Source organism: Xanthomonas hortorum, assembly GCF_011305375.1.
Classification (GTDB): Bacteria; Pseudomonadota; Gammaproteobacteria; order Xanthomonadales; family Xanthomonadaceae; genus Xanthomonas; species Xanthomonas hortorum_E.
This window is the reverse complement of record NZ_VCME01000007.1, coordinates 1-113366: the sequence shown is the minus strand read 5'-3', so window position 1 is coordinate 113366 and position 113366 is coordinate 1. Positions and strand designations below refer to the sequence as shown.

At 64.2% G+C, this 113366-nt stretch carries 106 protein-coding genes (1 of these 106 running past the window's edge); 39 read left to right on the top strand and 67 right to left on the bottom strand.

What is annotated here, in order from left to right:
- On the bottom strand, positions 1-151 hold the beginning of the coding sequence (locus FFY45_RS08285) for a class I SAM-dependent methyltransferase (RefSeq protein ID WP_176340065.1). The gene continues 704 nt to the left of window position 1, outside the view; only the first 151 of its 855 coding nucleotides appear in the window; its start codon is at positions 149-151; the stop codon falls past the left edge of the window.
- A 222-nt stretch (positions 152-373) separates the two neighbouring features.
- On the opposite strand from FFY45_RS08285, the gene FFY45_RS08280 reads away from it, so the two are divergent.
- The 4 genes from FFY45_RS08280 (at position 374) to FFY45_RS08265 (ending at position 3816) form a co-directional block, all read left to right on the top strand.
- Positions 374-1345, top strand: a complete 972-nt coding sequence (locus tag FFY45_RS08280) for an aldo/keto reductase (protein WP_176340064.1) — start codon at positions 374-376, stop codon at positions 1343-1345.
- A 112-nt stretch (positions 1346-1457) separates the two neighbouring features.
- Positions 1458-2486 (top strand): NADPH-dependent curcumin/dihydrocurcumin reductase, encoded by a 1029-nt coding sequence (gene curA / locus FFY45_RS08275; protein WP_176340063.1) that lies wholly within the window; start codon positions 1458-1460, stop codon positions 2484-2486.
- Between the two features lie 75 nt (positions 2487-2561).
- Positions 2562-3365 carry a 2,5-didehydrogluconate reductase DkgB gene (dkgB, locus tag FFY45_RS08270; protein ID WP_176340062.1) on the top strand — a complete coding sequence of 268 codons (804 nt, stop codon included), beginning with the start codon at positions 2562-2564 and terminating at the stop codon, positions 3363-3365.
- A 148-nt stretch (positions 3366-3513) separates the two neighbouring features.
- Entirely contained in the window at positions 3514-3816 is a 303-nt protein-coding gene (locus tag FFY45_RS08265) for a hypothetical protein (RefSeq protein ID WP_023902203.1), read from the top strand.
- 65 nt (positions 3817-3881) lie between these two features.
- Here FFY45_RS08265 and FFY45_RS08260 read toward each other — a convergent pair whose 3' ends face one another.
- Positions 3882-4289 carry a hypothetical protein gene (locus tag FFY45_RS08260; RefSeq protein ID WP_176340061.1) on the bottom strand — a complete coding sequence of 136 codons (408 nt, stop codon included), beginning with the start codon at positions 4287-4289 and terminating at the stop codon, positions 3882-3884.
- A 192-nt stretch (positions 4290-4481) separates the two neighbouring features.
- Here FFY45_RS08260 and FFY45_RS08255 point away from each other — a divergent pair, with 192 nt between their 5' ends.
- Positions 4482-5324: a DUF2884 family protein gene (locus FFY45_RS08255; protein ID WP_176340060.1), complete on the top strand. Its 843-nt coding sequence runs from the start codon at positions 4482-4484 to the stop codon at positions 5322-5324.
- Between the two features lie 9 nt (positions 5325-5333).
- Here the strand turns inward: FFY45_RS08255 and FFY45_RS08250 are convergent, their stop codons facing one another.
- The 3 genes from FFY45_RS08250 to FFY45_RS08240 form a co-directional block, all read right to left on the bottom strand.
- Entirely contained in the window at positions 5334-6035 is a 702-nt protein-coding gene (locus tag FFY45_RS08250; RefSeq protein ID WP_176340059.1) for an alpha/beta fold hydrolase, read from the bottom strand.
- 164 nt (positions 6036-6199) lie between these two features.
- Complete coding sequence (locus tag FFY45_RS08245; RefSeq protein WP_023902199.1) at positions 6200-6628, bottom strand: organic hydroperoxide resistance protein; 429 nt, start codon at positions 6626-6628, stop codon at positions 6200-6202.
- Positions 6629-6734: 106 nt separating this feature from the next.
- On the bottom strand, positions 6735-7196 hold the full coding sequence (locus FFY45_RS08240; protein ID WP_176340058.1) for a MarR family winged helix-turn-helix transcriptional regulator: 462 nt from the start codon (positions 7194-7196) through the stop codon (positions 6735-6737).
- Between the two features lie 143 nt (positions 7197-7339).
- Here FFY45_RS08240 and FFY45_RS08235 point away from each other — a divergent pair, with 143 nt between their 5' ends.
- Positions 7340-7876: a hypothetical protein gene (locus FFY45_RS08235; protein WP_176340057.1), complete on the top strand. Its 537-nt coding sequence runs from the start codon at positions 7340-7342 to the stop codon at positions 7874-7876.
- Positions 7873-8157, top strand: coding sequence for a hypothetical protein (locus FFY45_RS08230; protein WP_176340056.1), 285 nt, complete (start codon positions 7873-7875; stop codon positions 8155-8157). The genes FFY45_RS08235 and FFY45_RS08230 overlap by 4 nt, the downstream gene beginning before the upstream one ends.
- A gap of 104 nt (positions 8158-8261) precedes the next feature.
- Here FFY45_RS08230 and zapE read toward each other — a convergent pair whose 3' ends face one another.
- Both zapE and FFY45_RS08220 read right to left on the bottom strand, forming a co-directional pair.
- Positions 8262-9356: a cell division protein ZapE gene (gene zapE, locus FFY45_RS08225; protein ID WP_176340055.1), complete on the bottom strand. Its 1095-nt coding sequence runs from the start codon at positions 9354-9356 to the stop codon at positions 8262-8264.
- Between the two features lie 84 nt (positions 9357-9440).
- Positions 9441-10103 carry an alpha/beta hydrolase gene (locus FFY45_RS08220; RefSeq protein ID WP_176340054.1) on the bottom strand — a complete coding sequence of 221 codons (663 nt, stop codon included), beginning with the start codon at positions 10101-10103 and terminating at the stop codon, positions 9441-9443.
- Between the two features lie 66 nt (positions 10104-10169).
- On the opposite strand from FFY45_RS08220, the gene FFY45_RS08215 reads away from it, so the two are divergent.
- The 3 genes from FFY45_RS08215 (at position 10170) to FFY45_RS08205 (ending at position 13952) form a co-directional block, all read left to right on the top strand.
- The gene (locus FFY45_RS08215) at positions 10170-11042 is read left to right on the top strand and encodes a hypothetical protein (RefSeq protein ID WP_176340053.1); all 873 of its coding nucleotides are present in this window, start codon (positions 10170-10172) and stop codon (positions 11040-11042) included.
- Between the two features lie 432 nt (positions 11043-11474).
- Positions 11475-11957, top strand: coding sequence for a hypothetical protein (locus FFY45_RS08210; protein ID WP_255171898.1), 483 nt, complete (start codon positions 11475-11477; stop codon positions 11955-11957).
- 873 nt (positions 11958-12830) lie between these two features.
- Entirely contained in the window at positions 12831-13952 is a 1122-nt protein-coding gene (locus FFY45_RS08205; RefSeq protein WP_176340052.1) for a hypothetical protein, read from the top strand.
- A 168-nt stretch (positions 13953-14120) separates the two neighbouring features.
- Here the strand turns inward: FFY45_RS08205 and FFY45_RS08200 are convergent, their stop codons facing one another.
- Positions 14121-15446, bottom strand: a complete 1326-nt coding sequence (locus tag FFY45_RS08200) for a GTP-binding protein (protein ID WP_176340051.1) — start codon at positions 15444-15446, stop codon at positions 14121-14123.
- A 61-nt stretch (positions 15447-15507) separates the two neighbouring features.
- On the opposite strand from FFY45_RS08200, the gene FFY45_RS08195 reads away from it, so the two are divergent.
- On the top strand, positions 15508-15894 hold the full coding sequence (locus FFY45_RS08195; protein WP_176340050.1) for a MerC domain-containing protein: 387 nt from the start codon (positions 15508-15510) through the stop codon (positions 15892-15894).
- 125 nt (positions 15895-16019) lie between these two features.
- On the opposite strand, the gene FFY45_RS08190 is transcribed toward FFY45_RS08195, so the two are convergent.
- Together FFY45_RS08190 and FFY45_RS08185 are read right to left on the bottom strand one after the other, a co-directional pair.
- Positions 16020-17738 carry an ExeM/NucH family extracellular endonuclease gene (locus FFY45_RS08190; RefSeq protein ID WP_176340049.1) on the bottom strand — a complete coding sequence of 573 codons (1719 nt, stop codon included), beginning with the start codon at positions 17736-17738 and terminating at the stop codon, positions 16020-16022.
- Between the two features lie 139 nt (positions 17739-17877).
- Positions 17878-18396 carry a c-type cytochrome gene (locus tag FFY45_RS08185; RefSeq protein WP_074058609.1) on the bottom strand — a complete coding sequence of 173 codons (519 nt, stop codon included), beginning with the start codon at positions 18394-18396 and terminating at the stop codon, positions 17878-17880.
- Between the two features lie 370 nt (positions 18397-18766).
- On the opposite strand from FFY45_RS08185, the gene FFY45_RS08180 reads away from it, so the two are divergent.
- The 4 genes from FFY45_RS08180 to FFY45_RS08165 are packed head-to-tail and all read left to right on the top strand — an operon-like array spanning position 18767 to position 21696.
- On the top strand, positions 18767-19411 hold the full coding sequence (locus FFY45_RS08180; RefSeq protein ID WP_176340048.1) for a DUF4198 domain-containing protein: 645 nt from the start codon (positions 18767-18769) through the stop codon (positions 19409-19411).
- Between the two features lie 25 nt (positions 19412-19436).
- Positions 19437-19748, top strand: coding sequence for a DUF3649 domain-containing protein (locus FFY45_RS08175; protein ID WP_128417191.1), 312 nt, complete (start codon positions 19437-19439; stop codon positions 19746-19748).
- Positions 19745-21364: a PepSY-associated TM helix domain-containing protein gene (locus FFY45_RS08170; protein ID WP_176340047.1), complete on the top strand. Its 1620-nt coding sequence runs from the start codon at positions 19745-19747 to the stop codon at positions 21362-21364. Before FFY45_RS08175 ends, FFY45_RS08170 begins: the two co-directional genes overlap by 4 nt.
- Positions 21361-21696 carry a DUF3325 domain-containing protein gene (locus FFY45_RS08165; RefSeq protein WP_176340046.1) on the top strand — a complete coding sequence of 112 codons (336 nt, stop codon included), beginning with the start codon at positions 21361-21363 and terminating at the stop codon, positions 21694-21696. Before FFY45_RS08170 ends, FFY45_RS08165 begins: the two co-directional genes overlap by 4 nt.
- Before the next feature lie 39 nt (positions 21697-21735).
- Here FFY45_RS08165 and FFY45_RS08160 read toward each other — a convergent pair whose 3' ends face one another.
- The 3 genes from FFY45_RS08160 to FFY45_RS08150 all read right to left on the bottom strand — a co-directional run bounded on the left by FFY45_RS08160 (position 21736) and on the right by FFY45_RS08150 (position 23340).
- Entirely contained in the window at positions 21736-22263 is a 528-nt protein-coding gene (locus FFY45_RS08160) for an RES family NAD+ phosphorylase (protein WP_176340045.1), read from the bottom strand.
- Positions 22260-22634: a hypothetical protein gene (locus FFY45_RS08155; RefSeq protein ID WP_006450089.1), complete on the bottom strand. Its 375-nt coding sequence runs from the start codon at positions 22632-22634 to the stop codon at positions 22260-22262. The genes FFY45_RS08160 and FFY45_RS08155 overlap by 4 nt, the downstream gene beginning before the upstream one ends.
- 85 nt (positions 22635-22719) lie before the next feature.
- Positions 22720-23340, bottom strand: a complete 621-nt coding sequence (locus tag FFY45_RS08150) for a TetR/AcrR family transcriptional regulator (protein ID WP_176340044.1) — start codon at positions 23338-23340, stop codon at positions 22720-22722.
- Between the two features lie 128 nt (positions 23341-23468).
- Here FFY45_RS08150 and FFY45_RS08145 point away from each other — a divergent pair, with 128 nt between their 5' ends.
- From FFY45_RS08145 to FFY45_RS08130, 4 genes are all read left to right on the top strand, one after another.
- Positions 23469-24632, top strand: a complete 1164-nt coding sequence (locus tag FFY45_RS08145) for an isovaleryl-CoA dehydrogenase (protein ID WP_176340043.1) — start codon at positions 23469-23471, stop codon at positions 24630-24632.
- A gap of 10 nt (positions 24633-24642) precedes the next feature.
- Positions 24643-26253 (top strand): carboxyl transferase domain-containing protein, encoded by a 1611-nt coding sequence (locus FFY45_RS08140; protein ID WP_176340042.1) that lies wholly within the window; start codon positions 24643-24645, stop codon positions 26251-26253.
- 236 nt (positions 26254-26489) lie between these two features.
- A complete protein-coding gene (locus FFY45_RS08135) occupies positions 26490-28514 on the top strand; it encodes an acetyl-CoA carboxylase biotin carboxylase subunit (RefSeq protein ID WP_176340041.1) in 2025 nt (674 codons plus the stop codon).
- Positions 28515-28616: 102 nt separating this feature from the next.
- Positions 28617-30701, top strand: coding sequence for a S9 family peptidase (locus FFY45_RS08130; RefSeq protein WP_176340040.1), 2085 nt, complete (start codon positions 28617-28619; stop codon positions 30699-30701).
- Positions 30702-30961: 260 nt separating this feature from the next.
- Here the strand turns inward: FFY45_RS08130 and FFY45_RS08125 are convergent, their stop codons facing one another.
- Positions 30962-32122, bottom strand: a complete 1161-nt coding sequence (locus FFY45_RS08125) for a putative peptide maturation dehydrogenase (RefSeq protein ID WP_176340039.1) — start codon at positions 32120-32122, stop codon at positions 30962-30964.
- 52 nt (positions 32123-32174) lie between these two features.
- Between FFY45_RS08125 and FFY45_RS08120 the strand changes: the two genes are divergently transcribed.
- Positions 32175-32513, top strand: a complete 339-nt coding sequence (locus tag FFY45_RS08120) for an NHLP-related RiPP peptide (RefSeq protein ID WP_176340038.1) — start codon at positions 32175-32177, stop codon at positions 32511-32513.
- A 25-nt stretch (positions 32514-32538) separates the two neighbouring features.
- On the opposite strand, the gene FFY45_RS08115 is transcribed toward FFY45_RS08120, so the two are convergent.
- The 4 genes from FFY45_RS08115 to aceB all read right to left on the bottom strand — a co-directional run bounded on the left by FFY45_RS08115 (position 32539) and on the right by aceB (position 39471).
- Positions 32539-35031, bottom strand: a complete 2493-nt coding sequence (locus tag FFY45_RS08115) for a putative peptide modification system cyclase (RefSeq protein ID WP_176340037.1) — start codon at positions 35029-35031, stop codon at positions 32539-32541.
- A gap of 3 nt (positions 35032-35034) precedes the next feature.
- A complete protein-coding gene (locus FFY45_RS08110; RefSeq protein ID WP_006450098.1) occupies positions 35035-36111 on the bottom strand; it encodes a GGDEF domain-containing protein in 1077 nt (358 codons plus the stop codon).
- A gap of 255 nt (positions 36112-36366) precedes the next feature.
- A complete protein-coding gene (gene aceA / locus FFY45_RS08105; RefSeq protein ID WP_176340036.1) occupies positions 36367-37662 on the bottom strand; it encodes an isocitrate lyase in 1296 nt (431 codons plus the stop codon).
- 192 nt (positions 37663-37854) lie between these two features.
- A complete protein-coding gene (gene aceB / locus FFY45_RS08100) occupies positions 37855-39471 on the bottom strand; it encodes a malate synthase A (protein ID WP_176340035.1) in 1617 nt (538 codons plus the stop codon).
- A 117-nt stretch (positions 39472-39588) separates the two neighbouring features.
- On the opposite strand from aceB, the gene FFY45_RS08095 reads away from it, so the two are divergent.
- The 4 genes from FFY45_RS08095 (at position 39589) to FFY45_RS08080 (ending at position 43499) form a co-directional block, all read left to right on the top strand.
- Positions 39589-40545, top strand: a complete 957-nt coding sequence (locus FFY45_RS08095; protein WP_176340034.1) for a LysR family transcriptional regulator — start codon at positions 39589-39591, stop codon at positions 40543-40545.
- Positions 40546-40933: 388 nt separating this feature from the next.
- Positions 40934-42196, top strand: coding sequence for a cation:proton antiporter (locus FFY45_RS08090; protein WP_176340033.1), 1263 nt, complete (start codon positions 40934-40936; stop codon positions 42194-42196).
- Between the two features lie 154 nt (positions 42197-42350).
- Positions 42351-43079, top strand: coding sequence for a helix-turn-helix domain-containing protein (locus FFY45_RS08085; RefSeq protein ID WP_023902165.1), 729 nt, complete (start codon positions 42351-42353; stop codon positions 43077-43079).
- Positions 43080-43148: 69 nt separating this feature from the next.
- Entirely contained in the window at positions 43149-43499 is a 351-nt protein-coding gene (locus tag FFY45_RS08080; protein WP_023902164.1) for a VOC family protein, read from the top strand.
- A 19-nt stretch (positions 43500-43518) separates the two neighbouring features.
- On the opposite strand, the gene FFY45_RS08075 is transcribed toward FFY45_RS08080, so the two are convergent.
- Entirely contained in the window at positions 43519-44151 is a 633-nt protein-coding gene (locus FFY45_RS08075) for a TetR/AcrR family transcriptional regulator (protein ID WP_176340032.1), read from the bottom strand.
- A 245-nt stretch (positions 44152-44396) separates the two neighbouring features.
- Between FFY45_RS08075 and FFY45_RS08070 the strand changes: the two genes are divergently transcribed.
- Positions 44397-45452 (top strand): MBL fold metallo-hydrolase, encoded by a 1056-nt coding sequence (locus tag FFY45_RS08070; protein ID WP_176340031.1) that lies wholly within the window; start codon positions 44397-44399, stop codon positions 45450-45452.
- A 193-nt stretch (positions 45453-45645) separates the two neighbouring features.
- On the opposite strand, the gene lepB is transcribed toward FFY45_RS08070, so the two are convergent.
- The 6 genes from lepB to arfB form a co-directional block, all read right to left on the bottom strand.
- The gene (gene lepB / locus FFY45_RS08065) at positions 45646-46272 is read right to left on the bottom strand and encodes a signal peptidase I (RefSeq protein WP_176340030.1); all 627 of its coding nucleotides are present in this window, start codon (positions 46270-46272) and stop codon (positions 45646-45648) included.
- Between the two features lie 301 nt (positions 46273-46573).
- Positions 46574-48742, bottom strand: a complete 2169-nt coding sequence (locus FFY45_RS08060; RefSeq protein WP_176340241.1) for a M3 family metallopeptidase — start codon at positions 48740-48742, stop codon at positions 46574-46576.
- Between the two features lie 332 nt (positions 48743-49074).
- Positions 49075-51258, bottom strand: a complete 2184-nt coding sequence (gene dcp, locus FFY45_RS08055; protein ID WP_176340029.1) for a peptidyl-dipeptidase Dcp — start codon at positions 51256-51258, stop codon at positions 49075-49077.
- A 106-nt stretch (positions 51259-51364) separates the two neighbouring features.
- A complete protein-coding gene (locus FFY45_RS08050; RefSeq protein ID WP_176340028.1) occupies positions 51365-52381 on the bottom strand; it encodes an isoaspartyl peptidase/L-asparaginase family protein in 1017 nt (338 codons plus the stop codon).
- Between the two features lie 98 nt (positions 52382-52479).
- The gene (locus FFY45_RS08045) at positions 52480-53109 is read right to left on the bottom strand and encodes a lysophosphatidylcholine acyltransferase (RefSeq protein ID WP_104549914.1); all 630 of its coding nucleotides are present in this window, start codon (positions 53107-53109) and stop codon (positions 52480-52482) included.
- 2 nt (positions 53110-53111) lie between these two features.
- The gene (arfB, locus tag FFY45_RS08040; protein WP_104549913.1) at positions 53112-53543 is read right to left on the bottom strand and encodes an alternative ribosome rescue aminoacyl-tRNA hydrolase ArfB; all 432 of its coding nucleotides are present in this window, start codon (positions 53541-53543) and stop codon (positions 53112-53114) included.
- Between the two features lie 93 nt (positions 53544-53636).
- On the opposite strand from arfB, the gene FFY45_RS08035 reads away from it, so the two are divergent.
- On the top strand, positions 53637-54182 hold the full coding sequence (locus FFY45_RS08035; RefSeq protein ID WP_176340027.1) for a DUF2059 domain-containing protein: 546 nt from the start codon (positions 53637-53639) through the stop codon (positions 54180-54182).
- 149 nt (positions 54183-54331) lie between these two features.
- Here the strand turns inward: FFY45_RS08035 and FFY45_RS08030 are convergent, their stop codons facing one another.
- The 3 genes from FFY45_RS08030 to FFY45_RS08020 all read right to left on the bottom strand — a co-directional run bounded on the left by FFY45_RS08030 (position 54332) and on the right by FFY45_RS08020 (position 57517).
- Positions 54332-55105, bottom strand: coding sequence for a pseudouridine synthase (locus FFY45_RS08030; RefSeq protein WP_176340026.1), 774 nt, complete (start codon positions 55103-55105; stop codon positions 54332-54334).
- Between the two features lie 97 nt (positions 55106-55202).
- Positions 55203-56876 carry a ubiquinone biosynthesis regulatory protein kinase UbiB gene (gene ubiB, locus FFY45_RS08025; RefSeq protein ID WP_176340025.1) on the bottom strand — a complete coding sequence of 558 codons (1674 nt, stop codon included), beginning with the start codon at positions 56874-56876 and terminating at the stop codon, positions 55203-55205.
- Positions 56873-57517 (bottom strand): ubiquinone biosynthesis accessory factor UbiJ, encoded by a 645-nt coding sequence (locus tag FFY45_RS08020; RefSeq protein WP_176340024.1) that lies wholly within the window; start codon positions 57515-57517, stop codon positions 56873-56875. The genes ubiB and FFY45_RS08020 overlap by 4 nt, the downstream gene beginning before the upstream one ends.
- Positions 57518-57711: 194 nt before the next feature.
- On the opposite strand from FFY45_RS08020, the gene ddlA reads away from it, so the two are divergent.
- Both ddlA and FFY45_RS08010 read left to right on the top strand, forming a co-directional pair.
- Complete coding sequence (gene ddlA, locus FFY45_RS08015; protein ID WP_176340023.1) at positions 57712-58815, top strand: D-alanine--D-alanine ligase; 1104 nt, start codon at positions 57712-57714, stop codon at positions 58813-58815.
- Complete coding sequence (locus FFY45_RS08010; protein WP_255171897.1) at positions 58815-58940, top strand: hypothetical protein; 126 nt, start codon at positions 58815-58817, stop codon at positions 58938-58940. The genes ddlA and FFY45_RS08010 overlap by 1 nt, the downstream gene beginning before the upstream one ends.
- 118 nt (positions 58941-59058) lie before the next feature.
- Here the strand turns inward: FFY45_RS08010 and FFY45_RS08005 are convergent, their stop codons facing one another.
- Together FFY45_RS08005 and oleD are read right to left on the bottom strand one after the other, a co-directional pair.
- Positions 59059-59217 (bottom strand): DUF1328 domain-containing protein, encoded by a 159-nt coding sequence (locus FFY45_RS08005; RefSeq protein WP_003468167.1) that lies wholly within the window; start codon positions 59215-59217, stop codon positions 59059-59061.
- 64 nt (positions 59218-59281) lie between these two features.
- Positions 59282-60292 (bottom strand): 2-alkyl-3-oxoalkanoate reductase, encoded by a 1011-nt coding sequence (oleD, locus tag FFY45_RS08000; RefSeq protein WP_176340022.1) that lies wholly within the window; start codon positions 60290-60292, stop codon positions 59282-59284.
- Between the two features lie 459 nt (positions 60293-60751).
- Here oleD and FFY45_RS07995 point away from each other — a divergent pair, with 459 nt between their 5' ends.
- A complete protein-coding gene (locus FFY45_RS07995; RefSeq protein ID WP_176340240.1) occupies positions 60752-61732 on the top strand; it encodes a serine hydrolase domain-containing protein in 981 nt (326 codons plus the stop codon).
- A gap of 731 nt (positions 61733-62463) precedes the next feature.
- Here FFY45_RS07995 and FFY45_RS07990 read toward each other — a convergent pair.
- Positions 62464-64017 carry a winged helix-turn-helix transcriptional regulator gene (locus FFY45_RS07990; RefSeq protein ID WP_176340021.1) on the bottom strand — a complete coding sequence of 518 codons (1554 nt, stop codon included), beginning with the start codon at positions 64015-64017 and terminating at the stop codon, positions 62464-62466.
- Between the two features lie 9 nt (positions 64018-64026).
- Complete coding sequence (gene oleC, locus FFY45_RS07985; protein ID WP_176340020.1) at positions 64027-65682, bottom strand: olefin beta-lactone synthetase; 1656 nt, start codon at positions 65680-65682, stop codon at positions 64027-64029.
- 317 nt (positions 65683-65999) lie between these two features.
- On the opposite strand from oleC, the gene FFY45_RS07980 reads away from it, so the two are divergent.
- On the top strand, positions 66000-66383 hold the full coding sequence (locus FFY45_RS07980; RefSeq protein WP_176340019.1) for a YkgJ family cysteine cluster protein: 384 nt from the start codon (positions 66000-66002) through the stop codon (positions 66381-66383).
- Positions 66384-66529: 146 nt separating this feature from the next.
- On the opposite strand, the gene FFY45_RS07975 is transcribed toward FFY45_RS07980, so the two are convergent.
- The 4 genes from FFY45_RS07975 to FFY45_RS07960 form a co-directional block, all read right to left on the bottom strand.
- Entirely contained in the window at positions 66530-67432 is a 903-nt protein-coding gene (locus FFY45_RS07975; RefSeq protein WP_176340018.1) for an alpha/beta fold hydrolase, read from the bottom strand.
- Positions 67433-67571: 139 nt separating this feature from the next.
- On the bottom strand, positions 67572-68711 hold the full coding sequence (fic, locus tag FFY45_RS07970) for a protein adenylyltransferase Fic (RefSeq protein ID WP_176340017.1): 1140 nt from the start codon (positions 68709-68711) through the stop codon (positions 67572-67574).
- Between the two features lie 87 nt (positions 68712-68798).
- Positions 68799-69815, bottom strand: a complete 1017-nt coding sequence (locus FFY45_RS07965; RefSeq protein ID WP_023902138.1) for a 3-oxoacyl-ACP synthase III — start codon at positions 69813-69815, stop codon at positions 68799-68801.
- 101 nt (positions 69816-69916) lie between these two features.
- Complete coding sequence (locus FFY45_RS07960; protein ID WP_023902137.1) at positions 69917-70237, bottom strand: DUF4156 domain-containing protein; 321 nt, start codon at positions 70235-70237, stop codon at positions 69917-69919.
- Positions 70238-70634: 397 nt separating this feature from the next.
- On the opposite strand from FFY45_RS07960, the gene FFY45_RS07955 reads away from it, so the two are divergent.
- Positions 70635-71096 carry an XAC0231 family protein gene (locus FFY45_RS07955; protein WP_176340016.1) on the top strand — a complete coding sequence of 154 codons (462 nt, stop codon included), beginning with the start codon at positions 70635-70637 and terminating at the stop codon, positions 71094-71096.
- Positions 71097-71122: 26 nt separating this feature from the next.
- A complete protein-coding gene (locus FFY45_RS07950; RefSeq protein ID WP_104549545.1) occupies positions 71123-71599 on the top strand; it encodes a tRNA (cytidine(34)-2'-O)-methyltransferase in 477 nt (158 codons plus the stop codon).
- Positions 71600-71750: 151 nt separating this feature from the next.
- On the opposite strand, the gene FFY45_RS07945 is transcribed toward FFY45_RS07950, so the two are convergent.
- The 6 genes from FFY45_RS07945 to poxB form a co-directional block, all read right to left on the bottom strand.
- Positions 71751-72974, bottom strand: coding sequence for an MFS transporter (locus tag FFY45_RS07945; protein ID WP_176340015.1), 1224 nt, complete (start codon positions 72972-72974; stop codon positions 71751-71753).
- Positions 72975-73078: 104 nt separating this feature from the next.
- The gene (locus FFY45_RS07940) at positions 73079-73693 is read right to left on the bottom strand and encodes a hypothetical protein (RefSeq protein ID WP_176340014.1); all 615 of its coding nucleotides are present in this window, start codon (positions 73691-73693) and stop codon (positions 73079-73081) included.
- 132 nt (positions 73694-73825) lie between these two features.
- On the bottom strand, positions 73826-74638 hold the full coding sequence (locus FFY45_RS07935) for a hypothetical protein (protein ID WP_176340013.1): 813 nt from the start codon (positions 74636-74638) through the stop codon (positions 73826-73828).
- A 361-nt stretch (positions 74639-74999) separates the two neighbouring features.
- The gene (locus FFY45_RS07930; protein WP_176340012.1) at positions 75000-76340 is read right to left on the bottom strand and encodes a sigma-54-dependent transcriptional regulator; all 1341 of its coding nucleotides are present in this window, start codon (positions 76338-76340) and stop codon (positions 75000-75002) included.
- Complete coding sequence (locus tag FFY45_RS07925) at positions 76325-77767, bottom strand: sensor histidine kinase (protein WP_176340011.1); 1443 nt, start codon at positions 77765-77767, stop codon at positions 76325-76327. Before FFY45_RS07925 ends, FFY45_RS07930 begins: the two co-directional genes overlap by 16 nt.
- A gap of 48 nt (positions 77768-77815) precedes the next feature.
- Entirely contained in the window at positions 77816-79543 is a 1728-nt protein-coding gene (gene poxB / locus FFY45_RS07920) for a ubiquinone-dependent pyruvate dehydrogenase (protein WP_176340010.1), read from the bottom strand.
- Between the two features lie 346 nt (positions 79544-79889).
- Here poxB and FFY45_RS07915 point away from each other — a divergent pair, with 346 nt between their 5' ends.
- The gene (locus FFY45_RS07915) at positions 79890-80486 is read left to right on the top strand and encodes an OmpO family porin (protein WP_023902125.1); all 597 of its coding nucleotides are present in this window, start codon (positions 79890-79892) and stop codon (positions 80484-80486) included.
- Between the two features lie 305 nt (positions 80487-80791).
- On the opposite strand, the gene FFY45_RS07910 is transcribed toward FFY45_RS07915, so the two are convergent.
- From FFY45_RS07910 to FFY45_RS07885, 6 genes are all read right to left on the bottom strand, one after another.
- On the bottom strand, positions 80792-81817 hold the full coding sequence (locus FFY45_RS07910; RefSeq protein ID WP_176340009.1) for an NAD(P)H-dependent glycerol-3-phosphate dehydrogenase: 1026 nt from the start codon (positions 81815-81817) through the stop codon (positions 80792-80794).
- A 15-nt stretch (positions 81818-81832) separates the two neighbouring features.
- Positions 81833-82348: a protein-export chaperone SecB gene (gene secB / locus FFY45_RS07905; RefSeq protein WP_006451124.1), complete on the bottom strand. Its 516-nt coding sequence runs from the start codon at positions 82346-82348 to the stop codon at positions 81833-81835.
- Positions 82349-82459: 111 nt separating this feature from the next.
- The gene (locus FFY45_RS07900; protein ID WP_023902123.1) at positions 82460-82897 is read right to left on the bottom strand and encodes a rhodanese-like domain-containing protein; all 438 of its coding nucleotides are present in this window, start codon (positions 82895-82897) and stop codon (positions 82460-82462) included.
- Between the two features lie 76 nt (positions 82898-82973).
- On the bottom strand, positions 82974-83396 hold the full coding sequence (locus tag FFY45_RS07895; protein WP_023902122.1) for a hypothetical protein: 423 nt from the start codon (positions 83394-83396) through the stop codon (positions 82974-82976).
- Positions 83397-83424: 28 nt separating this feature from the next.
- On the bottom strand, positions 83425-83895 hold the full coding sequence (locus FFY45_RS07890) for a YiiD C-terminal domain-containing protein (RefSeq protein ID WP_176340008.1): 471 nt from the start codon (positions 83893-83895) through the stop codon (positions 83425-83427).
- Positions 83896-84034: 139 nt separating this feature from the next.
- Complete coding sequence (locus FFY45_RS07885; RefSeq protein WP_023902120.1) at positions 84035-84844, bottom strand: glycosyltransferase family 25 protein; 810 nt, start codon at positions 84842-84844, stop codon at positions 84035-84037.
- 220 nt (positions 84845-85064) lie between these two features.
- Between FFY45_RS07885 and FFY45_RS07880 the strand changes: the two genes are divergently transcribed.
- The 3 genes from FFY45_RS07880 (at position 85065) to FFY45_RS07870 (ending at position 88184) form a co-directional block, all read left to right on the top strand.
- The gene (locus FFY45_RS07880; protein ID WP_176340007.1) at positions 85065-85841 is read left to right on the top strand and encodes a uroporphyrinogen-III synthase; all 777 of its coding nucleotides are present in this window, start codon (positions 85065-85067) and stop codon (positions 85839-85841) included.
- 103 nt (positions 85842-85944) lie between these two features.
- Positions 85945-86922: a uroporphyrinogen-III C-methyltransferase gene (locus FFY45_RS07875; protein ID WP_074058641.1), complete on the top strand. Its 978-nt coding sequence runs from the start codon at positions 85945-85947 to the stop codon at positions 86920-86922.
- Positions 86919-88184 (top strand): heme biosynthesis protein HemY, encoded by a 1266-nt coding sequence (locus FFY45_RS07870; protein WP_115037071.1) that lies wholly within the window; start codon positions 86919-86921, stop codon positions 88182-88184. Before FFY45_RS07875 ends, FFY45_RS07870 begins: the two co-directional genes overlap by 4 nt.
- A 204-nt stretch (positions 88185-88388) precedes the next feature.
- On the opposite strand, the gene FFY45_RS07865 is transcribed toward FFY45_RS07870, so the two are convergent.
- Positions 88389-88931, bottom strand: a complete 543-nt coding sequence (locus FFY45_RS07865; protein WP_176340006.1) for a hypothetical protein — start codon at positions 88929-88931, stop codon at positions 88389-88391.
- A 105-nt stretch (positions 88932-89036) separates the two neighbouring features.
- Positions 89037-90332 (bottom strand): acetyl-CoA C-acetyltransferase, encoded by a 1296-nt coding sequence (locus FFY45_RS07860; RefSeq protein ID WP_176340005.1) that lies wholly within the window; start codon positions 90330-90332, stop codon positions 89037-89039.
- A gap of 88 nt (positions 90333-90420) precedes the next feature.
- On the opposite strand from FFY45_RS07860, the gene FFY45_RS07855 reads away from it, so the two are divergent.
- Complete coding sequence (locus FFY45_RS07855; protein ID WP_176340004.1) at positions 90421-91305, top strand: hypothetical protein; 885 nt, start codon at positions 90421-90423, stop codon at positions 91303-91305.
- 218 nt (positions 91306-91523) lie between these two features.
- On the opposite strand, the gene FFY45_RS07850 is transcribed toward FFY45_RS07855, so the two are convergent.
- The 7 genes from FFY45_RS07850 to glnA all read right to left on the bottom strand — a co-directional run bounded on the left by FFY45_RS07850 (position 91524) and on the right by glnA (position 99489).
- Complete coding sequence (locus FFY45_RS07850; protein WP_176340003.1) at positions 91524-92171, bottom strand: superoxide dismutase family protein; 648 nt, start codon at positions 92169-92171, stop codon at positions 91524-91526.
- Positions 92172-92219: 48 nt separating this feature from the next.
- Complete coding sequence (locus tag FFY45_RS07845; protein WP_176340002.1) at positions 92220-92822, bottom strand: superoxide dismutase family protein; 603 nt, start codon at positions 92820-92822, stop codon at positions 92220-92222.
- Positions 92823-93244: 422 nt separating this feature from the next.
- Positions 93245-94675, bottom strand: coding sequence for a nitrogen regulation protein NR(I) (gene ntrC, locus FFY45_RS07840; RefSeq protein WP_006449207.1), 1431 nt, complete (start codon positions 94673-94675; stop codon positions 93245-93247).
- On the bottom strand, positions 94668-95723 hold the full coding sequence (locus tag FFY45_RS07835) for a two-component system sensor histidine kinase NtrB (protein WP_006449208.1): 1056 nt from the start codon (positions 95721-95723) through the stop codon (positions 94668-94670). The genes ntrC and FFY45_RS07835 overlap by 8 nt, the downstream gene beginning before the upstream one ends.
- Positions 95724-95987: 264 nt before the next feature.
- Positions 95988-97430 (bottom strand): ammonium transporter, encoded by a 1443-nt coding sequence (locus tag FFY45_RS07830; protein ID WP_006449209.1) that lies wholly within the window; start codon positions 97428-97430, stop codon positions 95988-95990.
- A gap of 22 nt (positions 97431-97452) precedes the next feature.
- Positions 97453-97791, bottom strand: coding sequence for a P-II family nitrogen regulator (locus FFY45_RS07825; protein WP_002808480.1), 339 nt, complete (start codon positions 97789-97791; stop codon positions 97453-97455).
- A 288-nt stretch (positions 97792-98079) separates the two neighbouring features.
- Entirely contained in the window at positions 98080-99489 is a 1410-nt protein-coding gene (gene glnA, locus FFY45_RS07820) for a type I glutamate--ammonia ligase (protein ID WP_006449210.1), read from the bottom strand.
- Between the two features lie 221 nt (positions 99490-99710).
- Here glnA and FFY45_RS07815 point away from each other — a divergent pair, with 221 nt between their 5' ends.
- Both FFY45_RS07815 and FFY45_RS07810 read left to right on the top strand, forming a co-directional pair.
- Positions 99711-100505, top strand: coding sequence for an undecaprenyl-diphosphate phosphatase (locus FFY45_RS07815; RefSeq protein WP_006449211.1), 795 nt, complete (start codon positions 99711-99713; stop codon positions 100503-100505).
- 137 nt (positions 100506-100642) lie between these two features.
- The gene (locus FFY45_RS07810; protein ID WP_176340001.1) at positions 100643-101452 is read left to right on the top strand and encodes an META and DUF4377 domain-containing protein; all 810 of its coding nucleotides are present in this window, start codon (positions 100643-100645) and stop codon (positions 101450-101452) included.
- A gap of 262 nt (positions 101453-101714) precedes the next feature.
- Here the strand turns inward: FFY45_RS07810 and FFY45_RS07805 are convergent, their stop codons facing one another.
- The 10 genes from FFY45_RS07805 to FFY45_RS07760 all read right to left on the bottom strand — a co-directional run bounded on the left by FFY45_RS07805 (position 101715) and on the right by FFY45_RS07760 (position 112769).
- Positions 101715-102326, bottom strand: coding sequence for a YbhB/YbcL family Raf kinase inhibitor-like protein (locus tag FFY45_RS07805; RefSeq protein WP_176340000.1), 612 nt, complete (start codon positions 102324-102326; stop codon positions 101715-101717).
- A gap of 174 nt (positions 102327-102500) precedes the next feature.
- Positions 102501-104573: a tetratricopeptide repeat protein gene (locus FFY45_RS07800; RefSeq protein WP_176339999.1), complete on the bottom strand. Its 2073-nt coding sequence runs from the start codon at positions 104571-104573 to the stop codon at positions 102501-102503.
- Between the two features lie 614 nt (positions 104574-105187).
- Positions 105188-106174: a YheT family hydrolase gene (locus FFY45_RS07795; RefSeq protein WP_104549525.1), complete on the bottom strand. Its 987-nt coding sequence runs from the start codon at positions 106172-106174 to the stop codon at positions 105188-105190.
- Positions 106175-106236: 62 nt separating this feature from the next.
- Positions 106237-107136: a lysophospholipid acyltransferase family protein gene (locus FFY45_RS07790; protein WP_172839254.1), complete on the bottom strand. Its 900-nt coding sequence runs from the start codon at positions 107134-107136 to the stop codon at positions 106237-106239.
- Between the two features lie 21 nt (positions 107137-107157).
- The gene (locus tag FFY45_RS07785) at positions 107158-107586 is read right to left on the bottom strand and encodes a hotdog fold thioesterase (RefSeq protein WP_176339998.1); all 429 of its coding nucleotides are present in this window, start codon (positions 107584-107586) and stop codon (positions 107158-107160) included.
- 206 nt (positions 107587-107792) lie between these two features.
- Positions 107793-109826, bottom strand: coding sequence for a phospholipase D-like domain-containing protein (locus FFY45_RS07780; protein WP_176339997.1), 2034 nt, complete (start codon positions 109824-109826; stop codon positions 107793-107795).
- Positions 109823-110395, bottom strand: coding sequence for a YceI family protein (locus FFY45_RS07775; RefSeq protein WP_023902099.1), 573 nt, complete (start codon positions 110393-110395; stop codon positions 109823-109825). The genes FFY45_RS07780 and FFY45_RS07775 overlap by 4 nt, the downstream gene beginning before the upstream one ends.
- A gap of 3 nt (positions 110396-110398) precedes the next feature.
- Complete coding sequence (locus FFY45_RS07770) at positions 110399-110875, bottom strand: SixA phosphatase family protein (RefSeq protein WP_023902098.1); 477 nt, start codon at positions 110873-110875, stop codon at positions 110399-110401.
- A gap of 14 nt (positions 110876-110889) precedes the next feature.
- Positions 110890-111522 (bottom strand): ParA family protein, encoded by a 633-nt coding sequence (locus FFY45_RS07765; RefSeq protein WP_023902097.1) that lies wholly within the window; start codon positions 111520-111522, stop codon positions 110890-110892.
- A 329-nt stretch (positions 111523-111851) separates the two neighbouring features.
- Positions 111852-112769: an AEC family transporter gene (locus FFY45_RS07760; RefSeq protein WP_115037048.1), complete on the bottom strand. Its 918-nt coding sequence runs from the start codon at positions 112767-112769 to the stop codon at positions 111852-111854.
- Between the last annotated feature and the right edge of the window lie 597 nt (positions 112770-113366).

The following is a 113366-nucleotide window of genomic DNA, read 5'->3' as shown; positions in this document are numbered from 1 at the left end:
CGCGCCAGTTGCCGTCGATGGCCGCCTGCAGCGCCGCATCGGGCGCCGGCAGGGTTGCGCTATCGGCCGGTTTGATTGCCATTGCCAGCGGCGCGCTCATCGCCACTGCCATCCCCACCACACATGCACACACCAGCTTGTTGCGTATCATCACAGCGCCCTTTACGGGAAAAAGTAGCGCGAGCCTAGCATGCGATTTGGAGCCTGCCATGTGCAGGACTTCGCATGCTGCACTGCGCGCGACGCACCACATGTTCAAATTCTGTGAGGCATTGCGGCAGCTGGGCGGAACGCTGAATCCACGTTGGTGTCACACGCAACGCCGGCGTGCATGACTATCCTGTTCGGCAGTTTGGAATCAGGAGCTTTCACCATGACTCACTCCCGCGCGCTGGGCCGCTCCGGCCTGCAGATTCAACCGATCGTGTTCGGTGGCAATGTGTTCGGCTGGAGCGCCGATGAAGCGACCTCGTTTGCGCTGCTTGATGCCTTCGTCGATGCCGGTTTCAATCTGATCGATACCGCCGATGCCTACTCCGGCTGGGTGCCTGGCAACCATGGCGGCGAATCGGAAACCATCATCGGGCGCTGGCTCGCGCGCAGTGGCAAGCGCGACAAAGTGTTGATCGCCACCAAGGTAGGCAAGTGGAGCGAACATCCGGGCTTGTCGCCCGAAAACATCGCCGCAGCTGTAGAGGATTCGCTCACGCGTCTGCAGACCGATGTGATCGATCTATATCAGGCGCACGCAGACGACGAATCGGTTCCGCTGGAAGCCACGCTGGCTGCATTTGGCCGCTTGATCGAACAAGGCAAGGTGCGCGCGATTGGCGCCTCCAACTACAGCGCCGCACGCCTGCGCGATGCACTGGATATTTCCGAGCAATACACGTTGCCGCGCTACGAAAGCCTGCAGCCGGAATACAACCTCTACGACCGCGTCGGTTACGAGGCCGAGCTGGAACCGCTGGTGCGCGAGCGCGAGGTCGGTGTAATCAGTTATTACTCGCTGGCCAGCGGCTTTCTCACCGGCAAATACCGAAGTGCAGACGACGCCAACAAGAGCAGCGCGCGCGGTGCGTCGGTGGTCAAGCAGTACGTCAATCCGCGTGGCTTGCGCATCCTGCAGGCGCTGGACGATCTGGCCGCCACCCACACCGCCACACCCGCGCAGATTGCATTGGCCTGGCTGATCGCACGGCCGGGCCTGAGCGCGCCGATCGTCAGTGCCACCAGCGTGACCCAGCTGCACGACATACTGGCGGCAGCGCGTGTGTCGCTGAGCGCCGATCAGATTGCGCAGCTGGATAGCGCAAGCGCGCCGGATCCTTCCGAAGCCGCTTGACGCTTCGCCTCTACAGCGCATGTAACCCATCGCACGCACTCCCTCGCGCAGCCGCCGTGCGGCTGTGCTCCCTCGACCGCGCACGCGTGGTCCTTTCCGCGAGGAATTCCGCATGACATCGATCACCAACCGCCGCATCGTGCTGGCCTCACGCCCGCACGGCGAGCCAAGCGCCGACAACTTCCGCCTGGAAGAGGTCGCCTTGCCGCCCACCGGGCACGAGCAGATTCTGGTGCGCAATCGCTTTCTCTCGCTCGACCCGTACATGCGTGGACGCATGGACGAAGGCCCGTCCTACGCCGCACCGGTGGAGATCGACGCGGTGATGGAAGGCGGCACCGTGGGCGAAGTGCTCGAATCCCATCACCCCGACTATCAACCCGGCGATCTGCTTGTGCTGCCGGGCGGCTGGCAGACGCATAGCCTGTTCACCCCTGACACGCCATTGCGCAAGCTGCCCAAGGACGATGCCTTGCCGCTGAGCACCGCGCTCGGCGTGTACGGCATGCCCGGCTTCACCGCCTACGCCGGCCTGCATGAAATCGGCAAGCCGCAGGCGGGCGAGACCCTGGTGGTTGCGGCGGCCAGCGGCCCGGTCGGCGCCACCGTGGCGCAGCTGGCACGCCTGCAAGGGTTGCGCGTGGTGGCCATTGCCGGCGGCGAAGAAAAGGTGCGTTACCTGCGCGAGACGTTGCGCGTGGATGTGGCACTGGACCACCGCGCCGACGACTTTGCCGAGCAGTTGCGCGCCGCCACGCCGGACGGCATCGACATCTATTTCGAAAACGTCGGCGGCAAGGTGTTCGACGCGGTGTTGCCGCAGTTGAATGCGTTCGCACGCATCCCGGTGTGCGGCGTGATCGCCACCTACAACAGCCGTGGCCAGACGCTGCAGGGGCCGGACCGTCTGCCGGAGTTCATGGGTCAGGTGCTGCGCAAACGACTGACCGTGCGCGGCTTCATCCAGCACGATTTCATTCGCCTGATGCCCGCCTTCCTGCGCGAAATGGGCCAGTGGCTGCGCGAAGACCAGATTCAGTATCGCGAACACGTGCTGCATGGCCTGGACAGCGCACCGCAGGGCCTGATCAGCCTGCTACGTGGCGAAAACTTCGGCAAGGCCGTCGTCGCGCTCGACTAGCTCAACTCACAGCGCCCCGAACACTTCGCTTCTTACAAATCCCCATTCCCGAATCCCGTTACCAAAAGGAACACCATGACAGTCCCCGCATTCGGCCTCGGCACCTTTCGTCTCAAGGACCAGATCGTCATCGACTCGGTGCGCAATGCGCTGGAGTTGGGCTACCGCGCCGTCGATACCGCGCAGATCTATGACAACGAAGAGCAGGTCGGCCAGGCCATTGCCGCCTCCAACGTGCCGCGCGATCAGCTGTATCTGACCACCAAGATCTGGGTCGACAAGTTCGGCCGCGATGCCTTGCTGCCGAGCCTGCAGGAAAGCCTGCGCAAGCTCGGCACCGAGCATGTCGATCTCACCCTGATTCACTGGCCCTCGCCGAAAGATCAGGTGCCGATGCGCGAGTATCTGGAAGCGCTGGCGCAGGCAAAGCAGCAGGGCCTGACCCGCGCAATCGGTGTATCCAACTTCACCATCGCACTGATCAAGCAGGCCATCGAGATCCTGGGCGCCGATGCCATCGCCACCAACCAGATCGAAGTGCATCCCTACCTGCAGAACCGCACCCTGATCGCGTTCCTGCGCGAGCAAGGCATCCATGTCACCTCGTACATGACGCTGGCGGTCGGCGAAGTGTTGAAGGATCCGGTGATCCAGGCGATTGCCGCGCGCCACGACGCCACACCGGCACAGGTGACCTTGGCCTGGGCGTTGCAGCAGGGCTATTCGGTGATTCCGTCCTCGACCAAGCGCGACAATCTTGCAAGCAATCTCAAGGCGCAGTCGTTGCAGCTGAGCGAGCAGGACATGAGCGAGATTGCCGCACTCGACCGCGGTCAGCGCCTGGCCAATCCGAAGGCGATCGCACCCGACTGGGATTGAGTTCTCGGTTTTTCCATGTATCGGCATCGCCCGATAGGGGGGCATAACAGCCGCGACGACCGCTCGTCGTCGCGTGCTGGTTGCACGTGACAGGCGCTGCTACGGTGCCAGCCACAGGGGGGTAAGTCTCGACAACGGAGTCCTACCCATGCACACCGCATCCGTCTTGACCCGCCGCGTCGTCAACCTCGACGCAGAGATCGCCTATTGGCGCGATGTCCACGCCGAAGGCCATCTGGGCGGCTACGATTTTGCCGACTATGCCCGGCTGCTCAAGCTCGGCTACGACATTTATCTGGCTTACCCGCGCGCTACCGAGGCGCAGCTCTACCGCGTGTTGCAGGACGGCTTTTACCACTATCAACCGATGCTGTCGGTGCCCTGGGATGAGGCGCGCTGGATCGTGCGGCATGCCTGGCGGCATATGGAAGAGGCGGCCGTTCGGCACTGAAGCGGCGGCTCGAACAATTGCGCAGCCGCTCAGCCACGCAGTGCCGCAATAAACGCTTAGTTCAACTACCCCATCGCTATCGCCTGGCGATCGATGCGATGTTTTTCGGCCAATGCCTGCATGCCTTGCAGGGTGGCAGCGATCAGGCTGGCATACCGCAGCCGCCACAGATTGGCGCGGTCGTTGTCATCGTGGGTGCTGCCCAGGCCATCCAGCACCTGCGGCAGGCGCCGATCGGCCAACGCCGAGGCGGCCAGATAGGGCTTTGCCGGGGCGATCACATCCACCGGTTCGCGCCAGTCGTTGGCCACCTGCCGGGCGATGCCGGCCAGATGCGAGAGCTGGTGCATGCCGATCAGCGTCTCGTGCAACATCTCGCGGCAGGCCCATTGCCACAGCGCCACCTTTTCCGATGGATTCTGGGCGATCTCGGTCAGCGCCAGATCAACCTTTTCGATGCGTGAGTCGAGCATTGCGGAGCTCCGATGCTGCTGTGCAACATAATTCACACCATACGCCGTGAGAGTCAAGTGAGCCAGCCGCTAAAAAGATGTCAGCGCGCAGGTGCTCGACCCGCTTCACGCTTTTGCAGTTGCCGTTTGGTTCGGATAAAGGGGTGCGGCACCCTGACTTCCTGCCCATGGCGGTGCGCATCGCCACACGTGATGCTGGGGTCTTCCGATTCCCAGGCCGCCGCCATGCGCCCCACTGCCTTTCTCGCGCCGCTGTTATTGCTGGCGGCCTGTAGCGCGCAGGCCGAAACCGCCAAACCGCAGGTGTCTTCGCAGCAGTGCGAGGTCCGTACGTCCTACGACGTGCTGGCCGACAGCGGTGGCATCTGGCTACGCCGCAAACAGGGCGTGCCGCGCGAGATCTTTTTCCACGGTGGCGAGCTCAACGTGGATCGCCAACCGCAACCGGTCAGCGCTGCAGACGCGCAACTCCTGCGCGACATCGAGCACGGCGCCCGCACGCTGATGCCGGCAGTGACCGGCATCGCCCGATCGGTGGTCGACATCACCTTCGATGCGCTGGCCGGCGTGGTGCAGATGCTCACCGGCAGCACGCGCCAGGAGCGCAAGGTGGAGCGGCTGCGCGTCACCGCACTTGCGCAGGTCGATACCACCCTGGGGCGTGGGCGCTGGGAGCAGGAGCTGTTCGACGAACACTTCGAAGCCAACGTCGAACAGGCCGCAGAAGAGTTGGCCGGCGGCCTGACCCGCAGCGTGATGTGGACGGTGATGACCGGACGCACCGCGCAGCTGGAGCGACGCGGGGAGCAATTGGACGCGCGCATGGAACAGCAGATGCAGGGACGCAGCGAAGCATTGGAGGCGCAGGCGCGGACCTTATGCACGCAGGTAGAAGCGTTGTACGCGGTGCAACAGGCGCTGGAGTATCGCTTTCATGGCGAGCGCTTGCAGATGCTGGAACTCAATCAACATCAGCAGAAAGAGCACGACGATGCGCCGGTTTCCAACGGCGTGGTGGTGACGGCTGCGCACTGAGAGCGCGTATCAGGCCAGCAGCCATTCCCGCAGCGCATCCGATACCGCCTGCGGCTGCTCCAATGGCGACAGATGGCCACACGCAGGTACTTGCACCAACTGCGCCTGCACGGCGAGCGCAGTCATTTCCTCGTGCAACGCAGGCGGGGTGATCGTATCGTCCTGGCCGCACAGCACGAGCAGCGGGCCGGTGTAAGCGCGTAGCAACGCGCGACCATCTTCCCGCTCCAGCCGGTTCTGGCGCACGAAGACCTCTACGCCCAGGCGCTGGGTCATGCCGCGCACGCGTTCCAGCAAGGCCGCGTCCTGCCAGCGCGATGGATGCACGTAATGCCGCATCAGCCGCTCGCCGAATCCAAGAAACGTCTTTCCGCCACGCACGCTCGCTTCCTGCGCGCGCCGTTGCGCGACACGCTCGGGCGAATCGGCACGTGCGGAGGTATCCAGCAAGGCCAGCCGCTCCACACGCTCGGGCGCGATGCGCAGGATTTCCTGCGCCACATAGCCGCCCAACGAGAAACCGGCCAATGCAAAACGCGGCGGCATCTGCGCCAGCACCTGCGTCGCCAGCGCGCGCATGCTCTCGCCCTGGGTGATGTCGCCGACCACGCACTCGGCAACCTCGGCCAATGCCACGCGCTGCGCGTGCCACAGCTGCGCATCGTTGAGCAGGCCCGGCAGCAGCAACAAGGTGGGACGCGGCGCGCTCATGCGCAGAAGAGTCCGGTCGGCGCCGGCGAAACAAGCACTGTCATCGCCGTAGTGTGCCGCGCGGCTGCAGGCATCGCCAGCACGTCCAAACGAATGCGGCCCGACGCATGCGCCGGGCCGCTTCTGACACTGCTACGCGATGTGCGCGGCAGCACTGGCTTGGATCAGGCCAGGGTCAGGGTGACGTCGATGTTGCCGCGCGTGGCGTTGGAGTACGGGCAGACCTGGTGGGCCTTGTCGACCAGCGCCTGCAGTTCGGCCTTGTCCATGCCCGGCACCGCGATGCGCAGCTCCACCGCAATACCGAAGCCACCCGGAATCTGGCCGATGCCAACGCTGCTGTCGATGCTCACTTCGCCCGGCAGCTTGAGCTTGTCCTGACCTGCAACGGCTTTCATCGCGCCGATGAAGCAGGCCGCATAACCGGCAGCGAACAGCTGCTCCGGGTTGGTGCCGTCGCCGCCAGCGCCGCCCAGCTCGCGCGGGGTGGACAGCTTGGCGTCCAGCGCCTTGTCCGAGGACACGGCGCGGCCTTCGCGGCCGCCGGTTGCGGTGGCGTGGGCGGTGTAGAGGATCTTTTCAGGTGAGGCCATGGTGGTTCTCCAGAGTGAGCGCTCGCGGCGCAGGATGTAATTGAATCGTTGACGATTGAATCGTGTGCGACATGTAAATCAAGAACGTAGGTACGGGTGGGTCGACTCACGCCGTGCCGAGGCTGGAGCGTAGCTTTTCCAGTTCCTGCTTGAGTTGACGCAGTTCGTCCAACGAGCATGCCGACGCACAGAACACCTGCTCCGGCACCGCGCCCGCCTTGCTGCGCAAGGCGCGACCGGCGTCGGTCAGCCCGATGATCACCTGACGCTCGTCGCTGACGGCGCGCGTGCGCGTCACCAGGCCAGCGGCCTGCAAGCGCTTGAGCAGCGGCGTCAGCGTGGCCGAGTCCAGGTACAGGCGCTCGCCGATCTCCGACACGCTACGGCCATCGGTCTCCCACAGCACCAGCATCACCAGGTACTGCGGATAGGTCAGGTCCAACGCCTTCAGCAGCCCGCGGTAGAGCTTGTGCATCGCCAGGTTGGCCGAATACAGCGCAAAGCACAGCTGGTTGTCGAGCTGCAGCAGCGCGTTGGTCCGGGCGGTAGTGGCTGTGGCGGTGTCCATGGCTGCATTTTACATAGCGCGCTATTTAATAGCAAGCGATTTTATTCGCTCTTGAGAAAAATCCGCAATGTGCTGCAGCCGTGCAGCTGCCGGCCACCTGAGTTATAAGTAATCGGGAACCCTGCTCGTATCGCCAGAATCGTATGTCCGACCTCACATCTGTCCTCCGATCACTTCACCTGAAGGGCAAAACATCACCTCTGGTGAAAGACATGCCGGCCGTAAAGCTGGCGGCTGCCAAAGAGCTGGTAGCAGCCGGCGTCATGTCAGACGCGATCGTGCTCGGGGCCGACGATGGCTATGCGGTGCAACTGCTTGCGCGCGACCATAGCCGGCGCCTGCTCATCTCCAAATTGGGAGAGCCGCGCACCTTTGCCGGGATCGAGGCTGCAGCCAAAGCGTTGCACCAGATCGGCATCCACAGCTACCGCGTCGACAATACCCGGCAAGCGGATCCGGCAAACAATGTGCGCATCAGATTGCGCAAGCGCGCAGATCAGCAGAGCCGCATCGCGGGCGTGCACAAGGATGCTGCGTATCTGCGGTTTTTGACCGACCGCACGCGCTCTGCCGTGGAGGCCGCCGATGCCAATCCGGCTGACTCGCTGACAGGCCAACACGCACGTGATCGCTTGCAGGCATTGAAACAGCAGGCCAGGAAACACATCGCCAAGACATGACCGTGTACTGGACGCTACGCGCGGACGAAGCCAGGGTCGAGTACTGGGTCGGTTGCATGGACGCGACCAACGAAGGCACTGCAGACGCACAGGATCAGCGAATATACGACAAGGGCCAGACCCTTGATGGCGTCATGACCCATCGCAAAGGCGTGCAGCCAGGAACCTATCTGGCGCCCGCCTGCAGCGGAAAATTTACTCTGATCTATCGCCGATTTCCGAACGGCGATGCCGAAATCCTCGACGTTGTCCCGAGCCGCAGTAACTGGGAAAGTCCCTGACGGCTACGGTGCACGCGCGATGACGTTGCTGCCCCAGCAAGATCGCAGGCCAGCAAAGCAATCCGTGCAGTGCGCCTTTGGCCTACGCATGTCACGCAATCAACTCACGCCCGATGCGCAGTGGCCAGATATTCGGCGCTCTGCATCTCGATCAAACGCGAGGCGGTGCGCTCGAAGGCGCCGGCCAGGCGCTGGCCGCTGTACAACGCGGGCGGCGCGTCCTGCGCGGTGCAGACCAGATTGACGTGGCGGTCGTACAGCTCGTCGATCAGATTGACGAAACGGCGCGCCGCGTCCTCGTTCATGCGGTCGAAATGCGGAATGCCACCCAGCATCACCGTGGTGAATTCGCGCGCGATCTCGATGTAGTCGCCCGGGCCGCGCGGGCCTTCGCATAGCGCGGCAAAGTCGAACCAGGCGATGCTCTTGCCGCGTGCGCGCACCGCGATCTTGCGCGCTTCGATTTCGATATTGCCGCCACGTGCCTCGGCATTTCCGCTCAATTCGCTCCAGCGCTGGCTGAGCCACTCATCGGCCTGCGCATCCAGCGGCGCGCGGTACACCGGCGAACGCGTCAATGCGCGCATGCGGTAATCCTCGGTGCCTTCGGCATACAGCTCGACGCAGAACTTCTGCAGCAAGCCGATCGCCGGCATGAAGCTGTCGCGCTGCAAGCCATTGGCGTAGAGGTTTTCCGGCGCGGTGTTGGAGGTGGTCACCAGGGTCACACCTTCGGCGAACAAACGTTCCAGCAAGCGCGCCAGCAACATCGCATCGCCGATATCAGTGACAAAGAATTCGTCCAGCACCAGCACGCGCAGATTCTCGCGCCACTGCTGGGCGATCTTGGCCAACGGGTCGCTTTGCCCGGCGTGCTCGCGCAATTGCTCGTGCACGCCGCGCATGAACCTGTGGAAATGCGTGCGGTATTTCTGCTTGATCGGTAGGCCGTCGTAGAACAGGTCGACCAGGAAGGTCTTGCCGCGCCCCACCCCACCCCAGAAATACAGGCCGCGCACCGGCTCGGGCTTTTTCCAGAAGGCCGACAGCCGGTCCAGCCAGCCGTCCTGCGCGCTGTCCACCAAGGCCTCGTGGATACGGTCCAGCTCCGCCAACGCCGCCTGCTGCGCTGGATCGGCGCGCCAGTCGCCGCGTTGTACGCCGGCGGCGTAGCGCTGCGACGGGGTCATCTCAGTCATCGTGTTCTCCGCGGGCCGGCTGCTGCCAAGCCCGCTTAACGGCGCATCGCAGAGCGATACGCCTATGCGTGGGCCATGCCGCGGTCAGACTGCGGCCGGCAACCAGCGCCGGACACCATGCTGGATCGCACCGCGCAGGTCGATCAATTTGCGGTGGAAGAAGTGGCTGGTGTCGGGCATGCGCACCAGCTCGGGTTGCTGCTCCAACGTGTCCAGCCAGTCGTAGACCGCCTGCGGGTCGACGATTTCATCGGCATCGCCCTGAATCACCAACCAGTGCGCAGGCGGCTGCATGTCGCTGAAATCCCAGCGCCCGGCCGGCGGCGCGATCGAGATCAACACCTGCGGTTCGAGCGAGCCGGCAGCGCGCAACGACACGTAGGCGCCAAAGCTGAAACCGGCCAGCCACAACGTGTCGCCCGGGCGCTGGCTGCGCACCCACGCGGCAACCGCACGCAGATCGTCCTGCTCGCCGTCGCCATGATCGAAGCTGCCGGCCGAGTTGCCGACACTGCGGAAATTGAAGCGCACCACGGTGATGCCCAGCTCGCGCAACGCGCGCGCGGCCATGGTGACGACCTTGTTGTGCATACTGCCGCCCTCGGTGGAGAGCGGATGGCAGACGATGGCGGTGACCGGTTGCACAGCGACGTCCGGCTCGGGCAGATCGACCGCGATATCGAGCGGGCCGACCGGCCCCTCCAACGTCAACGCAGCCGATTCGGTGGGGAATGGGAGATTGGACATGCCCTCATAATAGCCGCCCCGCCGGCCGCGTTCATCGCCCTGCCTGCACACTTCGTTGCGTTGCCTATGTATTTCCTGCTGTTTGCCGTTGTTTGCAGTGTCCTGGTGTCGGTGCTTCTCAAGTTGGTGCCGCGCTATCGCCTGGATGCTGCCCAGACCATCACCTGGAACTACGCCACCGCTGCCGTCCTGGCGTGGCTGTTGCTGGATCCTGCGTTGGACACGTTGCATGCGCCGTCCACACCGTGGGCAGCATTGCTGGCGCTTTCGGTTGCGCTGCCGTCGATCTTCATGCTGCTGGCGCGCGCCGTGACCACCGCCGGCATCGTGCGTACCGAGATGGCACAACGTTTGTCGTTGCTGCTGTCGTTGGCGGCGGCTTTCACCCTGTTCGGCGAGCCGTTCAACGGATGGAAGCTGACTGGACTGGGCATGGGCCTGCTGGCCATCGTATGCATCGTGCAACGCGCAGATCCGCGCGACCGCGCTGCGCCGGCTCCCTCGGCTGCGTGGCTGTGGCTACTGGGTGTGTGGATGGGCTTTGCACTGATCGATCTGTTGCTCAAGACCATCGCGCAGGCCGGTACGTCGTCGCTGACCTCGCTGACGCTGTGCTTCGCCATCGCCTTCGTCCTGATGTCGCTGCTGCAGGGGCTGCGCTGGACACGCGGCGTGCGGATGGACGGCCGCAACGTCGTGGCCGGCGTGCTGCTGGGCATGCTCAATTTCGGCAACATTTTTTGCTATGTGCGCGCCCATCAAGCATTGCCGCACAGCCCCGCTACGGTCTTTGCGAGCATGAACATCGGCGTGGTCGTCCTTGGCGTACTGGTGGGCGCGCTCGGGTTCAAGGAGCGTATCGGTACACGCGTACGCGTGGGTCTGCTGCTGGCGGTCCCGGCGATCGCCGCCATCGCATGGGGCATGTACACCGATTGAAAACATCAGCCGTTCGGTTAGTGGGCCGTTTGTTCGCAGCGTACCGGGTTCGGTAAAACAAGCTCGATACCGTAGCGACCACACACAGGGCTTGTCGTCCGGTTGGAGTGGGTCATGCGGCTGAATCCCTGGTTGAAAGAACGGCAGGCAACGAGCGCTGCCGCAGATGCAACCGGTGCCTCCGGCTCAGGCACGTCGCGGCTGTTTGCCCAACCGCGCAGGCTGCCTGCGGCGCCTGGCGGCGTAAATTTGCGGCATGCGGCTGCCGCACGACAGGAGCAAGCACCTGCCTGCACGCTTCAACGGACGCAGCAACAGGCAGCGCAGGCCTGGTTTCCATCATCGCCGTGCTTGGCTGGTGTTGCGTCCCACGCATCGCCGCCGAGCGATGCACGATTGCCTCGCGCTGGGATGCGGTCTCTGTTGCAAGGCATGAACCGCCGCCTGATACAACTCAACACGCAATACCACGCCATTACCACGCGCTTGTTTCTTGAGGAGCGCCAGGCGATGCCGCAGGAACAACGCGTGCTCGATCAACGCAATCGTCTATTGGCGCGGCGCAATCAGGTACGCGACAGTCAATTGGAGTTTCTGCTGCAAGCACTTGCACCGTTGGAGCAAGTAGGTGCCCCGAACACGACAGCCGACCAGCTGACGAATACGCACAACGATGCGATGCAGCGCGCTCACGTGCGATCGCTGGCACTGCACGCGATGGCTCGCTCGACCTGCCTGGCCGAGGTCTTCAGGCATGCCGAAGTGCAGCTGGATGGCTTGCAGGAAAGCGCTGCGCCGTGCGAGCGGATCCTGAAACTGCAACGGCTCATGCAAAGCTACCGCACCCTGGCGGCTCCGATAAATGACCTGAAGGAAGTCAACCAACAGCGGAAGCAGGGCGACGGACATGCATGACCACGTTGTTGGATACCTCGACGCCGAGCCGAAGGCGGCACCTGCAAGCGCGGCGATCGCCTGCGGCGTGCACATCGATTGAGAGTGACATTTCGGCTTGCGCGACGCCGGTTCGCAGCCTGCATCACGCCATCGGAGGCGGTCGCTACTGTGGGCACATACGACCGACAGGAGTTCGTCATGCGTCTGAAACTGTTTTCGAGCAGCCGCAGTCAGATCGCTCCAGAACCGCCCAGCCCCGCCTCGACCACTACTACAAAGAACCTTGAGACGACCACGCAGCATCCGCTGTCTCAAGCGCACAAGCGCAGCAAACCGCAGGGCACGGCGAAAACATCTACCCAAGCCTTTCTTGCGTCCGCGCACAAATCATTCGAGTCCTTGCGCAAGCAGCTGCCGTCAATGCACATGAGTTCCTCAGCGCTACGGCCAACGCGCACCTCAGCTGCGCCCAGGCCTTACGTGACGCAGGTGGTCACACCAGCTCGCCCACCGCAAAGGCATGGCGCGCAGCCCGTTGTCGATGCACGCCGGCAGCAGCCTGCTCCACAGGCCACCGGGCCGGCGCGCGTCAAAGGGCCGGAACCACAGCGGACTGTCTCGATACCGCGGCCAGCTCCGATCAGGCAGGCACCTATCCCGATAGTTTCTCCGCCACTGGCGACATCGCCGGTCATGCCCGGACCCGGGCATGTGCAGCAGGCACAGCAGCGGCAACCTCGCACCGAACACGGATTGCAAGGGCCCATTTCCAACGCAAGGCATCGCGAAACCCCGCAGCAGCCGAAGCCGCGACACAACGCGGGGAGTGCGCGATCTGTGCCGCCTGCAGTAGAGCCAGCGTCGTCGACAGTGGCCTCTCCGCGCGCGCACATGGAACGGCAACCCTCGCTACGCCGCTTGACTCAGGATTTTGCGGAGATCAACAAACGCTACAACGAGATCAGCAAACAGCTGTTTGTTGAGGATCGCGATGCAACGCCAGCAGAAGATCAGGTGATAGAGCAGCGTTATGCGCTGCTCGCCAAGCGCAATGAAGTCCGCGACAGCGAGCTCAATGCACTGTTGGCCGCACTCGCACCGATGCAAGACATCTCTGCACCACACGCCACGACCGGCGCGATACCGCAGTTTGCCAGGGAACATAATCAGCGCGAGTTGAAATCGCTTGAGAAAGAACTCCAGTTTGTTGACGAAGAGGTGCTGAAAAAATATTACACGCGCGCAGCGCGGCGCCTAGACAGTCTGGAGGAAAGCGGCGCATCGCCTGCTAAGATGCGCCAACTGAAGCGCATGATGCAGGGTTACCAGAACATGCTTGCCCTGAAGGAAGCGGGGAAAGTGCAACTGGCATCTTCCAACAATCTGCGCCGTGCTGATGGGCAGCGCTCGCAGCACGCGGCGTCTGATGCACGTTCGGCAACGCAATTGCAAGCCCCCCTCCCCCAGCAAATGCGCCGTGATAAGAGGCAGCATCCGCAGCATACCGTGCCAACACCACAGCTCGTACCGGTCGCACCCACACTATCGCAAGGCCGCGTTCCTCAGCTCGAAACATTATTGGCCGCGCTCGCACCAGTTGAAGACATTCCTGCACCGAAACCCATCACTCTTCCCTTCAACAGCGCCAAGTCATGGGTCAAAGACAACGCAGTCGCGGTGAACTTCAACAGCGCCAAGTTATGGGAGTTCATCAATAAAAACATCGATGGCGATATGTTAAAGAAGAATTATGCGCTCGCCGAGCGGTACCTGGAGTCCCTTGAAGAAGGCGCCATGCCCTCCCCCGGGATAGCGCGTCTTCGACGCATGATGCAGGGCTACAAGAATCTGGTTTCTCTGAAGAATATCACCGAGCAAACAGACAACCATCTGCATAAAATTGGAGCGCCGCGACAGATGTCATTGATGCCAACCACAGCGCAAGAGCGTAAGCGGTCCTACGACATAGAACGTAACGACCATCAAGAGGCAATCGACAATGGTTATTTGTGAGAGTCGAAACTCGGCACGCCCCTGCAGCCACGCGGTCAGCGCAGATGCCGCCAGCAATAGGCGCCCATGTGGTTTGCATCCTGCACGCCACGAAAGGTTTTGCACAGCGTGTAGCCGATGACATACGGTCTGCCGGCGGGCTGACTTTGGCAGTATGACCAAGTCGCTTCACCGCTCCCAATGCGGAAACGGATCATCCAGCAACTGCCAGTGCGCAGGGCCTTGGCGCAGTTCGTGATCGCTGAGCAGGCACGCATCCAGCGCAGCGCGCGTGCCCGGCGCATCCATGTCCACGCCGATCACCGCCAGCTCCTGGCGTCGGTCGCCCCATAGCGGATGCCATAGCCGCTGCATCGCGGCGTATTCGCTGGCATCGCCCACTTCGTGCAATTGCGGCAGCGGCGCGGTCCAGCACTGGGTCTGCTGACGCTGCCAGCCGATGTCGGTGTACGGCAGCGGGGTGATGCCAGTCTGCAACAGCACGCCGACCAATTGCGCATCCACGCGATGGCGTGCGGCGAACCAGAAACCGGCCGCGTTGGTCTGGGTGGCACCGCCCACGCTGGACAACTCGCCCACCCAATCCATGCGGCTAGCCAGCCAGAAAAAGCCCTTGCTGCGGATCACCTGCGGCAGGCCGCTATGCACCATGCGCGCGAAGCGCTGCGGATGAAACGGCCGGCGTGCGCGGTACACGAAACTGCTGATGCCGTATTCCTCGGTTTCCGGCGTGTGCTGGCCGCGTAGTTCCTGCATCCAGCCCGGCGCCAGTTGCGCGCGGGTGAAATCGAAGCGCCCTGTATCGAGCAGCTGGTGCAATGGCACATCGCCGTGCGCCGCATCCACAATCGCCGCTTCACGATTGAGCGCACGCAATACCGCGCGCAGCCGCATCAGTTGCTGCGCATCGATACGGTCGCATTTGCTGATCACCAGCACGTCGGCGAACTCCACCTGTTCGCCCAGCAACTGCACCAGCCCGCGGGTGTCGTCCGGGCCGGCTTGCTGGCCAAGCTCTGCCAGCGTGGCGGCCGAACCGAAATCCTGCAGAAAGCGGCTGCCGTCCACCACCGTCACCATGGTGTCGAGCCGCGCGATATCCGACAGGCTGAAGCCATCGGCATCGCGCACCGCGAAGGTGGCCGCCACCGGCATCGGCTCGGCGATGCCGGTCGATTCGATCAACAGATAGTCGTAGCGCTTCTGCTCGGCCAGCCGCCGCACTTCCTGCAACAGGTCGTCGCGCAGCGTGCAGCAGATGCAGCCGTTGCTGAATTCCACCAGCGTCTCTTCGGTGCGTCGCAAGGCCGCGCCGCCGTCGCGCACCAGCTGCGCGTCGATGTTGACCTCGCTCATGTCGTTGACGATCACCGCCACGCGCAGGCCGTCGCGGTTATGCAGGATGCGGTTGAGCAAGGTGGTCTTGCCGGCACCGAGGAAGCCGGACAGCACGGTGACGGGAAGACGTGAATCGCGCTTGGGGGACAGGGACATCCTGAGAGCCTGGCTGGAGTGAAATGTTACTATATAACACTTACTCGACAGGACACGCTCCATGCGCGTTACCGCTTCTGTGCTGGATCGCTCGGCTATCGCGCTGTCCAGCCTGTGTCTGCTGCACTGTCTGGCCCTGCCGCTGCTGGCCGCCGCACTCCCGCTGCTAGGCACCTGGAGCCGGGCCGAATGGGTGCATGTGGTGTTCGCCACCGCCGCCGTGCCGCTCAGCGGCTGCGCGCTGTGGAGCAGCCATCGCCGACACGCACTGCCCGCGCCGGTGTGGGCATTGGCGGCATTCGGACTGGCCGGCCTGGTGCTCGGCGCAAGCGGGGTGGCCGGCGGCACGCTGGAAACCCCGATCACGGTGACCGGCAGCCTGCTGCTGGCCAGCACGCACCTGGTCAATCTGCGGCTACGTCGCCGCGCGGGGCATTGCGCGAACTAGGTGCAAGCCCCGCGTGCGCTCGCGGCCTGCTTTTTTCCATGGCAGCGCAGCAGCGCGCGAAAACTACGCTGCAGACAGCACCTATCGCGCACGCGCCTGCAGCGGGATTCGAACGCCAGCTTGTGCTACAGCGAAAAGCCCAGCAGCACCGGGTCGTGGTCGGAACTGCGCCACGGACCGGCCAGATTGCGCTTGGCGTAGCCGGCATCGTCCATGACATCGGCGTTGATATGCCATTCCACTGCGCCGCGCAGCTGCTTGGCCATCGCCGGGCTGAGCAAGGCGTGATCCAGCCGTCCGCTCATGCCATCGTAGACGTAGCTGTAAGGCTGTTTCACTCCGGCCACTGCGAACGCATCCTGCCAGCCGCTGGCGCGCAGGCTGCGCATCGGGCTTTCCATGGCGTAGGCGTTGAAGTCGCCCAGCAGCACGGCAAGTTTGGTCTGCGCGCCGGTGGGGTCGGTCTGCAACCACTGGTGCAGGCGCTTGGCCGACTCGGTGCGGGTGGCGTTCCAGCAAGCCTGGCCGTCGCGCTGGTCGGCATCGGCGCCGTTGGCGGTGCCGCACCCCTTGGACTTGAAGTGATTGGCAACCACCACGAAAGTGGCGCCGCGGGTGCTGCGAAACGCCTGCGCCAACGGCACACGGCTGTGGCTGTCGAACGGCCCACCGGTCAGCGTGGCCGGCTTGCCGACCGGGGTGACCTGGGTGCTGCGATAGACGATGCCAACCCGGATCGCGTCATCGCCCGGGCCGCTGCCGGTGTCGACGAACTGCCAGTCCTTGTCCTTGCCGGCGGCATTGAGCGCGGCCACCAGTTGCGCCACTGCGGCATCGGCACCGTTGCCGTCGTTTTCCAGCTCCATCAACGCGGCTACGTCGGCGCGCAACGGCACGATGGTGGACACCAGCTTGGCCAGCTGCGCCTGGAACTGCTCCTGCGTGCGCGCACCGCGCTTGGTCGGAAACCCGCCGCCGCGGCCATTGCCGTTGAAGAAGTTCTCCAGATTGAACGAGGCAATGCGCAGATCGCCGCCGACCTGCGGCGCCACCGCGGTCGGCATCGCCGGCAGCGTCAGCGGATTCAGCACCTGGATGCGGTAGTTGCCGTCGTAGCGCTGGTCCACGATGCCATCCACCGACTTGAGCAGGCTGCCGGTGCGCAACACCGCATCTGCCGGCAGATAGGCCACCGTCTTGGGGCTGCGGCCATTGCGTGCATCGTCCAGCAGCACCCGGCGACGTGCGCTCTCCGCTTCAACCTGCGTGAAAGCCGGAGTGCCGGTCGCGGCCACTTCGCTCGGCTGCCATAAACGCCCACCGAAGGCGGCGACCAGCTCGCCATAAGTCTCCAGGCGATCGCTGCCGTTGAGCGTCAACGCAGCGATGCGCACATGCTCGCCTTCGAGCGCTTCCCAGTTGGCCGGCGGCCCGCTGAGCATGCGCACCGGTACCGGCTGGCCGCTGGCGAGCCGCTCGATGCTGCTGGCATCCACCGTGGTCAGGCTCGCCTCGCCGCCTGCCGACACTTCGCGCACCGTGCCGATGACGCGCACGCGATCACCCACTGCCACCTCGGCATCGCCGGCGCCGGTGACGAACAGGCCGTGCGAGCGCCGCGGCTCAAACCCGGGCTGCTGCACGAACAGGCCGGCAAGGCCGATGCGGGTATCGGCAGTGACGATACCTTCCACCTCCACCACGCGGCCGTCGTAAGGGCTACGCGTGTCTTCGCCCTGCACATCGGCGATCGACAGGCGTTGCGGCGCGCCATCGGCGGCACTGCCCAGCAGCGGAGCCAGCAGACCGATCACACCGAGCACAACAAGCGAGCAACGCGACATCGACACACTCCAGAAAGACGTAGACCAAAATGCAAGCGCCGCCCGGAAGGCGGCGCATGAGCGGCTGAGCGTTGCAACAGGCTAACAAACCGCTGCGAACTGCGACCAGCTGGTGCGTGGAGGCGCTTGTTTCAGGCGCCTACTTCAGATTGCCCAGCATCCAATCGACCGTGGCACGTACCTGTTCTTCGGTCAGCGCCGGGTTGCCGCCCTTGGCCGGCATGATGCCGCCGTCCGGGCCGGTGTAGCCCTCGATCGCGTGCTTGTACAAGGTGTCCTTGCCCTGGGCGATGCGCGCGTCCCAATGCGAATGATCCAACGTCGGCGCCTTGCCTACGCCGGTGGTATGGCAGGCGGTGCATAGATTGTCGAAGATGGTCTTGCCGTCGGTGCTGCCGCCATAGGCGGACTGCGAGGAGGCCTTGGCCAGTGCTGCTGCCTGAGCCGCCGCTTGTGCGGACGCGCCGGTGGTGCCGGCATACACCGCGCCGGCCGGGGCGATGCGTTGCTGCACGCGCTTGGCCGCAGTGGGCGAGACTTCGTCGGGAATGGCACGTTGCAAATAGGCTGCCAGGGCGATCAGGCCCAGGGTGATCACTACCAGTAGTCCGATCACCATCGAGAATTTTTTCAGGAACTCGAGGTCGTAATTCCGCACGCGCTCACCCCTGGCTGTTGGTCGAAGACCTCTGCTAGCGCCGGAGTATAGAGCACAGTTCGCGCCAGTCTGGCCACTGTGCATGACAGTTATCGCCGCGATGCGTCCTGCAGCTTGGCGGGCTGTACGTCTTGTGCGCAGCCACCTCGCGTGCCGCTGGCAAATTGCCGCGATGCCGCATGACGGGGCCGCTTGGCACTACCCCTCCGCGGCCGAACCCGCTTGCCCGCGTGATGACCAGGCGCTGGTCGAACCCCGCAGGTGCCGGATGGCGCGTTGGTCTCGTTTCGTGGAATTGCGTATCATTCCCATCAACCCACGGTGACGCGGTTCTCGCCTCGCCCGGTCCCGCTTACGAGGAGTCGCCGCGATGAAGTCCTTTCTGCTGTCCTGCCTGGCCTTGGCCAGCATCAGTCTGTCTGCCCAGGCCCATGAAATCTGGATCGAGCGCGACGGCAGCGGCCCGGTGCGGATCTACTTCGGCGAGCCGGCGCAGGACACCCTCGACCATGGCGAAGACGAGATCAAGCGCGTGGTCAAGCCAACCGTGTTCGGCACGGCCGGCAAGGCAGGTGCGTTGCAGCGCGGCAGCGAGTTCCTCAGCGCGCCGCTGTCCGGCACCGGCGATGCCTGGCTGAGCGACGACAGCGTGTTCGAGCCGTGGAAGGGCGAAGCCGGCGGTTTCGAGACGGTGAGCTATTACGCCCGCGCCGGACGCGCCACGCCTGCGGCCAAGCTCGATTTCGAACTGGTGCCCACCGCCGCCAACAGCAACACGCTGACCGTGCTCTATCGCAACAAGCCGCTGCCCAAGGTCGAGGTGACGGTGATCGACCCGCAGAAGTGGCAAAAGACGCTGACCTCCGATGCCAAGGGCCAGGTGACCTTGCCCAAGCTGCGCGCCGGCCGCCACATCCTGGTCGCCACCAACAAGGAGCCGGTGAAGCGCGAGATCGCCGGCAAGCAGGTGGCGATGATCCACCACATCAGCACGTTGACCTTCCTGGCCGAGTAAGTCGGCCGCACATGCAGCACAGCTGATGTCTACCGCACCGCCCCTGTCGCTTCCCTGGTTCAGGCGCCCCTGGCTGGGCGTGCTTGCGCGCACGCTGGCCGCGATCTTTGGCGGCTATGCATTGGCCAGCGCCACCAATCTGTTGCTGGCGCTGGTACTGCCGATGCCGCCCAGCGAAGCGGTGCTGACCAGCATGCTGGTCGGCATTGTGGTGTGCGCGTGTGCACCGCTATGGGCCTTTGCCACCGCCAGCGTGTGGCGGGCGTGGGCCGGCATCGCGGTGCCGGCGGCGCTGATGTTCGCACTGGCCGCATGGCTGCAACGGAGCGTGGCATGAAGCAGGGATTCCGCCAGTCGATGGCGTGGCTGCACACCTGGACCGGGCTGCTGGTCGGCTGGGTGTTGCTGCTGATCTTCATGGGCGGCACGGCGAGTTATTACCGCGACGAAATCAGCCGCTGGATGCGCCCGGAACTGCCCACCACCACGGTGAGCAACGCGACCGCACTGCGAAGCGCCGAACAGTATCTGCAAGCGCATGCGGCCGATGCGCAGAGTTGGAACATCACCTTGCCGGACACACGTAATCCGGTGGTGAGCATGTACTGGCAAAATCCTGCGCCGGCCGATGGCAAACCGGCCAGCCGCCGCGAGATGTATGGCAACGCCATCATCGACCCGGCCACCGGCAAGGAGATCGCCGCACGCGACACGCTGGGCGGCGACTTCTTCTATCGGCTGCATTTCGATCTGCATTATCTGCCGGTGATGTGGTCGCGCTATATCGTGGGTTTCTGCGCGATGTTCATGCTGGTGGCGATCATCAGCGGGGTGATCACGCACAAGAAGATCTTCAAGGATTTCTTTACCTTTCGCCCGGGCAAGGGCCTGCGCTCGTGGCTGGATTTCCACAATGTCAGCGCGGTGACCGCGTTGCCGTACCACGCGATGATCACCTACACCGGCATCGTGACATTGATGTTCATGTACTTGCCGTGGGGCATCAAGGCGCAGTACCCCGACAACGAAATGCGTTTCTACGAAGAATCCGCCAACCGGGTTGCCGATACGCGCAAAGCATCGGGCACACCGGCGCGCATGCTGCCGCTGGAACAGTTCATGGCGCGTGCGCGCAGCGACTGGCGCGGTGGCGAGATCGGCAACGTGGCGGTGTCGCTTCCCAACGATGCGCATGCCGCGGTCGGCGTGACTCAGGTGGCCGGCAGTCTCTCGACCGATGCACCGTCCATTCTGTTCGATGCGATCAGCGGCCAGCGCCTGCAGCGTAGCGGCGCGCCGGGCGGTGCCAGCCAGACGCGCGGCACGATGGTGGGCCTGCATATCGCCCACTTTGCCGGGCCATGGATGCGCGCACTGTTCTTCGGCTCCGGTTTGCTCGGTTGTTTGATGGTGGCCAGCGGTGTGGTGATGTGGGCGGTGAAAGAACGCCCCAAACACCTGAAGGCCGGGCGCATCGGCTTCGGGCTGCGTCTGGTGGATGCGCTCAACATCGGCACGGTCGCCGGCTTGCCGATCGCCTTTGCCAGCTTCTTCTGGGCCAACCGATTGTTACCGGTGACGCTGGAAGCGCGCGCAGCGATGGAGGCCAATCTGTTTTTCGCCGCCTGGGCCACCGCATTGCTGGCCGCGTTCGTCTGGCCACGGCGCGCGATGTGGAGTTGGCAGTTGTATCTGGGCGCGGCGTTGTTTGCGCTGGTGCCGCTGCTCAACGCGATCACCACCGATGTGCATCTGGGCGTGACGTTGCCGGCGTTGCCGGCCGGGCAATGGGCGCTGGCCGGTGTCGATCTGGTGTGCCTGTTCCTTGGCATGTGTCTGGGGATCGCAGGTTGGCGTTTGCAGCATTGGAAGGCCCCGCAATCGGCATCTGCGCGACGCGCGCGCGCCACTGCGCCTGCGCAGAACAGCGTGCCGATGCAGGAAAGCGCATGAGTGTATTGCTGTTGCTGGCACTGAATTTTTCGGGATTCGCTGCGTTATGCCTGGCGATGGACAAGCATCAGCAGGAGGTACGCGGCCGCATGCTGAGCGCTGCGCGCTCGCGGCAACTGCGCGTGCTGGGTTGGCTGCTGTTGCTGCTCACCTTTGGTCTGGCGGTGCACGCGCAGGGCTGGGGTATCGGTTCGGTATTGTGGATTGGTACCTTAACCGGTGCTGCGGCGTTGCTGTCGCTGTGGTTGCTGCCGTATCGGCGTGGATTGATTCTGCCGACAGCTGTGGCCGCGCCGGTGCTGGCCGGTGTGGTGCAACTGTTGGTTGGTTGAAAATTCGAGCGTGGCGTCATGCATCGCGCGCGCAAGCCGTTACACCACGATGGGCGGATCACCCCAACTCCGCCCATCGCGCGGCAGGCGGCCATCGTCGAGCACGTGCAGCACCCGCTCAGGCTGCAGCATGTCCAGGAACAGCACCACGTTGATGCCCTCCGGCAACGCCATGCTGGGAAAGATCACGCCGGGGATGTCCGCCTCGCGCAGCATGTCGCCGAGTACCCAGCTCACCGGTTCGATCTTGTTGACCAGGGCCTTGCGCCAGTCCTCGGTCCAATCGGCCCAGAGCGGATCCCAGCTTGCATCGAGCAGGCGCAAATCGGCCAGCGCAGGCAGATCAGCGGTGTAACTGACCAACGTAAACGGCGGTAGAAACGGCGCGGCCTGCGCGTATTCGGCGGCAGCGGTTTCCAGTTGCTGCGAGAGATACAAGGCGGGTTGACCGAAGCGATTGAAGCGCCCACCCGAGCGTGCGGCACCGGCGCCGCTCAGCGGTTCGGCGGCCCAGCGCGGGGTGAAGGCGCGATACAACGTGCAGTGCGCCGGGGCGCTCAGCTTCAACCGGCAGCCCCGGCTTCAACGGTGCGCAGGTAGGTCAATGCATCGTCGGTGCGGCCCTGTTTGACCACCTCCAGCAAGGTGGCGAATTCGAACGCGGGGATCGGCGTGTTCTTGAGGTGGAACACCACCTGGCGTTCGTCCGGCTGGACTTGCGCCATCGCCACCAGCAAACGCGACAGGTTGCGCAGCAGGTCCTGCACGCGCGGGCTTTCCGGGTGCACGCGCAGGCTGTTGCGATGCACGCCGGCCAGTTCGGCCAGTTCCTGTTGCGATAGATCCAGCAGGCCGGCCATGGCCGACGGCGACAGAATGGTGCGATCCGGCACGCGCAGGCGTTCGGTCAGGGCCAGGGGATTGAGGACGGCGACCATCGCACGACTCCAGCAAGGGATTTGCACAGTATACGCACAGTTATGTGCATCAATGAAGCACAGCTGGTGTGTGGTCAGTGCACTGTCAGCTGGCCGACTGCCGCGCACCCACCGCGCGCAAGCAGAAGCCGCAGATCGCCTCGACCAGTTGCTCGCCCTGTTGCGGGTCGCCGCGGCTGGGGGCAACCGGGCCCACCAAGGCCTCGGTGAAGGCGCCGACGATGCAGGCCGCCGCTGCGTCCAGCGATTGCTGCGGGAATTCGCCTGCGGCCACGCCTTCGGCGAGCAACTGGCGGAACACCTCGCCAAACAGGCGCCGGCCGCGGATGCGCTCGGCATCCACTTCGCTTTCCACCGGCTCGGCGATGAACGCGTAGGCCAACGCAGGGCCGGCCAGCGCACGCCGCACGAAGGTGGCGATGGCGTTGCGCAGGCGCTCGGCGGCACTGGCCTGGGTGGTGGCGATGGTGCGCAGGATGGTCATCTCGCGCTGCACGGCTTCGTTGAGAACTTCCACGAAAAGCTCGGCTTTCGAAGGAAAATGTCGGTAAATCTGCCCGGTCGAGACGCCGGCTGCGGCGGCGACGGCGGTCACCGGCGCATTGCGGTAGCCGCCTTCGGCGATCAGGCCGCGGGCCGCGTGCAGGATGCGTTCGCGGTTGCCGGCCAGGCGTTCTTCCATCAGGGCGGAGCGTCGATAAGCCATGGTGTGATTCTGGGTTCAATAGTTGAATTTTAGTTCACTTTTTCACTGCGGACCGCTAGGCTGCGCACAAACGCCGTGCGGCCTGCCCGCTCCCACCCGGCACACCCCGATCCTTGCGGAGTCGCTCCATGCACGTGCCGTCCTTGAACTTCGCGCTTGGCGAAGAAATCGATCTGCTGCGCGAAAGCGTGGCGGCCTTTGCCAGCCACCATATTGCCCCGCTCGCGGCCGCTGCCGATCAGGACAATGTTTTCCCCGCGCAGCTGTGGCGCCTGTTCGGCGAGCAGGGCCTGCTCGGGTTGACCGTGGAAGAAGACTACGGCGGCAGCGGCATGGGCTATCTGGCGCATGTGGTGGCGATGGAAGAAATCTCGCGGGCCGGCGGCGCGATCGGGCTGTCCTACGGCGCGCACTCCAACCTGTGCCTCAACCAGCTGCGCAAGAACGCCACGCCCGAGCAGAAGCAGCGCTACCTGCCCAAGCTGTGCACCGGCGAGCATGTCGGCGCGCTGGCGATGAGCGAGGCCGGCTCCGGCTCGGACGTGGTGTCGATGAAGCTGCGTGCCGACGCGCGCGGCGACCGCTTTGTGCTCAACGGCAGCAAGATGTGGATCACCAACGGCCCCGATGCCGATGTGCTGGTGGTGTACGCCAAGACCGATCCGGCCGCCGGTGCACGCGGCATCACCGCGTTCATCGTCGAAAAGGGCATGCCTGGCTTTTCGACCGCGCAAAAACTCGACAAGCTCGGCATGCGCGGCTCCAACACCTGCGAATTGGTGTTCACCGATTGCGAAGTGCCGGCCGAGAACGTGCTGGGCACGCTCAACGGCGGCGTGCGCGTACTGATGTCCGGGCTGGATTTCGAACGTGTGGTGTTGGCCGGTGGCCCACTGGGATTGATGGCCGCCGCGATGGATGTGGTGCTGCCGTACGTGCACGAGCGCAAGCAGTTCGGCGAGCCGATCGGCACCTTCCAGTTGATGCAGGCCAAGCTGGCCGATATGTACGTCGGGCTCAACGCCTGCCGCGCGTACGTGTATGCGGTGGCGCGCGCCTGCGATGCGGGGCAGACCACACGCCAGGACGCGGCCGGCGCGATTCTCTACGCCGCCGAAAAGGCGACCTGGCTCACCGGCCAGGCGATCCAGGTATTGGGTGGTAACGGCTATATCAACGACTACCCCACCGGGCGCTTGTGGCGCGATGCCAAGCTGTACGAAATCGGTGCAGGTACATCGGAGATCCGACGCATGTTGATCGGCCGCGAGTTGTTCGAACGCACCGCCTGACGGAGCCATCATGAGCGTGATCACCAGCCAGCTGCAGATCAGTAGCGAGAGCTTCCAACACAACGCTGCCGCACTGCGCGCAGTGATCGAGGATCTGCGCCGCACGCTGGCGCAGACCGCATTGGGCGGCAGCGAAGCCGCGCGCGCCAAGCACACCGCCCGCGGCAAATTGCTGGTGCGCGATCGCATCGATGCTTTGCTTGATCCGGGCAGCGCCTTGCTGGAAATCGCGCCGCTGGCCGCGCACGGCATGTACGACGATCAAGTGCCCTGCGCTGGCGTGGTGGCCGGCATCGGGCGTGTGTCCGGGGTGGAATGCGTGATCGTGGCCAACGATGCCACCGTCAAGGGCGGCACCTACTACCCGATGACGGTGAAGAAGCATCTGCGTGCGCAGGAGATCGCGCAGCAAAACCACCTGCCGTGCATCTATCTGGTCGATTCCGGCGGTGCATTTTTGCCGCTGCAGGACGAAGTGTTTCCCGACCGCGATCACTTCGGGCGCATCTTCTACAACCAGGCCAATCTGTCGGCCAACGGCATCCCGCAAATCGCCTGCGTGATGGGGTCGTGCACCGCTGGCGGTGCCTACGTGCCGGCGATGAGCGATGAGACGGTGATCGTGCGCGAGCAAGGCACCATCTTTCTCGGCGGCCCACCGCTGGTCAAGGCGGCCACCGGCGAAGAAGTCAGTGCCGAAGAACTCGGCGGTGCGGATGTGCATACACGCATTTCTGGCGTGGCCGATCATTTTGCCGACAACGACCTGCAGGCCCTGGCGCGCGTGCGCGCTATTGTCGGGCAACTCAATTGGCGCAAGCCGGCCGCAACTTTGGCACTGCGTGCACCGCTGCCGCCGCGGCATGCCGCCGATGAACTCTACGGCGTGATCCCTGCCGATACGCGCAAGCCCTTCGATGTGCGCGAAGTGATCGCACGCATCGTCGACGACTCGCAGCTGGACGAATTCAAGCCACGCTATGGCAGCACCCTGGTCACCGGCTTTGCGCATCTGCACGGCTACCCGGTCGGCATCATCGCCAACAACGGCATCCTGTTTTCCGAGTCCGCGCTCAAGGGCGCGCACTTTATCGAGCTGTGCACGCAGCGCGGCATTCCGCTGGTGTTTTTGCAGAACATCACCGGCTTTATGGTCGGGCGCAAATACGAGCACGGCGGCATTGCCAAGGACGGTGCCAAGCTGGTGATGGCGGTGGCCTGCGCCAAGGTGCCCAAGTTCACCGTGATGATCGGCGGCTCGTTCGGTGCCGGCAATTACGGCATGTGCGGCCGCGCGTACTCGCCGAACTTTCTGTGGATGTGGCCGAATGCGCGCATCGGTGTGATGGGCGGCGAACAGGCCGCCAGCGTGCTGGCCACGGTGCGTCGCGACGGGATCGAAGCCAAGGGCGGGGCCTGGTCGGGCGAGGAAGAAGAGGCGTTCAGGGCGCCGATCCGGGCACAGTTCGAGCAGCAGGGGCATCCGTATTACGCCAGTGCGCGGCTGTGGGACGACGGCATCATCGATCCGGCCGATACGCGTCGTGTGCTTGGGCTGGGCTTGTCGGCTGCGTTGAATGCGCCGATCGAAACGACACGCTTCGGCGTGTTCCGGATGTGAGGCGGTGATGCGCGCATGCATGTGCAGCTCTTCAATGGTTGGCGCTGCACACCCATGTGCGAGCAGCTTGTCGCAGGTTGTCTGGGGCGTTGCATGAGCGCGCACGTGTTTTCAAGTAGCGGATCACGGTGGAGACCACCTGTGCCAGCAGCAATCACCGTCTTTATCTTGCAATGCACGCAACCGTTTTTTCATCGCAGTCCCCGCCGCCATGGCGAGGTGCAGAGACTCAGCTCATGACCCAGCGCGAACCTGTCGCAGCAAATCGGCCGTACTTCGACAAGATCCTGATCGCCAATCGCGGCGAGATCGCGTGCCGGGTCATTGCCACCTGTCGCAAGCTCGGCATCGCAACGGTGGCGGTGTACTCGGATGCCGATCGCGATGCGCGACATGTACGCCTGGCCGATGAAGCGATCCATATCGGTCCGGCACCGGCGCAGCAGAGTTATTTGCGCGGCGAGGTCATTCTTGATGCCGCACGCGCAAGCGGCGCGCAAGCGATCCATCCGGGTTATGGCTTTCTTTCGGAAAACGCGGCGTTTGCCGATGCCTGCGCGCAGGCCGGCGTCGTGTTTATCGGCCCACCCGCAGCCGCGATTCGCGCGATGGGCGACAAGAGTGCGGCCAAGGCGCTGATGCAACGCGCCGGCGTGCCGCTGACGCCGGGCTACCACGGCGACGAGCAAGCGCCGGCCTTCCTGCGCGCGCAGGCCGATGCGATCGGCTATCCCGTCTTGATCAAGGCCAGCGCCGGCGGTGGCGGCAAAGGCATGCGCCGCGTGGATGCCAGCGCTGCATTCGAAGAGGCCTTGGCCAGCTGCCAGCGCGAGGCGCAATCGGCATTCGGCAATGCGCAGGTGCTGGTGGAAAAATATGTGGAACGGCCACGTCACATCGAGATCCAGGTGTTCGGCGATACGCAGGGTGAGGTGGTGTATCTGTTCGAACGCGATTGCTCGGTGCAGCGTCGCCATCAAAAGGTATTGGAGGAAGCGCCCGCCCCCGGCATGAGCGAACAACGCCGCGCCGCAATGGGCAAAGCCGCCGTGGACGCCGCGCGCGCGGTGGGCTATGTCGGTGCGGGCACAGTGGAATTCATTGCCGGGCCCGACGGCGATTTCTATTTCATGGAAATGAACACCCGGCTGCAGGTGGAGCACCCGGTCACCGAGTTGATTACCGGTACCGATCTGGTCGAGTGGCAATTGCGCGTTGCAGCGGGTGAGCCGTTGCCACTGCGTCAGCACGAACTGCGTATCCACGGGCATGCGCTGGAAGCGCGTCTGTATGCCGAAGATGCCGAACGCGGATTCCTGCCTTCGACCGGCACACTGCGGCAACTGCATTTGCCTGCACCCAGTGCGCATGTGCGTATCGATGCGGGCGTGGAGCAAGGCGACACCATCAGCCCGTATTACGACCCGATGATTGCCAAGCTGATCGTGTGGGATGTCGATCGGCCGGCCGCGCTGGCGCGTATGCGTCAGGCGCTGGCGCAATGCCATGCGGTCGGTGTGACAACCAACAGTGCATTTCTGTCGCGGTTGATCGGCACGCATGCGTTTGCCTCGGCCGATCTGGATACCGCCTTGATCGAACGCGAGCATGCGGTTTTGTTTCCGCAAGCGCATGCGCCAGACAGTGCGTGGTGGTGCCTGGCTGCCGTGTTGATGGCCGAGGCGGCGCCGAACGCCACGCCCGATCCGGCCGACCCGTTCTCGCCGTGGCAGCACACCGATGGATGGCGCATCGGCGCGCAGGCAGCGCATGCCATCACGCTGGAGGCTGCAGGCGAGCGGCGTGAACTGGGCGTGCGCCGGCTGGCCGATGGGTGGCAGGTCACGTGCCAGGGAAACTCGCACACGCTGCGCTACCACACGCAGGGCACCGCACTCCGCGTGGAAATGGATGGGCGGCAGTGGCGCGCGCAAGTCCTGCGCGACGGCAGCACCCTGAGCCTGATCAGCGCCGAACAGCGAGCGACCTTTCGCCACCACGATGCATTGGTCGAGGCCGATCAACCCGCGCATGAAACCGGCGGCCTGACCGCACCGATGCCGGGTCGCATCGTGTCGCTGGCCGCACCCATCGGGCAGCCGGTCACGCGCGGGCAAGCCCTGGTGGTGCTCGAAGCGATGAAGATGGAGCACACCCTGCACGCGCCCAGCGATGGCACCGTGCAGGCATATCTGGTCGCAGAAGGCGATCTGGTAGCCGATGGTGTCGCGCTAGTGGAATTCGTGTCCGCGTCTGCGTAGCGGCACATCGCGGCGTGACCAACGGCACGTCCGCAGGGACGGGCGTTGGCTCTAGCGTGGGGTAGAGCGGCTGAAATGGCCGCGCCCCGACCGGAGACGTCCATGCAACGCCTGCTTCTTGTTTCCAGCATGCTGCTCGCGCTGTCCGCCTGCAGCGATAAAACCGCGTCCACGACCGACAAGGCCGCCACGCCGGCCCCGGCTGCTGCGGCACCCGCGGCACCACCCGAACTGATCACCCGCGATGCGCTGTTCGGCAACCCGGAGCGGGCGAACGTGAGCATCAGCCCGGACGGCAAATACCTCAGCTGGGTCGCGCCGCTGGAGGGCGTGCTCAATGTCTGGATCGCCCCGGTGGATGCGCCGGATCAGGCGCGCGCGATCACCAAGGACACCGCGCGCGGCATCCGCAATTATTTCTGGACCTATCAAGCCAACACGCTGCTGTACCTGCGCGACAACGGCGGCGATGAAGACTTCCATCTGTTCTCGGTCGATCTGAGCGATGGCAATAGCAAGGACCTCACCCCGTTCAAGAAGACCAACGCCGAGGTGTATCGCGTCAGCGCGCAGCATCCCGAATCGATCATGGTCGGCATGAACGACCGCGATCCCAAATGGCATGACCTGTATCGGGTGGACCTAGCCTCGGGCAAGCGCACCCTGGTGCAGCAGAATACCGACAGCCTGGATTCCTATCTGCTCGATGGCAACTACCAGCTGCGCTACGCCACCCGCGCCACCGACGATGCCGGCAGAGAACTGCTGGTGCCCGACGGCAAGGCATGGAAGAGCGTGGACCGCATCCCGTTCGAAGATGTCACCAACACCGCGCCCGAGGGGCTTACCGACGACGGCAAGACGCTGTACATGCAGGATTCGCGCAACCGCGACACCTCGGCGCTGTATGCGATCGACACCGCCAGCAATGCACGCACGCTGCTGTTCGAAAACCCGCGCGCCGATGTCGGCACCACCTTGAACGACCCCAGGACCGGCGTGGTGCAGGCGGTGTCCACCGACTACCTGCGCGAAGAGTGGAAGGCCTTGGATACCGGCATCGCCGCCGATCTGCAGAAACTCAAATCACTTGGCGCAGGCGATGCCAGCATCGCATCACGCACGCTCGATGACCGCACCTGGATCGTGGCGTATTCGGCAGCGGAAACACCGCTGACCTACTACCGCTACGATCGCGCCGATGGCGGCAAGCTGACCAAGCTGTTCTCCGCCCGACCTGCGCTGGATGGCAAACCGCTGGTGCCGATGTGGCCACAGGAACTGACCTCGCGCGACGGCCTCAAGCTGGTCAGCTATCTCACCCTGCCCGCCGAGGCCGACGCCAACCACGACGGCAAGGCGGATAAACCGGTGCCGCTGGTGCTGTTCGTGCATGGCGGCCCGTGGGCGCGCGATAGCTACGGCTACGGGCCGTACGAGCAATGGTTGGCCAATCGCGGCTATGCGGTGCTGGCGGTCAATTTCCGCGGCTCCACCGGCTTCGGCAAGGCGTTCACCAATGCCGGCAACGGCGAGTGGGGCGGCAAGATGCACGACGACTTGCTCGACGCGGTGCAGTGGGCAGTCAAACAGGGCGTGACCACCCCCAATGAGGTCGCCATCATGGGCGGCAGCTACGGCGGCTACGCCACGCTGGCCGGCATGACCTTCACCCCGGACGCGTTCAAGTGCGGCGTGGACATCGTCGGCCCGGCCAACCTCAACACCTTGCTCGCCACCATCCCGCCGTACTGGGCCAGCTTCTACAAGCAGGCGACCAAGCGCATGGGCGACCCGGCCACCGCTGCCGGCAAGCAATGGCTGACCGATCGCTCACCGCTCACGCATGTCGACAAGATCAGCAAGCCGCTGCTGATCGGCCAGGGCGCCAACGACCCGCGCGTCAAACAGGCCGAGAGCGACCAGCTCGTCAACGCGATGAAGGCCAAGAACATTCCGGTGACCTACGTGCTGTTCCCGGACGAAGGCCACGGCTTCCGGCGCCCGGAAAACAGCAAGGCCTTCAACGCGGTGACCGAAGGTTTCCTGGGTCAATGCCTGGGCGGCCGCGTGCAACCCATCGGCGAAGACCTGACCGGCTCCAGCATCACCGTCCCGGAAGGCGCCGACAAGGTGCAAGGCTTGAGCGATGCGTTGAAGACGCATACGCAGGCGATTCGGCGGTAATCGGTGGTCGTGGCGCCATCCACTAAGGATGCGTTGACGACACATTAGGTCTGCAAGTGTTGTCCGGACCGGCGGCTTAGTCGCCGGTCTTATGAGCTGCACATGGCCTCGTCGCCCCATGCGAGCCAAATGCTGATCATTCATCAATACGGAACGATCGGATCTGCCCGCCGCCGCCGAATCACGGGCATCTTTTAGCGCACGATGTCGACCACGTCATGTAGGTGCCACCACATCTCGTTTCGAGTACCTGAGACCGGCTAATTGCAGGCCCACACTTCGTTGTTCGGATCCAGCTCCATCGTCTGCATGACGTCACCGCGCATACCGAACCCGCAAATTGCCAATACACCATCCATGATCGGTTCAAGACCAAGCAATGCTTCCACCTGGATCTCGTTGATCGCACAGGTGACAAAAGCGCCCAAGCCCAGATCTGTCGCTGCCATGTAGAGCGTTTGGGAAAAATGGCCTGCTTCCAAGGCAAGTGCGCGATACGCTTTCGCGTGCATGCGGTACTTCCAGAAATTCCGGTAATAGCGCGGACACAGCGCTACGATCACCTGTGCATTGGCGAACCAATCCTGTCCGGCAAGAATAGTGAGTGCCACTCCCTGCAAGTCCGGCACAGCCAGGTCTATCGGCTCCAAGGCGTGGTCGATCGGAAGATAGTGGTACACCCCATCTGCAAGGCCCGACACGTTCCTGATAAGAAGGTAAGCATCCAACGGATGCAAACCGCCTCCCGACGGACTTGAGCGCTTGAGGAAAACGGTCTCTGAATCTACTTCCAGCACCGCATTTGCAGCAAAGGTCCGCTCTATGATCTTTGCGAAAACCGCATGCTCCATGCGTGCGTCAGTATCGAAATTTCTGCACGTCGTACGCCGCCTTAACACGGCATCCAGGTAGCCGTCGACGGCACGCGGAAGGCAGATCTGCTCGGTCGTACCACGCAGGATCTGCTCGGGAGGTGGTGGCCCAAAGGTCTTGAGCAAAGCGGCTGCCGTTTCGGCTCCCGCATCCTTGGCGGCCTGCGCAGAGTCCACATCGTTCCAGCGAGTGAACGCATGATAGGCCGCTGCCAGAGGATGCCACTGACTCTTGCGTTGCACGGCATCGCGCTGCTGTGCCGGATGCGCGCTCGAATCGTCGGCCAACAGCAAACCTTTTCCCACCAGTGACAAGACCGTCGTGGCCTCTCCGGCTGTGGCTTCATCCTGCCATTGGCTGGGACTGAGGCGGCCTAGTAAGAGGACCTCTGCCTCGGTCAGCACGCACTCCAGGTCCAAGTGCGGAGCGAGCGCTACCCAACGCAACGTTCGCGAAGCACCCGAACCCCCGGCACACAGATCGGCAAGGTCAATCTCTACAGATTCTCTCGGCTCAAGATAGAGAACCGCACAACGCCTCACCCGCATGCTTCTACGCTCATCTTTAGATTGATCTTCTAACGGTCAGGAATTAGATTTCTTGAATACTTCCTCACCGTTGACGAGCATGACAGAGACAGACAAGCGCCCTACCCCCTTGAAGCCGGATGTTGCGCATAAGCTATTGGACCTACTAGCAACTGATGATCAGTTCCGCGACCTATTCAAGAAAGATCCGAAAGCCGCCCTTTTACAGGTAGGGCACTCGGCCGAAGACATCGAGCTGCTTGCCTCTCAGCTCAGAGTAGAAAAGCTGGCAGACAAAGCCACCATTGCGCAGGCACGTGACGAGATCTATGCCAGCCTGACGTCCTCGGTCAACATGCAGCCAATTCGGTTGAATGTTCCGTCCGGATCCTCCCCGCAACTCAAGAAATGACAGTGAGCGGCAAGTAGAGCATCGCTTACTTGCCGCCAGCCATCGCCGCGTCGAAGACATTCATTGGCTGCTGGCACCATCCACACCCACCGAACTCCGCATATGCTCTGCCATGGGCATCTTTTAGCCATCTGGTTTCGGTGGACGCAGACCCCTGGTCATCCAGGGCCAGGTAGGCCTCTTTGAGGACAACGTGGTGTTGGTACGTTTCGTTGCCATCCAGATGAGGCTTCAACAATTGGATGGCATCAGTGGCATGACCTTCGAGAAGTGCCATCCGTGCTTGCAGCAGCACTATCTGTTCGGCCACGGAGGGCATCTTGGCCAATTCCGGCCTGCTCGTTAAAGCCTGGAGGACTGCTTTGGCGGCAGCGGTATGCCCCAAGCGCTGGCTTAGCAGCGCAAGAGATGCCGCAACTACCGCATCAGAGCGCTGGCTGACCCCTTCCCCACTTGTTGCAATACTCGACAAGGCTGCGGGGAATGTTTCATTGATAGTCGCCAGCGCATCGGCGTGTTGCCCCTGTGCATACTGCGTTGCCGCTTTGGCAACCAGTGATTGCCGGTAACGCGTGGACGTACGATCAATCGCGCCCGAAAGACGCTTTATCTCTGAAAGAGCCTTTTCGCTGCGATTTTCGTCGAGATAAATCGAAACCTGATCGAAATACGCAACATCCAGGCGGTCCTCTGCAGGCCAGATGGCATGTGCGCCCGGGAAGTCGCCTAGCACTGCCAAGGTCACCGCTTCCCATACCGCTGCAGAAGCCAGACCGGAGGATCTAGCAGAACGGAATGTCGCCAATGCTTCCTTCGTCTTTCCCAACGCCAACTGCATCCGACCGACAAGCTCCAGAGACAGCGGATCAAAGTCGTAACGAGACGATGCTGCGCGCTTGGCGTACACAAGCGCCTCTTGATAGCGATTACGTACTTCCAAAGCATATGCGGTGTTTTCGGCCGCTGCAAAATCATCGGGATACAGATTGGCCATCTGCATCCATTTTTCGTAGGCGTTTGTCGGGTCCTTGATCTGCGCGTACCACGCGTCGAGATACACCTGCTCGCGCGGCGGCAATTTCGCCCGTAAGCTGATGGCCTTCTCAAGATACGGCAAGCCGACTGGCGTGTCCTCCAGATAGAAATGACACCGCGCCACGCCGACATTGGCCAAAGCAAACGTCGGATCGAGCTCGACTGCCCTCAGGTAATAGTCGCGAGCACGCAGATAATGTCCCGTACCAAACTCGCGCTGAGCCAACGCATAGGCATTCAATGCATCCATGTTGGCAGTAGACACGCGCGGCAACGGTGCAGAATTCGCTTTGATGGAGGCGAGCGTCTCGCCAAGTCCTTCGCGCAAATTGGAGCTGACGGCGTCAATCGAGGAAAGTAGGGAGCGCTGCCCCCGTCCCTCCGACTTGTACATGTACACCGTTGCCTGTGTCGCTGGATCGATCACCTCGACCGTGACGCGCAGGTTTCCCCCAACATCCGCTACGCTCGGCAATATGAGCGCCTTTGCGCCGGCACGTAGTGCGATCTGCGCACCTAGTGCACGATCAATCTTGGCGCGCTCGCTTTGCTTCATCAATTCCAGCATATCGTGCGCACGTTTCTCTGAAATGAGATTGACGTGCTTGGACTGTTGCAAACTGAGCCGCAAGGCCTGCTGCAACGGCTCATCCAGCATTGCGCTGTCGGTAAGATTATGCAGATCGCCAACCACAATCCAATCTCGTTCGGCGAACGCAATCGCAGGTTCTGGACGGCCGAAAAACCAAAGAATACCCACTGTGATGAAGATCAATGCAACCTCGGTCGCCAACGCCGCCGGCCGCCGCCACAATGGAATATCTCGCCACGCTTTGGAGGAATTCTTCGGCGTGCGCAATGGCGTCAGGCCGACTTCTCCTACTTCGTAAATCTCCATCGGCGTTGGCACGCCTTTAAAGCGCCAACGGCCGTGCGACTTCCACAACAGTTGTGTGCCACGATCGCCCAGTTCGCGCGCAGCACGATGCGTCAGCGACTCGGCCACCGCCGAGATCAGGATCTGCCCGGGCCGGGCCATCGACATCAGGCGGGCGGCGGTGGGCTTGGCCAGGCCTTCCACTTCCAGCGGTTTGGCGCCGATGCTCACCGCTTCGTCGCTGTTGCGCCAGGTCAGCACTTCGCCGACGTGCAGGCCCTGGCGCGCGCATAGCGTCAGCGCGCGGGCATCGCCCATCGCCTTGAGTCCACGTGCGTAATCCAGTGCGAAGCCCAGGCCATCGATGGGGCGATCGAACAGCAGCAACAGCCCGTCCGAGCGGTCGATCAGACGGCCGCGCCATTGCTGCTGCAGTTTGACCACCAGACGGTCATGCTCGCGGAACAATGCGGCGGCGGCGTTGTCACCAATACGCTCGACCAGTGCGGTGGAATCGCATAGATCGGTCAACAGCAAGGTGCGCAGACGCGGCGCCTGGATCGCTTCCGACGACGCATCCTTGCGTGCGTGGGTGCGCGTGCTCATTGCTCAGTGATTGCCAGAGGCGAGCGTGTTACCCGATACCAGCGTGCTACCCGGCGCAGGTGCTTCGTGCATGCACAACACGTTACCGCCCTGCCGCTTGGCCTGGTACAACGCGCTATCGGCCAGCGTGTACCAGTCGTTCCATGCCGCATCCGCATCGATCATGCATAGGCCAAGACTGACCGAGCAGCCTTGCTCGCTCTGGGTGTTGCCCAGGCGTGCTTCCACCGCGCGCACGATGCATTCGCCGATGTGGTGCATCAGTTCCCGCGTGCCTTGCGCGACCAGCACGCAGAATTCGTCGCCGCCCAGCCGGCAGGCCAGATCGCCATCGGCGATCACCGAGCGCAGTGCATGGGCAACGTTCTGCAGCACACGGTCGCCGGCCAGATGACCGAATTCGTCATTGATGCGCTTGAAACGGTCGCAATCGATCAGGATCAGGCCCACACCGGGCACCGCGCCGGAACGCCGACATTCCTGCAGATGCAGCGCCAGACCGCGGCGGTTGTGCAGGCCGGTGAGCTCGTCGGTGCGACTCAACTCTTCGGTGTGGTTGAGTTTGTGCGAGGTGACATAGAGATTGTCCAGCGCCGCTTCCAGATCGTGGTTGCGACGGCGCAGCTGACGAATCAGCAACTGCTCGTTGTTGACCACACGCACGATGGAGCGGCGCAGAAAATGCGCCACCATCGACGGGTCGTGATCGACCAGGCGCTGAAAATCGTCGTGTGCCAGTTCGATCAAACGGCTGTCGGTGGAGGCACTGGCGCCGGCACTGCGTGCGTGGTCGCCGATCAGCAAGCCAAGTTCGCCGAAGAATTCGCCCGGGCCCAGATGCTTGAGCATCAGGTCCTCACCAAAATCCAGATCGATCTGGCCGCTGACAACGATGAACATCTGCGTGCCCACGGCACCACGCTCGAACAGCGCCTGGCCCGCCGCCAACTCGCGCGCACGGCCGAAGCGGGCGAAAAACGCCAGCTCTTCGGCAGTCATCAGCGCATGCAGCCCGTCGGACAACGTTTTGGCAACGCCTCCAGTCGGTTCGACCGCGCCTGCGGTGTTGTGGCAAGTCATCCAGATTTCCTTAGGCTGGCCTACAACGTTAGCCCATGGACAAATCCTACAGGACCCCTTTGTTCAGCACCAGGTCACACTATTTCTCACAGATGAAGAGACGGAATGACGGGTATGAAGTGAAAAAAAAGGGCCCGGTTTCCCGAGCCCTCTCCCTCCCGAGCTGCACCTGGTGGCCTGCTGCAGGCTAAGAGCGGCTAACAAAAACTACTGCGCGGCCGCCAGGCAGGCGCTCGCCACGTTTTGTTAGTCGCTCTAAGCCGCCTTTTCACTATGAAACTGCTCTTCCTCGGTCGACCCACGCAGCGCGGTGGTGGACGACTGCCCCTGCTGAATCGCCTGCGTCACCGCGTCGAAGTACCCGGTGCCCACCTCGCGCTGATGCTTGACTGCGGTAAAGCCCATGTCCGCCGCTGCGAACTCGGCCTGCTGCAGCTCGACGAAGGCGCTCATCTGGCGGCGCGCGTAACCATGGGCCAAGTTGAACATGCCGTAGTTCAAGGCGTGGAAGCCGGCCAGGGTGATGAACTGGAATTTATAGCCGTAGCTCGCCAGTTCGGTCTGGAATCTGGCGATGGTGGCGTCGTCCAGGTGCTTCTTCCAGTTGAAGCTCGGCGAGCAGTTGTAGGCCAGTAATTTGCCGGGGAACTTGGCATGGATGGCTTGGGCGAAGGCGCGCGCGAATTCCAGATCCGGCTTGCCGGTTTCGCACCAGATCAGATCCGCATACGGTGCGTAAGCCAGCCCACGGCTGATCGCCTGATCCAGCCCGTTGCGGGTCTTGAAGAAGCCCTCGACAGTGCGCTGCCCGGTGGTGAACGGCTGATCGTTGGTATCCACATCGCTGGTGATCAGGTCGGCCGCTTCGGCATCGGTGCGTGCGATCAACAGCGTCGGTACGCCCAGCACATCGGCCGCCAGACGCGCGGCATTCAACTTTTCGATCGCCTCACGCGTAGGCACCAGCACCTTGCCGCCCATGTGGCCGCACTTTTTCACCGAGGCCAGTTGATCTTCGAAATGCACACCGGCCGCGCCGGCTTCGATCATCGCCTTCATCAGCTCGAAGGCGTTGAGCACGCCGCCGAAGCCGGCTTCAGCATCGGCCACGATGGGCTGCAGGAAGTCGATGTCATCGTTGCCTTCGGCGTGATGCAATTGATCGGCACGCAACAAGGTGTTGTTGATGCGCTTGACCACCGCCGGCACCGAATCGGCCGGATACAGCGATTGGTCCGGGTACATCTGCCCAGCCAGATTCGCATCGGCGGCGACCTGCCAACCTGACAGGTAAATCGCCTTCAAACCGGCCTTGACCTGCTGCATCGCCTGATTGCCGGTCAACGCGCCCAGCGCATTGACGAACGGCGTGGTGTGCAGCGAGGCCCACAACTTGTCCGCGCCCAACCGTGCCAGCGAATGCTCGACATGCACGGTGCCACGCAAGCGCACCACATCGGCCGCGGTGTAGTTGCGGGTGATGCCGGTCCAGCGTGGGTTGCTGGCCCAGTCCTGCTGGATCTGTTCGGCGGTCTGCAGTGTGTTGCTCATGGTGCGTTCTCCTGACAGGGATACGGCGGATGCAACGAGGAAGGAATGGCGCGGTGTGCTGCGCGCGGGACATGGCATGGCCGTCGTTGCGCGTGGGCGCAATCGGGCGGTGTGCGGTGTTGACGTAGTGCGTTGCGTTGATGGGTTGCAGCGACAGCACGCGTGCTGTGGCCTGTCGCTGCAGTGGATAGATCAATCGATCAATCGGTACGCCGGCACGGTGAGGAAGTCGGCCAGTTCATCGGCGCGGCTGAGTGTTTCCAGTAAGGCAATGGCATCGTCGACGCGCGTAGCGCCAGGCAGTGCGTTGGTCGCGCCCAGGCGTGCCGGCAGCGCCCGCAACGCGGCCTGCAGTAACTGCTGATCGATGGCAGTGCCGTCGTCCAGATGCTGGCCGTGATGCAGCCACTGCCATAGCTGCGCGCGGCTGATTTCTGCAGTGGCGGCGTCTTCCATCAGGTTGTGGATCGGCACGCAGCCATTGCCGTCCAGCCAGGCGGCCAGGTAGCGCACGCACACTTCCACATTGCCTTCGAACCCTGCGCGGGTGACGTTGCCCGGCGAGGGGGCGATCAACATATCGCGCGTCACCTGCACATCGTTGCGCAAGACGTGATGCTGATGCGCGGTGGGCATGTGCTCGTCGAACAATTTCATCGCCACCGGAATCAAGGCCGGATGCGCCACCCAGGTGCCATCGTGCCCGGCGGTGACTTCTCGCAGTTTGTCGGCACGCACGCGGGCCATCGCCTGCTCGTTGGCGGCTTCGTCGTGATTGATCGGAATCTGCGCGGCCATGCCGCCCATCGCATGCGCGCCGCGGCGATGGCAGGTCTTGATCAACAGCTCCGAATACGCCTTCAGGAACGGCTGGGTCATGGTGACCTGACCACGCTCGGGCAGTACGCGGTCGCGATGCGCGCGAAAGGTTTTCAGATACGAAAAGATGTAGTCCCAGCGCCCGCAATTGAGCCCGACGATGCGATCGCGCAGCGCGTGCAGAATCTCGTCCATCTCGAACACCGCCGGCAGCGTTTCGATCAGCACGGTGACCTTGATCTGCCCATGCGGCAGGCCGAGCATCGCTTCGATATGCGCCAGCGCGGTCTCCCACAGTGCAGCTTCTTCCATGCTCTGCAGCTTGGGCAGATACAGATACGGGCCGCGGTCCTTGGCCAGCAGCGCGCGGCCGTTGTGGTAGGCGAACAGGGCGGCATCGAACAGGCCGCCGGCCAGCGGCTGACCATCGATGAGCACGTGCTTCTCGTCCAGGTGCCAACCGCGTGGGCGCACGATCAACACCGCGCGCTCGGCTTCCGGGCGCAGCGCGTAGTGCTTGCCGTTGGGCGCATCGAAGCTGAGATCGCCGCGCACTGCGGCGGCCAACGTGCGCTGGCCGGCCAGTAGGTTGCGCCAGGTCGGCGCGGTGGAATCTTCGAAGTCGGCCATGAACACCTTGGCGCCGGAATTCAGCGCGTTGATGACCATCTTCGGATCGGTGGGGCCAGTGATCTCGACGCGGCGGTCCTGTAGCGCCGCCGGCAGTGCGGCCACGCGCCAGTCGCCGGCGCGGATGGCGCGGGTGTCGGGGCGGAAGTCCGGCAACTGGCCGGCGTCGAACTCGGCCTGGCGCACCCGCCGCTGGGCGAGGCGCTGCTGGCGACCGGGTTCGATCGCCCGGTGCAGCGACACCAGCAACGCCAACGCGGCGGCTGGCAGGAGTTCTGCCTGACCGGCCACCTGCGTGGTCAGCGACAGACCGGGAGTGGCGCGTTCGGTAGAGCGTGGAGCGAAAGCGGTGGCAGACATGGCGTAAGTCCTTTGCATCCGGACTTGCACCGTGCGCTGCCAGCAACTATTTGACAAAGCAGTTTTATCAATGCTGTAAATAAGCCAAGCTTATAGTGGATTTTCGTACCCACCCAAATGGCGCCAACCCCTCGATTTTCCTACAAATCCGACCGGCTCAAGCCGCTGCGTGCGTTCTGCCAGACGATTAGATTAGGCTCGGTCTCACGGGCGGCTGAGGCGCTCTACGTCAGCCAGCCGGCGGTGACGCTGCAATTGCAGGCGCTGGAACGCGACCTGGGCGTGGCCTTGTTCGAGCGCTCCGGGCGCCGGATGACACCCAGCCGCGAGGGCCAGCTGCTCTACGACATGGCACTGCCGCTGGTGGAAAGCCTGGACGGCCTGGAGGCGAGCTTTCGCGAAAAGGTGCGCGGGCTGGATGCCGGCGAGCTCAATATCGCCGCCAACAGCTCCACCATCCTGTACCTGCTGCCGCGCATCGTGGCGAACTTTCGCGCGCGCCATCCGGACGTGCGGCTGACCCTGCACAACGCCATCAGCGCCGACGGCACCGACTTGTTGCGCGAGGATGCGGTGGACCTGGCCGTCGGCTCGATGCTGGACGTGCCGGCCGACCTCAACTACGCGCCGGTGTATCGTTTCGAACAGTTGTTGATCACCCCGCCCGATCACCCGCTGGCCGGCAAGCCCACCGTCACGTTGCAGGATCTGTCGCCGTATCCGCTGATCCTGCCGCCGCGCCGGCAGGTAACCTATCGGCTGGTCGATCTGGTCTTCCAGCAGGCACGCGTGCCCTACACCGTGGCCTTGGAAGTGGGCGGTTGGGAAGTGATCAAGCAATACGTGGCGATGGGCATGGGCATTTCCATCGTCACCGCAATCTGCGTCACCGACGCCGACCGCGACAAACTCGCTACACGCTCGCTGAAGGATTACTTCCCCACGCGCAGCTACGGCGTGGTGGTGCGCAAAGGCAAATATCTCTCGCCGCAGGCGCGCGCGTTTATCGAGTTGATCCAACCGGATCTGTTCACGCCGCGCGGGTATGACGAAAGTGGCGATTCGGAGCGGTGAGCGTCTTCTGCCTGCTGCATGCGTATAAGTTCGACTCGTCGGACGTTGCGACAAGCACTGCGCATGAGTTCGGCATGCGCCCTACGTGGGCGATGTCTTGCACGGCAGGCACGTCGCCGCTTCAAAGCGCAGCGTGATCAAGGCCTGCAAGCGCCACAAGGCGGCGTAGGCGAGCGGCTAACGTAGGCAGCAAGAACCACTCCGCATCACGCAGAATTCCTGTCGGCTCGACGCCATTGCACTGCGGTTATCGTCATAGACTGGGCCGATGCTGTGGGTATCACTACATGTCATCAACAGCTGCTCGGTCCGGGGGAACGATTGAGCTTACGCACAGCACACCCGCACTGCGGGGCGAGCCGACTCAACCGATGCAAAGGCTGACGCAATGAATCCGACCACGTTGTTGCTGGTGCAGTTGGCGGTGATCCTGGGCGCGGCGCGTGCATGCGGCGCGCTGTTGCAACGCGTCGGGCAGCCGCCGGTGATCGGCGAAATGGCGGCCGGGTTGTTGCTGGGGCCGATCGCATTCGGCGCATGGTTGCCGGACTTGCACGGCGTGTTGTTCGCTTCCAACAGCCTGCCGCCGTTGTCCGGCTTGGCCAACATCGGCGTGGTGCTTTTCATGTTTATTGTGGGCGTGGAGCTGCGCGCGCCGGAAGGCACCAAAGCGCAGGTGCGTGCATCGATCCTGGTGGGCTTGTCGGGCATCGTGCTGCCGTTGTTGCTCGGCCTGGCTGCGGCACCGTGGTTGTTTGCGCACTTTGCACCGCAGGGCATCGGCTTCTGGCCGTTCGCATTGTTCATCGCCGCAGCGATGTCGGTCACCGCATTTCCGGTGCTGGCGCGCATCCTCAAGGACCGCAATCTGACCCGCACGCCTGCGGGCCGGTTGGCGCTGGGCGCGGCGGTGATCGACGATGCCACGGTATGGATCTTCCTGGCGCTGGTGCTCACGCTGACCGGCGGCAACACGCATGGCGGTGTCGGCTTCACTGCCGCCGGTGCGTTGGTGTTGATTGCGGTGGTGTTCGGCCTGTTGAAGCCCGCTTACGCGCGCCTGCTGCGGCCGCGTGTGAGCGATGGGCGCTATGCGCCAACTGCGTTGGTGTGGGGGTTGATCGGTTTGCTGGCCTGCGCCGCAGTGGCTGAATGGATCGGCCTGCATGCGATCTTCGGCGCGTTCCTGTTCGGCATTTGCGTGCCGCGCGAAGACCGCTTGCTGGAACACCTGGCTGGGCGCATCGAGCCATTGGCGATCACCTTGCTGATGCCGGTGCTGTTTGCGGTCGCCGGCCAGGCCACCAGCCCGGGCGTCTTGGTGGGCGCAGGCATCGCCGGCTTTGCGCTGGTGGTCGGCGTGGCGGTGACCGGCAAGCTGGTCGGCTGCACCTTGGGCGCGCGCCTGAGCGGCCACGATTGGCGCGACAGCCTGACCGTGGGCTCACTGATGAACGCGCGCGGCCTGATGGAACTGGTGGTGATCAAGATCGGCCTGGACAGCGGCGTGATCGGACCGGACCTGTTCACGCTGCTGTTCGGCATGACCCTGGTGACCACGGTGATGACCTCGCCGATGGTGGCCTGGTTGCATCGTGGCCGGCACGCGGCCGATGCCAACAGGTTGGGTGCGGGTAACTCAACGCATTGACGCTGCAGCGCTGGCAGACTGCGTGTGGCGCCGGTCGCCGCGTTGCGTACTTCCGTATTGGCATTTCGTGTCGAATGCATGCGATTGGCAATGTGCATTCTCAACGCTGCAGTAGCTGAGCAGCACCGCATCCACTTCTTTACTTGGCGCAGTGATGTCCGACCCCTCTGAGTCCTGTTATGCCGAAAGCGCGGCGCCTCCTGCGTTGCGTGCGCAACTGCAGTGCAGCTGGCGATTTCGCCAGAGCACGATTTCGATGGAACCCGTACTGATATTGCCCGATGGCAGCGTCGATCTGATCTGGGATGGCACCACGGTTTTCGTTGCCGGGCCGGATCGCACAGCCGCTATGGCATCGCCCGCGTCGGGAAGTGTGCTGAGCGGAGTGCGTCTGGCTGCGGGTACAGCGGCCGGCCTGTTGAAGCTCCCGTTGCACGCCATCGCTGACCAACGCGTTGCCTTGGAATCGCTATGGGGCGTGCAGGGCCGCACCTGGCAACATCGCCTGGAAGATGGCGCCGATCCACTGCATACCTTGCACACGCTCTGCCAACAGCACACCACATCGCAAGATCAACAGATGGCATGGCTGTTCGATCAGTTGGCTGTCGGCAGGCCGATGCGGCTTGCCGAGCTGACCCAATCGCTGGGCATCAGCGAGCGCTCATTGCGCCGCCGCTGCCAGGACGCGTTCGGCTACGGCAGCAAGACCTTGGAACGGATTCTTCGGTTGCAGCGTTTTCTGCGTATCGCCCGCCAGCACCGCACGTTGACCGACGCTGCGCTGGACGCAGGCTATGGCGATGCGCCACATCTGGTGCGCGATGCACGCCAGCTCAGCGGCCTGAGCCCGCGCGTGTTGGTACGGCAGCACGCGCGCTGAGCTGGCCGTTTTCGCCAAGCCACGTGCATGCACCGATTGCATGCTGTGCCTCCATTCCAGGAGCACGCCATGACCGACAACGCACCACAGCACCGCATTGATTACCTCGAATTTGCCGTCGACTCGATCGCCATCGCCAAGACCTTTTACGCGCAAGCATTTGACTGGACGTTTCAGGATTACGGCCCGGACTATTGCGAATTCCGCGACGGGCGCCTGACCGGCGGCTTCTTCCACGGCCCTGCGCAGCCCGGCGGCGCGTTGGTGGTGCTTGCCTCCGATGACCTTGCCCATAGCCAGGCCCGCATCGAAGCGGCTGGCGGAAAGATCACCAAACCGCTATTCGCGTTTCCGGGCGGGCGACGCTTTCATTTCGCCGATCCGCACGGCTATGCATTGGCGGTGTGGTCGAAGGACTAAAGGCGCATCACGAGCGCACTCACTCACGCCCGTACAACCCCAAAAACATCGCCACCGCCGATTCGGCCACTTGCGTCTGTTGCTGCGGCGACAAAGGCGGCTGGCCCATGGTGAGCTGCGGCCAGAACGCGAAGCCTTTGATCAGTGCCTGCAGTTGCTGTGAGGCGAAGTCCGCCTCCACGCCGGCCAGGCGGCCGTCGGCCAGTGCGGCGCGCAGCCAGGTGGTGGTGCCTTCTTCCTTGCTGCCCAACTGCGATATCAGTTCGCGGGCACGCGCCGGGGAGTGAATGCCCTCGGCGAGGGCTACGCGCGACAGATCGATAAATGCCGGGTCGTCGAGCAGGCGCAGCTTCTGCTGCAGCAACGTTATCAACTGCGCGCGCAACGGCTGGTCGGGCCGGTACGCTAGGTTCACCGCATCGGCGCTGCGCTGCCACAGCCCGCGCAGGATTTCGCCAAACAGCGCGTCCTTGCTGGGAAAGTGGTTGTAGACGGTGCGTTTGGAAACGCCGGCGGTGGCCGCCACGCGATCCATGCTGGTGGCCTCGAAACCGTGCTGACGGAACTCGGCGATAGCCGCCTCCACGATGGCGTGGCGCTTGCGGTCGGTCAGCCGCTGCGGCGCGGCGAGAGGAGAAGAGGCAGTCGGCATTTGCCGATTTTACACCCGGCAGTTTACTTTCACAGAAATAAAACTACACTGTGTAGTGTAATCTCGGCAGTCAGCAGCCTGACATGCGAGTGTCACGCGGGCGCAGCCGGCGCGTAGGAACTGCAGCGTACGAACGGTTTCTGCAGATCTTCAGCGCCGAGCACAGCCCATCTGGCAGCCGCGCAGTCGTGTTTGGGTCGCTCGCATTCCTTATCGCTATTCCCACGTCTCGGTCGGACTCCCTTATGGCTTCTCCTCGCCCTTCCCCCTATGCCGCCTCGCCGCAGTTCCGCGGTGGCCGGTTTCGCAATGTGCTGCCGCTGCCGACTGTCACGCTGAGCCTGCGCGAGCAGATCGGCCTGCTGTGGAGGGTCTTCTTCGCTAAGCCCAGCACCACGGTGCCGTCTGCACCGCTGCCGGTGCAGCCGTTGACGCGCGCGCAGTTGCTTGCCGCACCCGATCGCAGTTTGTATCGCCTGGGCCATTCCACCGTGCTGATGAAGCTGGCCGGCGGGTGGTGGCTGACCGACCCGGTGTTCTCCAAGCGCGCCTCGCCGGTGCCGTTCGCCGGGCCCAAGCGTTTCCACGCGCCACCGATCGCGCTGGCCGATGTGCCGCCGCTGGCCGGGGTGATCCTGTCGCACAACCATTACGACCATCTCGACCGCGCCACCATCCGCGCGCTGGGCGACCGCGTGGACGTGTTTGTCGCACCGCTCGGCGTGGGCGATCTGCTGGTGCGCTGGGGCGTGGACCCGGCCAAGGTGCATCAGCTGGATTGGTGGGACTCCATCACCGTCGGTGGCGTGCAACTCACCGCTACTCCATCGCAGCATTTTTCCGGGCGCGGGTTGTTCGATAGCGGGCGGTCGCTGTGGTGTTCCTGGGCGATCCAGGACCGCGACCTGCGCGTGTTCTTCAGCGGCGACGGCGGCTATGGCCCGCACTTCAAGACCATCGGCGAGCAGCTCGGCCCGTTCGATGTGGCGCTGATCGAAAACGGCGCCTACGACCAGCAGTGGCCGCATGTGCACATGCAACCGGAGCAGAGCCTGCAGGCGTATCTGGACGTGGGCGGGCAGACGCTGCTGCCGATCCACAACGGCACCTTCGATCTAGCCATGCACGCGTGGCAGGAGCCGATGGACCGGATCGTGGCGTTGGCCGACAGCGCTGGCGTTGCGCTGGTCACGCCGTGCATGGGCGAGCGGGTGGACCTGCAGGCGCCGGCCAACCGCGTGCGTTGGTGGCCGCAGGATGCGGCGGCAGCGGCGTCGGATGGAATGGTGGCGACGCAGTAGCTGGTTGAGTAGCGGCAGTGGCGCACGAGCGCGTGGTGTTTGCGCAACGTGCTATTGCCACCGCCTGCTATCGACGCCTACATCGCATCGTCGAGTGCTGGCGTTGCCTGGGGACTCAGCTGCGCTAAGCGCATCCAACACAGCTGGGCGATGCGTATGCGCCTGGTTGACTTGAAGCGAGGAGCATCGCGGATCACAAGCGCTGCCACTCCAATCCTTCGCCACGTCGGTAATACACCGCCACCGCCTTGCCATAGACCGCCGGTACATCGACCAATCCAAAATAGCGACCATCCAGGCTGTTGCCACGATGGTCGCCCAACATCAGCAGCTTGCCGGGCGGCACTGTCAACCCGGAGATGTTGGGGCCACCGCCATTGCCGAGATTCAACTGCGCCAGATGCGCGCCGAAGCGTTCGGCATCGCGGCCTTCCGATGCCAAGGGCTCACCGTTGATCTGCAGATGGCCGTCGATCAAGTCGACTCGGTCGCCTGCCACTGCCACCACACGCTTGATCAAACGTGTGCCATCGCGCGGCGAATCGAACACCACCACCTCGCCACGTTGCGGCTGATCCCCATTGACGAGAATGCGATTGCTCAACGGCAGTCGCCAGCCGTAGGCATGCATGTCCACCACCACGCGATCGCCCGGCTCCAGGGTGGGCTGCATCGAGCCACTCGGCACCTGGTAATGATTGGCGAACGAGGAGCGTGCTGCGGTCATCAGCACCAGTAGCACAAGCAACGGCAGCAGTTCCTTGCGCGACCAGTGCGCGGCGCGTTGCAGACGTGAAGCGGTGTCAGTGGGTTGGTTCATGAGGCACCTGTTGGTGTGAATGGCGGGCGGGCGATGGCCTGTCGAAGATGCGCTTGCGCAGCGGGTGGGTGGAAGTGACGAAAGGCATGGCACTGGACGCATTGCTGTTGGTGCTGTGCTATAGATGCCGTTGCCTCGGCTTTCTGCTCTCCGGGCCCGATACCGCAGCGGCAGCAGATAGCAACACCATTACCTGATGCGATCGATCCACAAACAAAAACGGGATGGCGCATGGCCATCCCGTCTCAGTTGTTCATTGCACGCGAAAAAAGCGCATGCAACACTTACACACGCGCATCGCTCACTCCGTCAAACCACGGTTTTCCAGCAGCGCCTTGACGCTGGGATCCTTGCCGCGGAAATCGCGATACAGCGTGGCAAGGTCCATGGTGTTACCGCGCGAAAGAATCTTGGCGCGGAAGAGATCGCCGTTCTTGCGGTTCAAGCCGCCGTTTTCCTTGAACCATTCGAACGCTTCGTCGTCGAGTACTTCCGACCAGAAGTAGGCGTAGTAACGCGCCGAGTATCCACGGCTCCAGATGTGATCAAAATAGCTGGTGTGGTAGCGCGGCGGCACCTGGGGCAAGTCCACCTTGAAGCGTTTCAGCGCATCGGCTTCGAACTTGCTCACATCCAGCACGGGTGCGTCGGCGGGCCGAGTGTGCAACGCCAGGTCCAGCAGTTGGGCCGACAGTGTCTCGGTGATCTTATAGCCGCTGTCGAAAGTCCTGGATTTTTTCAGCTTCTCCACCAACTCGGTCGGCATCGCTGCGCCGGTCTGATAGTGCTTGGCATAGTGGGCGAAAACAGCCGGATCCGACGCCCAGTGCTCGTTGAACTGTGAAGGAAATTCAACAAAGTCGCGCGGGGTGTTGCCGCTGCCCAAGGATGGGTATTTCCCTGCGAAAAACATGTGGTGCAACGCATGGCCAAACTCATGAAACATCAAGGTGACCTCCACCATGCTCAGCAGCGCGGGCTGACCGGCAGCGGGCTTGGTAAAATTACAGACGTTGACGACCACCGGCTTGGCGCCACTCAGTCCGTTGTGCTCCGCAAACGAGCCGTTCCAGGAGCCGCCCGACTTACTGTCACGCTTGAAATAGTCGGCGTAGAACAGCGCTATCGAGGTGCCATCCGCATCCAAGACCTCATACACCTTGACGTCCGGGTGATAGGTCGGGATGTCGGTGCGCCGCTTGAAAGTTACGCCGTACAGCTGGGTGGCAGCGTAGAAAACCCCGTTCTGCAGCACGTTATCCAACTCGAAGTACGGCTTTATCTGCGCATCATCCAGATCGTACTTGGCCTTGCGAACCTGCTCGGCGTAATAGTTCCAGTCGGAAGCGGCAAGCGTGAAACCGCCATGCTGGGTGTCGATCAGTTTCTGGATCTCGGCTGCTTCGCGCCGAGCCTTGGCGGTGGCTGCCGGCACGGTATCGGTTAGCAGCTTCAGCGCGGTCCCCGGCGTCTTGGCCATCTGGTCGCCCAGGCTGTAGGCGGCATAGGTATCGAAGCCGAGCAGCTTGGCCTTTTGCGCACGCAATTGGGTCAGGCGCTGGATGATCTGGCGGGTGTCATTGGCATCGCCCTGTTCGGCGCGCGTTTCCGCGGCTTTCATGATCTGCGCACGCAGCGCGCGATCCTTCAATTGCGCTAGCACCGGTTGCTGCGTGGTGTTTTCCAAGCTCAGCAAATAGCTTCCGTCGAGTTTGCGCGCCTTGGCGGCAGCGGCGGCAGCGGCGATATCGCCATCGCTGAGCCCCTCGAGTCTGGACTTGTCGTTCACCACCACCGCTGCGGCGAGTGTTGCAGCGGTCAGTTTGGTGTGGAACTGGGTGGTGAGCGTGGTTTCTTCCACATTGAGCTTGCGCAAGCTGCTTTTGTCGGCATCGGACAGTTGCGCGCCATCACGAATGAAGGCGTTGTAATCGTGTTCGAGCAGGCGCTTCTGCTCCGGATTCAGGGCAAGGGTGTCGCGCTGATCGTAGAGGGTCTTGAAGCGTGCAAACAGCTTTGGGTCCAGACCGAACTCATCCCCAAGTGTGGCCAATTCTGGCCCGATCTCTTGCTTGATCTTTTGGCGCACATCATTGGTATCGGCCGACGATAATGCGAAGAAAATATTCGATACCCTGGACAGCGTTTCGCCGCTACGCTCGAGCGCTTCCACCGTATTTTCGAAGGTCGCTGGCTCGGGGTTGTCGGCGATCTTGCGCAAATCGATTCGACTCAGCCGAATGCCTTCTTCAAACGCGGGCAGATAATCGCTGTCCTGAATCTTGTCGAACGGCGGCGCCTGGAACGGTAACGTGCTGGGAATCAGTAGCGGATTCGAGCGGAGATCGGGCGCCTGCGCAGCTGTGGTCTTCCCGGTCGCGTCGGTGGGTGGCTGACCCGGCGACTCTTTTCCGGAACAGGCAGCCAGTGCCAGGGTGATGGCGGCGGCCAGGGCGAGGGTACGGAGCATGCTGTGGGTCATTCCTATGAGCGGGTAGGCACGGCGGGCGATGTAGCGGATCTATCGGCATCCACCACATGCGCTTCCACTGAATGGCCTGCACAGGCCGGGTGAGTTAATTGCTGGCGAAAGGTGCCGCTAGCGGTGCGCGCCGTACGCTTGCGGACAGCGCCGGTGGCGGATTGCCGAAACATCCGTGCAGCATTCACCGGCGTTGGCGGGTTATCAGTATTCCCTGCTCCGTCGCAAGCGAACGTGCCAACGACGAATCGCTGTTCCTCTAACCGAAACGGGATGGCCTAGGCCATCCCATTTCGCTTGCATCGGCGTGCTACCTCGATTTACTCGGTCAGCCCACGATTCTCCAGCAGCGCCTTGACGCTTGGATCCTTGCCGCGGAAGTCGCGGTACAGCGTGGCAAGCTCCACCGTGTTGCCGCGCGAGAGGATCTTGGCGCGAAAGATGTCGCCGTTCTTACGATCCAGACCGCCGTTTTCCTTGAACCATTCGAATGCGTCGTCGTCGAGCACTTCCGACCAGAAGTAGGCGTAATACCCGGCCGAATACCCGCCGCCCCAGATATGGTCGAAATAACTGCTGCGATAACGCGGCGGCACCTCGGCCAGGTCAACCTTGAAGCGCTTGAGCGCGTCGGCTTCGAACTTGCTCACGTCCTGCAACGATGCGTCGGCCGGTTGGGTGTGCCAGGCCAGATCGAGCAGCGCAGCCGAGAGGTATTCGGTAGTCGCGTAGCCGCTGTTGAAGGTCTTGGCCTTCTTGATCTTTTCTACCAGCTCGGCCGGCATCGCCGCGCCGGTCTGGTAGTGCTTGGCGTAGTTGGCAAAGACCTTGGGGTCGGAGGCCCAGTGTTCGTTGAACTGCGAGGGGAACTCGACAAAATCGCGCGAGGTGCTGGTGCCGGCGATCGAGGGGTATTTCACCTTGGAGAACATGCCGTGCAGCGCGTGGCCGAACTCATGGAACAAGGTGGTGACGTCGTCGAAGCTCAGCAGCGCCGGCTGGCCGGCAGCCGGCTTGGTGAAGTTGCAGACGTTGTAGACCACCGGCTTGGCACCGGTGAGGCCGTCCTGTTCGACGAACACGTCCATCCAGGCGCCACCGGACTTGCTGTCGCGCTTGAAGTAGTCGGTATAGAACAGCGCCATCGAGGTGCCGTCTGCGTCGAACACTTCATACACCTTCATGTCCGCGTGATAGGTGGGGATGTCGGTGCGCTGCTTGAAGGTGATGCCGTACAGCTGCGTGGCCGCGTAGAAAACGCCGTTCTGCAGCACGTTGTCCAGTTCGAAATACGGCTTGATCTGCGACTCGTCCAGGTCGTACTTGGCCTTGCGCACCTGCTCGGCGTAGAAGTCCCAATCGGACGCGGCGAGCTTGAAACCGCCGGTCTTTGAATCAGCACGCTGGGCGTCGATCACCTTCTGCATCTCGGCCACTTCGCGGCGCGCCTTGGCAGTGGCGGCCGGCACGGTGTCGGTCAGCAGCTTGAGCGCGGCGGCCGGGTTCTTGGCCATCTGGTCGCCCAGGCTGTAGGCGGCGTAGCTGTCGAAGCCGAGCAGCTTGGCCTTTTGCGCGCGCAGTTGCGCCAGACGCTGGATGGTCTGTCGGGTGTCGTTGGCATCGCCCTTTTCGGCGCGCGTTTCCGAGGCCTTGAGCACCTCGGCGCGCAGTTGGCGGTCCTTCAGCGAGGCCAGCACCGGTTGCTGGGTGGTGTTCTGCAAGGTGAGCAGGTACTTGCCATCGAGCTTGCGCGCCTTGGCGGCATCGGCGGCGGCGGCGATATCGCCTTCGCTCAGGCCATCGAGCCTGGCCTTGTCGTCCACCACCACCGCACCGGCAGCCGAGGCGGCGACCAGACGGGTATGGAACTGGGTGGAGAGCGTGGTCTCTTCGATATTGAGCTTACGCAGGCTGTCCTTGTCGGCATCGGACAGCTGCGCACCGGCGCGCACCAGCTCTTCGTAATCGCGCTCGAGCAGACGCTTCTGCTCAGGGTCCAGGCTCAGCGTGTCGCGCTGGTCGTAGAGGGTTTTGACGCGTGCGAAGAGCTTGGGATCGAGATTGATTTCGTCCTGGTGCGCGGCCAGCTTGGGCGCGATCTCTTCCTGGATCTTCTGGCGTGCGTCGCTGGTATCGGCCTGCACCAGTCCGAAGAAGATGCGCGACACGCGCGAGAGCGTTTCGCCACCACGCTCCATCGCTTCGATGGTGTTGTCGAAGGTGGGCGGTTCGGGGTTGTCGGCAATTTTGCGGATCTCGGCCAACTGCAGGCGCATGCCTTCTTCGAAGGCCGGCAGGTAATCGCTGTCCTTGATCTTGTCAAACGGCGGCGCCTGGAACGGCAGCGTGCTGGGGGTGAGCAGCGGGTTCGGCGCGGCATCGGCGGCCGGGGTGGTGGCGGTCTTTTCGGGCACGGTGGTGGACTCCTTACCGGACGAATCTTTTCCAGAACAAGCAGCCAGTGCCAGGGTGATGGCAGCGGCAAGAACGACGGTACGCGACATGGCGTGTAATTCCTGAGTGGGTAGAGCAGCCGGTCACGCTAGCGGGTTTGCGGGCCGCTGGCATGTGCCGTTGGATTGGATGGACGGGTTCGGTTGAGGATGTGCGCTACAACGTCTCGTCCTTGAAAATCGCCACGTGCGGCGTGCCATCGGCGCCGATCCAGCCGCGATACATGCCCTCGGTGTTGAACGGGAACGCGGCATTGCCCTGCGCATCCAACGCGATGGCGCCGCCGTCACCACCGGCCTTGGGAATCTCCTGGTCGATCACTGCTTCGGCCGCCTGTTGCAACGACTGGCCGGCGTATTTCATGCGCGCGCAGATGTCGTAGGCGGCCACCGCGCGGATGTAGAACTCGCCCCAGCCGGTGCCGGACACCGCGCACTGGTTGTTGGCATAGGTGCCGGCGCCGATGATCGGCGCATCGCCGACGCGGCCATAGCGTTTGTTGGTCATGCCGCCGGTGGAGGTGCCGGCGGCAAGATGTCCTTCGCGATCCAGCGCCAGCGCACCGACAGTGCCGAAGTGCTTGGCGGTTTCCAGATCCAGTTCGGCCTGCGCCTTGCGGTCGCCGGCATCTGCCCTGAGCGCTTTCTGCAGTTGCTGCCAACGCTTGTCGGTGCGGAAATAGCTCGGGTCGACCAGAGTGACGCCCTGCTCGCGCGCGAACTGTTCGGCGCCGTCGCCGACCAGCATCACGTGCTTGGAATGGTCCATGACGCTGCGTGCCAGCTGGATCGGGTTCTTGACCGTGTGCACGCCGGCAATCGCGCCGGCCTTGCCGGTGGCGCCGTCCATGATCGCCGCATCCAGTTCGTTCTTGCCGTCATGGGTGAACACCGCGCCGCGCCCGGCGTTGAACTGCGGGGCGTCCTCCAGCACGGTGATGGTGGCGGCCACCGCATCCACTGCGCTGCCACCACGTTGCAGCACCGCGTGACCGGCTCGCAGCGCGCGTTGCATCGCCTCGCGCGCTTGTGCCTGTTCCTCGCTGGAAAGGCTGGATTTCTCCACCCCGGCGCCGCCGTGGATCACCAGCATCGGCGTGGCCGCCAGCACCGGGCCGGCAGCAAGCAGGAGGGAGAGCGACAAACACAGTGTGCGTGCGGACAAGCCCATCATGGTGTTTCCTCGGTGGAGGCAGCGAGGTGCCCGGCGGCGCCGGTCATGAATGCAGGCGACCGGCCGCGACAAAACCTTTCAAGCGCGCGGCCGCATCCTCACAGCGTATCGCGATGCTTGCCGCGCCACGGCCGGTACCAGGTGCGGATGGCGGCGATATCGGCGGCCATGTCCGTGCCGGTCCAGAACGGCTCGCCGATGCCCACGGTCTTGCTGGGATAGTCGAAATACACCGGCAGGATCGGCACCTTGGAGTCGGAGGCGATCTTCCAGAAGCCCGCCTTCCAGTTTTCCACGCGCTTGCGGGTGCCTTCGGGGGTGATCACGTACCACATCTGCTCGGAGTTGCGGATCAGCCGCACCGCCTGGCCGATGGTGCCCTGCGGCGAGCTGCGATCCAGCGGGATGGCGCCGAGCTTGCGCAGCAGCGGGCCCAGCGGCCACCAGAACAGCTGCGCCTTGCCCAGCACGCGCACATCGAAGCCCAGCGCGAACTTGGCCGCAAAGCCAACAAAGCCGTCCCAGTTGGACGAATGCGGGGCCACGATCATCACCAGCTTGGGTTCGTCGGGCAGCCGCCCGAGCAGGCGCCAGCCGGTCAGGCGTAAGGCGGTACGGCCCAGCCAGCGGCCGAAACGACCGTGCGCACGCGGCATTCTGGGCGGGGTTGACTGCAGCAGGATGTTGGCCTGTGTTACCGGTGGCAACGACGGGTCGGTGTGACTCACGCTTACTCCCAGTGGGACGCAGAGCGTCCACGCTTGATATGGCTGCGCTCACGCTTGGCATCCAGCCGCCGCAGCTTGGCACCATGACTCGGTTTGGTGGCGACCCGGCGCTTGGGCACCGACAGGCACGCATTGATAATTTCGACCAACCGCTCGCGCGCATCCTCGCGGTTGCGGTCCTGGGTGCGAAAGCGCTGCGCGTCGATCACCAGCACGCCCTCGGCGGTCATGCGGCGGTCGCGCCGCGACAGCAGCCGCGCGCGAAGCGGTTCGGGCAGCGACGGCGATCCGGCCACGTCGAAACGCAGCTCCACCGCGGTGGAGACCTTGTTGACGTTCTGCCCACCCGCGCCGCTGGCGCGCACGAAGCGTTCGACGATCTCGCTGGGCGGGATCGTCAGGCTGGGAGTGATCTGGATCGGGTCGCTGGCCATTGTCCGGCGATTGTATCGGCAGCGGCGTGGACGCGCGCGCGAACGCGGGCTCCCGTATGCTGCGGCCGGTCCCCAGTTTTGCAGGATGCTCCGATGACACCACCTCGTTCCGTTGCCACCGTCCGCGCCTTCGCGCGCCGCCTGATCGTGCTGGCCGCGCTGGCACTCGCCACGCCCGCCGCATTCGCGCAGGCGCCCAGCGATGCCGACGTTAACCGTCTGCTGGCCGCCTCACGCGCGCAGACCATGCTGGACACGATGCTGCCGCAGATCGAAGCGATGCAGCAGCAGCAATTCGCCCAGCTCACCGCGCAGCGCCAGCTCGACGCCGCCCAACAGGCGCAGTTGCAGCGCATCCAGGACCGCACCCGCCAGACCGTGCGTAAGGCGCTGTCGTGGTCGGAGCTGCGCCCGATGTATGTGGACATCTACAAGCGCTCGTTCTCGCGCGAGGACGTGCTGGCCATGGCCGAGTTCTATGAGAGCTCGGCCGGCCAGAGCCTGCTCGACAAGACCCCGGCACTGACCCAGAACCTGATGGGCGCGATCCAGCAGAAGATGCTGCCACTGTTTGCCGATCTGCAGAAGGATCTGGAAAAGATCGTCAATGAGCCGGCGGCGGCACCGCAGAAGCCCTGAAGGGCTGGGATTTGGGATTGGCAAAAAGCCCCTCTCCCGTCGGGAGAGGGGTTGGGGTGAGGGTACGGCTGCCTAGAAACGTTGCCGCTCGACGTTGGTGCACTGACAGATCGACGTTGATGCACTGACACATCCATGACCACGTCGCATCACTGCACGTGTGTCGTGCCTTGCAACCCCGCCACGTCCCACCCAAACAATGCACACGCTTTCGCAAACTCCACATCCAGCGGCGCCACCACGCTGATGCGCCGCCCATCGGCCGGATGCGGGAAACCCAAGCGCTCGGCGTGCAGCAACATGCGGTGGATCCCGAGCATGCGGAAGCTACGGTTATGCCGGCCATCGCCATGGCTGGTGTCGCCGATCATGTGGTGCGACAGGTGCTTCATGTGCCGGCGAATCTGCCGGAAACGCCCGGTCTGCGGCTGGCAGCGCAGTAGCGCATAGCGCGAGGTGGCAAAGCCGGTCGACGGGATCTCCAGCTCGCCGGTGGCCAGCCGCTGGAAATGGGTCACCGCCGGCTTCTTGACCGGCTTGCCGGGGCCGCCATCCAGATCGTGATCGACGATGAAGCGCTCCTCGGCCGGCCAGCCGCGGCATACCGTCAGATAGTCCTTCTCCAATTCGCCAGCCATCAAGGCCTTGCCCAGCGTACTGGCGCTCTCACGATCGAACGCCAGCAGCAAGCAACCGCTGGTGGCGCGATCGAGCCGGTGCACAAGAAAGATCGGCCGGCCCAGCTGCTCGCGCAGCCGGTCGGCCAGAAAGTCGTCCTCCCCGCGCGCCAGCTTGCTGTCGTGGACCATCAGGCCCGCAGGTTTATTGACGACGGCCAGGACATCGTCCTGGTGGAGAATCTGCAACGGGTCGGTCGATATGCTCACCGGCCGATTATCCGCATCGCTGACACCGCATGCCACTGCGTTGCCGCGCCACGACTCGAAGGCCGCGTTGGTGCCCCGCTGCAGGCACTGCCGAAATGCAGCCGAATGCAGCGGGCCACCCTATCGCAATGTGTCAGCGGCGCAGCCAGGCGATCAGCAAAGCTACCGAACCGGCCGTGCCGCTGACCCAGCTCCACACCGGCACCGTGCCCAGGTACCAGCCATTCGGATGCAGGCCATACAACACGGCGGCGACCACCAGCAGGCCGCTGCCGGTGATGGCAGTGACCACGCGCGTCTGCAACTTGCGCAGGCTCACATCCAGCGCGCGCAACTCGGCCGAGCGGATATCGAGCTGATGGCGGCCTTCCACCTGCTGCTTCAACCAGCTGTGCACCAGGCGCGGCATGTCCGGCGCGTGGGTCATGATTTCAGGCAGCCGCTTGCGCAATTCGCCCAGCACCCGGCGCGGGCTGTAACGCTCGCGCAGGATGCGTTCGAGCACCGGCCGCGCCACTGCCCAGATATCCAGCTTGGGATCCAGCTGGCGGCCGACGCCTTCGATGTTGAGCAAGGTCTTCTGCAACAGGATCAGCTGCGGCTGCAGCGTCAATTCGTAACGCTGCGCGACGCGGAACAACTTGATCAGCACTTCGGCCAGCGAAATCTCCGACAACGGCCGGGTGAAGTACGGCTCGCACACCGAGCGCGCGGCCGCTTCCAGTTCGTCGATGCGCACGTTGTCCGGCATCCAGCCTGCCTCCACGTGCAACTCGGCCATGCGGCGATAATCCTTGTGGAAGATCGCCATGAAGTTCTCGGCCAGGTAGTACTGATCTTCCTGCGAGAGCTGGCCCATGATGCCGAAATCCAGCGCGATGAAGCGCGGATTGAGCCGGCGCTCCGGATCGCTGTCGACCCAGATGTTGCCGGCATGCGCATCGGCATGGAAGAAATTGTCGCGGAACACCTGCGTGTAGAACACCCGCACGCCCTTGGCCGCCAGCGCCTTGCGATCGATACCGGCCGCATCGAGCTTGGCGATGTCGTCGGAGGGAATGCCGTACACGCGCTCCAGCGTGAGCGCACGCTCGGCGGTGTGCGACCAGATCACCTCGGGCACGTACAGATCGTCCGAGCCTTCCCAGAACCGGCGCAGCACGCTGGCGTTGGCGCCTTCGCGTTGCAGATCGAGTTCGGCCGACAAGGTGGCTTCGATCTCGGCCACCACTTCGCGCGGGCGGATCTTGTCCGCACGCGGGTGGGTGCGCTCGACCAGGGTGGCCAACGAATGTAGCAAGGCGATATCGGCATCGATCTGGCGCTCGATGTCCGGGCGCAACACCTTGACCACCACTTCGCGGCGCACGCCATTGGCGTCCGGCTGTAGCGTGGCCGCGTGCACCTGCGCGATCGAGGCCGAGGCCAACGGTACGGTGTCGAATGCGGCGAATGCCACGCTCACCGGCAGGCCCAGCGCGCGCTCCACGATCAGCCGCGCAACGTCGCCGTCGAACGGTTTGACCCGGTCCTGCAGCAGGGTCAATTCGTCGGCCACGTCGGCCGGAATCAGGTCGCGCCGGGTCGACAGGATCTGCCCGAACTTGACGAAGATCGGCCCCAGTTCCTGCAGCGCCAGGCGCAGGCGCGCACCGCGCGATTGCGCGGCGATCTCGGCGCTGGCACGCGGCACGAACGGCTTGGCCAGGCGCAGCCAGCGCTCGGCCGGCGTGCCTTGCAGCAAGACGTCCAGCCGATAGCGCAGGATCACCCGGCCGATGCGGCTGGCCCGCAGCAGCGCCTTCATGCCGCACCTCCGGCAGCACGCAAACGGGTGACGCGTGCGGCCAGACGTTCGACGTCGTCGCGCAGTTCGTCGACATCGTCGTGGAAGGCTTCGAGTTCGGCGCGTGGCACCACATCGCGCGATTCTTCGGTGACGAATTCGGCCGCGCTATGCGCCAGATCCACTGCACTGCGGCGCGCCTGCTGCAGCGCTGCACGCACCGCGCCGGCGATCTGCACGCCCAGGATGTCGCCAAACACTGCCACGAACGGCAGTTGCCAATCCGGATCGAACCGCCCTGCCAATTGCTGCAGCTGCCGCGCCAGCTCCGCATCGCCGGAGACCTTGAGCCGGCCCGCCGGCGCACCACTGCGGCGCGCATTGGCCAGAAACGGCAGCTGGCCGAGCAGGCCGGCCAGGGTGCTGCGCACGGCGAGGTCTGGCTCCTGCGTTTGGTCCACCGGGCCGACCAACAGCCGGCGCTCGTGCACACGGATCTGCAAGGCCAGTGCGGGGGCTTCCAGGGTCAGCGCGATGCGCTGGCCTTCCAGCGGCAACAGGGCGTCGCGGGTATCCGGGTCCAGCGCCAGCGCGCGATTGAGCGCGGCTTGCAGGGCCTGGCCGGCGAGCGGCTTGAGTGAGTTGAGCAGTGATCCGGGCATGGACCCATTCTACCGTCCCCGCATGTCGCAACTGCTTGATGGTGAGCTGGCGAGTGCACGCCGGAGGCGAACGCGGCGGTCATTGCAGGTCGCCTTGGTGGCAAGGCCGCTTGCGTCGGTCGTGGAGGACTTCCTTCCGCGCGCCGGCCGCAGGCATGCTGGCGACCTCATTGAACAGATGGCAGGAGCAGGCGATGCGCAAGATCCGGGTCGGTCTCATCTTCGGCGGCAAATCGGCCGAACACGAGGTCTCGCTGCAATCGGCGAGAAATATTCTGGATGCGCTCGATCCGCAGCGCTTCGAGCCGGTGCTGATCGGCATCGACAAGCAAGGCCAGTGGCACGTCAACGACCCGGACAGCTTCCTGCTCAATGCCGACGACCCGGCGCGCATCGCCTTGCATCGCAGCGGTCGCGGCGTGGCGCTGCTGCCAGGTGCGCACCAGCAGCAGTTGCGTCCGACCCAGCCGGAGCAAGCGCTGGCGCAGATCGATGTGGTGTTTCCGATCGTGCACGGCACGCTGGGCGAAGACGGCTCGCTGCAAGGGTTATTGCGCATGGCCAATCTGCCCTTCGTCGGCTCCGGCGTGCTCGGCTCGGCAGTGGCGATGGACAAAGACATGGCAAAACGCGTGCTGCGCGATGCCGGGCTGGAGGTGGCGGCGTTCGTGTGTTTCAACCGCCACACCGCCGCACACGCCGACGTGCATGCGTTGGTTGCGCAGTTCGGTTTGCCGTTGTTCGTCAAACCGGCTAACCAAGGCTCGTCGGTTGGCGTGAGTCAGGTGCGCAGTGCTGATGCGTTTTCAGATGCGCTCGCGTTGGCACTGGCATACGACCAAAAGGTGCTGGTGGAAGCAGCGGTGACCGGGCGCGAGATCGAATGCGCCGTACTGGGCAATGCCACGCCGCAGGCCAGCGTATGCGGCGAAGTAGTGGTGCACGACGCGTTTTATTCTTACCAGACCAAGTACATCAGCGAACACGGCGCCGAGATCGTGATTCCGGCCGACATCGATGCGCAGACGCAGCAGCGCATCCAGCAGATTGCCGTGCAGGCTTATCAGGCGCTGGACTGCGCCGGCATGGCGCGTGTGGACGTGTTTCTCTGCGCAGATGGCCGCATCGTGATCAACGAGGTCAACACGCTGCCGGGTTTCACCCGGATCAGCATGTATCCCAAGCTATGGCAGGCAAGCGGGCTGGACTATCGGAGTTTGATCACGCAGTTGATCGAGCTGGCGTTGCAACGGCACGCTGACGATCAACTGCTGCGTAGTGCAGTGGAACCGCGCTGATGAGTCCATCGCAGGTGCGCGAGGTGCAGTTGCACGATCACCCGGCACTGCTTGCACTCAACAACGCGCATGCCACCGAATTGTCGTTCAGCAAGCACGTGCAATATCTCGAAAAACTGCTTTAAAACAGCCACAACGCAACGGTAGAGCCCTCATAACGCAGATGGCCCGCCTCCTTGCGAAAGCGGGCCATCTGAGCGTCAATCGGCAGCGCCGCTGCCGTGACGTATCGCAGCGAAGTGGTTAAACCTTGCCGCGACGGAACATCGAGATCACTGCCAGGATCAGGAACACCACAAACAGGATCCAGGCGATGTTGGTCGCCGCACCGGCGATACCACTGAAGCCAAGCACAGCGGCGATGATGGCGATGACGAAGAAAATGATGGCGTAATGCAGCATGGCAAGGATTCCAGAAGTTGTCGTGCCGAATCGGCGCAGACGTATCCTGAAGATATGGCGGTCTTTACCGGGTGATGGCGATGTCGTTGGAAGATGAGGATCGCAGCCGCTGCAGGCCTTCTTCGATGCTGATACTAGGTATATAACCAAAGTCGCGACGCGCCGGTTCCATGCTGTACCAATGCGGCGTGCACAATTGTTCCACCAGAAAACGCGTCAACGGCACTTCGCCTGGCAGACGCAACAGTGGCCACATGGTCTCGCACACCGCACCGATTCTATAGGCGGTCTTGAACGACAGCGAACGCGTCACTGCCGGTGCATCCACTGCGGCCAGCAAGCGATTGAGCAACTCGCGCATCGGCAACGGTTCGCCATTGGAAATGAAGTACGCCTTGCCTGCGCAGGCAGCCCCGTGTGCAAGGTGCTCGAACGCATCGAAGTGCGCTTGTGCGGCGTTGTCGATGTAGGTGCTGTCCACCAGGTTGCTGCCGTCGCCGACCATGCGCAGGCGACCGGCACGCGCACGTGCTGCCAGGCGTGGCAGCAGGTGATTGTCGCCCGGCCCCCAGATCAGACGCGGACGCAAGGCCACCGTCGCCAGCTGCGCATCGTTGGCCGCCAGCACCGCACGCTCGGCGATCGCCTTGGTGGCCGCATACGCTGCGCGCAGGTCTTCGCCGTAAGGCACTTCGTCGGCGCCCAGACCTTCCACCGGACTGGTGGCGCGATGGGTGACGCTAGGTGTGGAGGTGTAGATCAGCCGCGGCACGCCATTGGCCCGACACGCGTCGATCACGTTCTGCGTACCGACCACATTGGCCTGGTGATAGCTGTCGTAGCTGCCCCACGCACCTGCCTTGGCCGCATTGTGGAAGACCGCATCGATACCGGCAAAAGCGTGCCGCACCGCTTGCGGGTCGGCCAGGTCGCCACGGATCTGGCCCACGCCCAAGGTCTGCAGAATCGGGTAATCGCCGCGCTGGAAACTCACCACCTCATGCCCGCGCGCGCGCAGGCCGCGGCACAACGCCTGGCCGAGAAAGCCACCACCACCGGTCACCAGCACCTTCATTGCGCCACATCCATTGTTCCTGCAGGGCGCACACAATAGCTGGACCGGACTGTGATCGCGACGCCGCGCGCGCGGCCGGCCGCCTGCGGCTTTCGCAAACCATTGATCGCAAAGAGCTTCATAAATCTTCATCGAGACATCAGGCAGTTCATTCGCGCTGCTGGCGTCATGGCCGGACCCTGGATCGCTGGAGTCACCATGACCCGCCTGTCGCTGCTGTTGTCCGCCCTGCTCGTCATCTTCCCGCTGCATGCCGCCCCGCCTATTGCTTCTCCAAGAGCCGCTTCTCCAAGAGCCGCCTTTGCAAAAGCCGCCACTCCAGGCATTGCCACACCAGGTCCATCGGCTGCCGCGTCACCGGCTGTGCCTGCAGCGGCCACCACGCCGCCGGCCCTGGATGACGGCTGGCCGGTCGCCAACGCTGCCGTCAGCGGCTGGAACCTGCCCGTGCTGGCGCAGATGGAACAGGCGCTGGCTGCCGATCTGGCGCCATCCACCACCAGCGTGCTGATCGTGCGCGATGGCGTGCTGGTCTACGAACACTACCTGGGCGATGCCGATCGCCAGACCTTGTACGACACCCGCTCGTTGACCAAGAGCGTCACTGGGCTGCTGGTCGGTGCGGCGATCGCGCGCAAGTTGATCCCCAACGCGCAAGCCAAGGTCTACGACTACTTCGGCGATCGCCAATGGCAGCATCCCGATCCGCGCAAGCGCGACATCACCCTCGAAGACCTGCTCACGATGAGCTCGCAGCTGGAATGCAACGACGACAACGCCTTCTCCGCCGGCAACGAAGAGCGCATGTACGTGAGTGCGGACTGGACGCAGTTCGCCCTGGATCTGCCGATCCGTGGCTACGCGCCATGGATGCAGCGGCCCGCGCAAAGCCCGCATGGCCGCGCGTTTTCGTATTGCACCGCAGGCTCCTTCCTGCTCGGTGCGGTGCTGGAAAAAGCCAGCGGACAGCGGCTGCAGGCGTTCTCCGCACAGGTGCTCGAAAAGCCGCTCGGGATCGAGCAGGCGCAGTGGAATGTGTCGTCCGAAGGAGTAGGCATGGGCGGTGGCGGCACCCGTTACCGTGGCCGCGACCTGGCCAAATTCGGCCAGTTGCTGCTTGCACAGGGGCGTTGGCAAGGCCGCCAGGTGATTGCCGCCAACTGGATACGCACGATGACCAGCGTGCATGCGCAGGCACGCGACGATGCCGATTATGGCTACCAACTCTGGCACTTCCTGTTTCCGGTGCACGGCGTGCAACGCGACACCTGGGCGATGTCCGGCAATGGCGGCAACTACGTGTTCGTCGTGCCCGAGGAGCGGCTGGTGGTGGTGCTCACACGCAGCGCCTACAACACCCGGCAGATGCACCAGCAATCGCATCGGTTGCTGACCGACTATGTGCTCAAGGCGCTGCCTGAGAGCAACCAGGCACGCTGATAAAACATCTCTAACGCTGTATCGATGGCGGCACCGTGTTGGCCGCACTCGCCTGCGTTGACGAGTGAAGTGATGTCAGGAATGGCAGTGACATTGCAGATCGAAAGGAGCCGATCAGACCACACCGCATCTGAAGGCCGCGCTGCATGCAATGCACGCAACACTGCTTGTAACCACGCACACCGACCCTCTCGACTGGTCCTTGCCCGGCCACCGTCGCGGGACCTTACGCGGCATGGATGCCGCGTAAGAGCTTACAAGGACGTACTTGCAGCGTGTCCCGCGATGGTGGCCGGGCAAGGACCCTGCAGAAAAACCGCAGACCAAGCGCTCTACACCTGAGGCATCCGCACCGCTCGATCAGCTTTCAAGGCAACCGGGAGCTTGAGCTTCGGCGCAGTTGGATGCTCCCAAACCGAGCGGGTCGAGGGCGCGATGCCCTCACCGCTTGCGGGACACGCCGTGAACCCATCCGTGGAGGCTCGGTGGCGGCATCCATGCCGCCACACGGTCCCGCAAGCGGTGAGGACATCGCACCTGTCTACGTGGTCGTGTGCTGATGAAAACTACAAACCTGGCCGCGCCCGGCTAGCAGTGCGTGTAGTAATTTTCCGAAGTGGCTTACCGCACGACTACGCAATGAGCAGCGAGCGCAGTTGCTCTATGCGGCATGCAGCGGCATGCACCGCGATTTGAGCGTGAAGCGCACCCAAACGAATCGATACAGTGTCTTAGCCCCGCTCGGACATGGCATCTGCCGGCAACAGATTACGAGCACGCAGTTGCGCACGCTGGGCAGCGAGATCGGCATCGATACGTGTCAGCAACGCAGCAAACTCCGGCAAGGCACGCAGCGGCTGCAGCAACGGCGACTGACGCAGATAGCCGGCGTTGCGGTAGCCGGCGGCTTCGGCATGCTGCAGAGCCCGCATTGCTGCGTCCGGCGCATGCGCACACAGCAGCAGAACCGCCGCATCGACTGCATCGAACGGGTCACCGCCACGCTCCACGCTGACCAACAAATCCTGCGCTTGCGCATGCAGCGTCGCGGCTGCCGGTGGCGGCTGCGCCTGCAGTGTCAAGGCTACGGTCTGCGCGAAGCTGCCCTGCGGTCTAAGCTGCACCGCCCGCAGCGCCGCTGCACGCGCAAGCGCCTTGTCACCACGCAGCCACGCAAGCTCGGCCTGTAGCAACGACAGCCCTGCGTACTCGGTGCCACGGCTCTGCGCCTCGTTCAATGCCGTCTGCGCTTCGGCCGCGCGGCCATGTTCGAACAGGAACGTAGGCCAGGCCAGATTGGAGAAAGGATCGTCCGGGTACAGCTGAAAATTCTTTCGGTAGCGCGCCTCGGCTGCACTCGCATAACCGAGCAGACTCAGATTGCTGGCGATCTGGATCGGCAGGAATCGCACGCGCGTGGTGTCGCGCACCGCCAGGTTGGCCGACAGCGCCTGCACCAATTTCCCCTGGCGCTCGTACAGATACGCAGCCGAGCCGCTCACCGCATCGGCACTGGGATCCAGCTGCAGTGCCTGTTCGTAGGCTGCCAAGGCATCGCCATTGCGGCCCTGACAATCCAGCGCATAACCACGCGCGGCGTACGCTGCCGCAAGGCCCGGTTGCACGGCCACAACAGCATCGGCCAGTCGCAAGGCTTGCAGCGCAAACGCTGCATCCCCGTCGTACTGGCACACGCGCGCACTGTAGGCGCGGCTGAGGCCGAGTTGCGCCTGTCGATCGTCCGGTGCTTCCTGCAGGCGTTGGCGATACAAGCCGATGGCGCGTTCGTTGTCGTCGCGCTGGCCAATGCCGGCGTAGTAATCGGCACGCTGCAACAATGCGGCTTGCGCTGGTGGCGCATCACGCGTTTGCAGCCAGATCACGCCTGCGCCGATGCAGACCAACAACGCCACAATGCAGGCAGCAATCCAGACTCCACGTCGCCGCAGCGCGTCTGCGGGCGGCGCTTGTTCGACCTGTACCGGCACGCAGAGTTGATAACCCTGCCCGCGTACCGAGCGCAGGTAACGCGGTTGCCGCGAGTCGTCGCCCAAGGCTTGCCGCAACAGGCGCACACGCTGGGTGACGGTTTCTTCGTTGACCAGCGCTGGTGCCCACACGTTCTGGATCAACTCGTCGAAATCGACTACCCGCTGCCCCTGCTGCAGCAAATAGTGCAGCAGGCGGAAACTCAGCCCGCCAACCTCGAGCGCGACACCGCCGCGCTCCACGCGCTGACGCGCCACATCGATGCGCAGGTCATCCAGACGATAACGCGCGCGCATCATTGGGGCTCAGTGCGACTGCTGCGCTGCCCAGACCGCCAGCTTTTCGCGACCGATCTTGGCGTTGTGGCGGATGTCCACCGGAAACCCGGAATGGCGCAGAAACCGCGCGATTCCTGCAGTGTGCGGGTGCGCAGCGCCCAACGCACGCAATGCGGTTTCCACTTGCGCAAACGCCGATGCCGACACACCCGGCTGCAACTCCACGCACAGCACCGGCTGCTGTTGCCCGGCTGCGCCCACACCGACCAACGCGGTGCGCCGCACCTGCGGATGCACGTTGAATACCGGCTCCACCTGCTCGGTGTAGAGCGGGCCCGTTGCAGTTTCCACGCGATGGGTCTTGCGGCCGCAGAACCACAAGCGCCCTTCGGCATCGAAATACCCCACATCGCCCATGCGATGCACGATGCGCTCGCTGCCATCACTGCTGCGCTCACGGATCTTGGCGATGCGCGTGGCCGCGTCGCGGTTGAAGTAGGTATCGGTGGTGGTGGGACCGGCAACGGTGATCTCGCCGACCTCGCCCACCGCCAGCACGCGGGCGCCGCTCCACTCGGGAATGGCCGCATCGTCGATGGCGATGATGCGCACTTCATTGGGCGCGACCACGTGACCCACGCAGGTGCCGGCGCCTGCCTCGGTGGCTGCGCGGGTGGCATCCAGCGTGCGGCCTTCGATCGCTGCCACCGGCAGACATTCGGTGGCGCCGTACGGCGTCCAGAATTGCGCATCTGCCGGCAGCAGCGCGCGGATCTTGGCCACCACATCCGGCGGCACCGGCGCACCGGCCGAGGTGGCCAGGCGCACGTTGGGCAGTGGCTGGCCATAGTCCGCCAACACACGCATCAATGCCGGCGAGCCGAACAACTGCGTCACACCGAAGCGGTTGATCGCATCGTGCAATTTGCGCGGATCGGCGGTGGCCGGGCGGGTCGGATCCATATCCGGAATCACCGAGGTCAGCCCCAATGCCGGATCGAACAGGGCAAACGGCGGAAACGTCGGCAGATCCACACCACCGGGCTGCATGTCGAATGCATTACGCAGCAACTCGATCTGCCCGACGAAATGTCGGTGTCGATACACCACGCCCTTCGGTACGCCGGTGGAGCCGCTGGTGAACAGAATAGCCGCTACATCGTCCGGCGCAGTGTCGGCCAATTGACTGCCGGCGCTGGCGCCATCGCGCTCCACGCGCGCCAGCGTCACCCCGCCCCAGCCGTAGCGGCCACCGACGGTGACGATCTGCTTGGCAGAGCGCGCCCAACGCAACAGACGACGCGCCAGCTGCGCCAGCGGAATACCGATAAACGCCTGCGGCTGCGCTTCGTCCAGGCATTGCTTGAGCGCGCGCTTGTCGATACCCGGATCCACCAGTACCGGCACCGCACCGGCCTTGAACAACGCAAACATCAACAAAAAGAATTCCGGCGAAGGCCGCACCATCACCACCGCGCGCGCGCCACGTCCGATGCCATGCAATGCCAATCCGGCGGCGATCGCATCGCTGCGCGCGTCCAGCTCGGCATAGCTCAAGGTCACATCGTAGGCAGCAAATCCGTTGGCGGCGCGACGGCCCGGGCAGCGGATGGCGATCTGCTCGGGGCGCTCGCGCGCGAGTTCCGGCAGGGTGGCGGCGATATTGCAGAGAAGAGTCGTCATTGCCGCATTATCACCCATGCGCCGACGGTGCCGCCCCGCTTGTGTCATTTCAAAACGTCATACGCACGATGGAGCGCGTCGGCATCGCCTATCCCGAGTTGCCCTGCTGACGCGCAATGCGGCCGTCACGATGTGGAGCAGGGCTCGCACTACACGCCCTCTCCAATGGGCGATTCGCTCGATCGCGTACATGCGCTTGTCCAGCTTACGCAAATGAACCGCTAACAGGCGCGCGTCCGTGCCACTTGTATCGTGGCGTGGTTCGGTCAGAATGCCGCGCTCTCCACGTTGTTTCGCCGCGCAAGGCCCGGCATTCCATGGCACATCCCTGCCTCACCTGCGGCGCTTGCTGCGCCTACTTCCGCGTCAGTTTCCACTGGAGCGAAGCCGATCCCGCATTGGGCGGCAGGGTGCCGATCGAGCTGACCGACTCATTGCGCACGCACGAGCGCGTTATGCGCGGCACCTCGCAATCGCAGCCGCGCTGCATCGCACTGGACGCGGACATCGGTCGCTACAGCCGCTGCAGCATCCACGACCGCCGCCCCTCCTCCTGCGCCGCCGTGCCGGCCTCGCTGGAGTTTGGGGAGCGCAGCGCGCAATGCGACAAGTCGCGATTGGCGCACGGCCTGCACGCGCTCACCGAGGCCGATTGGCTGGGTGTGGACGACGCACAGCGCAATCAGCTGCCGCCGCAGTAACGGCTGATCGCTACGAGTGAGTACGGTATCCACTCGAGGCGACCAACAGAAGAACTGCGTGGCCGATGCTATCCACTCGTCCATCTGATTTCAGCGCGCCGCAGGCACTTATCTGCTGAACGCCTGCACAGATATGCCAATGGCACTTACAGCGGATTACGCTCCAAAAACGCACGGATCGCCGGCACCAGCACTTCGTGCTTGTCTTCCAGTACGTAGTGATTGGCATCGTCGAACGCGGTGACTTCGGCATTCGGCAATGCCTGACGGAAGCCCGCCAGGAAATGCTTGTCGAAGCAGATATCGCGCAGCCCCCACGCGATGAACGCCGGGCGGTCGGCAAACGAGGGCAATGCCTGCGCCGAGCGTTCCAGCAGCGACCAGGCCTGGTCGGCGGGCGACAGCGGAATGTCCTGCATGAAGCGAATGGTGGAGATGCGGTTGCGCCAGTTGTTGTACGGCGCCACGTACGCGCGACGCACGGCGGCCGGCATCCGCCGCGATACGCCAAACCACGAAGCGCCGGACGAAAAGGCATTGAACGTACGGATAAACCACTCGCCCGGCCGCCAATGCCGGCCCATCGCGATCTGCCACGGCATCGGTTTTTCCGGCGGTAACGGGAATGCAGCGGTGTTGGTGATTACCAGCCGCTTGACCTGAGCGTGATGCGACAACGCCCAGCCGAATCCGATCATGCCGCCCCAATCGTGCACCGCCAACGTGATCGGCCCGCTGATACCCAGATGCCGCAACAGCGTGTCCAGATCGTCCACGCGCGACTGCAGCGTGTACGCGTAACGCGGCTGCGCATCAGGCGCATCGTCCGGCTTGTCGGACAGCCCCATGCCGATATGGTCGGGCACGATGCAGCGGTAACGATCCGACAGGCCACTCACCAGTTTCCGCCACAGATAACTCCATGACGGATTGCCGTGCAGCATCACGACGACTTCTCCATCGCGCGGACCTTCGTCCAGATACGACATCGCAATGCCGGGACGCACCTCAAGGCGCTTGGGAGTGAAGGGATAGCCGGGGTAGGTCATGGCGAAGGTATCCAATTCGTTTCAAGAGAAGCTGCGTGATGCAGATGTTGACGTGGCACGTACAGACGAGGAGCACCACGGTGATCGCCGCATTGCGACATCTCCAACGCGTAGCAGATGTAGGAGTACACAGCCAGCGTCATTCCGCTTCCCGCAAATGCATCCGATAAGTCGGCAGTTGATGCCCATCACTGGATAGCAGGTGCAGAAACGCCGGATGCAGGAACAATTTTTCTTTACCCAGGCGCTGCTCTTGCAGCATGCCGATATCTACCAGTTCCTTGAGATGGCGTGCAGCGGTCTGCCGGGTGACGCCCATCACGTCCACCACATTCTGGATGCGGCAGTACGGCTGATTGAAGATCACTTCAACGAGTTCGCGGCTGTAGGCCTTGGGAGCGTGTTCTCGCACGTGGTCACGCGCCTGCGTTTCCAATTCGCGGATTGCCTGGATCTTTGCCGTCGTCCATGCAGCGGTCTCGGCAACAGCTGCGAGCATGTACTGAATCCATTCGGCCCAGCGACCATGCCGTGTGACATCTAGTAGCAAGCGGTAGTAGTCGCTGCGATGGCGGATGATGTAGCGCGACAGGTACAGCACGGGAACATCGAGCAACCCTTGCTCGATCAGCATCAGCAGATTCAAGACACGTCCGGTGCGCCCATTGCCATCGGTGAACGGGTGGATCGCTTCGAACTGGTAGTGCGCCACCGCCATCCGGATCAGCGGATCGATGTCGGTGTGCTCGTGAATAAAGCGCTCCCAGTTCGCCAGCTTGTCGCGCAGCAATGCCTCGCCAACGGGCGGGGTATAGATGATCTGATGGATCTGCTCATTGGCCAGCGCAGTCCCGGGCACGCGCCGGATCTGCATCTGCACGGCCTTGATGCGGCTGCACACCACCACGGCAGTGTCGGTACATAGCGGTCGTCGCCGCAGCGACTGGAACCCTTCGTAGAGCGCGCTGCGGTAACGCAGGGCTTCTTTGGTTGCCGGGTTCTGGGCGCGTTCCTGGTCGTCTGCATAACGGAACAAATCGTCCGTTGTGGTGACGATATTTTCGATCTCCGAACTGGCCTGTGCTTCCAGGATCGGGATCGTGTTGATGAGCACTGCCGGATTGGGCAACAGCGCGGTGGCCTGCTTCAGCTCGGCCAACGCGGTGCGTGCAACGATGCAGGCCTTGAGCAGGCTGCGCGTTTCGATGTCTCCCGCCGGAGGAAGCGGCGGGAGCGCGTTGTAGGGCTGCTCGGGGTTGAACACCAGCGTGTCGTCCATGCCTACACCGGTCATGTTGCAAGAGCGAACATGATGCAATGACGTGTACTAAAAATCCATTTTTTTTAACACGTCGCTAGATGCAACTCACCAAACCACTTCCGCCATCGAGCAATTCAGCCCCGACCCGATGCCCATCAGCGCGATCCGGTCGCCCTTCTTCAGGCGGCCCAGCTCCTTGAGCTTGCTGAGCACGATCGGCACCGACGCCGGGCCGATATTGCCGTGCTCGCCGAAGATGGTCATGACCTTGGCCGGGTCGATGCCGAACGACTTCACGAACGAAGCGGTATGCGGGCGGCTGACCTGGTGGATGACGAACTGGTCCAGCTCGTCCACCGCCCAGCCCATCGCCTGTTTGGCGGCCAGGAAGGTCTTCTGCGCCAGCTTGATGCCTTCGATCAGCAGCAGCCGGGTGTCGGTGACCATGCGGTCCAGGTTGCCCCGGCACAGCTTGTTCCACTCGGTGGCCGAGCGGGTCACGCCGCCCTTGTAGCGCGGCGCGTCGGGCACCAGCTCGGTGCGGGCCATCACCATGGCCGCAGCGCCGCAGCCCAGGGTCAACGCGGCGAGTTCGTTGCGGAACTCTTCTTCGGTGACATCCGGCGAGGTCATGCGCTCGAGGGTCTTTTCATAGACCAGGTTGGCGGTCTCGCCGTCCACGACCAGCGCGTAGTCGATCTCGCCACGCTCCAGCATGCGGGCGGCGATGTCCATGCCGTTGATGAAGGCAAGGCAGGCATTGGCCACGTCGAAGGTCACACAGTGGTCGCCGACCCCGAGGTTGCCGGACACGATGGAGGCCGTGGACGGCTCCAGGTAGTCGCGGCTCACCGAGGTGTTGACCAGCAGGCCGATCTTCTCGATGCCGATGCCGGCGTCGATCAGGGCCTTGCGTGCGGCCAGCGTGGCGGCGTCCGATGCCTGGACATCCTGGTCCCACAGGCGCCGTGCATGGATACCGGCAACGTCGCCCAACACGTCGGTCTTGATCCCGAGGCGGTCGTAGGTCGGTTGCAGGCGCTCGTTGATTTCCTTGGAAGTCAGCGTATGCGGCGCATCAATATGCGCCAGTCCCGCGATGGAGACATTCTGGAAGAGCATCGAAATAGCGCCATGGCGTCAGGCGAGGGGGCGTCAGTCTAGCTGCTGGCCGCTTTTACCGCATCTTTACAATTGAACCGGCCTCGCCCCAGCCAAACGGTTCAGCGCGGCGGGCAGCGGAACGCGTTGAAACGCTGGCTGCCATCGGCCGGCTGGCCCTGCGCCTGGACCGTGTTGGCATTGGCGCCCGGGGCCTCGTTGCGTGCCAGCGTCTCCAGCTCTTCCTGCACCCGCAACGGGTTGCGGTTATAGAAGCCGACCTTGCTCTTGACCGACACCACGACCTCGCCCTGCTGCTGACAGCCAGCTGGCACAGGGCCTGCGGGCAGGACCTGGACGCCCTTGCCGCTTTGTTCGATCGGCACCCAGGTGCAGGCCGCGGTGGTAGCGGCAACCAGAACAGACAGCATGAGCACGCGCATAAGTCTTGGACACCTGTGGGTAAAGCCGGATTGTGCCGCAGTTGTCTGCCGGCAATCAGCGCGTGCCGTGTGCCCGCCATCGAGTCATTCAGCGCGCTGAATATCACCTCCATCGCCCTGACGACCTCTCCGCTGCGCTGTCCACGGGCGCCGCACGCGTCCGGGTGTCCGGACGCGGACACAGCCGCGAACAACAAATCCCTTTGAAATCAATGCACTGATGCTGGCACGCCATTTGCTCTAGTTCATCGGCAAGCATCCAGCAATATCGCAAGCCAATCCGAATCTGACTTCCAGCTGAATAAATAAAAAAGCACCAAGAAAGTTCTTGCGGATACCGAAACGGTGTACTACCTTACTACCACACCACTGCCCACCCACACCAAGAGACCTCGCCATGAAGACCCAGACCCTGCGCATCGCCCTCTCCGCCGCCCTGCTCGCCGGCACCACCCTGGCCGGTTTCGCCCAGGCCGCCAGTCTGACCACGCTGGACACCGTGCAGGTTCGCCCGGCCGCCGACCAGATCGCCCAGCAGACACTGGAGCGCAGCAGCGGCATCCGCACCCTGAGCGCCGTGCAGGTGCGTCCGTCGGCCGAGCAACTGGCCGCACTCGCCGCCGAACAGGCTGGCCCGCGCATCGTCACTCTGGCGACCGTCCAGGTCCGCCCCTCGGCCGAACAGCGCGCCGATCTGGTGGTTCGCAGCACCGCCGCCAGTGCACACACCGCTTCGGGCCAGGCCGCCGCCGCCATCGGCGCGCTGATGGGCCAGGTCATCGTCAACCTGCCTGTGCCGCACTTGCAGCCCTCGCCGGTCGAGCTGGAAGCGCTGGTCAACGCCACCCTCAGCCTTTAAGCATGCGCGCAGCTACACTTGCGCGCATGTCAGCACCCGTCCTCGATGTCATCCTGTTTCAACCCGAAATTCCGCCCAACACGGGCAATGTGATTCGCTTGTGCGCCAACACCGGCGCGCGCCTGCACCTGATCGAGCCGCTCGGCTTCGACCTCAGCGACAAGCAGCTCAAACGCGCCGGCCTGGACTATCACGAGTACGCAACCCTGCAGGTGCATGCCGACCTGCCCACTGCACTTGCCGCAATTGCGCCCAAGCGCGTGTTTGCACTGAGTACGCGTAGCAGCGTGCGTTACGACACACCGCAGTTCGCAGATGGCGATGCCTTTTTGTTTGGCCCGGAAACCCGTGGCCTGCCGGCCGATGTACTGGAATCCATCCCGCCACAGCACCGGCTGCGTGTGCCGATGCGACCGGACAACCGCAGCCTCAATCTGTCCAACACCGTCGCGGTCATGGTGTTCGAAGCCTGGCGGCAGTGGGACTTCAGCGGCGGTCAGTAAGTCGCAATGGTCGATACGACTGCACAACTGACGGGCGGCTAATCGCGGATGGAAAATGGCGTATCCCGCAGTGATGGTTCTATGCGCAATCCACGCCCACCGGATTGTTGCTTGCGATGATGTGCCTGGGTACTGCGCTCATGCCACCGCTTCACTGCACCGCTTGCACATCGATCGCTGCCCGCAACATGCCGCGACAGCCTGCCCACAGCGCCACCGCCAACAACGCGATCGCGCCCAGCGCCAGAAACGCGATGCGATAGCCGAAGGCGTGCGCCAGCCAGCCACCGAATGCCGGGCTCAGCGCCGCGCCCACACCTTGCACCGTCATCACCGCACCCTGACCGACATTGACGCGCCCGGTGCCCTGCAGCAGACGCGCCACCAGCGCCGGCACCACCACGGCCTGCAGGCCGGCACCGAGTCCATCGAGCATCTGCACCGGAAACACGCCCCAGCCCTGGATCAGCGATGCGGCGACCAGCGCACGCAATGGCAACGCCATGAACGCCACCAGCAACACCCACCAATGTCCGTGCACGCGGATCCAGCGCATCGCCAACAACGCCACCACCACCATCGTGGCCTGCGCAACCACGATGGTGGTGGCCGTCAGCGCACTCGGGTCGCCCGCATGCGCGGCCACGATCGCCATGCCGTAGAGCGGCAACATCGCCGCATTGCCCAGATGGAACAGCCCCAGCGTGACGGCCAGCAACGCCAGCGGTCGGCAGGTCAACAAGACGCGCCAACCACTGAGAGTGTCCGTGCCGTCGGTGTTGCCCAGACCGCGCGCGGCGCGATGGTCGATGGCCGCCGACGGAATCAGCCACACCGCCACGATCGCCAGCACGCCGAAGACTGCGGTGAGCACAAAGATCGCCGCAAACCCGTACCGCCATCCCAGCCAGCCGGCCAACAGTGCGGCCAGCATGTTGCCGGCATGGTTGGCGACCTGATTGCGCGCCAGCTGATGATCGAACCCACGCGCATGCACCAGCCCCAAGGTGATGCCGGTGAGCGCCGGGCCGATGCCGGCTGCCGCCAACGCCGAGACGATCTGTGCAGCGACTACACCGGAGGAGCTCGGCCGTAGCCAGATCAGTGCAGTGGCCAGCAGAATCGCCAAGCAGCCGACCACCACCACGGCGCGCTTGCGCCGGGTGGCATCGACCAGGGCACCGGCCGGCGTGGTGGCAAGCATGCCGGCGATGCCGCCCACACTCATCACCGCACCGATCGCCGCCACCGACCAGCCCTTGGATTGCAGGAACACGCTGAGAAACGGCCCCAGCCCGTCCTGCACATCGGCCACGCTGAAATGCAGCGCTTCCAGCGCGCGGCTGCCACGTGGACGCGGTGTGCTCATGCGCATCGGCGTTCTCCGTTACACGATGGAAAGCGACTGCGCACGCTGGCGTGCATGGCCGACCCGATTGCGATCGCATCGCGCCAACGCGGCAGCCGCATCGCGGGCACCTAGTGCTTGGGCTTTGGTTTATGTGCACCCGGGCCATGCGGATGCTCGATCTGCTTCAGCGACGCGGCCTTGGCGCCCAACGCATGCGCGTGGATCAGCACGCCGTGCGGCGTCGCCTGGGTCTCGCCTTCTGCCACCAGCGCCTTGCCGACGATCAGCTGCTTGGAAAAGTCGGCGCCAGCATGCGGCGGAAACCGCACCGTGACCCCGTCATCCAGCAACACGCCATGCACTTGCCCATGCGGGCCGTGCAGCAACCGCCCAATGGTGCCGCTGTGCTGGGTACGTTGCGGCTTGGGTGGCTTGCCGGCAGGCGGTTTGGGCTTGGGTTTGACGTGCGGCCCATGCGGGCCTTCATCGAGAATGCGCTTGCCGCCTTCCGGATCGATCGCCAGTGCTACCAGCATGTCCACATCGCGCGGCTTGAGGCCACGCACGCTCAACGTGCTGCCGGGCTTGAGCGCCTTGAGCAAGGCGGCAGACAGATGCGGCGGCGTGTGCACTTCGGTGCCGTCGGTCAGCAGCAGGCCATCGATATCGGCCTTGGGATTGAGCAGAAAGCGCGCCAGCGTGCCGCGGGTTTCGGGAAGGAAATCAGGATCGACCCAATGCATGAAAGAACTCCAACGAAAGTAGGACCGGCCAATGCCGGCAAGCCGCGCCCGTCGCCACCCATGAGACGTGGCAGGAAAGGCGCATAGAGAGAAACGGTGTGAACGCCGCCGCGTGTGCGACAGCGCTTTGGATCAACGCGGCGCCGGAGCCGGAGCCGGCGGTGGCGGTGGCGGTGCCGCCGGCGGGACAGGCGGCGCCGGTGGTGCGGGCGGCACCGGACCATCCGGGCGCGGAGGACTGAACAAGGCGCGCTGCGAGGCACGATCGCGACCCAACTGCGTGGCTTCGATGGCGCGGCCGGTGGCCGTGGCAACACCGAATCCGCTTACGCTCAGCGGCGCACCGGTGCGCAACAAATCGCCGAACTGCAGCGCCAGATGCGGCGGCATCCGCACCAGCGTGCCATCGCTCAGCAATGCGCCATTGGTCTCGCCACCGGGGCCGTAGACCAACCGCTCGATGCGTCCCTCGGCCTGCAACGGCGTCAATGCGGCGGGTGCCGGAGGCGCGGGCGGCATCGCGGCGGTCGTCGGCGGTCGGTCGACCACCTCGCGCCCACCACGCGTGGAACGGATGCTGCTGGCACGTAGCACCGGCAGGCTGCCCAGGCGATACCCCTGCACGGTGACCGCATCGCCACGGCGCACGGCTGCCTGCAGTTCGCCGGACAGATGCGGCGCAAACGCCACCTGGGTGCCATCGCGCAACCACAGGCCATCGACCTCGCCGTTGGGATTGAGCATGAAGCGCTCGACGGTGCCGGTCACACTCACCGGGGTAGCGGCGACCGGTGCAGGTGGTGCGGGCGGCATCGGCGGCGCCGGTGGTGGCGTGCCGACCGGCGGACGCGGGGCAACCGGTGCGGCCGGCGCTGCAGGAACCTGCGCGGCGGCAGTCGCCACGCTGCAGGCCAGTGCGAAAGCGAGTGCGGTCTGACGAATCATGTGATGTCTCCAGGGCGGCAGGAGCGCCGCTTGCCATGAAGACAAAGCAGCAATCGTGCCAACGTCGAATGCGTTGTTTTTCAAGGGTTTTGCAGATGCAGCTGTAAGAATGAGCGTCTGCGTTTCACACACCACTGTCCGCTTTGCAGACACTTTGCAGCCTCGTTATGCATGACTGTGCGAAAGCAAGCACTTTCCCGGCGCAAGGTCTGCTGTGAACATCAGTGGCCAAGCACTACGTGTGGCAACGGCGGCATGCAATCACCCACATGTGCGCGTGTTGCTGTGCGCGTACTGCATCGCAGCCAAAACACCGACTACGCCAGCCTGCAAACATCACATTCGGTTTTTATCGCTGCGACTACTGCAACCCATACTCATCGAGCTTGCGATACAGCAGCTGGCGATGAATGCCGAGCCGGCGCGCGGCTTCGGCGCGGTTACCGCCACTGTGTGCCAATGCGTCGTGGATCATCTGCTTTTCCAGACGCGCTACTGCCTCGGGCAAGGTGCCTTCCTGCGGCGCCGTCGTTATGGGTTGCTCGGCACTGTGACCAAGCGCTTCGTCCAGATCCTCGGCGGTGATGCTGTGGCCACGCACTAGCAGCTGACTGCGTTGCATGACATTCCGTAGCTCGCGCACGTTGCCGGGCCACGGATAGGCCAGCAGCCGCGCTTGCGCGTCCGGCGATAGCGCACGCGCTGCGCCTTCGCCGGTGCGCAGAAAATACTGCGCAAGCAGCACGATGTCCTGCCCGCGTTCGCGTAGCGGCGGCAGCTCGATCGGCACCACATTCAGGCGATAACGCAGGTCGCTGCGAAACTGCCCGGCCGCCACCCACGCGGCCAGATCGCGATGCGTGGCCGCCAGCACGCGCACATCCACCTTCTGCGCGCCGCGGCCACCCAGCGGCGTCACTTCGCCTTCCTGCAGAAAGCGCAGCAACTTGGCCTGCATCGGCAGCGGCATGTCGCCGATCTCGTCCAGAAACAGCGTGCCGCCATCGGCTTCGCGAATCAGGCCGATGCGGTCGCCGGTCGCTCCGGAAAACGCGCCCTTGCGATGGCCGAACAACTCGCTCTCCATCAACTCCAACGGAATCGCCGCGCAATTGACCGCCACGAACGCCGCATTCGCGCGTGCGCTGGCACGATGCAAGGCGCGCGCAGCCAGCTCCTTGCCGGTGCCGGTCTCGCCTGTGATCAACACCGGCAAATCGGAGGCTGCGGCCAGCCCGATGCGTTTGTGCGCGTTACGCATCGCCGGGCTGTGGCCGACCAGGGCATCGTCGTCTTCAGGCAGCTCGGTCGCCGCGGTATCGGCGTCGGTGTCGGCGCGACTTGCCAACGCACGCTCAACTACCTCGACGATATCGGCACGCCCCACCGGTTTGACCAGGTGATCGAACGCACCCAGCGTCATCGCTTCGATAGTGTTGCCGCTGGACGCGTACGCGGTGAGCATCACAAACGGCACCTGACGCGCACGGGCATCGTCCGCCCGCGCGCGCAACACCGCAATGCCATCCATCCCGGGCATGCGGAAGTCCACGAACGCCAGCTCGATACCGCCCTCGTTCAAGCGCACCAATCCATCGGCGCCGTTATCGACCGCGATCACCGTATGGCCGAGCGAGCGCAGCGTGGCCTGCAAGGTGGCAAGAAACGCCGCGTCGTCATCGATGATCAGGATGCGCGCCATGGCAGCTCCACAATGAAATGGGTCATGCCATCGGCATGTACGTAATGCACCTGCCCGCCATGCGCGCGCGCGATCTCGCGCACCAGCGCAAGCCCGAGGCCATTGCCATCGCTGCGACCGCTGACGAACGGCTCGAACAACTGCGCTGCAATGGTGTCGGCAATCGCCTCGCCACGATTGCAGACCTGTAGCTGCAACAAATCATCGCTGGCGCTGGCCTCCAACGTCACCGTGCTGCCTGCGTCGGCATGCTGCAACGCGTTGCGCAGCAGATTGTGCGCGGCGCGCCCGAGCTGCTGCGGGTCGAGCGTCCATTGCAACGGCATAGCAGGCACGCGCAGCTGTGGCGCAGGCGTGCCTGGCGGTAGCAAGGCCGGATCGAGCAAGGTCACCAACCAGTCCTGCACCACCACCGTTTCCAACTGCAGACGGATCGGCTGCACCATGCCGAGCAGGCTTTCGACCACCCCATCCAGGCGGCGGATCTGCCCCAGCATCAGCTCGCCATGCGTGGCATCGTCCGGGGTGTTCTGCCGCCTGGCGATGTCGTTTTCCACCGCCAGACGCATGGTGGCGATCGGGTTGCGAATCTCATGCGCCACCGTCGCTGTCAGGCGGCCCAGCGCGGCCAGACGTTCGTGCCGGGATAGCTCGTCGGCCAGCCGCCGTGTCTGCGCCAGCGCTTGCGCATTGCGCTGTGCGTAGTCGCTCACCGCAGCGCCCAACCGATCCAGCTCGGGTGCGCCGGTGACCGGAATCTGCGGGCGCTCGGTATCGGCGGCGAGCGCCTGCTGGATGCGCTGCAGGCGCTGACTCCAACGCCGTACCACCACGCCTAACGCAATCGCCGACACCGCCACCATGGCGAAGATCAGCAGCATGCCGATCACCAACGGCCGCCAGGCATCGGAGGTGCTCGCCGGCACCCGCGACATGGTCCATGCGGCGGTGCCCGAAGCCAGCGGGCAGGCGCTGATCAACACCACTTCGCGGCTGCCATCGCGGCGAAAATCCACCGCCTTGTTGCCCATCGCACTTTGCCGTGCCGTACTGACAATCGTGGTCCATTCGGCGGCGGGGATATCGGTCTTGTGATCGCTGCCGTCGTAAGTGGGATAGGCGTACGCGATAAATCCCTTGTCGAGATTCCACACCCCACCTTCCACGCCGGGCGCATCGGCCAGCACCAACTGCACCACCACTGCCGCCAGCCCGGCCCCGTTGTCGCCACTGCGCGCGGCCTCGCTTGCACCGGCGTAGCGCTGCACGATGCGCGTGCACTGCGTGGTCAATTGCTGGCGCGCTTCATCCAGTCGTACGCCTTCTGTCTGTCGGTACATGCCATACAACATCGTGGCCACGCCCACGCAGGCGGCAAGGATCACCACCCAGATCAACAGCAATTGGCGCAACAACGAACGAGGCATGCGAAAGGATCCGATGAAGACGTGCAGTGGCGAAACGCGGTAATCGCGTCAGCGCATATTGGTCTTGACCAGATCGATCACCTCATCGCCGCGACCACTCATCACCGCCTTGAGCAGATACAGGCCCATTCCCTTGGCCTGTTCCAACTTGATCGCCGGCGGCACTGCCAGTTCCTGCGTGGCGATGCGCACATCCACCAACGCCGGGCCGGAATGCGCAAAGGCCTGCCGCAATGCACGTTCCAGCTGCGACGACTCATCGACACGGATGCCCAAAATGCCCATCGCATTGCTCATCGCAGCGAAGTCCGGATTGCGCAACTCGGTGCCGGTATCCAGGTAACCGGCGGCCTTCATCTCCATCGCCACAAATCCCAGCGAGGCATTGTTGAACACCACGATCTTCACCGGCAGACGCAGCTGCGCCAGCGAGATGAAGTCGCCCATCAACATCGCAAAGCCACCATCGCCAGAGAGCGAAATCACCTGGCGTCCCGGAAACGCCGCCTGTGCACCCAGTGCCTGCGGCATGGCATTGGCCATCGAACCGTGATTGAACGAGCCGAGCAAACGGCGTTGTCCGTTCATACGCAGATAGCGGGCGGCCCACACCGTCGGCGTGCCCACATCGCAGGTAAACACCGCGTCCTGGTCGGCAATCTGGCTGATCATCCGCGCCACGAATTGCGGATGCAACGGCTCGCCCGGGTCTGCCGGCACTGCCAGATCGTCCAGCCCTTCGCGCGCCTTGCGGTAATGCGCAAGCGATTTCTCCAGGAAGTCGCGTTTCTCGCGTCGCTGCAAGTGCGGCAGCAAGGCGGCAATGGTTTCGCCCACATCCGCTGCGATACCCAGTTGCAAGGGCGTGCGCCGTCCCAATGCGCTCGGGTCGCGATCCACCTGCACGATGGTCGCGTCCTTCGGGTAGAACTGCCGATACGGGAAATCCGTACCCAGCATGATCAAGGTGTCGCAGTTGAGCATCGCGTGGTAGCCGGAACTAAAACCGATCAAACCGGTCATGCCGACATCGAACGGGTTTTCCCACTCCACATATTCTTTCCCGCGCAGCGCGTGCACGATCGGCGCGCCCAGGGTGTCGGCCAATGCCACCACCGCATCGTGTGCACCCGCGCAGCCGCTACCGCACAACAGCGTGATCGCCTCGCTTTGCTGCAACAACTCGGCCAACTGCGCCACGTCTTCGGCGGCTGGCAACACGCGCGGCTGGCGCAGTTGCGGCCAGGCGCTGGATACGTGCTTGTCCATTTCCAGCAGCGCGATATCGCCGGGGATCACTACCACCGCCACACCCTGCTGCAGGATGGCGGTGCGCATCGCCCGATGCAGTACTTCCGGCAGCTGCGCCGGGTTGGTCACCAACTCCACGAAGTGACTGCACTCGCGGAACAACTCCTGCGGATGGGTCTCCTGAAAATAACTCAGCCCGATCTCGGACGAGGGAATATGCGCGGCGATCGCCAGCACCGGCTGACGGCTGCGATGGCAATCGAACAGCCCGTTGATCAAGTGCAGATTGCCCGGCCCGCAGCTGCCCGCACACACGGCCAGCTGGCCGGTCACCGCCGCCTCGGCGCCAGCGGCGAATGCGGCGACTTCTTCGTGGCGCACATGCATCCACTCGATCGTCTGCATCTCACGCAAGGCATCGGTCAAGCCGTTGAGGCTGTCGCCGGTCACACCCCAGATCCGCTCCACCCCCGCGCTCTGCAGCGTCTCGGCCAGAAACCGCGCCAACGTCTTTTTCTTCGCCATGATGCAGCTCCCGAGATGTTCAACAAGCCTGCATGGTCCCAGCCGCAGCGTCAGTACAATGTCCTCGCCATCGATGCAGATGGCAAAAATCGCTGCAAACAGGTGCTTCTACACGCGCATCTCACATTGGCGCGAGGTAACTCAGACCCCATCACGCTTTGCGTGTGCGCTACTCGCATTGCAGCTTGATGACACAAACCGGAACTGAACCGGGCGCGATGATTCATGCACCAGTCAGTTCAAAATTCATGTCGCGTTCCATCGAATAACGGAGAATTTACATCTCGGCAGCGAACGGCATCCGCCTCAGCGCCGGCCCAAATCAATAAGTACAGGTATCTCGATCATGAAGACTTCTTTGCTGGCCCTCGGCCTTCTCGCAGCTCTGCCGTTTGCGGCCTCCGCTGCTGAAAACATCTCCTACAACTTCGTCGAAGGCGACTATGTGCGCACTCCGACCGAAGGTCGCGACGCCGATGGTTGGGGCGTGAAGGGCTCCTACGCCATCACCCCGAACATCCACGTGTTCGGCGATTACAGCAAGCAGAACGCTGACGACAACAACAACGTGTTCGAAAGCTCCAACACCGACTTCCAGCAATGGGGCGTGGGCGTGGGTTACAACTACGAAGTGGCCACCAGCACCGACCTGCTGGCGCGCGTTGCCTACCGCAAGCTGGACCTGGACACCCCGAACATCAACTTCGATGGTTTCAGCGTCGAAGCTGGCCTGCGTAACTCGTTCGGCGAGCATTTCGAAGTCTACGCTCTGGCTGGCTACGAAGATTTCTCCAAGAAGCGTGGCATCGATCTGGACGACACCTTCTACGGCCGCCTTGGCGCCCAGGTGAAGTTGAACCAGAACTGGGGCATCAACGGCGACATCCGTATGGATGGCGACGGCAACAAGGAATGGTCGGTCGGCCCGCGTTTCAGCTGGTAAGCCGCACGTTTAACGCAACGCGACTCTCTCTCCCGCGTTGCATTGGAAGCCCGGTCCCACGACCGGGCTTCTTTCTTTTGCGCGATTGGATGATTGCAATGCAGCGCACTCGATCGCTAGATGCCGTGTGTACGGGCTGTTGCGCTGGAACGTAGCGCGCAGCACGTTTACATGGCTGCGACGCGACAAGCTTTCGCCTTGATGCACGCAACGACAAGGTGCGCAAACACTAAAAAGCCCGGCATTGCCGGGCTTTTTAGTGTCTTCACTCCACCACGCGACGCGCGAGGCGCGTTACCGACCAATCAGGTAAACAACGCCTGCGGATACTCGGGCTTGCGCTCGCGCGCCAACAGTTCCTTCAATGCCGCTTCCGGTGTGATCTCGCCATGCAGTACGGCACGTACGGCGTTGGAGATCGGCAGTTCGATGCCGTGATGCTCGGCCTGGCGCATGACTTCATCGGCGGTTTGCACCGACTCGACCACCTGACCGATCTCGCGGATCGCATCGTTCAAGCTCTGCCCGCGCCCCAACGCCAATCCAAGCCGCCGGTTGCGCGACAGATCGCCGGTGCAGGTCAGCACCAGATCGCCCAATCCGGCCAGGCCCATCAAGGTCTCCGGACGCGCACCGATCACCGCCGCCAGGCGCAGCATCTCGTTCAAGCCACGCGTGATCAGACCGGCGCGTGCATTGAGACCGAGCTGCATGCCATCGGCCACACCGGTGGCCACGGCTAGCACGTTCTTCATCGCGCCACCGAGCTCGGCGCCCACCATGTCATCGCCGGTATAGGCGCGGAAGGTGGGGCCATGCATGGCATCGGCCACGACCTGCGCGAACGCCGCATCGTCGCCGTGCACGGTGATGGCGGTCGGCAAGCCAAGCGTGACTTCCTTGGCGAAGGACGGCCCGGTCACCACCGCCAGCGCAACGCTGGGGCCGAGGATGGCGCGCGCCACTTCATGCAGGAACCGCCCGGAACCGGGCTCGAATCCCTTGGTCGCCCACGCAACGCCGGCACCGGCCGGACGCAACGGTGCAATCAATTGGATCGTTTCGGTAAACGCATGCGAGGGCACCACGACCAGGATCCAGCTTGCATCGGCAACGGCCAGCTGCAGGTCGGTGGTCGCGCGCAAGCTCTCGGGCAATGGAATACCCGGCAGATACCGCACGTTTTCGTGATTGCGGTCGATGGCATCCGCCATCGCCGCATCGCGCCCCCAGAGCACGGTCGGGTGACCGTGTCTGGCGAGCAGCGCGGCCAGGGCCGTGCCCCAGGAGCCGGCGCCGAGGACGGCGATCTTGTGCTTCGAATCGCTCATCGGCGCACGCAACGCTTAGGCGTTGCCAGCCGGCTCGGAGTCGGCCAGCGAGGTGCCTTCGCCCTGCGAGCGCTGGCGCAGGGTTTCTGCGTACAGGGCTTCGAAGTTGATCGGCTGCAGGTAGAACGGCGGGAAGCCGCCGGCCTGGATCAGGTCGCTGACCAGGGTGCGCACGTACGGGAACAGGATGTTCGGGCACTGGGTGCCGAGCAGCACGTCGATCGCCTGCGGCTCCAGACCGACCAGGCCGAACACGCCGGCCTGCTGCACTTCGGCCACGTAGGCGGTCTTGCCACCGGCGGTGCAGGTCAGGGTCACGGCCAGCACGACTTCGAAGGCATTGTCGTTGAGGCGCTGCACCTTCTGATTGAGGTTCAGCTGCAGCTCGGGCTGATTGGCGTCATTGAAGACGGCCGGTGCGTTCGGCGATTCGAAAGAAACGTCCTTGACGTAAATCTTCTCGATGGTGAAAGCGGGGCCAGCAGCGGCGTCGGCCGGCGCAACGGCGCCGTTGATGATTTCGTCGGACATTCCTAACTCCAAAAAACGGTTCGGTGGATGCAGCGTTGAATGATGCAGGCGTGAAAGCGCGAGTCTCTCACGCAAGCAATGGGGACTTGCCTGCCGCCGTACAAGGTGAGATCAGGCGCGACCCTTGACCAGCGGCAGTTCGGCGATCTGCCAGGCAGCCACACCGCCATCGAGCCAGTACACCTTCTCGAAGCCGGCCTTCTTGAGCGTCTTGGCCGCCCCTGCCGAGGCGTTGCCGTTACGGCAGACCACCACCACGGGGGAGGCCTTGGCGTTGGCAAGCAATTTGCCGGCCGGGTCGAACTTGGCCAGCGCCACATTGCGGCTGCCGGCGATATGGCCTTTTTCGAAATCGGCGGTGGGCGACAGGTCGATCACCAGCGCATTCTCGCTGTTGATCAAACGGGTCAGCTCGGCCGGCGTGAGTGCGCGATACCCACGGAACAGGCGCGCGACCTCGGTGACGATCAGGGCGATGGTCAGGCCCACCAGGGCCAGCGACAACATGGGGTTGCGGCCGACAAAGGCCTGCAGCTCTTCGAAATTCACGGGGTCAGGGTCGTTCAAGCGGGCGGGAATTGTCGCACAGCTGGCGCACGCGACGGCCAGGGCGCAGCGGTGCGGGCTACTGGCCCTGCCACAGATCGGGCAGGCCGCTGGCCAGCCACCAGCGTTTGCGCTCGGCGTCCCAGCGCCACAGCTCGATGCTGCGCACCAGCCGCTCGGCCTGGGTATTGCGGTTGATCACGCGCAACTCGACCTCGCGGCGCAGGTCGCCGGCGGCATCTTCGCCCACCCGCACCTCGCGGTAGCCGGAGATTTGCACCTGTTCGTAGCGCGAGCGCTCCAGATCGCTGAGCGGATGCGCCAAGGCATACGTGGGTTCGACAAAGCCCTGCGCGGCGTCGAAATCGCTCCAGCGCACGGCGGCCGTGTAGGCGGCCTGGGTGGTCTCTAGCGCGCGCGCCTGGGCACGGCTGCCGGCACACACCACACCGCTCACCATCGCCAGCCCGAGCAACAGCATTGCCCCCATCACTGCACGCATGCGTATTCCCCCGAGTCCAGCCCGCATCCTACCGTTTTGGAAACGCCACGAAGCGCCCGCTCAGCGTCGCCGCCGCCGCGCCCGATCCCAGCGCAATCTGCGCACGCATGCCGATGCGCGCCTTGCCGCGTTGGCGGAAGGTGGCCAAAAACGCATCCCAACTGCCCATCTCGGATGGCTCGGCATCGGCCACCAGGTCCTCGTACACCGGCGCGACATAGCGCAGCTGGCTGTCGGCCACGTACACATCGGCGCTGTGTCCGGCCAATTGCAGCTGCAGGGTCAGCCAGCCCCAACTGGCCAGCGTCATCAGCGAGGCCAGGCTGCCGCCGAACGCGTTGGCCTTGTCGTTGACGTTGGCCTGCAGCGGCGCACGCAAGCGCAGCGCGCCGTCATGCAAGCCATCGACGGCGATGCCCATCGACAGCACCGGCGGCATGGCAATGAATTGCTGCTGCAGCGACTGCAGGGCGGATGCGAGCGTGCACGAAGGAGTCATCGGCGAAGGCTGAAAGACGGCGAAGGGCGGCATCATGCCGCAATGTTCTGCGAGCGTCTTGTGCACTCAAATACATGCGGTACCGCATGGTAAAACACGTTCAGCGCCGTCTCGTTGCAGGCCTTCGCTATCGCGCCGCTCAGGGCGCGAACACCACCTTGCGATAGCCCTGCGCCACACGCAACAACGCGGTCGCTTTCGCCTTCCAATGCGCACTGCGCTGCTTCTGCGCCTGCGTCAGCGGCGCATCGATGGTGCTGGTGAACACGATCTGCTCCGGAGCGTTGTGGAAGAACTTGTCCTGGATGCAAGCCGCCGGCGAGAGCTGATAGGTGGACAACTGCTGTGCCACCGGCGATTCGTTCCAACCGAACAGAAAAATATCGGCCATGGTGTGCCAGCGCGCTTCGGCGGCCAGCAACAAGCGTGCCGCATCGCGGCTGATGATCAGCGCGCCGGCGCACACCGGCCAGCAGTGCTGATATGTGGATGGACGCACCAGCCGCAGCTGACGCCCGCCGATGTCGGCGACCTTGCTATCGAGCTTGATGCGGTTGTAGGACGGTTCCAGCCGCACGATGCTGTTGCCCGCCGGTAGCCACTCGGTGCTGCGCAACAGCGCCGGCAGCGCGTCGGACAGATGCATGTCGTCTTCGAAGATGGCGGTGTAGGCGTCATCGGAGTCCGCCGCGATGCGCCACGCGGCCTGATGGCTCAGAAAGCAGCCGATGTTGGAAGCGGTCCACTTGCGCGGGCCGGTGCTGAAGCCATCCCCGGAACCTTCCAGCGGGCGTTCGCGCACGAAATCGGCGATCTGCTCGGGCGTCAGCGTGGCGCCGTCGAAGGCGGGAATGCGCTCGAACGGCATGCCCAGCGCCTGGAACCGCGCCGACATGGCCTGCAAACGGTCGCTACTGCGCTGCATGTTGATGAGGTAGGACTTGATCACGGTACTACTCCGGCGTGGCTGTCGAGGCGGATCGTGGCCGGATCTACGAGATTTACAAGAGGTTACGAAATGAGACGCCCGTCTCATTCATGAACGCAGGCGATTTCGCCTGCAAACGCTACTGCGATTGACGGCATTCCGGTCCGATGAGATCGCCACCGGCGACATCGGCGCGGTGCCATCTTGCCCTGACGCCGCAACGTTCTCGCATAATCGTGAGATGACCCGGCCCACCTCCTCGACCGACGCCTGGACCCTGATCTCGCTGCGACCCAGCGGTGAGCACGCGCCACTGCGGCGGGCCGCCGCCCGGCATGGCGGACGGCTGCTCGCGCTGTCGCCGTGGCGGCTGCAGACCAACGACACCGCACAGGCGCGGTCCGCACTGGAGCAAGCGCTGCAGGCACCGATCGCGGTATTCACCAGCCCGGCAGCAGTGCACGCCGCGCAGCGTCTTTCACCGCTGCGGCGGCCAGCGCAGGCGCAATGGGTGAGCGTGGGAGAGGGCACCGCGCGCGCATTGCAGGCCTATGGGATCGATGCAGTGGTGCGCCCTGCGCGCATGGATAGCGAAGGGCTGCTGGCACTGCCGCTGTTCGAGCCGCCATTGCAGACAGTCGCACTGATCACTGCGCCAGGCGGGCGCGGCATGCTGGCACCGGCATTGGAGCAGCGTGGCGCCCGTGTCCTGCGCGCCGATGTCTATCAACGCGTCGCGCTGCGATTGCGCGCATCGGCGGTGCACGCCCTGGCCAGTGCACTGCCACGCAGCGTGCTGGCATTGAGCAGCGCCGAAGCGCTATCGCTGGTGTTAGAGCAATTGCCCGCAGCGTTGGTCGATGCCTGGCGACTCCATCCGGTAGTGGCCTCCAGCGAGCGCATGCGCGCATCCGCACATGCCGCCGGCTTCACGCATGTGGTGCGCGCCGCAGGTCCACTGCCCGAGCAATTGGCCGCCGCCGCTGCAGCGATCGTGACACCATCACGACCTTGCTGAACTCCGAATCCATCAAGCGCTTGCGGGCGTCTGCTGCAGCACGCCATGCTGTACCAGATGACTGCGGCGCATGCGCCAGTCGTGACCGCCCGAGGATGTCCCAATGACTGAAATGCCCGCTTCCACGCGACGCTTCCCCGTGGCCTGGCTGCTGCTTGCGGTTGCCGTGGCGGCAGTGGGCGTGGCGCTGTTTCTGGGCTGGCGCGCATGGCAGACCTATCAAAGCGGGCAGCTGCAGGCGGCCCAGGCGCAGCAGCAACGCTGGGATGGCACGCAGCAGATGCTGGAAACCTTGCGCCGCGATCAGCGCCTGGCCAACGAGCGCCTGCAGGATGCCGCAGCGACCAATCGTGTCTTACGCGATGAAATGCTCGGGCTAAGCCAGCGCAGCGCGTTGCTCGAAGAAACCGTACAGAAACTGGCCGATCCCAATCGACATGGCGCGCAGGCGCTGCGTCTGGATGAAGTGGAACTGCTGCTGCGGCTCGGCCAGCAACGCCTGAGTATTGCCGGCGACGCCGACGGCGCACGCCGTGCCTATGCTCTGGCCAATGCCGCACTCAACGGCGTGGACGACCCGGGCTACCTCAATCTGCGCCAGGCGTTGGTGCAGGAACGCGACGCACTGGACCGCCTCGGCGCTGGCCCGCAAGCGCAAGCCGGTCAATTGCTGGACACACTCGCCGCCGATCTGCAGCGCTTGCCGGAACACACCGCGCAAGAGAACGAAGCCGCGCAGCCGTGGTGGCAGAAAGTGCTTGCACCGTTGGTGGACATTCGCCCCAGCCGTGGCGATGCACTGCTCGTCGGCGGCGACCGCAACGCCGCGCGCGATGCCTTGCAGATCGAAGTCAGCCTGGCCCGCGCTGCGGCCGAACGTGGCGATGCCGCCGGCTTCGCCCAATCGCTGCGGCGCGTGGACACCTGGACCACCCGGCTGTGGCCGGATTCGCCACAACGTCGCCAGGCACGCACGCGCCTGCGCACCTTGCAACAAGCGCCACTGCGTCCGCGCCTGCCGGAACTGGGCACCACCCTGCTGCAACTGCAGGCCATGCGTGAAGGGAGATCCACCCAATGAAAGTGTTGCGTACCGTCTTGATCCTGTTGGTTGCCGTGGCGCTGGGCGTGCTCGGTGCGCAATGGTTGTCGCATCAAAACAGTTACGACCTGGGCAATGTGGTGGTCAGCGTCGGCGGCAACGACTACCGCGCGGCGATGCCGCAGGCGCTGCTGATCCTGGTCATCGCGCTGCTGGTGCTGTGGCTGGTGTGGACGCTGATCAGCCTGCCGTTCCGGGTCTGGGGCAAGTACCGCCGCAAGAAGGGCCGCGCCCGCCTGATCGAAGGCCTGCGCGCGGCCGATCACGGTCAGTGGCAGCGTGCCGAGCGCCTGCTGGTCACTGCCAGCGAGGACGACGACGTCAGCGGTATCGCACTGGCAAGTGCAGTCCGTGTGGCCGATGCGCGCGGCGATGACGCCTCGGCCACTGCGCTGGCCCAGCAACTGGCCGAACGCGACCCCACCGCACACGCGCTGCTGCAAGGCGAACGGCATCTGGCGCGGCAACGCCCGGTCGAGGCGATCAATGCGCTCGATAGTGCCAACGCGCAACCGCTGCCGGCACGCGGGCTATTGCTGCGCACGCAGGCACTGGCGCAGATCGGCCGTGCCGATGAGGCCTACGGTCAACTCGGCGCATTGCGTCAGCAGGCGGTGCTGGCCCCCGATGCCTACAACGCGCTGGAGGCCACGCTGGCCGAACAGACGCTGTTGCAGGCCGGCGATGCGAATGCCCTGGCCGAACGCTGGGAAGCGCTGCCCAAGCCGCTGCGCACCTATCCGGCAGTCGTCGGCGCCTATGCACAGCGCGCGGCGATTCTGCATTGGGACGATGCGGCCGTACACAGCCTGGAACAGGCGCTGGATACGCAATGGGACGAATCGCTGGTGCGTCTGTACGGCGTGCTGCCGCTGGAAAAATATGATTCGCGCCGCGCCAGTGCGCAGCGTTGGCTCACCCAGTATCCGGACAGCCCAGGCCTGTTATTGACGATGGCGCGCCTGGCGCGTCACCAACAGCAGTGGTCGCAGGCCGAAGAATTCCTGCATCGCGCCGTAGCCAATGGCGCCGGCAGCGAGGCCTGGGAAGAACTCGGGCATGGCTTTGCCGCGGCCGGCGATCTGCTGTCGGCGCAGCATTGCTATGCCAATGCCCTGCGCGCCGCACGCGGCGAACCGGTGCATGAGGGTTTGCCGCAGCAATCGTTGCGTGGACCGATCGTCTCGGCGTATGCAACACCGCCGGCCGATCCGCTCGCACCGGACGATCGCGTGCTGTAATCGATCACGCTGTCATCGATCACGGCTGATCGATTCTGCGATGTGTGGATTATCTGAAACGCCCCGGCATGTCCGGGGCTTTTTTGTTTTGTGGATCTGAGCGGGAGTGCCGCCACCAAAATTCACCGGCCTGCGATGACATCTGCAGCGACGGCGACGCAAGAACGCTACAAAAATATCTGCAGATACGCGCCGCACCGCAGATCATCGATCGCGCGATGCCCAAGGCGGTGCTGGCAGCTCGCGCAAGAACGCATCGCAGGCACCCAGGAAACGCGCCTGCTCATGGTCAACCGATTGCGGCGATAACACCCGCGAGCCAAGTCTGCCGATCAACAGCATGAGCGCCATCACAGCAGCGCCGGTCAGCCAGCCGATCGCGCCGTCCAGCGCAAGACCGCCTAGCAGCAACGGCAAGACCGATGCCCTCGTGATGACGACATAGCGTACGCGGCGCCGCTCGTGCTGGGCGCACAAGCTCAGCACATGCGCACTGCGCTTGCGCAACACGATGGCCAGGATCAGATACGGCAATATGCCCATCAACAGCGCCAGATAGATCACCGGGTGATGCCAATGAAAGATATAGCGACGCGGCAAGTCGTCGACCGGCGCATTGCACTTGACGCAACGCGGCGGCAGATCGGCGCCCGGCGTGCACACCAGCACATCGCCTTCGCGCCACACCTCCCCTTGCGCTGGTGTCAGGTAAAGGGTGGGTGGTTCACGAACATCATCGTTCGACATCCATGCGTCCTTGCAGGTTGGGGATTGGGGATGTCGGGATTCGCAAAAAGAACTTCGCCTTAGCGAATCCCCAATCCCGAATGCCTAATCCCGCTGCGCAGCAGCTTAGCGCTCCACGATGGCGACCACGCCCATGCCGCCGGCCGTACAGATAGAAATCAACGCACGCCCGCCGCCACGTTCTTCCAGCTGCTTGGCGGCGGTTGCCACCACGCGCGCGCCAGTGGCGGCGAACGGGTGGCCGGTGGCCAGCGACGAGCCCAGCGGGTTGATCTTGTCCGGGTCGATGCGGCCCAGCGGCGCATCCAGACCAAGGCGGTTGCGGCAGTAGTCCTCGCTTTCCCAGGCGCGCAGCGTGCACAACACTTGGGCGGCGAACGCCTCGTGGATCTCGTAGATGTCGAAGTCCTGCAGGGTCAGGCCCTGGCGCGCCAGCATCTGCGGCACTGCAATGGTCGGCGCCATCAGCAAGCCTTCGCCATGCACGAAATCCACCGCCGCCACCTGGGCATCGCGCAGATAGGCCATCGGGGTGTGGCCGTGCGCCAGCGCCCAGGCTTCGCTGGACAACAGCACCGCAGCAGCGCCATCGGTGAGCGGGGTGGAATTGGCCGCGGTCAGCGTGCCGCGGCCGGAAGTCTTGTCGAACGCCGGGCGCAGCGTGGCGAGTTTTTCCAGCGAGGTGTCCGCACGCAAAATATTGTCGCGCGAGACACCGCGAAACGGGGCGATCAACGAATCGAAGAAGCCGCGCTCATACGCTGCCGCCAGCTTGTGATGCGAGGCCACCGCCCACGCGTCCTGCGAATCGCGCGCGATGTTCCATTCCTTAGCCATGTCCTCGCAGTGGTCGCCCATGCTCTTGCCGGTGCGCGGCTCGGCCACGCCGGGGAACTCGGGCTTGAGCTCGCCGAACTTGAAGCCGCGCAACAGCGCCTTGAGCTTGTCGCCGGTGGCTTTGGCCCGGTTGGCGGCCAGCAGCCGCGCGCGCAGCTTCTTGCCGTAGACGATCGGCACTTCGGACGTCGTGTCCGAACCGCCGCCGACGCCCGAATCAATCTGCCCCAGCGCAATCTTGTTGGCGATGGTGATCACCGAATCCAGGCTGGTGCCGCAGGCGCGCTGCAGGGTGATGCCCGGCGTCAGCGGCGACAGGCCGGACGACAGCGCCGCCTCGCGGGCCAGATTCCAGTCCGAGGAGTGCTTGATCACCGCTCCCATCGCCACTTCGCCCAGTTGCTGCCCATGCAGCCCGAAGCGCTCGACCAGCGCGCCCAGCGTGCGCACCGACATGCCCAGGTTGCCCACGTCCGCGTATGCGGTGTTCTGACGACAGAACGGGATACGAACGCCGCCCAAGATGGCGACGGGACGGGCTGCTGGCATCGGTTGACCTGGCATGGAGGACTCGGGGACATGGCCTGCACAGGGCCGGCAGGCATAATGGCCGCAGTGTAGCTTCGACCCCGTGATGGGCCAACCGCGAATCATGAGCAAGACCGAACACGGCGTGACCGCCATGGGTGTGATGGCGCTGGAATTGACGGGCGGCAGCGCCCCCGAGCGCGGCGCCTTGGCGCCCGAGCAGGCCGGCATGCTGGCCGAACGTATCGGCCGCGACCTGGCGCAGTGGATCCCGGAGATCCGCGCGCTGGAGCTAAGCGTGGCGATGGCGCATTTCGACCCGGCCGAAGTGCTGCGGCCAGGCTGGCCGCTGCATCGCCGGCTGGAAGAGCTGCAGGCGCGCGCACCAGGACGCGATCAGGGCCCGCGCGTGCTGGCCTTCGGTGCCGATGCGCAGGGCGAGATTCCGTTGCCGTTCCAGGCCGATGCACAACTCACCGGCGGCGGCCTGCGCGTGCTGCCATTCCTGCTGTCTGGCGATCCGGACATCGTCGCCACCGTGGCCGATGCGATGGAAGAAGTGCTGCTGGCCCAGGGCATGGCGCAGGCCGACACCGCCTTGCTGGCGCAGGAAAGCTTCGGCGCACGCATCGAACACGCGCGCTATCTCACCGCGAACGATCTGGCGGCGATGATTTCGATGCAGTACGACAATCAAGGGTTGGCGCCGCTATGGCCGCTGATCGAAGCCGCCCTGCTGGCTCCGCACACTGAAGAATGGCTGCAACAGCCGCCCGAGCCGGTGCTGCGTTATATCGACGGCGAAGTGCGCATCGCGCTGTTCGACCCGGCCGGCTGGTGCGATTACTACACCCACGACCGCGAAAACTGCGAGCGTCTGCGCGGCGTCTACGAGCAATACCTCTCACGCCAGCGGCAGATGGCCGCCGTGCTGGAAGCGCATGGGCTGCCAGTGCTGTATGTGCATGTGGAACCGGGGCAGGATCCACGTCAGGCGTTGGCTGCGTAAGCAACGCGCCGGTTACTTTGAACTTTGAACTGTTAGCGCGTACTGGAAAACCGGCGTTTTTGGTGACAAACATGGCACGCGCCTACGCGCCTTACATCCATGTGCTGAACTGGTCCGTGCACTGAAACCAGCACCAATGCTTGGCAGGTGTGTACCAAACAAATAACGCCGCAGTGATCGATCACTGCGGCGTCTGTTTGTCTGCCCGCTTCTTTGACTTACTTGGTCGCAGCCGGCGCGTTGTCGGTGGTGATCACACCGCAGGCCAGACGGCCGCCGGCGTTGCCGGTGGGCTGCGTTTTGTAGTCATCGGCATCGGCATGCACGATCACGGCGTGGCCGGCGATATCGAACTGGTCGGCCTTGCCGAGATTGACGTTGCTCGAGACCGGGCCATCGATGCTGGCATTGCCCTGCGCGTCGGCCTTGATGTTGGGCATGTCGCCACCGTGATGCGGGTCGGCGCTGACGGCGCCGTGATCGGATTGGGCCGGGTTGAAATGGCCGCCGGCACTGCTGCCGTCCGGTGCGCTGCAATCGCCCTTTTCGTGGATGTGGAAGCCGTGCTCGCTGTTGGGCTTGAGGCCGCTCAGCTGGCCGGTGACGCGCAGCGCGCCGTCGACGGTCTTGAAGCTCACCGTGCCCTTCACCTCATTGCCCTTGGTCGGCTTGAGCTCGGCGGTTGCGGTGGTGGTGGCTGCCGCTTCGGTGACCATGGAGGCGGCATGCTCGCCGCCATGCGCCGCTTCGTCTGGCGTGCCGGCCTGCGGTGCGGGTGCGGGATCGGCCGGTGCCGGTTCGTCGCGCTTGCACGCGGTCAGCACCAACGCAGTGGCCAGGAACAACGTCGTGGGAAGAATGCGCATGAAAAACTCCTGTAGAGAGGCCGCAGTTGCGGCCATGGATGCCCCAACTCAGGGCTGCGAAGGGGGTGTGCGCCATTGGGTGACGCGAATGACGCCGCAAGCCAGACGTGCGCCGGCATTGCCGCTGGGCTGGCTGCGATAGTCGTCTGGATCGGCATGCACGATCAGCGCCTTGCCGATCACATCGGTGGGCGCGGCATCGCCCAGGGTGATGCCGGCAATGATCATGTCCAGGTGCGCAACGCCTTCGGCATCGGCGCGCAGATTGTCCATGTCGCCCGCGTGGTGGGGATTGCTACCGGCGCGCCCGTGCGGTGCACCGGTCGGATTGAAATGCGCACCCGCGCTGCTGGCATCGACAGCACTGCAATCGCCGCGCTCGTGCACATGGAAGCCGGCAACACCGCCCGGGCGCAGGCCGCCGACGGTGCCGGTGATACGGATTCCCTGTAATGCAGGCACCAGCACCACCCGACCGCTGACCAAACTGCCCGAGGCCGAGGCCAGCGCCGCTTCGGCCTGTTGCACCGGACGGGTGGGCACGACACGCGCCACGGGCGGTGGCGGTGTCTTCGGCGGGGGTGGCGTGCTGCTGCAGGCGGCCAGCGCCAGAGCGGTGAGGGCGACGATCGTGGACGACCGGTAACGCATCGAGCTGTTCTCCTGATCAGGCTGGAAACCTATGCGGGCACATGTTCACGTGTCATGAAATGCGCTTGCCGGCTGATCGGGAGTTTACGGGGTTGGTGTGGAGTGTCGGGTTGTTTTGAGGTGCGGGTCGACGGATGCGCGGTAGCACCGATGTGCGATTGCGATAAGCCTGGATCGCGTGCGTTGTTTCCTTCTCCCGCCGGGAGAAGGTGGCGCGTAGCGCCGGATGAGGGTACGGGCGAAGCGCTAGTGACGTTTGGGTGCGTGAGGCTTCGCCCCGTACCCTCACCCCAACCCCTCTCCCGGCGGGAGAGGGGCTCAACTCCGCGTGCGGTCTGATGCACGATTGCGGTAAGCCTGTATCGCCTACGCGCCGTTCCTTCTTCCAGCGGAGCGGGCTTTAGCCGGGGCCAGGCGATACATCAGCGGCGTTTGCGCCCTGGGCCGAGTTTGCGGGTGACGGTGTTGCGGCCCAGGCCCAAGCGTGCGGCGGCCTCGGCGCGGCGGCCCTGGGTGAGTTGCAGGGCGGCTTCGAGCAGGGTCTTGTCGAGGCGTTCGCGGGCTTCGGCGTGCAGGCCCTGGGCGCCTTCGCTCAGGCGTTGTGCGGCCCAGCTGGAGAGCATCTCGTCCCATTGCCCGTCGCTGCGGCCGGCGCGTTGGCGACGGCCGCCACGCGCCAATGCGGCTTCCACATCGACCACGTCGATGATGTCGGCGGTGGCCAAGGCGGCCAGGCGCCAGCACACGTTTTCCAGTTCGCGCACGTTGCCGGGCCAGTCGTAGTGGCGCAGGCCTTCCAAAGCGGCCGACGACAGCCGTTTGGGCAGCATGTCGAGCTTGCGACCGGCCATGGCCAGGAAGTTTTCGGCCAGTTGCGCGATGTCGCCGCGGCGTTCGCGCAGCGGCGGTAATTGCAGACGCACCACGTCCAGGCGATGCAGCAAGTCGGCACGGAAGCGGCCTTGTTCGACCAGGGCTTCCAGGTCCTGGTGGGTGGCGGCGATCACGCGCACGTCGACACGGATGAGTTCGCGCCCACCGACACGGAAGAACTCGTTCTCTGCCAGCACGCGCAGCAAACGGGTCTGCAGCGGCAGCGGCATGTCGCCGATTTCGTCCAGAAACAGCGTGCCGCCGTCGGCCTGTTCGAAGCGGCCGATGTGCCGTTTGGTGGCACCGGTGAAAGCGCCGGTTTCGTGGCCGAACAATTCGCTTTCCAGCAATTCTGCAGGAATGGCGGCAGTGTTGAGGGCAACGAAGGATTTGCGCGCACGCGGCGATTCGTTGTGCAGCGCGCGTGCGACCAGTTCCTTGCCGGTGCCGGTTTCGCCGTTGATCAGCACCGACAGCGGTGCCTGCGCGAGCCGGCCGATGGCGCGAAACAACGCCTGCATCGCCGGGGTGTCGCCGATCAGCGCGGCCGAGCCTTGCGCCACCGGCACACCGACCAGTGCGTCGACGCCGGCATCGGCATCCGGCAGCGCGCGTGCGGCCAGGGCCACCGCGTCATCCAGGTCGAACGGCTTGGAGAGGAACTCGTGCGCGCCGCCGCGAAACGCGCCGGCAGTGCTGGCCACATCGGTGTAGGCCGACATGACGATCACCGGCAATTGCGGGTGCTTGGACTTGAGTTTGTCGAGCAGGGTCAGGCCGTCTTCGCCGGGCATGCGCACATCGGTGAACAGCAAATCGGGGGTGGGCCGCATGGCCAGTGCCTGCAGTGCGGCGGCGGCACTTTCGAAGCCATCCACGGCGTAGCCGGCATCGCGCAAGGCGGTGGACAGCACGAAGCGGACCGAACGGTCGTCGTCGACCACCCAGATATGGTGGGATGCGGCGGCGGCCTCAGCCATGCAGATGCTCCTTGTCGTGATCGCCGGCCAGCTCGGGCAACAGCAGGGTGAAAACGGTATGGCCGGCGCGCGAGCGGTAGGTCAGCGTGCCGTGGTGTTCACGCGAGACCTGCTGGGCCAGCGCCAGGCCCAGGCCACTGCCTTCGGCGCGCCCGCTGACCAGCGGCAGGAACAGGTGCTCGGCCAGTTCTTCGGGCACACCGCCGCCGTCGTCGATGATCTCCAGCCGCAGCGACATCGCATGCACGCGGTCGCGGATGCGCTGGCCATGTTCGACGCGGGTGCGCAACGTCACCCGGGTGGCACCGGCCTGGAACGCGTTGCGCACCAGATTCCAGACCGCCTGGGTGAGGCGATCGCCATCGCCAAGGATGTCGGGAATGCTGGGGTCGTAATCGCGTTGCACCTGCACCGACCAGCCCCCCTCGGCTTCGGCCAGGCGCAGCACGCGCTCCAGCACGACATGGATATTGAGGCGGTCGTGCGGGCGCGCCGGTGTAGGCGAGAGCAGGCGCTCGAGCAAGGTATTGAGGCGTTCGATCTCGGTGCCGATTAATTCGATCAGCTCGCGCTCGTCCTCGTCGCGCCCGGCCGAACGGCGTGCCAGCAGTTGTGCGGCGCCCTTCAACCCGGCCAGCGGATTACGCAGCTCGTGCGCCAGACCCTTGAGCGCAGCGCTGAGGGCGTTAGGCAGTGCATGGGTGGGATCCAGCGCGGGGAATTCGTCGACCGGGTGGGTTTCCAGCAGCCAGCCGCCGTCGTCCAGCCGCGACAGCCAGCCTTCGGCAAAGCGCGGTGCGTCGTTGGGCAGACCCAGGGCCAGCCGATGCAGACGCAGCACATCGCGTTCGTCGTTGAGCAGGAAGCGGGCGAGCGCATCGCCCTGTACTTCCAGCGCGGCCAGCGGTTGATCGACCAGTCGCCGTGCGCTGACGCCAAGCCAGCGCGCGAAAGCTGGATTGACGCCCAGCACACGGCCCTCGCGGTCGGCCCAGGCCACCGGGGTGCCCAGGCTGTCCAGCGATGGCATCGAAGAAGAAATCACCATTGCACCAATTTAGTGCAAGCAGCATCGACGTGCGCGGATGTCGCGCTAGACGAAGCGTGCAGAAAAGAATTCGGGGCCGACGAGCGGTGGCGTACACCGATCCAGCGCACATCCGCGCCGACAGGGACAGGCGTGGGGCTGGTCATGCAGACACCTCGGCAGTTGACCCGCGCCAACCAGCGCCGCGGGGAAAAACGGACCCGGCGGGCAGTCCCGGCCGGGTCGTCGTGCCACCCGCAGCGGCATGGCTGCGGGTGTTCATGCTCAAGACTCGTATGCGGCTTCGCCGTGCGAGGTGATGTCCAACCCCTCACGCTCGGCTTCTTCGGTGACGCGCAGGCCGAACACCAGCTTGGCGACCAGGAAACCCACCACCGAGACCACACCGATCCACACCAGGGTGATGCCCACGCCCAATGCCTGGATGCCGACCTGATGCACGATGTCGTAATCGCCACCCTTCTGGCCGCCCAGCGAGGCCGCCGAAAACACGCCGGTCAGGATCGCGCCGATGATGCCGCCCAGGCCATGCACGCCGAACACGTCCAGGCTGTCGTCGGCACCGAGCAAACGCTTGAGACCGGTAACGCCCCACACGCACAGCACGCCAGCGGCAAGACCAATCACGATCGCGCCGAACGGACCCACCGTGCCGCAGGCCGGGGTGATGCCGACCAGGCCGGCGACCATGCCCGAGGCCACACCCAGGGCGGAGGACTTGCCCTTGATGATCTTCTCGGTCAACGACCAGCCCAGCACCGCCGCGGCAGTGGCCAGCAAGGTGTTGAGGAAGGCCAGCGCCGCACCGGCATTGGCTTCCAGGTTGGAACCGGCGTTGAAGCCGAACCAGCCCACCCACAGCAGCGACGCACCGACGAAGGTCAGGGTCACGTTGTGCGGCTTGATCGCCTCACGCCCCAACCCGGCACGCTTGCCGACGAAGTAGGCACCGACCAGACCGGCGATACCGGCGTTGATGTGCACCACGGTGCCACCGGCAAAATCCAGCGCACCCAGCCCGAACAGATAGCCACCGGTGGCCCAGACCATGTGCGCCAGCGGCAGGTAGCCGAAGGTGAACCAGATCACCGAGAACAACAGCACCGCGGCGAACTTGGCGCGTTCGGCAAAGGCACCGACGATCAGCGCGCCGGTGATGCCGGCAAAGGTCGCCTGGAACGCCACGAACACGTATTCCGGCAGGCTGACACCCTTGGTGAAGGTGGCCGACAGGGTTTCGATGGTCACGCCCTTGAGCAGTGCCTTGTCCAGATTGCCGATCCACGGACCTTCGCCGGAGAACGCCAGGCTATAGCCGTAGAGCACCCAGAGGATGGTCAGCAGCGAAAACACCACAGCGACCTGGATCAGCACCGACAGCACGTTCTTGGCACGCACCATGCCGCCGTAGAACAGCGCCAGACCCGGCACCACCATCAGCAATACCAACAAAGTGGAAGTCAGCATCCAGGCGACATCGCCCTTCTCGACCACGGGTGCAGCCTCGGCGGCCGCCACGGGGGCGGCTTCCGGCTGCGCGGACGGCAGCGGTTCGGTGGTGACCGGCTCGGTCGGCAACGGGGTGACCTGCGGGGTGGATTGCGCATGCGCGCTACCCATGCCGCCCACCACCAGCGCACTGAACAGCATCAGCATGCAGACGCTGTAGAACCGGGCTTTCCACCCGGCGAAAAGACCTGTCTTCATAAGGACTCCTGGGGTGGGGGATTCAGAGCGCATCGGCGCCGATCTCGCCGGTACGGATGCGTACGACTTGCTCGATCGCGGTCACGAAGATCTTGCCGTCGCCGATCTTGCCGGTACCGGCGGCGTTCTGGATCGCCTCGACCACTGCGTCCAGCCGGTCGTCGGTCACCACCGTCTCGATCTTGATCTTGGGCAGGAAGTCGACGACGTACTCGGCGCCGCGGTACAGCTCGGTGTGGCCTTTCTGGCGTCCGAAACCCTTGACCTCGGTCACGGTGATGCCCGACACGCCCGCTGCGGACAAGGCCTCACGGACCTCGTCGAGCTTGAACGGCCGGATGATGGCGGTGATCAATTTCATGCGCATACCCCGAATGGTGGAAAAAACCGGCCGGCATTGCGCCGCCCGGCGGTGTCATTCCCCTGGATGCCAACCCCGGCATCCGCTCGTTCGCGAGCACGCAGACCCCAGCGGATGCCAGTGCATCCGCCTCGTGGGAGAGGTCAGGCCCGCGCGTCGCGATCCAGTGCTCTCTCGATACCCTTATCAAGACCCCTGCAAGTCCACGGAATGGACCATGGACCTATCGAACATGGGCGGCGATGGCGGAGGTGGGAGGGGGGGCCTCCGCCATCACCGCGGTGGAACTCAGTTGCCGTAGTACAGCTGGTACTCCAACGGGTGGGTCGCAGCACGGAACTTGGTGACTTCCTGCATCTTCAGCGCGATGTAGCCGTCGATGAAGTCGTCGCTCATGACGCCGCCGGCCTTGAGGAACTCGCGGTCCTTGTCCAGCGCTTCCAGCGCCTGATCCAGGCTGGAGCAGACCTGCGGGATCAGCTTCTCTTCTTCCGGCGGCAGGTCGTACAGATCCTTGTCGCTGGGCGCGCCCGGGTCGATCTGGTTCTTGATGCCGTCCAGGCCGGCCATCATCAGCGCGGTGAAGGTCAGGTAGCCGGACTGCAACGGATCGGGGAAGCGCATCTCGATGCGGCGCGCCTTCGGGTTGGTGACCCACGGAATGCGGCACGAGGCCGAGCGGTTGCGGGCCGAGTAGGCCAGCATCACCGGCGCTTCGTAACCCGGGACAAGACGCTTGTAGCTGTTGGTGCCGGAGTTGGAGAAGGCGTTGATCGCACGGGCGTGCTTGAAGATGCCGCCGATGTACCACAGCGCCATCTGCGACAGGCCGCCGTAGCCGTCGCCGGAGAACAAGTTGACGCCGCCCTTGGTCAACGACTGGTGCACGTGCATGCCCGAGCCGTTGTCGCCCACGATGGGCTTGGGCATGAAGGTCGCGGTCTTGCCATTACGGTAGGCGACGTTCTTGATGATGTACTTCATCGTCAGCAGTTCGTCGGCCTTTTGCACCAGCGAGCTGAACTTGGTGCCGATCTCGCACTGGCCGGCAGTGGCCACTTCGTGGTGGTGCACTTCAGTCTCGATGCCGACCTGTTCCAGCGTCTTGATCATTTCCGCACGCAGGTCGTGCAGGGTGTCGGTCGGCGGAACCGGGAAGTAGCCGCCCTTCACGCCGGGACGGTAGCCGCTGTTGCCGCCGTCGTACTTGGCGCCGGTGTTCCAGGCTGCCTCTTCCGAACCAACCTGGAAGAAGGTGTGGCCCATGTCGTTGGCGAAGCGCACCGAATCGAAGATGAAGAATTCCGGCTCCGGGCCGAAGAACGCCTGGTCGGCGGTTCCGGAGGACTTCAGATAGGCCTCGGCGCGCTTGGCGATGCCGCGCGGGTCGCGCTCATAGCTCTGCATGGTGGCCGGATCGAGGATGTCGCAGGTCAGCACGATGGTCGGATCGGCGAAGAACGGATCCAGATAAGCGGTGCCTGCGTCCGGGAGCAGGACCATGTCCGACTCGTTGATGCCCTTCCAACCCGCGATGGAGCTGCCATCGAACATCTTGCCTTCTTCGAACAACGCCGGCTCGATGATATTGGCCGGAAAGGTGATGTGCTGCTGTACACCACGCATATCGACGAAGCGCAGGTCGACGAACTCGACCTTGTTGTCCTTGATCAGCTTTTCAACATTTTCCACGGACATCGGAAGAAACCTCAGGGGAAGTTAAGTGGCTCGTGGGCGGTACTACAGCAGGGACCGTGCCAAGCGTCATACTTTCACAAGTCCTTGATTTTGCTTGCATCGCTAGAGGCCGCTCAGGCTGCACTAGCACCTTGGTGGTGCTAATTGATCGCAATGCGCACCGATATGGTGCATGCCGCAATGCACTATCCTGACGCCTCCCCCATCCCTCCCCCAGTCCGATGTCCGATCTGATCTCCGCCCTGCTGTTGGGCATTCTCGAAGGCTTGACCGAATTCCTGCCGATCTCCAGCACCGGCCACCTGTTGATCGCCGAACAATGGCTCGGACGCCGTTCTGACTTCTTCAATATCGTCATCCAGGCCGGCGCGATCCTGGCGATCTGCCTGGCGCTGCGGCAGAAGCTGTGGACCCTGGCCACCGGCCTGGGCGAACGCGACAATCGCGACTACGTGCTCAAGATCGGCGTGGCCTTCCTGGTCACTGCAGTGGTCGGGCTGATCGTGCGCAAGGCCGGCTGGCAGCTGCCGGAAACCGTGCATCCGGTGGCCTGGGCGCTGCTGATCGGCGGGCTGTGGATGCTGGTGGCCGAGCACTTTGCCGGCAAATTGCCCGAGCGCGACGTGGTGACCTGGAAGGTGGCCATCGCAGTCGGCCTGGCGCAGGTAGTGGCCGGCGTATTTCCCGGCACCTCGCGCTCGGCCTCGGCGATCTTCCTGGCCATGCTGCTGGGCCTGAGCAAGCGCTCGGCTGCGGCGGATTTCGTGTTCATGGTGGGCATCCCGACCATGTTCGCGGCCAGTGGCTATGCGCTGCTGGAGATGTACAAGGAAGGCGGCTTCGGCAGCGAGAACTGGGCCGATGTGGCGGTGGCCTTCGTGGCGGCGACCATCACCGGTTTTGTGGTGGTGAAGTGGCTGCTGGGTTACATCAAGAAGCATCGCTTCACGGTGTTTGCGGTCTACCGTATCGTGCTCGGCGCCGCGCTGCTGTTGTGGCTGCCGGCTGCGGCCTGACGCCTCAACTGTCGCCGCGCGGCATGCATGTTCAAGCGAGCGCGACATGCGTGGCACGCGCCCAGGCAGTGACGCCCGTCATTGCCCTGGCCGCGCGGTGGCGGTATCACTGAGGCATTGATCACCGGGAGCCGCCCATGCGTGTCATGTTCTTCGCCCCTGCACTGCTGGCGGCGGGCGTGACGGCCTGCGGGTCGGGCGCTTCGCCGGACGCACCCGGCTCCTCCCTCAGCGCTGCCGCGCAATCCGATGCGGTAGCCGCACCGGCCGCCGACAATGCCCCGCTGCGGGCCGCCCTGCGCGCACAGCACTGGCAGTTGCAGCAGGCCAGCGATGCGCACGGCACCGCGTTGCGCAGCCTGTTTGTCGAGGGCACTGCGCCACTGCAACTGGATTTCAGCGATGAACGCATCCAGGTCAGCCAGACCTGCAATGCGCTGGGCGCCAACTACAGCGTGGCCGATGCGCAGTTGCAGATCGGCCGGGTGGTGTCGAGCAAGCGCTTGTGTGCCGAATCACGGCGGATGGCGCAGGAGCGCGCCGCCAGCGAGCTGCTGTCCGGCCGTTTCGCGGTGGCGTTGAACAGCGTGCAGACCGCGCCACGGCTGACCCTGACCCGCAGCGATGGTACCCGCCTGGTCTTCGGTGGCATCGCCACCGCAGACACGCGCTATGGCGGCCCCGGCCAAACGGTGTTGATCGAAGTGGCCGCAGAGACGGTGCCGTGCGCCTCCGACCCATCGCGCCAATGCCTGCAGCTACGCGAGCAGGATGCAACGGGGCAGCCCGTCACCCAGCGCTGGCAAACCTTCGAGGGCAAGATCGAAGGCTTCGAGCACGAAACCGGCATCCGCACCTTGCTGCGGGTGACGCGTTATCCAGCTGCTGCAGGCGCAAACGGCGCACCGGTGTATGTGCTCGATCAAATGATCGAAGCCAGCGGTTAGCAGTCGAGTTTTGACTGCGTGGCGTAATCGCGTGATCGCCGATGCGATCCACGCGCGCAGATGCGACGTGCAGATGCAGGCTACTGACAGTAACTACCAACAGATAGCGAGCGGTCGTCAGATCAGATGCGGACGGCATGCAGGAGTGAAGTGATCGATTGATACATGCCACGACCGAGCCGCCGGGCAACGTGTGAACCGGCAGCTCTCCTCGGCAGCGACGGCGTCCGCATGACGGCGGCACAGCCGTTGTTAGGCGCTCTTAGCGCAGCGACGGATTCAATGTGTAGGTGCCATGCAATGCCGCCTCGGCCAGCACATGCCCTTGAATCGCCGACAGCACATCGGCCGCGGTGAAGGTCTCCGGCAGGCTGAGCGTTGCCACATCCAGCGCGAACACGCGGAAGAAATAACGGTGCACGCGCAAGTCGTTGAACGGCGGGTACGGGCCGTCGTAGCCCAGGTAGTTGCCGGCCATGTCGGCATTGCCGGCAAACCATTCGGTGTACGAATTCAGACCCTGACGCGCACCGGCCGGGCCGGCCGGCTGCGACTTGCCCTTGGGCAAAAAGCCGTCGCTGCAACTGGCTGCGGCGATCTCGTGCACTTCAGCGGGGATGTCGGCCATGGCCCAATGCACAAAATCGGTGCGTGGCTGGTCGACCGGAATCTGCACATCGTCGCGGCCTACGGTTTCCGGCACGGTCGGTACATCCGGATCCAGGCACAGCAGCGCGAACGAGCGCGTGCCTTCGGGCACCTCGCTCCAGGCCAGATGCGGGTTGCGGTTGGGCGCAAAGCCCTCCGGCGTTCCGGCCGCAAACTCCACCGCGATGGGCTTGCCGTTTTCGATGCTGTTGCTGGTCAGGCGCATGCAGGGTCTCCGTGAGGGATGATGCTGATCAGGGTGCCTGGGTCTGCGCAGCAGTGGAAGCCATCGCAATGGAACCCTCTGATGCGCTCGGTTGGGTGTATCGCTGCCGGTTCATCACGCCAGCGAACAATGCCGCGCCCACCCGACAGTGAGCGCAGCCATTTCGGTCGCCGCTCAGTCTTGCGGATAACCGAAGCGCACTGCGATCAACGTGAGCAGATCGAATTGCGCGCCCAGCACGCTGCGATAGTTGCGCCAGCGGCCCGATGCCAGGCGTGCGGGGCCGCGCGGCTCGATCAGCGGGAAGCTCAGCCCGAAGGCCTGTTCCAGTGCGGTGGAAATGCCCTGCGGGTCGCTCTCGATGCCGTCCAGACGGATGATCCGGTGCGGATACAGATCGCGCTCGTGCAGCACGGCGAGCTGCTCCAGCGCCGCCAGCAACCAGTCGGTGGCCTGCTGCGGCGATTGCACGGCCAACGGCGCAGGCGCACCGGCCGACAACCAGTCCAGCAGCATGTCGCGCGGGTCGCGCAGCGCGATTGCCAGCCGGCCTTCGGGCAGGTGCGGGCGCAGTGCAGTGAGCAAGGTGTTGTCCCACCACAGCAGCCAGTCGATGACGTTGCCGTCGTCGATACCGCGCCGCGGCAGTTGCGCCTTCCAGCCTTCCACCAGCGCCAGCGGCGCCAGTTCGCCGGAGGCCAGCTGTTCGACGCTGCGATAGCTCTGCAGCGCGTCGGACGGCGGAGTGGTGCCGTAACGGTCGTCGCGCACCAGCGGGGTGGCCGCGCCCATCACTGCGATCAGGCGTTCGACATGCGAACCGGGCACGCCCCAGACGAATAGCGGGCGCGCGGTCACCGCGTCGGGAATCGTACCCAACGCCGGCCACTGCATCGGCTGCTTCGCGGCCTGCGGCGGCAACGGCAGACGGTGCTGGGCCTGCTCGCGCTGGAACTGCATCCAGGTGGCCAGCGCCGCGTCGGGCTGGCCGGCGCGGTCCTGCACATTGCCCAGCCACGGCCGCAGCACGGTCTGCTGGTTCTCGGGCAGCGAGTCGATCAAGGATTGGACGCAGGCGATCGCTGCCGGCGGGTCGCGCTCCAGCAAGGCTTCGACGATGCGCTGCTCGCCGCTGATGCGGCCCGGCTCGACCGCCACGATCTGCCGCGCCACCATTTCGGCTTCTTCGGCATGGCCTTGCATGTCGTGCACGCGCATCAGCGCTTCCAGTGCGGGCAGATGCTCGGGCATGCCCAGCAGCCAGCGCTCGATCACCGCCTGCGCCTGCGGCCCGCCGACCGGCTCCACCGCCAGCCGCGCCAGCCATAGATCATGCGCACTGACCGAGGTGGCCAACGCCGCGTCCAGAGTGTCGCGTGCGTCGTCGACCGCGCCCAATCGCTCCCAGGCGGTCAGTAGCGCGTGCAGCGTGCGCCGGTCGGCCGGCCAGTGCGCAAGCGCCAGGCGCAAATGCGCCACGGCCTGGTCGGGGCGACCGGCCTGCAATTCCATTTCGCCCGCGAGCCGGCGCATGGCCGGGATGTCGCCACCGGGCTGGGCGAACACACCCTGCATCGCGGCCAGCGCATCGTCCAGGCGACCTTGGCGCTGGGCGAGCTGGGCGATGAAGGCGCGCAGCGCGGTGCCCGGCGGATTGAGCTCGACCACGCGCTCGAAGGCGCGCTCGGCGAACGCGAAGTGTTCTTTCTGCAGGTACGCAAAGCCCAGCGCGAACAGCACCCGGGGGTCGTCCGGCAACTGCTCGGCGGCGCGGGTGAGCAGCGACAGCGCGTGGTCGCTCTGGCCGCGGCGCAGCTCCACCACGCCATCGACGGCCAGCAGCTGCGGATGCTCCGGCGCCAACCGCGCTGCGGTGCGGCTCAGCCGCTGCGCATCATCCAGATCGCCACGCGCCACCGCCAGATGCGCTTGCATCACGTAGGCGTTGAACTGGTTCGGGTCGAGTGCGGTGGTGCGCGACAACGCGGCATCGGCCGCAGACAGATCGCGCGTGGCCAATAGCAAGCCGGCGCGCAGCAGATGCAGGTCGGCATCTTCCGGCGTCAGCGTCAACGCGGTTTCGATACTGGCCAGCGCCAGCGCTGGCTGACCCTGCTGCTGCAAGGCCAGGCCGAGCCAGCGATGCGTGGCGGCATCATCCGGCGCGCTGATGACCCACTCGCGGGCCAGCGCCACCGCATCGTCGGCCGCATTGCGGCGCAGGGCTTGGAGAATGGCGTCTTGCATGGCGGTGGTGTGTCCAGGACAAACGCCTATTGTAACGATGCGCGGTGGGACGGCTTAGGGTCTTATGCACATCGAAAAGATATGCGACACAGGGCAAGCACGCTGGGCACGCACATCAAGCTTCGGAAACAATGAAATCTTGCCCTGAAAAACGCGTGCTAGCTTGGATTTTCTTATCAAACGCGTAAAGCTCGGAAGGTTAAGAATGGTCGCTGGACATCTATTCATTGGGGAAAATGCATTCAACGTACAGGTTGAAGAATCAGTTGCTCGACCAATCAACGTACCAATGCCTATGGGGGCTCAGAGCTGGCAACCCCCGGGCAGAAGTAGGACCTTAGTTAAAGGCCCAACGCTACCTGCGCTCATAGGCACCGGGCTGCTGAAACTTCGCATAAATCAACAATGTTTTTACTTCGAGCCATTGCGTCTTGTTGCCAACGGATGGTGGGAAGGGACACTGAGCTCTTACGCGGACTAGCAATTCGTTCAAGTCGCTTTTGGCGCGGCGACTTAAAAGGCGCATCAGTTGCCTATTTTGTCTGACTGGGTAATTGGTGTGCCTGGAGCGATGCGCCGCGCATCACTTGGCACGGCAACGCAGAGAGCAAGCTCTAGAGCGCAGCGGTCAGCCGCTCGGCCACCCAACGTTCGGCAAAACCATCGCCACGGGCATTTTCCAGAAAGCCGCAGTGGCCGCCCCAGCGCGCGATTTCCAGCTGTGCGTGCGCGGGCAGATGCCAGCCGGCGAAATCGGCGAACGGAATCACCGGGTCGTCTTCGGCCATCAGGATGTGGACCGGCACCTGCAAGCCGGCCAGGCGTTCGCCGGCAATCGAATAACTGTCGAAATACGCCTGCAGCGAGCCGTGCCCGGTGTGCTGCTCGGCCAACCAGGCCATCAGGCCGCGCATGTCCAGCGCCAGGGTGGCATCGTCGTAGCCGTGCTGATCGGGAAACAGCTTGCGTTTGCGCAGCAGCGATTCGCGCCAACGCCGGCGGAAATACCAATCGTAGAACTGCGGGCCTTTTTCCAGCTGCAGCATGGTGGCGGCCGGATCCAGCAGCGGGCACACCGCTGCGACCCGCGCCACCGGCAGGCCGGCCGCCGGCGCGCGCAAGGCGAGCCGCAGTGCGAAATTGCCGCCCAGCGAGTAACCGGCCACCAATAACTGCGGCGCGGGAAAGCGCCGCCACAGATCGCCTGCAGCATTGACCACTTCATCGATGCGATCGGAGTGAAACAGATCCACATTGAGGTGATGGGTGCCGCCGTGATCGCGGAAATTCAGCCGGAACACCTGATAGCCCAGGCCCAGCAGGCGCGCAGCGGTGAGCCGCATGTAATTGGAATCGGCGCTGCCTTCCCAGCCGTGCAGCAACAGCACGGTGGCGCGCACCGGTGCATCGCCGGGCGGGATGCTCATCCAGCCCTGCAGGCGTACGCCGTCGCCGCCGTCGAGAATATGTTCGCTGGTCACCGCGCCGCTGGCGGCCAGCAACTGGCGGCTGCGGATCCGGCGCAACGCACTGCTGCCCAGCAGCGATTGCACATGCGGATTGCGCAACCAGCGGGGCGGCGAGTAGTCGGAGACGTTCATGCGCTCATCGGGCCAGGCACTGTCGCGTCGGCCGCAGGAGTGATGAGCATACGCATCGCGGGCTAGGACTCCATTGCCGCAATGATGCGTTGACGCGAGGTGTCGGCCAGGCGGCGACGTCCGTCGATATCCAGCGCGCGGATCGGCTCGAGAAAATGCACTTCGGCCAGCCGCGCCGGCTCGCCGAGCAGACGCACGATATTGTCGAAGAAACTCTCGCGCTCGCCGAACGCCACCACCGCCTGCGCATTGCCGCGCTCGCCGTAACGCAACGCCACCGGTTGCACCGGCACGCCGGCCTCGACTGCGGCCTGGAAGATGCGCGCATGGAACGGGCCGACCTCGGTGCCGCCGCGGGTGCGCCCTTCCGGAAACACGCCCACCGGCTTGCCGCTTTGCAGCCGCGCCAGCATTTCCTGCAGCACGCCGCCCAGCGATTCGGTATTGCCGCGCTGATGGAAGATGGTCTGGCCCTTGGCCGCCAGCCAGCCCACCAGCGGCCAGCCGGCGATCTCGCGCTTGGCCACAAAGCCCATCACGCGTTGGCTGTGCAGCATCGAGATGTCGATCCAGCTGACGTGATTGGCGACGAACAACGCAGCGCCCGGCAGCGGAGTGCCGAAGTGACGCAAACGAAATCCGAAGATGCGCATCAGATTGCCCTGCCACCAGCGGATCATCCACTCGTCCAGGGTGTCGTCGTGGCCGGTACGGATGCGCGCCAGCGGCGGCGCCACCACGCACAGCATGGTGATCGGCAGACAGATGCTCAGGTGCACCAGCAGTAGCGGTACCCGATACAGGTACCGGAACCAACGCAGCACGCCGCCAGCATCGCGCGTGGCGTCCAGGGATGACTCGCTCATTGCAGGAACGGGACCGGTACCAGGGGAAGGAAGCGCGACTATTGTGACAGCAGCTTGGCACGCGCGCAGTGCCGGCAGCGGGTGGCGCTGTTCCACCCATGTGCTTGCACGGCGGGCTCAGCCATTGCCGCGCGGGACCACGGCCAAGGTGAGCCGCGAAACGCACACGCGCTTGCCGGCCGGGTTTTCGATGGTGATGTCCCACACCTGCGTACTGCGCCCGATATGCACGGCGCGCGCGGTGCCAGTGACCACGTCTTGATACGCCGCACGCAGATGGTTGGCGTTGATCTCCAACCCCACGCACGTCTGGGTGGTCATATCCACGCACAGATTGCCGGCGCTACTGCCCAGGGTTTCGGCCAGCACCACCGACGCACCGCCGTGCAGCAAGCCGTACGGCTGCTTGGTGCGCGAATCCACCGGCATGGTGGCGCGCAACCAATCGTCGCCGGCGTCTGTGAACACGATGCCCAGATATTCGATCAAGGTGTCGCGGCTGGAGGCGTTGAGGGCGGCAAGATCGACTGGTTCGCGGAAGGTCATAGGCTGGGGATTGGGGATTGGGGATTGGGGATTGGGGATTGGGAATCGGGAATCGGGAATCGGGAATCGGGAATCGCAACAGCATCTGCGCCCGGAGGATCTGGTTCGACTGCCGCTGACTGCCCTGATTGATCCAGGCGCAGTTCCGTCTCCGCGCCAGAGACATATCGTCACGATAGCGGCCAGTGAGCGGCGCGCCTATGCGATCACAGAATCGGCACCAGGCCGGCACCGAAGGCGGTCAACATCCGCACCAGCAACCACTTCGGGCCGACGTTGACCTCGGGGAAGTCGCCCACCGCCACGTAGCACTGCCGGAACTGCGGGTCCTGCCGCTTGAGTGGAAACGGGCAGCCGGGGCCAGGCTGGAATTCGTAATTGGTGGCATAGCGCCAGGGCCAGAAATCCAGCACCGGCAACGATTCGGACACCTTGCCCACGCTGTAGTTCAGTCCGCTCAGCACCGGCGGCTTTTCGCGCGAGGCCACGGTCCAGGCATTTTCCGGGGCGATGTCGCGCTCGATGCTGGCAGCCAGCGCCTGCGCAAAGCGCGCATCGTCGATCACCACCGCCGCTTCGGTGTTGTAGTTCTCGCTGCGCGGGTCGAAGTTGTGCGTGCCGATCACGCCGATGCGCCGGTCCACCACCAACGACTTGGCATGCAGGCCCATGCGCGCGCCGGCGCGGGTGACCGGCAGCGGCTTGTTGACCGCACGCGTGCCCAGGAACGAGGGCCGCGTTTCGGTACGCAGCACACGTCGGTCGACCTCGCTGCCGCCGGGCGCACGCCCCGCGCCACCACCGCTGCCGCGAATGGCACTCCCCGGTGTTCCGCTGCCACTGTTGCTATTGCTGCCACCGCTGCCACGCACCGCGTTGCCGGCCGCACTGCCGCTGATCACGCGATTGATGCTGCTGTCGCCCTCGACCGGCTCGGCGGCCTGCGGATTGAGCGGGTCGGGCACCAGATTGGCGTAGTCCACCGGTGCATTCAGCGGAAATGGCTTGAACTCGTAGATGTTGAAGCCCAGCTCGCGCAGGTTGCGGCGTTTGAACTTGTACGACAGCGCATACACGATCGGGTTGTCGGTGGCCGCCAGGCTATTGCTCGAGACCACGATGCGTGGCGGCTGCGGGCGCGTGCGCAGTGTGCGGAAGATCGCCTGTGCCTCATCGGACAACACCAGATACGGCGTCTGCAGCAGCACTTCCTGCTGCGCACCGGCGATCAGGCCGTCCAGCTCCGGCGCGGTGGACACCGCCTTGGCGGCATGTTCCTTGCGGTGTTTTTGCGGCAGGTCGGCCACATACAGCACGCGCTGCACCGGCATGGCCGGGGTCACGAACGCATCGCGGATGAATTGCGCATCGCGCGCCTCACGGTCGACGCGCGCCACCCGCTCCGGGCGGCGGATGTCGGCCGGCGGCATTTTCGGCGCGCCCTGCTCCAGCAGCAGGCGGCCGACATCGTTCAGGCGCTCGGCCGGCACGCTGCGCTGCGCGCGCCAGAACGCGTCGAAATTGGCCGCCATCGCACGCACTTCCGGGCCGGCCAAAATCACGTCGCGGTCGCGGAAGTTGTATTCGCTGTCCCAGTCGAAATAGTCGTCCTGGTAGTTGCGGCCGCCGACCACGCCGAGCACATCGTCCACTACCAGCAACTTGTTGTGCATGCGCTGGTTGAAGCGACGGAAACAGCACACCACGCTGCCGGCATAGTCGAAGTAATTGAGTTTGACCTTGCCGAAAGTGGGGTTGTAGATGCGTAGCTGCAGATTTTCATGGGTGCTGGACAGCGCGCCGAGAATCTGCAGATCGGCGATCGCCGACAGCTGGTCGATCAGGATGCGCACCTTGACCCCGCGCTGCGCCGCGTCGATCAGTGCATCCAGCACCATGCGCGCGCTGTCGTCCTTGTCGAAGATATAGGTCTGCAGATCGATGCTGCGGGTGGCGCTGCGGATCAGATTGAGCCGCGCGACCAACGACTCTTCGCCACGATCGACGATGGTGGCGTAGTGCCGCGGCGCAGCCGCAGTGGAGCTGGTGATCGCCTCGCCACCCAGCGCGCGCAGCGGCGAGGACAGTGCACAGCGATTGGCCTGGGTGCAGCTCACCAGCGTACTGCGCGCGGCAGAAGCCACGCCTGCTGCACGGTTGCGTTCGATTTGCGACAGGCCGGCGCATCCGGTGCCGAGCAACAGCGTTGCCAGCACAAGCACCTTCAACAGGAAACTCACGGGCGCCGCGCCTCCTGCAACCGCCCACGCAGAACGAACGTCACCCTGTCACCCAGGGCCATCTGCCACGCATTCATTCCGTAACGTCCACGCAGCACCGTCCCACGACTGATCACGTCGCAATCATAGCCCGGCCGCGCGCATTCAGCTGGCGCCACATGCAGGGTCTCGATGTGCGTGATTCCGCGAATGGTCAGGTTGCCGGTGATGTCGCCCCCCTGCTTCACGACCGCTTCGGTGTAGGGAAGCGACTCGAATTCCACCACCGGGTACTGGGCGACATCGAAGAAATCCTCGCCGCGCATCCACGCGGTGTAGCGATCCTTGCCGGGGATTTCCACCTGGGTGGCGTCCAGCCGGAAGCGCACCTGTTGGCGTTTGTCTGGCAACTCCACCAGTTCACCGCGAAAACGCGGGAAGAACCCCTCGATCTTCATACCGAAGCGCGTTCTGATCTCGAACCCGAAGCGCGATTGCACCGGGTCGATGGAATGCACCTTCTGCTGCGCCATACAGGGCAGAGCGACCCAGAGCGCGAGCCAGGCGTACCAGCGCAGCGACGATGACACGGATCAAGGCCACCAGAAGGCGGTCAGGCGGGCGATCCCCGGTTCGATGGCTGCTTCCAGCGGCAGCGCCAGCAGGGCGATCGCGGCGGTAGGCATGCCACGGTAGTCGCCGGTCTGGCCGCTGTGCATCAGCGCTGCCAACCGCTCCAGCCCGGGGTTGTGGCCCACCAGCAATAAGCGCTCGGCGTCGCGGTGTTCGTCCACCAGGCTGGCCAGGGTGCCGGGCGTGGCTTCGTAGATGCGCTCGTCCAGGCGTTGTTCGATATAGCCGGTGAGCTCCAGTACCGCTTCCAGCGTCTCGCGGGCGCGCCGGGCCGGCGAGCACAGCACGCGGTCGGGCACCAGGCGCTGCTCGCGCAGCCAGCGGCCGGCCGATTCCGCCTCGGCGATGCCGTGCGGGGACAGCGGGCGGTCCAGATCGGCCTGGCCGGTATCGGCCGGCTCGGCGTGGGCGTGTCGCAACAAGATCAATTCGCGCATAGAAACTATCCGGTTTAGGCCTTCTTGAGCCACTTGAACAGCGGCTCCCAGTCCTGTTGATGGTCGCGCACCTGCGCCGAGCGGTAGTCAAACAGGCTGCGCCCCAGCCCGGCCATGACCACGTAGGCCTGGGTGTCGCGCAGCTGGGTCACCAGCGGATACGGCCAGGTGCCGATCATCTCGGCAGCCTGCTGCGAGGTCTGGGTCCAGGGGCGCGCGCGATTGAGCACCAAGCCCACCGGCAATTTGCGCTGGTGCACGCGCGGCACCTTGGCCAGCGTGTTGAGGAAACCCACCACCGCTTCGATATCCAGTGCCGAGGACAGCACCGGCACCACGATGGCATCGACGTGGTCCAGAAAGCCGCTCAGATCCTCGGCCATCGCCCCGGCCGGGGCATCGATGATCAGCTGATCGGTGCCATCGGGCACTGCGGCCTGCCAGTTGCGACGGCGGGTGGCGTCGATCGGCAGCACCGCACTTTCCAGACTGGCGCGACGCTGCGCCCAGCGCGTGGACGAGCCCTGCGGATCGGCATCTGCCAGCACGGTGCGCTGGCCCTGCAAGGCCGCATGTGCGGCCAGATTGGTGGCGATCGTGGTCTTGCCTACGCCGCCTTTGGAGCCGGCCACCAGGACTGTCTTCATGCACGCCTCGCTTCCGGGAGCAAGCCGGCAGCGTACACCGCGACACGGTGAGGAAGTAGTCGAAAGACGTTAAACCGCTCGACTGCCAGCCGGGCGATCTTCCAACAGCCGTAATCCATGCTCGGAAAATCCCAGTGCTGCGCGCGTGCGCAGCAGCTTCTGCGCGACCTGCGCCTGCGTCATGACCTCGCGCGCTGTGGTGTCGATTGGCGGCTCTGCATGCAGCGCATTGTCATCGCACTGCAGCATTGGCTGCGAGGCTAACGCGGGTGCGCGTTGAACCTGCGATGCGGCAGTACCGACGTGGCAGCGCGAGTTCGCGCCTGGCATCACGCCGCCAGACGTGCCAGCAACCAGGCCCAGGCAGGCAAGGTCAGCAGCGACAGCAGGATGCTGTAGCCAACCATCGCTGCGGCCAGGCGCGGTGCCAGCCGATGCGAGATGGCCAATGCGGCGGCGGTGATCATGGTAGGCATGGCCGATTCGAGGACGTTGGTCTGCAACATCGCGCCATGCAGGCCAAGCGCCCAGGACAACGGCAGTGCCAGGATCGGCATCAACGCAAGTTTGAAGACCAGCCCCACTGCCAGCGGTTTTAACTCGTCCGCAGGCAAACGCAACTGCAGCGAAAAGCCGACCGCCAGCATCACCAGCGGCAGCATCGCATCGGCCAGACTCTTCAATCCCGAACCGATCCAGGTCGGCGGCTGCTCCGGCATCAACGTCAGTGCGAACAACAGCGCCCACAGCGGCGGAAACCGCAGCACCCGCAGCAGGATCATCCGCGCGGTAGGTGGGGTGTCGCCGCTGTAGCGCGCCAGCACATACAACCCAAACGTGGACAGCAGCACGAAAGTACCGAACTGGTCGTAGACCACCGCATACGGCAGCGCGTGATCGCCGATCAACGCGCGCACCATCGGAAAGCCGATGAAGCTGGAGTTGGTGAACACCACGCACATCAGCAGCGCAGCGTATTCCTCGCGTTTGAATCCAAACACACGGCTACAGCCCCACAGCAGCGGCACGATGATCGCGGTCAACACCCACGGCGTGGCGATCACCCCACCCAGCGAAGCATCCAGATGCAGGCGCGGCACATAGGTCAGCACCGAGGCCGGCAGGCAGATATACAACACGATGCGATTGAGCACGTCGGCGCTGTTGTCCGGCAGCACCCGCAAGCGGGCGAACAGCAGACCCAGCCCCAACATCGCCAGAATCAACGCAAATGCATCCACCGCCATGGCGTGATCGTGTCCATTGGAAAGCGATGCACAGGATCGCATAGCGCGCAGCACAGGCATCGGCGGAGGGCTGGCTTGGCATCGCGCTAACCCGAAGCAGCGAGACTTCCATCGTTTGCCTATCCGAAACCAGTGTGTCGAGTGCGCGGCGTCCTCGCCGCTCGCGGGACACGCCATGAACCCGTCCCTGGGGGCTCGGTGGCGGCCTCCATGCCGCCACACGGTCCCGCAAGCGGCGAGGACACCGCACCAGAGAGTTAGTCGGTGGCTATTTTAAAACCATACACACCGACACTCTCGACGGGCCCTTGCCCGCTCACCGTCGCGGGACCTTACGCGGCATGGATGCCGCGTAAGAGCCTACATGGACGTACTTGCGGCGTGTCCCGCGATGGTGGGCGGGCAAGGGCCCTGCAGCCAAGCCGCAGATCAGCCGCCCAACAACAGACGCATCCACACCGTTTAACCACCTCTCAAGACAACCGAGAGCTTGAGCGCCAGCTTTGTTTGGATGTTCCCAAGCCGAGCGGTTGAGGGCACGTTGAGCTGCGCCTTGCGCATTGCGCCAAGTATGGCGTGATGGATGAAGTGCACCAA

Excerpts from the sequence above, each read along its gene's own strand:
- FFY45_RS08175 (WP_128417191.1), top strand. The coding sequence starts at position 19,437 with ATGTCTACCGCACCGCCCCTGTCGCTTCCCTGGTTCAGGCGCCCCTGG.
- FFY45_RS08165 (WP_176340046.1), top strand. The coding sequence starts at position 21,361 with ATGAGTGTATTGCTGTTGCTGGCACTGAATTTTTCGGGATTCGCTGCG.
- ddlA (WP_176340023.1), top strand. The coding sequence starts at position 57,712 with ATGCGCAAGATCCGGGTCGGTCTCATCTTCGGCGGCAAATCGGCCGAA.
- FFY45_RS08205 (WP_176340052.1), top strand. The coding sequence starts at position 12,831 with ATGGAACGGCAACCCTCGCTACGCCGCTTGACTCAGGATTTTGCGGAG.
- FFY45_RS08080 (WP_023902164.1), top strand. The coding sequence starts at position 43,149 with ATGACCGACAACGCACCACAGCACCGCATTGATTACCTCGAATTTGCC.
- FFY45_RS08170 (WP_176340047.1), top strand. The coding sequence starts at position 19,745 with ATGAAGCAGGGATTCCGCCAGTCGATGGCGTGGCTGCACACCTGGACC.
- FFY45_RS08070 (WP_176340031.1), top strand. The coding sequence starts at position 44,397 with ATGGCTTCTCCTCGCCCTTCCCCCTATGCCGCCTCGCCGCAGTTCCGC.
- FFY45_RS08005 (WP_003468167.1), bottom strand. The coding sequence starts at position 59,217 with ATGCTGCATTACGCCATCATTTTCTTCGTCATCGCCATCATCGCCGCT.
- FFY45_RS07800 (WP_176339999.1), bottom strand. The coding sequence starts at position 104,573 with ATGCAAGACGCCATTCTCCAAGCCCTGCGCCGCAATGCGGCCGACGAT.
- glnA (WP_006449210.1), bottom strand. The coding sequence starts at position 99,489 with ATGTCCGTGGAAAATGTTGAAAAGCTGATCAAGGACAACAAGGTCGAG.
- curA (WP_176340063.1), top strand. The coding sequence starts at position 1,458 with ATGACATCGATCACCAACCGCCGCATCGTGCTGGCCTCACGCCCGCAC.
- FFY45_RS07910 (WP_176340009.1), bottom strand. The coding sequence starts at position 81,817 with ATGAGCGATTCGAAGCACAAGATCGCCGTCCTCGGCGCCGGCTCCTGG.
- FFY45_RS07925 (WP_176340011.1), bottom strand. The coding sequence starts at position 77,767 with ATGCCTCGTTCGTTGTTGCGCCAATTGCTGTTGATCTGGGTGGTGATC.
- FFY45_RS08020 (WP_176340024.1), bottom strand. The coding sequence starts at position 57,517 with ATGCCCGGATCACTGCTCAACTCACTCAAGCCGCTCGCCGGCCAGGCC.
- FFY45_RS07955 (WP_176340016.1), top strand. The coding sequence starts at position 70,635 with ATGAAGACCCAGACCCTGCGCATCGCCCTCTCCGCCGCCCTGCTCGCC.
- FFY45_RS07785 (WP_176339998.1), bottom strand. The coding sequence starts at position 107,586 with ATGACCTTCCGCGAACCAGTCGATCTTGCCGCCCTCAACGCCTCCAGC.
- FFY45_RS08245 (WP_023902199.1), bottom strand. The coding sequence starts at position 6,628 with ATGGCCTCACCTGAAAAGATCCTCTACACCGCCCACGCCACCGCAACC.
- FFY45_RS08260 (WP_176340061.1), bottom strand. The coding sequence starts at position 4,289 with ATGCTCGACTCACGCATCGAAAAGGTTGATCTGGCGCTGACCGAGATC.
- FFY45_RS07855 (WP_176340004.1), top strand. The coding sequence starts at position 90,421 with ATGAGCAAGACCGAACACGGCGTGACCGCCATGGGTGTGATGGCGCTG.
- FFY45_RS07940 (WP_176340014.1), bottom strand. The coding sequence starts at position 73,693 with ATGCATTGGGTCGATCCTGATTTCCTTCCCGAAACCCGCGGCACGCTG.
- FFY45_RS08195 (WP_176340050.1), top strand. The coding sequence starts at position 15,508 with ATGCGCGTTACCGCTTCTGTGCTGGATCGCTCGGCTATCGCGCTGTCC.
- oleD (WP_176340022.1), bottom strand. The coding sequence starts at position 60,292 with ATGAAGGTGCTGGTGACCGGTGGTGGTGGCTTTCTCGGCCAGGCGTTG.
- FFY45_RS08060 (WP_176340241.1), bottom strand. The coding sequence starts at position 48,742 with ATGCTCCGTACCCTCGCCCTGGCCGCCGCCATCACCCTGGCACTGGCT.
- aceB (WP_176340035.1), bottom strand. The coding sequence starts at position 39,471 with ATGTCTGCCACCGCTTTCGCTCCACGCTCTACCGAACGCGCCACTCCC.
- FFY45_RS08085 (WP_023902165.1), top strand. The coding sequence starts at position 42,351 with ATGTCCGACCCCTCTGAGTCCTGTTATGCCGAAAGCGCGGCGCCTCCT.
- FFY45_RS08095 (WP_176340034.1), top strand. The coding sequence starts at position 39,589 with ATGGCGCCAACCCCTCGATTTTCCTACAAATCCGACCGGCTCAAGCCG.
- FFY45_RS08255 (WP_176340060.1), top strand. The coding sequence starts at position 4,482 with ATGCTGGGGTCTTCCGATTCCCAGGCCGCCGCCATGCGCCCCACTGCC.
- FFY45_RS07860 (WP_176340005.1), bottom strand. The coding sequence starts at position 90,332 with ATGCCAGGTCAACCGATGCCAGCAGCCCGTCCCGTCGCCATCTTGGGC.
- FFY45_RS07870 (WP_115037071.1), top strand. The coding sequence starts at position 86,919 with ATGAAAGTGTTGCGTACCGTCTTGATCCTGTTGGTTGCCGTGGCGCTG.
- FFY45_RS07795 (WP_104549525.1), bottom strand. The coding sequence starts at position 106,174 with ATGAACGTCTCCGACTACTCGCCGCCCCGCTGGTTGCGCAATCCGCAT.
- FFY45_RS07965 (WP_023902138.1), bottom strand. The coding sequence starts at position 69,815 with ATGCTCTTCCAGAATGTCTCCATCGCGGGACTGGCGCATATTGATGCG.
- FFY45_RS07975 (WP_176340018.1), bottom strand. The coding sequence starts at position 67,432 with ATGACCTACCCCGGCTATCCCTTCACTCCCAAGCGCCTTGAGGTGCGT.
- FFY45_RS07960 (WP_023902137.1), bottom strand. The coding sequence starts at position 70,237 with ATGCGCGTGCTCATGCTGTCTGTTCTGGTTGCCGCTACCACCGCGGCC.
- FFY45_RS08145 (WP_176340043.1), top strand. The coding sequence starts at position 23,469 with ATGCACGTGCCGTCCTTGAACTTCGCGCTTGGCGAAGAAATCGATCTG.
- FFY45_RS07995 (WP_176340240.1), top strand. The coding sequence starts at position 60,752 with ATGGAACAGGCGCTGGCTGCCGATCTGGCGCCATCCACCACCAGCGTG.
- FFY45_RS07945 (WP_176340015.1), bottom strand. The coding sequence starts at position 72,974 with ATGCGCATGAGCACACCGCGTCCACGTGGCAGCCGCGCGCTGGAAGCG.
- ubiB (WP_176340025.1), bottom strand. The coding sequence starts at position 56,876 with ATGAAGGCGCTGCTGCGGGCCAGCCGCATCGGCCGGGTGATCCTGCGC.
- FFY45_RS07810 (WP_176340001.1), top strand. The coding sequence starts at position 100,643 with ATGCGTGTCATGTTCTTCGCCCCTGCACTGCTGGCGGCGGGCGTGACG.
- FFY45_RS07990 (WP_176340021.1), bottom strand. The coding sequence starts at position 64,017 with ATGCGCGCGCGTTATCGTCTGGATGACCTGCGCATCGATGTGGCGCGT.
- FFY45_RS07850 (WP_176340003.1), bottom strand. The coding sequence starts at position 92,171 with ATGCGCATTCTTCCCACGACGTTGTTCCTGGCCACTGCGTTGGTGCTG.
- FFY45_RS07915 (WP_023902125.1), top strand. The coding sequence starts at position 79,890 with ATGAAGACTTCTTTGCTGGCCCTCGGCCTTCTCGCAGCTCTGCCGTTT.
- lepB (WP_176340030.1), bottom strand. The coding sequence starts at position 46,272 with ATGAACCAACCCACTGACACCGCTTCACGTCTGCAACGCGCCGCGCAC.
- FFY45_RS08125 (WP_176340039.1), bottom strand. The coding sequence starts at position 32,122 with ATGCGGGTGAGGCGTTGTGCGGTTCTCTATCTTGAGCCGAGAGAATCT.
- FFY45_RS07890 (WP_176340008.1), bottom strand. The coding sequence starts at position 83,895 with ATGACTCCTTCGTGCACGCTCGCATCCGCCCTGCAGTCGCTGCAGCAG.
- FFY45_RS07835 (WP_006449208.1), bottom strand. The coding sequence starts at position 95,723 with ATGGTGATTTCTTCTTCGATGCCATCGCTGGACAGCCTGGGCACCCCG.
- FFY45_RS07895 (WP_023902122.1), bottom strand. The coding sequence starts at position 83,396 with ATGCGTGCAGTGATGGGGGCAATGCTGTTGCTCGGGCTGGCGATGGTG.
- FFY45_RS07950 (WP_104549545.1), top strand. The coding sequence starts at position 71,123 with ATGTCAGCACCCGTCCTCGATGTCATCCTGTTTCAACCCGAAATTCCG.
- FFY45_RS08200 (WP_176340051.1), bottom strand. The coding sequence starts at position 15,446 with ATGTCCCTGTCCCCCAAGCGCGATTCACGTCTTCCCGTCACCGTGCTG.
- FFY45_RS08220 (WP_176340054.1), bottom strand. The coding sequence starts at position 10,103 with ATGTCCAATCTCCCATTCCCCACCGAATCGGCTGCGTTGACGTTGGAG.
- FFY45_RS08280 (WP_176340064.1), top strand. The coding sequence starts at position 374 with ATGACTCACTCCCGCGCGCTGGGCCGCTCCGGCCTGCAGATTCAACCG.
- poxB (WP_176340010.1), bottom strand. The coding sequence starts at position 79,543 with ATGGCGAAGAAAAAGACGTTGGCGCGGTTTCTGGCCGAGACGCTGCAG.
- FFY45_RS08180 (WP_176340048.1), top strand. The coding sequence starts at position 18,767 with ATGAAGTCCTTTCTGCTGTCCTGCCTGGCCTTGGCCAGCATCAGTCTG.
- FFY45_RS08050 (WP_176340028.1), bottom strand. The coding sequence starts at position 52,381 with ATGATGGGCTTGTCCGCACGCACACTGTGTTTGTCGCTCTCCCTCCTG.
- dkgB (WP_176340062.1), top strand. The coding sequence starts at position 2,562 with ATGACAGTCCCCGCATTCGGCCTCGGCACCTTTCGTCTCAAGGACCAG.
- FFY45_RS08215 (WP_176340053.1), top strand. The coding sequence starts at position 10,170 with ATGTATTTCCTGCTGTTTGCCGTTGTTTGCAGTGTCCTGGTGTCGGTG.
- aceA (WP_176340036.1), bottom strand. The coding sequence starts at position 37,662 with ATGAGCAACACACTGCAGACCGCCGAACAGATCCAGCAGGACTGGGCC.
- FFY45_RS08140 (WP_176340042.1), top strand. The coding sequence starts at position 24,643 with ATGAGCGTGATCACCAGCCAGCTGCAGATCAGTAGCGAGAGCTTCCAA.
- FFY45_RS07980 (WP_176340019.1), top strand. The coding sequence starts at position 66,000 with ATGGCACATCCCTGCCTCACCTGCGGCGCTTGCTGCGCCTACTTCCGC.
- FFY45_RS08210 (WP_255171898.1), top strand. The coding sequence starts at position 11,475 with ATGAACCGCCGCCTGATACAACTCAACACGCAATACCACGCCATTACC.
- FFY45_RS08155 (WP_006450089.1), bottom strand. The coding sequence starts at position 22,634 with ATGGTCGCCGTCCTCAATCCCCTGGCCCTGACCGAACGCCTGCGCGTG.
- FFY45_RS08130 (WP_176340040.1), top strand. The coding sequence starts at position 28,617 with ATGCAACGCCTGCTTCTTGTTTCCAGCATGCTGCTCGCGCTGTCCGCC.
- FFY45_RS07845 (WP_176340002.1), bottom strand. The coding sequence starts at position 92,822 with ATGCGTTACCGGTCGTCCACGATCGTCGCCCTCACCGCTCTGGCGCTG.
- FFY45_RS08135 (WP_176340041.1), top strand. The coding sequence starts at position 26,490 with ATGACCCAGCGCGAACCTGTCGCAGCAAATCGGCCGTACTTCGACAAG.
- FFY45_RS08090 (WP_176340033.1), top strand. The coding sequence starts at position 40,934 with ATGAATCCGACCACGTTGTTGCTGGTGCAGTTGGCGGTGATCCTGGGC.
- FFY45_RS08110 (WP_006450098.1), bottom strand. The coding sequence starts at position 36,111 with ATGACTTGCCACAACACCGCAGGCGCGGTCGAACCGACTGGAGGCGTT.
- FFY45_RS07935 (WP_176340013.1), bottom strand. The coding sequence starts at position 74,638 with ATGATTCGTCAGACCGCACTCGCTTTCGCACTGGCCTGCAGCGTGGCG.
- zapE (WP_176340055.1), bottom strand. The coding sequence starts at position 9,356 with ATGACTGAGATGACCCCGTCGCAGCGCTACGCCGCCGGCGTACAACGC.
- FFY45_RS07770 (WP_023902098.1), bottom strand. The coding sequence starts at position 110,875 with ATGCGCGAATTGATCTTGTTGCGACACGCCCACGCCGAGCCGGCCGAT.
- secB (WP_006451124.1), bottom strand. The coding sequence starts at position 82,348 with ATGTCCGACGAAATCATCAACGGCGCCGTTGCGCCGGCCGACGCCGCT.
- FFY45_RS08230 (WP_176340056.1), top strand. The coding sequence starts at position 7,873 with ATGACCGTGTACTGGACGCTACGCGCGGACGAAGCCAGGGTCGAGTAC.
- oleC (WP_176340020.1), bottom strand. The coding sequence starts at position 65,682 with ATGACGACTCTTCTCTGCAATATCGCCGCCACCCTGCCGGAACTCGCG.
- FFY45_RS07760 (WP_115037048.1), bottom strand. The coding sequence starts at position 112,769 with ATGGCGGTGGATGCATTTGCGTTGATTCTGGCGATGTTGGGGCTGGGT.
- FFY45_RS08075 (WP_176340032.1), bottom strand. The coding sequence starts at position 44,151 with ATGCCGACTGCCTCTTCTCCTCTCGCCGCGCCGCAGCGGCTGACCGAC.
- arfB (WP_104549913.1), bottom strand. The coding sequence starts at position 53,543 with ATGGCCAGCGACCCGATCCAGATCACTCCCAGCCTGACGATCCCGCCC.
- FFY45_RS08035 (WP_176340027.1), top strand. The coding sequence starts at position 53,637 with ATGACACCACCTCGTTCCGTTGCCACCGTCCGCGCCTTCGCGCGCCGC.
- FFY45_RS08010 (WP_255171897.1), top strand. The coding sequence starts at position 58,815 with ATGAGTCCATCGCAGGTGCGCGAGGTGCAGTTGCACGATCACCCGGCA.
- FFY45_RS07830 (WP_006449209.1), bottom strand. The coding sequence starts at position 97,430 with ATGAAGACAGGTCTTTTCGCCGGGTGGAAAGCCCGGTTCTACAGCGTC.
- FFY45_RS07825 (WP_002808480.1), bottom strand. The coding sequence starts at position 97,791 with ATGAAATTGATCACCGCCATCATCCGGCCGTTCAAGCTCGACGAGGTC.
- FFY45_RS07865 (WP_176340006.1), bottom strand. The coding sequence starts at position 88,931 with ATGTCGAACGATGATGTTCGTGAACCACCCACCCTTTACCTGACACCA.
- FFY45_RS08115 (WP_176340037.1), bottom strand. The coding sequence starts at position 35,031 with ATGAGCACGCGCACCCACGCACGCAAGGATGCGTCGTCGGAAGCGATC.
- FFY45_RS08190 (WP_176340049.1), bottom strand. The coding sequence starts at position 17,738 with ATGTCGCGTTGCTCGCTTGTTGTGCTCGGTGTGATCGGTCTGCTGGCT.
- FFY45_RS07880 (WP_176340007.1), top strand. The coding sequence starts at position 85,065 with ATGACCCGGCCCACCTCCTCGACCGACGCCTGGACCCTGATCTCGCTG.
- FFY45_RS07815 (WP_006449211.1), top strand. The coding sequence starts at position 99,711 with ATGTCCGATCTGATCTCCGCCCTGCTGTTGGGCATTCTCGAAGGCTTG.
- FFY45_RS08250 (WP_176340059.1), bottom strand. The coding sequence starts at position 6,035 with ATGAGCGCGCCGCGTCCCACCTTGTTGCTGCTGCCGGGCCTGCTCAAC.
- FFY45_RS07930 (WP_176340012.1), bottom strand. The coding sequence starts at position 76,340 with ATGGCGCGCATCCTGATCATCGATGACGACGCGGCGTTTCTTGCCACC.
- FFY45_RS08240 (WP_176340058.1), bottom strand. The coding sequence starts at position 7,196 with ATGGACACCGCCACAGCCACTACCGCCCGGACCAACGCGCTGCTGCAG.
- FFY45_RS07805 (WP_176340000.1), bottom strand. The coding sequence starts at position 102,326 with ATGCGCCTGACCAGCAACAGCATCGAAAACGGCAAGCCCATCGCGGTG.
- FFY45_RS08265 (WP_023902203.1), top strand. The coding sequence starts at position 3,514 with ATGCACACCGCATCCGTCTTGACCCGCCGCGTCGTCAACCTCGACGCA.
- dcp (WP_176340029.1), bottom strand. The coding sequence starts at position 51,258 with ATGTCGCGTACCGTCGTTCTTGCCGCTGCCATCACCCTGGCACTGGCT.
- FFY45_RS07875 (WP_074058641.1), top strand. The coding sequence starts at position 85,945 with ATGACTGAAATGCCCGCTTCCACGCGACGCTTCCCCGTGGCCTGGCTG.
- FFY45_RS08150 (WP_176340044.1), bottom strand. The coding sequence starts at position 23,340 with ATGGCTTATCGACGCTCCGCCCTGATGGAAGAACGCCTGGCCGGCAAC.
- FFY45_RS08235 (WP_176340057.1), top strand. The coding sequence starts at position 7,340 with ATGTCCGACCTCACATCTGTCCTCCGATCACTTCACCTGAAGGGCAAA.
- FFY45_RS07765 (WP_023902097.1), bottom strand. The coding sequence starts at position 111,522 with ATGAAGACAGTCCTGGTGGCCGGCTCCAAAGGCGGCGTAGGCAAGACC.
- fic (WP_176340017.1), bottom strand. The coding sequence starts at position 68,711 with ATGGACGACACGCTGGTGTTCAACCCCGAGCAGCCCTACAACGCGCTC.
- ntrC (WP_006449207.1), bottom strand. The coding sequence starts at position 94,675 with ATGGCTGAGGCCGCCGCCGCATCCCACCATATCTGGGTGGTCGACGAC.